Annotated in this window: 106 protein-coding genes and 1 pseudogene (1 of these 107 running past the window's edge); 62 read left to right on the top strand and 45 right to left on the bottom strand. The window is 66.6% G+C overall.

From position 1 onward, the window contains the following. Positions 1 to 36: 36 nt before the first annotated feature. Both FVQ98_RS01265 and FVQ98_RS01260 read right to left on the bottom strand, forming a co-directional pair. On the bottom strand, positions 37 to 1,542 hold the full coding sequence (locus tag FVQ98_RS01265) for a CoA-acylating methylmalonate-semialdehyde dehydrogenase (protein ID WP_147911598.1): 1,506 nt from the start codon (positions 1,540 to 1,542) through the stop codon (positions 37 to 39). Positions 1,543 to 1,564: 22 nt separating this feature from the next. Beyond that, positions 1,565 to 2,779 (bottom strand): ABC transporter substrate-binding protein, encoded by a 1,215-nt coding sequence (locus tag FVQ98_RS01260; RefSeq protein ID WP_147911597.1) that lies wholly within the window; start codon positions 2,777 to 2,779, stop codon positions 1,565 to 1,567. Positions 2,780 to 2,920: 141 nt separating this feature from the next. Here FVQ98_RS01260 and FVQ98_RS01255 point away from each other — a divergent pair, with 141 nt between their 5' ends. The 3 genes from FVQ98_RS01255 to FVQ98_RS01245 all read left to right on the top strand — a co-directional run bounded on the left by FVQ98_RS01255 (position 2,921) and on the right by FVQ98_RS01245 (position 6,774). After that, positions 2,921 to 3,853 carry a LysR family transcriptional regulator gene (locus FVQ98_RS01255; RefSeq protein WP_147911596.1) on the top strand — a complete coding sequence of 311 codons (933 nt, stop codon included), beginning with the start codon at positions 2,921 to 2,923 and terminating at the stop codon, positions 3,851 to 3,853. A gap of 84 nt (positions 3,854 to 3,937) precedes the next feature. Next, positions 3,938 to 5,164 carry a nicotinate phosphoribosyltransferase gene (pncB, locus tag FVQ98_RS01250; RefSeq protein WP_147911595.1) on the top strand — a complete coding sequence of 409 codons (1,227 nt, stop codon included), beginning with the start codon at positions 3,938 to 3,940 and terminating at the stop codon, positions 5,162 to 5,164. Between the two features lie 230 nt (positions 5,165 to 5,394). Beyond that, on the top strand, positions 5,395 to 6,774 hold the full coding sequence (locus FVQ98_RS01245; RefSeq protein ID WP_187265598.1) for a sodium:proton antiporter: 1,380 nt from the start codon (positions 5,395 to 5,397) through the stop codon (positions 6,772 to 6,774). A 27-nt stretch (positions 6,775 to 6,801) separates the two neighbouring features. On the opposite strand, the gene FVQ98_RS01240 is transcribed toward FVQ98_RS01245, so the two are convergent. After that, positions 6,802 to 7,692 (bottom strand): DMT family transporter, encoded by an 891-nt coding sequence (locus FVQ98_RS01240; protein WP_147911594.1) that lies wholly within the window; start codon positions 7,690 to 7,692, stop codon positions 6,802 to 6,804. Between the two features lie 422 nt (positions 7,693 to 8,114). On the opposite strand from FVQ98_RS01240, the gene FVQ98_RS19955 reads away from it, so the two are divergent. Both FVQ98_RS19955 and FVQ98_RS01230 read left to right on the top strand, forming a co-directional pair. Next, positions 8,115 to 8,354: a hypothetical protein gene (locus FVQ98_RS19955; RefSeq protein ID WP_255507562.1), complete on the top strand. Its 240-nt coding sequence runs from the start codon at positions 8,115 to 8,117 to the stop codon at positions 8,352 to 8,354. Positions 8,355 to 8,371: 17 nt separating this feature from the next. Then, positions 8,372 to 9,115 (top strand): immunity protein Imm33 domain-containing protein, encoded by a 744-nt coding sequence (locus tag FVQ98_RS01230; protein WP_147911593.1) that lies wholly within the window; start codon positions 8,372 to 8,374, stop codon positions 9,113 to 9,115. 2 nt (positions 9,116 to 9,117) lie between these two features. On the opposite strand, the gene kynA is transcribed toward FVQ98_RS01230, so the two are convergent. The 3 genes from kynA to kynB form a co-directional block, all read right to left on the bottom strand. Beyond that, complete coding sequence (kynA, locus tag FVQ98_RS01225) at positions 9,118 to 9,981, bottom strand: tryptophan 2,3-dioxygenase (protein WP_147911592.1); 864 nt, start codon at positions 9,979 to 9,981, stop codon at positions 9,118 to 9,120. Continuing rightward, entirely contained in the window at positions 9,978 to 11,288 is a 1,311-nt protein-coding gene (gene kynU, locus FVQ98_RS01220; RefSeq protein ID WP_147911591.1) for a kynureninase, read from the bottom strand. Before kynU ends, kynA begins: the two co-directional genes overlap by 4 nt. A 101-nt stretch (positions 11,289 to 11,389) precedes the next feature. Beyond that, positions 11,390 to 12,019 (bottom strand): arylformamidase, encoded by a 630-nt coding sequence (gene kynB / locus FVQ98_RS01215; protein ID WP_147911590.1) that lies wholly within the window; start codon positions 12,017 to 12,019, stop codon positions 11,390 to 11,392. A 158-nt stretch (positions 12,020 to 12,177) separates the two neighbouring features. Here kynB and FVQ98_RS01210 point away from each other — a divergent pair, with 158 nt between their 5' ends. From FVQ98_RS01210 to FVQ98_RS19835, 3 genes are read left to right on the top strand one after another with little or no spacing between them, the layout of a single operon-like run. Further along, the gene (locus FVQ98_RS01210) at positions 12,178 to 12,489 is read left to right on the top strand and encodes a FeoA family protein (RefSeq protein WP_147911589.1); all 312 of its coding nucleotides are present in this window, start codon (positions 12,178 to 12,180) and stop codon (positions 12,487 to 12,489) included. Further along, the gene (gene feoB, locus FVQ98_RS01205; protein WP_147911588.1) at positions 12,486 to 14,417 is read left to right on the top strand and encodes a ferrous iron transporter B; all 1,932 of its coding nucleotides are present in this window, start codon (positions 12,486 to 12,488) and stop codon (positions 14,415 to 14,417) included. Before FVQ98_RS01210 ends, feoB begins: the two co-directional genes overlap by 4 nt. A gap of 18 nt (positions 14,418 to 14,435) precedes the next feature. After that, positions 14,436 to 14,636 (top strand): hypothetical protein, encoded by a 201-nt coding sequence (locus FVQ98_RS19835; RefSeq protein ID WP_222707534.1) that lies wholly within the window; start codon positions 14,436 to 14,438, stop codon positions 14,634 to 14,636. 51 nt (positions 14,637 to 14,687) lie between these two features. Here the strand turns inward: FVQ98_RS19835 and FVQ98_RS01200 are convergent, their stop codons facing one another. Continuing rightward, positions 14,688 to 15,044 carry a YkgJ family cysteine cluster protein gene (locus FVQ98_RS01200; RefSeq protein ID WP_255507561.1) on the bottom strand — a complete coding sequence of 119 codons (357 nt, stop codon included), beginning with the start codon at positions 15,042 to 15,044 and terminating at the stop codon, positions 14,688 to 14,690. A 233-nt stretch (positions 15,045 to 15,277) separates the two neighbouring features. Between FVQ98_RS01200 and FVQ98_RS01195 the strand changes: the two genes are divergently transcribed. From FVQ98_RS01195 to FVQ98_RS01165, 7 genes are read left to right on the top strand one after another with little or no spacing between them, the layout of a single operon-like run. Further along, on the top strand, positions 15,278 to 15,640 hold the full coding sequence (locus FVQ98_RS01195; protein WP_106703548.1) for a roadblock/LC7 domain-containing protein: 363 nt from the start codon (positions 15,278 to 15,280) through the stop codon (positions 15,638 to 15,640). A gap of 16 nt (positions 15,641 to 15,656) precedes the next feature. Beyond that, positions 15,657 to 16,151 carry a PAS domain-containing protein gene (locus FVQ98_RS01190; RefSeq protein ID WP_147911587.1) on the top strand — a complete coding sequence of 165 codons (495 nt, stop codon included), beginning with the start codon at positions 15,657 to 15,659 and terminating at the stop codon, positions 16,149 to 16,151. Beyond that, positions 16,148 to 16,897: a phosphate/phosphite/phosphonate ABC transporter substrate-binding protein gene (locus tag FVQ98_RS01185; protein WP_147911586.1), complete on the top strand. Its 750-nt coding sequence runs from the start codon at positions 16,148 to 16,150 to the stop codon at positions 16,895 to 16,897. The genes FVQ98_RS01190 and FVQ98_RS01185 overlap by 4 nt, the downstream gene beginning before the upstream one ends. Beyond that, the gene (locus FVQ98_RS01180; RefSeq protein ID WP_147911585.1) at positions 16,897 to 17,475 is read left to right on the top strand and encodes a hypothetical protein; all 579 of its coding nucleotides are present in this window, start codon (positions 16,897 to 16,899) and stop codon (positions 17,473 to 17,475) included. Before FVQ98_RS01185 ends, FVQ98_RS01180 begins: the two co-directional genes overlap by 1 nt. Further along, on the top strand, positions 17,472 to 18,944 hold the full coding sequence (locus FVQ98_RS01175) for a hypothetical protein (protein WP_147911584.1): 1,473 nt from the start codon (positions 17,472 to 17,474) through the stop codon (positions 18,942 to 18,944). Before FVQ98_RS01180 ends, FVQ98_RS01175 begins: the two co-directional genes overlap by 4 nt. Positions 18,945 to 18,959: 15 nt before the next feature. Further along, complete coding sequence (locus tag FVQ98_RS01170) at positions 18,960 to 19,508, top strand: GTP-binding protein (RefSeq protein WP_147911583.1); 549 nt, start codon at positions 18,960 to 18,962, stop codon at positions 19,506 to 19,508. A gap of 16 nt (positions 19,509 to 19,524) precedes the next feature. Then, a complete protein-coding gene (locus FVQ98_RS01165) occupies positions 19,525 to 20,142 on the top strand; it encodes a hypothetical protein (protein WP_147911582.1) in 618 nt (205 codons plus the stop codon). 63 nt (positions 20,143 to 20,205) lie between these two features. Here the strand turns inward: FVQ98_RS01165 and argF are convergent, their stop codons facing one another. Both argF and FVQ98_RS01155 read right to left on the bottom strand, forming a co-directional pair. After that, entirely contained in the window at positions 20,206 to 21,132 is a 927-nt protein-coding gene (gene argF, locus FVQ98_RS01160; protein ID WP_147911581.1) for an ornithine carbamoyltransferase, read from the bottom strand. Positions 21,133 to 21,139: 7 nt separating this feature from the next. After that, positions 21,140 to 22,300: an aspartate aminotransferase family protein gene (locus tag FVQ98_RS01155; protein ID WP_370512906.1), complete on the bottom strand. Its 1,161-nt coding sequence runs from the start codon at positions 22,298 to 22,300 to the stop codon at positions 21,140 to 21,142. A gap of 259 nt (positions 22,301 to 22,559) precedes the next feature. On the opposite strand from FVQ98_RS01155, the gene FVQ98_RS01150 reads away from it, so the two are divergent. Further along, entirely contained in the window at positions 22,560 to 22,898 is a 339-nt protein-coding gene (locus FVQ98_RS01150) for a DUF3579 domain-containing protein (RefSeq protein ID WP_147911579.1), read from the top strand. Between the two features lie 346 nt (positions 22,899 to 23,244). Here FVQ98_RS01150 and rpsT read toward each other — a convergent pair whose 3' ends face one another. Then, positions 23,245 to 23,544 (bottom strand): 30S ribosomal protein S20, encoded by a 300-nt coding sequence (gene rpsT, locus FVQ98_RS01145; protein WP_147911578.1) that lies wholly within the window; start codon positions 23,542 to 23,544, stop codon positions 23,245 to 23,247. A 175-nt stretch (positions 23,545 to 23,719) separates the two neighbouring features. Between rpsT and murJ the strand changes: the two genes are divergently transcribed. Together murJ and FVQ98_RS01135 are read left to right on the top strand one after the other, a co-directional pair. Further along, a complete protein-coding gene (gene murJ / locus FVQ98_RS01140) occupies positions 23,720 to 25,273 on the top strand; it encodes a murein biosynthesis integral membrane protein MurJ (protein ID WP_147911577.1) in 1,554 nt (517 codons plus the stop codon). Positions 25,274 to 25,408: 135 nt separating this feature from the next. After that, positions 25,409 to 26,257, top strand: coding sequence for a SirB1 family protein (locus tag FVQ98_RS01135; RefSeq protein ID WP_147911576.1), 849 nt, complete (start codon positions 25,409 to 25,411; stop codon positions 26,255 to 26,257). 434 nt (positions 26,258 to 26,691) lie between these two features. On the opposite strand, the gene FVQ98_RS01130 is transcribed toward FVQ98_RS01135, so the two are convergent. The 3 genes from FVQ98_RS01130 to purM form a co-directional block, all read right to left on the bottom strand. Beyond that, positions 26,692 to 28,866 carry a choice-of-anchor P family protein gene (locus tag FVQ98_RS01130; protein ID WP_187265583.1) on the bottom strand — a complete coding sequence of 725 codons (2,175 nt, stop codon included), beginning with the start codon at positions 28,864 to 28,866 and terminating at the stop codon, positions 26,692 to 26,694. 790 nt (positions 28,867 to 29,656) lie between these two features. After that, positions 29,657 to 30,679: an AI-2E family transporter gene (locus tag FVQ98_RS01125; protein ID WP_147911574.1), complete on the bottom strand. Its 1,023-nt coding sequence runs from the start codon at positions 30,677 to 30,679 to the stop codon at positions 29,657 to 29,659. A gap of 54 nt (positions 30,680 to 30,733) precedes the next feature. Next, complete coding sequence (gene purM, locus FVQ98_RS01120) at positions 30,734 to 31,792, bottom strand: phosphoribosylformylglycinamidine cyclo-ligase (RefSeq protein ID WP_147911573.1); 1,059 nt, start codon at positions 31,790 to 31,792, stop codon at positions 30,734 to 30,736. A 178-nt stretch (positions 31,793 to 31,970) separates the two neighbouring features. On the opposite strand from purM, the gene hda reads away from it, so the two are divergent. The 8 genes from hda to FVQ98_RS01080 all read left to right on the top strand — a co-directional run bounded on the left by hda (position 31,971) and on the right by FVQ98_RS01080 (position 38,670). Continuing rightward, positions 31,971 to 32,657 carry a DnaA regulatory inactivator Hda gene (gene hda, locus FVQ98_RS01115; RefSeq protein WP_147911572.1) on the top strand — a complete coding sequence of 229 codons (687 nt, stop codon included), beginning with the start codon at positions 31,971 to 31,973 and terminating at the stop codon, positions 32,655 to 32,657. A gap of 43 nt (positions 32,658 to 32,700) precedes the next feature. Next, positions 32,701 to 33,375 carry a histidinol-phosphatase gene (locus FVQ98_RS01110; RefSeq protein WP_147911571.1) on the top strand — a complete coding sequence of 225 codons (675 nt, stop codon included), beginning with the start codon at positions 32,701 to 32,703 and terminating at the stop codon, positions 33,373 to 33,375. Beyond that, positions 33,372 to 35,006: a polynucleotide adenylyltransferase PcnB gene (gene pcnB, locus FVQ98_RS01105; RefSeq protein WP_147911570.1), complete on the top strand. Its 1,635-nt coding sequence runs from the start codon at positions 33,372 to 33,374 to the stop codon at positions 35,004 to 35,006. The genes FVQ98_RS01110 and pcnB overlap by 4 nt, the downstream gene beginning before the upstream one ends. Positions 35,007 to 35,064: 58 nt before the next feature. Beyond that, positions 35,065 to 35,550, top strand: a complete 486-nt coding sequence (gene folK / locus FVQ98_RS01100) for a 2-amino-4-hydroxy-6-hydroxymethyldihydropteridine diphosphokinase (RefSeq protein WP_147911569.1) — start codon at positions 35,065 to 35,067, stop codon at positions 35,548 to 35,550. 119 nt (positions 35,551 to 35,669) lie between these two features. After that, positions 35,670 to 36,296, top strand: coding sequence for a glutathione S-transferase family protein (locus FVQ98_RS01095; RefSeq protein WP_147911568.1), 627 nt, complete (start codon positions 35,670 to 35,672; stop codon positions 36,294 to 36,296). A gap of 111 nt (positions 36,297 to 36,407) precedes the next feature. Next, positions 36,408 to 36,770 carry a DMT family protein gene (locus FVQ98_RS01090; RefSeq protein WP_147911567.1) on the top strand — a complete coding sequence of 121 codons (363 nt, stop codon included), beginning with the start codon at positions 36,408 to 36,410 and terminating at the stop codon, positions 36,768 to 36,770. 123 nt (positions 36,771 to 36,893) lie between these two features. After that, positions 36,894 to 37,541 carry a DUF47 domain-containing protein gene (locus FVQ98_RS01085; protein WP_147911566.1) on the top strand — a complete coding sequence of 216 codons (648 nt, stop codon included), beginning with the start codon at positions 36,894 to 36,896 and terminating at the stop codon, positions 37,539 to 37,541. Positions 37,542 to 37,659: 118 nt separating this feature from the next. Then, positions 37,660 to 38,670: an inorganic phosphate transporter gene (locus tag FVQ98_RS01080; RefSeq protein ID WP_147911565.1), complete on the top strand. Its 1,011-nt coding sequence runs from the start codon at positions 37,660 to 37,662 to the stop codon at positions 38,668 to 38,670. A gap of 81 nt (positions 38,671 to 38,751) precedes the next feature. Here FVQ98_RS01080 and FVQ98_RS01075 read toward each other — a convergent pair whose 3' ends face one another. Further along, a complete protein-coding gene (locus tag FVQ98_RS01075; protein WP_147911564.1) occupies positions 38,752 to 39,204 on the bottom strand; it encodes a TM2 domain-containing protein in 453 nt (150 codons plus the stop codon). Next, entirely contained in the window at positions 39,195 to 39,755 is a 561-nt protein-coding gene (locus FVQ98_RS01070) for a GNAT family N-acetyltransferase (RefSeq protein WP_147911563.1), read from the bottom strand. Before FVQ98_RS01070 ends, FVQ98_RS01075 begins: the two co-directional genes overlap by 10 nt. A 274-nt stretch (positions 39,756 to 40,029) precedes the next feature. On the opposite strand from FVQ98_RS01070, the gene rpsP reads away from it, so the two are divergent. Both rpsP and rimM read left to right on the top strand, forming a co-directional pair. Then, positions 40,030 to 40,290: a 30S ribosomal protein S16 gene (gene rpsP / locus FVQ98_RS01065; protein WP_147911562.1), complete on the top strand. Its 261-nt coding sequence runs from the start codon at positions 40,030 to 40,032 to the stop codon at positions 40,288 to 40,290. A 7-nt stretch (positions 40,291 to 40,297) separates the two neighbouring features. After that, positions 40,298 to 40,864, top strand: coding sequence for a ribosome maturation factor RimM (rimM, locus tag FVQ98_RS01060; RefSeq protein WP_147911561.1), 567 nt, complete (start codon positions 40,298 to 40,300; stop codon positions 40,862 to 40,864). 422 nt (positions 40,865 to 41,286) lie between these two features. Here the strand turns inward: rimM and FVQ98_RS01055 are convergent, their stop codons facing one another. The 5 genes from FVQ98_RS01055 to FVQ98_RS01035 all read right to left on the bottom strand — a co-directional run bounded on the left by FVQ98_RS01055 (position 41,287) and on the right by FVQ98_RS01035 (position 46,082). After that, a complete protein-coding gene (locus FVQ98_RS01055; protein WP_147911560.1) occupies positions 41,287 to 41,565 on the bottom strand; it encodes a septum formation initiator family protein in 279 nt (92 codons plus the stop codon). A 178-nt stretch (positions 41,566 to 41,743) separates the two neighbouring features. Next, positions 41,744 to 43,030 (bottom strand): phosphopyruvate hydratase, encoded by a 1,287-nt coding sequence (gene eno, locus FVQ98_RS01050; protein WP_147911559.1) that lies wholly within the window; start codon positions 43,028 to 43,030, stop codon positions 41,744 to 41,746. 141 nt (positions 43,031 to 43,171) lie between these two features. Continuing rightward, entirely contained in the window at positions 43,172 to 43,462 is a 291-nt protein-coding gene (locus FVQ98_RS01045; RefSeq protein ID WP_147911558.1) for a DUF1330 domain-containing protein, read from the bottom strand. Positions 43,463 to 43,527: 65 nt separating this feature from the next. Continuing rightward, positions 43,528 to 44,400 carry a 3-deoxy-8-phosphooctulonate synthase gene (kdsA, locus tag FVQ98_RS01040; RefSeq protein WP_147911557.1) on the bottom strand — a complete coding sequence of 291 codons (873 nt, stop codon included), beginning with the start codon at positions 44,398 to 44,400 and terminating at the stop codon, positions 43,528 to 43,530. Further along, positions 44,397 to 46,082 carry a CTP synthase gene (locus FVQ98_RS01035; RefSeq protein WP_147911556.1) on the bottom strand — a complete coding sequence of 562 codons (1,686 nt, stop codon included), beginning with the start codon at positions 46,080 to 46,082 and terminating at the stop codon, positions 44,397 to 44,399. The genes kdsA and FVQ98_RS01035 overlap by 4 nt, the downstream gene beginning before the upstream one ends. Before the next feature lie 126 nt (positions 46,083 to 46,208). On the opposite strand from FVQ98_RS01035, the gene coaBC reads away from it, so the two are divergent. From coaBC to FVQ98_RS01020, 3 genes are all read left to right on the top strand, one after another. After that, complete coding sequence (coaBC, locus tag FVQ98_RS01030; RefSeq protein WP_147911555.1) at positions 46,209 to 47,450, top strand: bifunctional phosphopantothenoylcysteine decarboxylase/phosphopantothenate--cysteine ligase CoaBC; 1,242 nt, start codon at positions 46,209 to 46,211, stop codon at positions 47,448 to 47,450. Beyond that, on the top strand, positions 47,447 to 47,896 hold the full coding sequence (dut, locus tag FVQ98_RS01025) for a dUTP diphosphatase (protein WP_147911554.1): 450 nt from the start codon (positions 47,447 to 47,449) through the stop codon (positions 47,894 to 47,896). The genes coaBC and dut overlap by 4 nt, the downstream gene beginning before the upstream one ends. A 259-nt stretch (positions 47,897 to 48,155) precedes the next feature. Then, positions 48,156 to 48,647, top strand: a complete 492-nt coding sequence (locus tag FVQ98_RS01020) for an outer membrane lipoprotein (RefSeq protein WP_147911553.1) — start codon at positions 48,156 to 48,158, stop codon at positions 48,645 to 48,647. 78 nt (positions 48,648 to 48,725) lie between these two features. On the opposite strand, the gene FVQ98_RS01015 is transcribed toward FVQ98_RS01020, so the two are convergent. Next, the gene (locus tag FVQ98_RS01015; RefSeq protein WP_147911552.1) at positions 48,726 to 49,250 is read right to left on the bottom strand and encodes an FKBP-type peptidyl-prolyl cis-trans isomerase; all 525 of its coding nucleotides are present in this window, start codon (positions 49,248 to 49,250) and stop codon (positions 48,726 to 48,728) included. Between the two features lie 57 nt (positions 49,251 to 49,307). Here FVQ98_RS01015 and FVQ98_RS01010 point away from each other — a divergent pair, with 57 nt between their 5' ends. From FVQ98_RS01010 to FVQ98_RS01000, 3 genes are all read left to right on the top strand, one after another. After that, a complete protein-coding gene (locus FVQ98_RS01010; protein ID WP_147911551.1) occupies positions 49,308 to 50,426 on the top strand; it encodes a cupin domain-containing protein in 1,119 nt (372 codons plus the stop codon). Further along, on the top strand, positions 50,416 to 50,928 hold the full coding sequence (locus FVQ98_RS01005; RefSeq protein WP_255507560.1) for a hypothetical protein: 513 nt from the start codon (positions 50,416 to 50,418) through the stop codon (positions 50,926 to 50,928). Before FVQ98_RS01010 ends, FVQ98_RS01005 begins: the two co-directional genes overlap by 11 nt. A 197-nt stretch (positions 50,929 to 51,125) precedes the next feature. After that, entirely contained in the window at positions 51,126 to 51,500 is a 375-nt protein-coding gene (locus tag FVQ98_RS01000; protein WP_147911550.1) for a hypothetical protein, read from the top strand. A gap of 205 nt (positions 51,501 to 51,705) precedes the next feature. Here FVQ98_RS01000 and FVQ98_RS00995 read toward each other — a convergent pair whose 3' ends face one another. The 4 genes from FVQ98_RS00995 to FVQ98_RS00980 all read right to left on the bottom strand — a co-directional run bounded on the left by FVQ98_RS00995 (position 51,706) and on the right by FVQ98_RS00980 (position 55,277). Continuing rightward, positions 51,706 to 52,485, bottom strand: a complete 780-nt coding sequence (locus FVQ98_RS00995; protein WP_147911549.1) for an MBL fold metallo-hydrolase — start codon at positions 52,483 to 52,485, stop codon at positions 51,706 to 51,708. A gap of 50 nt (positions 52,486 to 52,535) precedes the next feature. Beyond that, positions 52,536 to 53,603 carry an outer membrane protein assembly factor BamC gene (gene bamC, locus FVQ98_RS00990; RefSeq protein WP_147911774.1) on the bottom strand — a complete coding sequence of 356 codons (1,068 nt, stop codon included), beginning with the start codon at positions 53,601 to 53,603 and terminating at the stop codon, positions 52,536 to 52,538. Positions 53,604 to 53,724: 121 nt separating this feature from the next. Then, the gene (dapA, locus tag FVQ98_RS00985; RefSeq protein WP_147911548.1) at positions 53,725 to 54,609 is read right to left on the bottom strand and encodes a 4-hydroxy-tetrahydrodipicolinate synthase; all 885 of its coding nucleotides are present in this window, start codon (positions 54,607 to 54,609) and stop codon (positions 53,725 to 53,727) included. 92 nt (positions 54,610 to 54,701) lie between these two features. After that, a complete protein-coding gene (locus FVQ98_RS00980; protein ID WP_147911547.1) occupies positions 54,702 to 55,277 on the bottom strand; it encodes a class I SAM-dependent methyltransferase in 576 nt (191 codons plus the stop codon). A 156-nt stretch (positions 55,278 to 55,433) separates the two neighbouring features. Here FVQ98_RS00980 and FVQ98_RS00975 point away from each other — a divergent pair, with 156 nt between their 5' ends. From FVQ98_RS00975 to FVQ98_RS00955, 6 genes and pseudogenes are all read left to right on the top strand, one after another. Beyond that, entirely contained in the window at positions 55,434 to 57,413 is a 1,980-nt protein-coding gene (locus FVQ98_RS00975; protein ID WP_147911546.1) for a DNA topoisomerase IV subunit B, read from the top strand. 19 nt (positions 57,414 to 57,432) lie between these two features. Beyond that, positions 57,433 to 58,467 (top strand): lytic transglycosylase domain-containing protein, encoded by a 1,035-nt coding sequence (locus FVQ98_RS00970; RefSeq protein ID WP_147911545.1) that lies wholly within the window; start codon positions 57,433 to 57,435, stop codon positions 58,465 to 58,467. A 24-nt stretch (positions 58,468 to 58,491) separates the two neighbouring features. Further along, entirely contained in the window at positions 58,492 to 60,888 is a 2,397-nt protein-coding gene (gene parC / locus FVQ98_RS00965) for a DNA topoisomerase IV subunit A (protein ID WP_147911544.1), read from the top strand. Then, the gene (locus FVQ98_RS00960) at positions 60,888 to 61,079 is read left to right on the top strand and encodes a hypothetical protein (protein WP_147911543.1); all 192 of its coding nucleotides are present in this window, start codon (positions 60,888 to 60,890) and stop codon (positions 61,077 to 61,079) included. Before parC ends, FVQ98_RS00960 begins: the two co-directional genes overlap by 1 nt. 63 nt (positions 61,080 to 61,142) lie before the next feature. Continuing rightward, a pseudogene (locus tag FVQ98_RS20250) lies at positions 61,143 to 61,238 on the top strand (polysaccharide deacetylase family protein); the annotation flags it as partial. A 152-nt stretch (positions 61,239 to 61,390) separates the two neighbouring features. Further along, the gene (locus FVQ98_RS00955; protein ID WP_255507586.1) at positions 61,391 to 61,870 is read left to right on the top strand and encodes a polysaccharide deacetylase family protein; all 480 of its coding nucleotides are present in this window, start codon (positions 61,391 to 61,393) and stop codon (positions 61,868 to 61,870) included. Positions 61,871 to 62,044: 174 nt separating this feature from the next. On the opposite strand, the gene FVQ98_RS00950 is transcribed toward FVQ98_RS00955, so the two are convergent. Then, the gene (locus FVQ98_RS00950; RefSeq protein WP_187265581.1) at positions 62,045 to 62,614 is read right to left on the bottom strand and encodes a DUF4124 domain-containing protein; all 570 of its coding nucleotides are present in this window, start codon (positions 62,612 to 62,614) and stop codon (positions 62,045 to 62,047) included. 95 nt (positions 62,615 to 62,709) lie between these two features. Then, positions 62,710 to 63,687 carry an NADPH:quinone oxidoreductase family protein gene (locus FVQ98_RS00945; protein ID WP_147911541.1) on the bottom strand — a complete coding sequence of 326 codons (978 nt, stop codon included), beginning with the start codon at positions 63,685 to 63,687 and terminating at the stop codon, positions 62,710 to 62,712. Between the two features lie 143 nt (positions 63,688 to 63,830). Here FVQ98_RS00945 and surE point away from each other — a divergent pair, with 143 nt between their 5' ends. The 4 genes from surE (at position 63,831) to rlmD (ending at position 67,886) form a co-directional block, all read left to right on the top strand. Then, positions 63,831 to 64,601, top strand: coding sequence for a 5'/3'-nucleotidase SurE (gene surE / locus FVQ98_RS00940; protein ID WP_147911540.1), 771 nt, complete (start codon positions 63,831 to 63,833; stop codon positions 64,599 to 64,601). After that, positions 64,601 to 65,407 (top strand): protein-L-isoaspartate(D-aspartate) O-methyltransferase, encoded by an 807-nt coding sequence (locus FVQ98_RS00935; RefSeq protein ID WP_147911539.1) that lies wholly within the window; start codon positions 64,601 to 64,603, stop codon positions 65,405 to 65,407. Before surE ends, FVQ98_RS00935 begins: the two co-directional genes overlap by 1 nt. Positions 65,408 to 65,430: 23 nt before the next feature. After that, the gene (locus FVQ98_RS00930) at positions 65,431 to 66,282 is read left to right on the top strand and encodes a peptidoglycan DD-metalloendopeptidase family protein (protein WP_147911538.1); all 852 of its coding nucleotides are present in this window, start codon (positions 65,431 to 65,433) and stop codon (positions 66,280 to 66,282) included. 200 nt (positions 66,283 to 66,482) lie between these two features. After that, positions 66,483 to 67,886, top strand: a complete 1,404-nt coding sequence (rlmD, locus tag FVQ98_RS00925; protein ID WP_255507584.1) for a 23S rRNA (uracil(1939)-C(5))-methyltransferase RlmD — start codon at positions 66,483 to 66,485, stop codon at positions 67,884 to 67,886. A gap of 45 nt (positions 67,887 to 67,931) precedes the next feature. On the opposite strand, the gene FVQ98_RS00920 is transcribed toward rlmD, so the two are convergent. Then, positions 67,932 to 68,852 carry a LysR substrate-binding domain-containing protein gene (locus FVQ98_RS00920; RefSeq protein ID WP_147911536.1) on the bottom strand — a complete coding sequence of 307 codons (921 nt, stop codon included), beginning with the start codon at positions 68,850 to 68,852 and terminating at the stop codon, positions 67,932 to 67,934. Between the two features lie 139 nt (positions 68,853 to 68,991). Between FVQ98_RS00920 and FVQ98_RS00915 the strand changes: the two genes are divergently transcribed. The 7 genes from FVQ98_RS00915 to FVQ98_RS00885 all read left to right on the top strand — a co-directional run bounded on the left by FVQ98_RS00915 (position 68,992) and on the right by FVQ98_RS00885 (position 78,492). Next, on the top strand, positions 68,992 to 70,089 hold the full coding sequence (locus FVQ98_RS00915) for a YeiH family protein (protein WP_370512900.1): 1,098 nt from the start codon (positions 68,992 to 68,994) through the stop codon (positions 70,087 to 70,089). Between the two features lie 376 nt (positions 70,090 to 70,465). Then, entirely contained in the window at positions 70,466 to 71,236 is a 771-nt protein-coding gene (locus tag FVQ98_RS00910; RefSeq protein ID WP_147911773.1) for a 3-hydroxybutyrate dehydrogenase, read from the top strand. 186 nt (positions 71,237 to 71,422) lie between these two features. Continuing rightward, the gene (locus tag FVQ98_RS00905; RefSeq protein ID WP_147911534.1) at positions 71,423 to 71,992 is read left to right on the top strand and encodes a hypothetical protein; all 570 of its coding nucleotides are present in this window, start codon (positions 71,423 to 71,425) and stop codon (positions 71,990 to 71,992) included. Positions 71,993 to 72,154: 162 nt separating this feature from the next. Next, the gene (locus FVQ98_RS00900) at positions 72,155 to 73,489 is read left to right on the top strand and encodes an aspartate aminotransferase family protein (protein ID WP_147911533.1); all 1,335 of its coding nucleotides are present in this window, start codon (positions 72,155 to 72,157) and stop codon (positions 73,487 to 73,489) included. Between the two features lie 37 nt (positions 73,490 to 73,526). Further along, complete coding sequence (locus FVQ98_RS00895; protein WP_187265580.1) at positions 73,527 to 74,504, top strand: TAXI family TRAP transporter solute-binding subunit; 978 nt, start codon at positions 73,527 to 73,529, stop codon at positions 74,502 to 74,504. 211 nt (positions 74,505 to 74,715) lie between these two features. Next, entirely contained in the window at positions 74,716 to 77,310 is a 2,595-nt protein-coding gene (locus FVQ98_RS00890) for a TRAP transporter permease (RefSeq protein WP_147911532.1), read from the top strand. Positions 77,311 to 77,652: 342 nt separating this feature from the next. Further along, positions 77,653 to 78,492 carry a hypothetical protein gene (locus FVQ98_RS00885; RefSeq protein WP_147911531.1) on the top strand — a complete coding sequence of 280 codons (840 nt, stop codon included), beginning with the start codon at positions 77,653 to 77,655 and terminating at the stop codon, positions 78,490 to 78,492. A 47-nt stretch (positions 78,493 to 78,539) separates the two neighbouring features. On the opposite strand, the gene FVQ98_RS00880 is transcribed toward FVQ98_RS00885, so the two are convergent. Further along, a complete protein-coding gene (locus FVQ98_RS00880) occupies positions 78,540 to 79,250 on the bottom strand; it encodes a pseudouridine synthase (protein WP_147911530.1) in 711 nt (236 codons plus the stop codon). On the opposite strand from FVQ98_RS00880, the gene yaaA reads away from it, so the two are divergent. The 4 genes from yaaA (at position 79,249) to queF (ending at position 82,710) form a co-directional block, all read left to right on the top strand. After that, positions 79,249 to 80,022, top strand: coding sequence for a peroxide stress protein YaaA (gene yaaA / locus FVQ98_RS00875; protein ID WP_147911529.1), 774 nt, complete (start codon positions 79,249 to 79,251; stop codon positions 80,020 to 80,022). The genes FVQ98_RS00880 and yaaA overlap by 2 nt on opposite strands. A gap of 4 nt (positions 80,023 to 80,026) precedes the next feature. Then, a complete protein-coding gene (locus FVQ98_RS00870; RefSeq protein WP_147911528.1) occupies positions 80,027 to 80,875 on the top strand; it encodes a 2OG-Fe(II) oxygenase in 849 nt (282 codons plus the stop codon). 63 nt (positions 80,876 to 80,938) lie between these two features. Then, entirely contained in the window at positions 80,939 to 81,847 is a 909-nt protein-coding gene (locus tag FVQ98_RS00865) for an alpha/beta fold hydrolase (RefSeq protein ID WP_147911527.1), read from the top strand. Beyond that, positions 81,844 to 82,710 (top strand): NADPH-dependent 7-cyano-7-deazaguanine reductase QueF, encoded by an 867-nt coding sequence (gene queF / locus FVQ98_RS00860; protein WP_147911526.1) that lies wholly within the window; start codon positions 81,844 to 81,846, stop codon positions 82,708 to 82,710. Before FVQ98_RS00865 ends, queF begins: the two co-directional genes overlap by 4 nt. Before the next feature lie 19 nt (positions 82,711 to 82,729). Here the strand turns inward: queF and FVQ98_RS00855 are convergent, their stop codons facing one another. Beyond that, a complete protein-coding gene (locus FVQ98_RS00855) occupies positions 82,730 to 83,581 on the bottom strand; it encodes an enoyl-CoA hydratase-related protein (RefSeq protein ID WP_147911525.1) in 852 nt (283 codons plus the stop codon). Between the two features lie 235 nt (positions 83,582 to 83,816). On the opposite strand from FVQ98_RS00855, the gene FVQ98_RS00850 reads away from it, so the two are divergent. Both FVQ98_RS00850 and FVQ98_RS00845 read left to right on the top strand, forming a co-directional pair. Then, on the top strand, positions 83,817 to 84,377 hold the full coding sequence (locus tag FVQ98_RS00850; RefSeq protein WP_147911524.1) for an HNH endonuclease: 561 nt from the start codon (positions 83,817 to 83,819) through the stop codon (positions 84,375 to 84,377). A gap of 50 nt (positions 84,378 to 84,427) precedes the next feature. Further along, on the top strand, positions 84,428 to 85,000 hold the full coding sequence (locus FVQ98_RS00845) for an AAA family ATPase (protein WP_147911523.1): 573 nt from the start codon (positions 84,428 to 84,430) through the stop codon (positions 84,998 to 85,000). Positions 85,001 to 85,109: 109 nt separating this feature from the next. On the opposite strand, the gene mdtD is transcribed toward FVQ98_RS00845, so the two are convergent. Further along, complete coding sequence (mdtD, locus tag FVQ98_RS00840) at positions 85,110 to 86,546, bottom strand: multidrug transporter subunit MdtD (protein ID WP_147911522.1); 1,437 nt, start codon at positions 86,544 to 86,546, stop codon at positions 85,110 to 85,112. 243 nt (positions 86,547 to 86,789) lie between these two features. Here mdtD and FVQ98_RS00835 point away from each other — a divergent pair, with 243 nt between their 5' ends. Further along, complete coding sequence (locus FVQ98_RS00835; RefSeq protein WP_147911521.1) at positions 86,790 to 87,521, top strand: OmpW/AlkL family protein; 732 nt, start codon at positions 86,790 to 86,792, stop codon at positions 87,519 to 87,521. A gap of 82 nt (positions 87,522 to 87,603) precedes the next feature. On the opposite strand, the gene FVQ98_RS00830 is transcribed toward FVQ98_RS00835, so the two are convergent. Genes FVQ98_RS00830 through FVQ98_RS00820 form a run of 3 tightly spaced genes read right to left on the bottom strand, consistent with a single transcriptional unit; the run spans position 87,604 to position 90,672 of the window. Continuing rightward, complete coding sequence (locus tag FVQ98_RS00830) at positions 87,604 to 88,719, bottom strand: acyl-CoA dehydrogenase family protein (RefSeq protein WP_147911520.1); 1,116 nt, start codon at positions 88,717 to 88,719, stop codon at positions 87,604 to 87,606. A gap of 28 nt (positions 88,720 to 88,747) precedes the next feature. Continuing rightward, positions 88,748 to 89,956 (bottom strand): acyl-CoA dehydrogenase family protein, encoded by a 1,209-nt coding sequence (locus FVQ98_RS00825; RefSeq protein WP_147911519.1) that lies wholly within the window; start codon positions 89,954 to 89,956, stop codon positions 88,748 to 88,750. Further along, on the bottom strand, positions 89,956 to 90,672 hold the full coding sequence (locus tag FVQ98_RS00820) for a YceH family protein (protein ID WP_147911518.1): 717 nt from the start codon (positions 90,670 to 90,672) through the stop codon (positions 89,956 to 89,958). Before FVQ98_RS00820 ends, FVQ98_RS00825 begins: the two co-directional genes overlap by 1 nt. 80 nt (positions 90,673 to 90,752) lie before the next feature. Between FVQ98_RS00820 and purN the strand changes: the two genes are divergently transcribed. Then, entirely contained in the window at positions 90,753 to 91,340 is a 588-nt protein-coding gene (gene purN / locus FVQ98_RS00815; protein WP_147911517.1) for a phosphoribosylglycinamide formyltransferase, read from the top strand. A 231-nt stretch (positions 91,341 to 91,571) separates the two neighbouring features. Beyond that, positions 91,572 to 92,867 carry an RsmB/NOP family class I SAM-dependent RNA methyltransferase gene (locus FVQ98_RS00810; protein ID WP_147911516.1) on the top strand — a complete coding sequence of 432 codons (1,296 nt, stop codon included), beginning with the start codon at positions 91,572 to 91,574 and terminating at the stop codon, positions 92,865 to 92,867. A gap of 106 nt (positions 92,868 to 92,973) precedes the next feature. Here FVQ98_RS00810 and FVQ98_RS00805 read toward each other — a convergent pair whose 3' ends face one another. Both FVQ98_RS00805 and FVQ98_RS00800 read right to left on the bottom strand, forming a co-directional pair. After that, a complete protein-coding gene (locus tag FVQ98_RS00805) occupies positions 92,974 to 93,885 on the bottom strand; it encodes a TIGR03915 family putative DNA repair protein (protein ID WP_147911515.1) in 912 nt (303 codons plus the stop codon). Positions 93,886 to 93,897: 12 nt separating this feature from the next. Further along, positions 93,898 to 95,220 carry a putative DNA modification/repair radical SAM protein gene (locus FVQ98_RS00800; RefSeq protein ID WP_147911514.1) on the bottom strand — a complete coding sequence of 441 codons (1,323 nt, stop codon included), beginning with the start codon at positions 95,218 to 95,220 and terminating at the stop codon, positions 93,898 to 93,900. Positions 95,221 to 95,522: 302 nt separating this feature from the next. Between FVQ98_RS00800 and FVQ98_RS00795 the strand changes: the two genes are divergently transcribed. After that, the gene (locus tag FVQ98_RS00795; protein WP_255507559.1) at positions 95,523 to 96,725 is read left to right on the top strand and encodes a DesA family fatty acid desaturase; all 1,203 of its coding nucleotides are present in this window, start codon (positions 95,523 to 95,525) and stop codon (positions 96,723 to 96,725) included. A 142-nt stretch (positions 96,726 to 96,867) separates the two neighbouring features. On the opposite strand, the gene FVQ98_RS00790 is transcribed toward FVQ98_RS00795, so the two are convergent. The 6 genes from FVQ98_RS00790 to FVQ98_RS00765 all read right to left on the bottom strand — a co-directional run bounded on the left by FVQ98_RS00790 (position 96,868) and on the right by FVQ98_RS00765 (position 102,244). Next, on the bottom strand, positions 96,868 to 97,458 hold the full coding sequence (locus FVQ98_RS00790; RefSeq protein ID WP_147911513.1) for an IMPACT family protein: 591 nt from the start codon (positions 97,456 to 97,458) through the stop codon (positions 96,868 to 96,870). A gap of 57 nt (positions 97,459 to 97,515) precedes the next feature. Next, positions 97,516 to 98,586 (bottom strand): 3-isopropylmalate dehydrogenase, encoded by a 1,071-nt coding sequence (leuB, locus tag FVQ98_RS00785; protein ID WP_147911512.1) that lies wholly within the window; start codon positions 98,584 to 98,586, stop codon positions 97,516 to 97,518. Between the two features lie 236 nt (positions 98,587 to 98,822). Next, positions 98,823 to 99,467: a 3-isopropylmalate dehydratase small subunit gene (leuD, locus tag FVQ98_RS00780; protein ID WP_147911511.1), complete on the bottom strand. Its 645-nt coding sequence runs from the start codon at positions 99,465 to 99,467 to the stop codon at positions 98,823 to 98,825. A 56-nt stretch (positions 99,468 to 99,523) separates the two neighbouring features. Further along, complete coding sequence (locus FVQ98_RS00775; protein WP_147911510.1) at positions 99,524 to 99,718, bottom strand: entericidin EcnAB; 195 nt, start codon at positions 99,716 to 99,718, stop codon at positions 99,524 to 99,526. Positions 99,719 to 99,784: 66 nt separating this feature from the next. Next, on the bottom strand, positions 99,785 to 101,239 hold the full coding sequence (leuC, locus tag FVQ98_RS00770) for a 3-isopropylmalate dehydratase large subunit (protein WP_147911509.1): 1,455 nt from the start codon (positions 101,237 to 101,239) through the stop codon (positions 99,785 to 99,787). A gap of 45 nt (positions 101,240 to 101,284) precedes the next feature. After that, entirely contained in the window at positions 101,285 to 102,244 is a 960-nt protein-coding gene (locus FVQ98_RS00765) for a LysR family transcriptional regulator (protein WP_147911508.1), read from the bottom strand. A 791-nt stretch (positions 102,245 to 103,035) separates the two neighbouring features. Between FVQ98_RS00765 and FVQ98_RS00760 the strand changes: the two genes are divergently transcribed. Further along, a complete protein-coding gene (locus FVQ98_RS00760) occupies positions 103,036 to 103,644 on the top strand; it encodes a class I SAM-dependent methyltransferase (RefSeq protein ID WP_147911507.1) in 609 nt (202 codons plus the stop codon). A 674-nt stretch (positions 103,645 to 104,318) separates the two neighbouring features. On the opposite strand, the gene FVQ98_RS00755 is transcribed toward FVQ98_RS00760, so the two are convergent. The 3 genes in view from FVQ98_RS00755 to FVQ98_RS00745 are tightly spaced (at most 2 nt apart) and all read right to left on the bottom strand, a layout consistent with a single transcriptional unit that may run on beyond the window. Beyond that, positions 104,319 to 105,575, bottom strand: a complete 1,257-nt coding sequence (locus tag FVQ98_RS00755; protein WP_147911506.1) for a hypothetical protein — start codon at positions 105,573 to 105,575, stop codon at positions 104,319 to 104,321. A gap of 2 nt (positions 105,576 to 105,577) precedes the next feature. After that, positions 105,578 to 109,282 (bottom strand): SbcC/MukB-like Walker B domain-containing protein, encoded by a 3,705-nt coding sequence (locus FVQ98_RS00750; protein ID WP_147911505.1) that lies wholly within the window; start codon positions 109,280 to 109,282, stop codon positions 105,578 to 105,580. Further along, on the bottom strand, positions 109,279 to 109,547 hold the final stretch of the coding sequence (locus FVQ98_RS00745; protein ID WP_147911504.1) for a DUF4194 domain-containing protein. Its footprint extends 421 nt past the window's final position; the window shows 269 of its 690 coding nt (coding positions 422-690); its start codon lies beyond the right edge, outside the window — the gene reads right to left on this strand; it ends in the stop codon at positions 109,279 to 109,281. Before FVQ98_RS00745 ends, FVQ98_RS00750 begins: the two co-directional genes overlap by 4 nt.

Below are 109,547 nucleotides of genomic sequence, written 5' to 3'. Positions count from 1 at the left end.
TGTAGTTTTAGCGTGCCTGCGCTGCGCAAGCCTCGATCAGCGCATCGCAATCGTGGTGTTCACCCCGTCGCTGCTGCTGCCGTGGTCTTCGTACCAGCGGGCCGTCACCGTCTTGGTCTGGGTCCAGAACTGCACCGCCTGCTTGCCGTTGGGCCCCAGGTCGCCCAGCTTGGACGCGCGCGAGCCGGTGAAGCTGAAGTAGGCCACCGGCACGGGAATCGGCACGTTGATGCCGACCTGGCCGACGTTGATGTCGTGCTGGAACTTGCGCGCCGCCCAGCCGCTACCGGTGAAGATGGACGTGCCGTTGCCGTTGGGGTTGCGGTTGATGAAGGCGATGGCGTTTTCCAGGGTGGCCACGCTGACCACGGTCAGCACCGGGCCGAAGATCTCCTGGGTGTAGATGTCCATCTGGTCGGTCACGTCCGCAAAGACGGTGGGGCCGACGAAGTTGCCTTTTTCATAACCTTTGACGACGCAGTCGCGCCCGTCCAGCAGCAACTGGGCGCCTTGGGCCACGCCGGACTCGATCAGGCCGAGCACGCGCTCCTTGGCGCGCGGGTTGACCAGCGGGCCCAGGTCGGCGGCGCGGTCGCTGCCGGGGCCGACCTTCATGGCTTTGGATTTGGCGACCAGCTCGGGCAGCCATTCGCGGGCGGCGCCCACCAGCACGGCGACCGAGTTGGCCATGCAGCGCTGGCCGGCGGCGCCGAAGGCCGAACCCAGCAGGTTGTTCAGCGCATGTTCCTTGGGCGCGTCGGGCATGACGACGCAGTGGTTCTTGGCGCCCATCATCGACTGCACGCGCTTGCCGGCTTCGGTGGCGCGGCGGTAAATGTGCGTGCCGACGTGGGTCGAGCCGATGAAGGACAGCGCCTTGATGTCCGGGTGGTCGCACAGCAGGTCGGCCACTTCGGGGCCGCCGTGGATTACGTTCAGCACGCCCGGCGGCACGCCGGCCTCGTGCGCCAGTTCGACCAAGCGCATGGTGGACGACGGGTCTTGCTCGGACGGCTTCAGCACGAACGTGTTGCCGCAGGCGATCGCCATCGGGAACATGAAACAGGGCAGCATCACCGGGAAGTTGAAGGCGGTGATGCCCGCGCCCACGCCCAGCGGTTGCAGCAGGTTGTAGACGTCGACGCCAGTGGCGGCGTTTTCGGCGATCTCGCCCAGCTGCAGGCTGGTGATGGCGCAGGCGTGCTCCACCACTTCCAGGCCGCGGCCGACTTCGCCCTCGGCGTCAGGCAGGGTCTTGCCGTGTTCGCGCGTGATCAGCTCGGCCAACTCGGTCGTGTGCTCGCGGATCAGCTGCTGGAGCTTCAGCATGATGCGCATGCGCGCGCCCAGCGAGGTGCTGCGCCAGGTCTGGAAGGCCTGCTGCGCGGTGGCAACGGCCAGTTCAACCTCTTCGCGCGTGGCGAACGGCACGCGCGCTACCACTTCCTGCGTGGCCGGGTTGGTGACGTCGCGCCACTCGGTGCTTTTGGACGGGTGGGGCTTGCCGCCGATGAAATGGGGGATTTGGGTGGGTTGGCTCATGGCTCGGGTTTCCTGGGCGGCCTCACTTCTTCACCAAGGGGCAGGCCGAGTCGGACAGCGGCTTGAACGCGGCGCTGGCGGGGATCGTGCTCACGGTCTTGTAGTAGTCCCACGCGCCCTTCGATTCGGCCGGTGTTTTCACCTGGAACAGGTACATGTCGTGGATCACGCGGCCGTCCGGGCGGATGCTGGCGTTGCGCATGACGGGGTCGTCGATCGGGATCTCGCGCATCTTCTGGGCGACGACTTTCGAATCGACCGACTTGGCGGCCATGGCGGCTTTCAGGTAGTGCCGCACGCTGGAATACACGCCGGCCTGGACCATGGTGGGCTTGAGGTTGTTGTGCAGTTTTTCAAAGCGCTGCGAGAACGCGCGCGCTTTCGGGTCCATGTCCCAGTAGAAGCCCTCGGTGAACATCAGACCCTGCGCCATGGGCAGGCCGAGCGCGTGCACGTCCGACAGGAACATCAGCAGGGAGGCGACCTTCTGCCCCTTGCCGCCGCCAATGCCGAATTCGCGCGCCGACTTGATGGCGTTGACCGTGTCCTGTCCGCCGTTGGCCAGGCCGACGACCTGCGCCTTGGAGCTTTGCGCCTGCAGGATGAAGGAAGAGAAATCGGTGGTGTTGAGCGGGTGGCGCACGCTGCCGACGACCGTGCCGCCGTTGGCCTTGACCATGTCGGTCGCGTCCTTCTCCAGCGAATGGCCGAAGGCGTAGTCCACCGTCAGGAAGAACCAGCTCTTGTCGCCCCCCTTGGTCAGCGCCACGGCGGCGCCTGCGGCGGACGAATAGGTGTCGAACATCCAGTGGAAGCCGTTGACCGCGCAGTCCTCGTTGGTCAGGCGTGTGGTGGCCGGCCCGCTGTACAGAGCGATGCCGCCCTTTTCCTGCACCAGCTTCTGCACCGCCAGCGCGGCAGCGGAGTTGGTGATGTCGGCGATGGCGGTCACGCCGTCGCGGTCCAGCCATTCGCGCGTCTTGGCGGCGGCCACGTCGGCCTTGTTCTGGTGGTCGGCGCTGACGACGTCGATCTTCATGCCCTTGCACTCGGCCTTCAGGCAGTCGTCCACCGCCATCTTGGCGGCCACGACCGAGCCGGCGCCGCCCATGCTGGCGTAGGTGCCGGTCATGTCGGTCAGCACGCCGATCTTGAAAGCGTTGCCGGGAATTTCGGCCTGCACGCCAGCGCACAGGGACAGCGCGGCCAAGGCCACGCAATGACGGGGGAATCGCATGGGTAGTTGTCTCCTCGGTTCTAGGGCCGGCGCGGCGCGCCGGAGGGCAGGGTGCACCTGCATCCACTTTAATCCTGCAGTTATGCAAGGCGCTATGGTGTTTTGGCATATATTGATTGCAAATTTGCATCGCCGCGCCCCATGCCCGCCTCACAAATCAACTGGGACAACCTGCGCCTTTTCCTGGCCGTGGCGCGCGGTCCTTCGGCGCAGGAAGCCGCGCGGCGCCTGGACGTCGACCATTCGACTGTCACACGTCGCCTCCACCGGCTGGAAAAGGAATGGGGTGCGCAGCTGTTCGAGCGCACGCCGGCCGGCCATGTGCTGACGCCCGCCGGGCAGCGCCTGCTGGAGCACGTCGAAACCATCGAAACCGCCGTGGTGCATGCCAGCGAGGATGTGAGCGGCGACAGCCGCACGCTCACCGGCCAGGTGCGGCTGGGCGCGACCGAGGGCTTCGGCAATTTCTTCCTGGCGCCGCAGCTCAGCCACTTCTGTGAACGTCATCCCGCCATCCAGGTGGAGCTCATCACGGTGCCGCGCTTCATCAACCTGTCTCAAAGGGAGGCAGACCTGGCGGTCAACGTCGAACGCGCCCAGGGAAGCGGGCAGGTCTGCAGCCGACTCACAGACTACCGGCTGCGTCTGTACGCCAGCTCCGCCTATCTGGCGCGCCATGCCCCCATTCGCCAGTCGCGTGACCTGGCGGCACACCGCTTCTTTGGCTATGTCGAAGAGCTGACCTTCAGCACCGCGCTTCGCTACCTGGCGGACGCTGCGCCGCATGCGCCGCCGCCCCTGCTGCGCAGCACCAGCGTGGTGGCGCAGTATCTGGCCGTGCGCGAAGGGCAGGGCCTGGCGGTGTTGCCGTGCTTCATGGCGGCGCAGAGCCCTGAACTGGTGCCTGTACTGCCGGGCGAGGTGAACGTGATGCGCACGTTCTGGGTGGCAGCGCCAGCGGACCGGCGCGATCTGGCGCGGGTGCGCGCACTGTGGGAATACCTGCGGGAAGTGGTGGCATTGAACCAGCCCCTGCTGCTGGGTGAATCCACCGAGCGCCACTGCCTGCGCTAGGCATTTTTCGATCCCGCTACACTGGCCCAGCGCTGGCCTGCAATGGGTGGGTGCCGCCTTCAAGACAGAGAGAGACAAAACGCCATGCCCGGCATCATCCAAAGCCTGCTCGACACCGACCTGTACAAATTCACCATGATGCAGGCGGTGCTGCACCAGTTTCCGGGAGCGCAGGTCGAATACAAGTTCAAGTGCCGCTCGGCCGGCGTGCAGCTGGCGCCCTACATCGACGAGATCCGCGAGGAAATCCGCCGGCTGTGCGAGCTACGCTTCACGGACGACGAGCTCGCCTACATGCGCAGCATGCGCTTCATCAAGAGCGACTTCGTCGATTTTCTGGGCCTGTTCAAGCTCAACCAGAAGTACATCACCCTCACGCCGCTGGACAACGGCGAGATCGACATCCGTGTGCGAGGCCCCTGGCTGCACACCATCATGTTCGAGATCCCGGTGCTGGCCATCGTCAGCGAGGTGTACTACCGCAACACCCAGCCCAACCACGACCTGACGGAGGGGCGCCGCCGCCTCAACGCCAAGCTCGACCTGCTGCAGCAGCCCGAGCTGGTCGACATCCGCATTGCCGACTACGGCACGCGTCGGCGCTTTTCGCGCGACTGGCAGCGCGAGGTGCTGACCGTGCTGCGCGACCGCATGGGCGTGACCACCGACAGCCGCATCACCGGCACCAGCAACGTGCTGTTCGCCAAGGAACTGGGCATGCGCCCCATGGGCACCATGGCGCACGAGTACCTGCAGGCCTGCCAGGCACTTGGGCCGCGCCTGCGCGACAGCCAGGTGTTCGCGTTCGAGAAATGGGCGCAGGAATACCGGGGCGACCTGGGCATCGTGCTGTCCGACGTGTACGGCATGAACGCCTTTCTGCGCGACTTCGACATGTACTTCTGCAAGCTGTTCGACGGCGCGCGCCACGATTCCGGCGACCCGTTCCAGTGGGGCGAACGCATGATCGAGCACTACCGCGCCAACCGCTGCGATCCGCGCACCAAGGTCATCATCTTCAGCGACGGCCTCACCTTCCCGCGCTGCATCGAACTGTTCCAGCGGTTTCAAGGCCGCATCCAGGTGGCCTTTGGCGTCGGTACCAACCTGACCAACGACGTCGGCCCCGAGGCGCTGCAGATCGTGCTGAAGATGATCGAATGCAACGGCCAGCCGGTGGCCAAGATCTCCGACACGCCAGGCAAGACCATGGTGGAGGACGAGGGCTACCTGACCTACCTGCGCCAGGTGTTCGACCTGCCGGCGGCGCCAGCCGGGCCGATCAACCATCCGGCGCTGGTTGTCGCCTGATGACGGCAGGAGCGACGGCGCGGGCGCGCTGCGCCGTTATACTCCTGATTTGATAGCTGTCTGCGCTGATTGCTGTAGCGCAAAACCCACTTTTTACGATGAATCCACTGCCCGACCTGCTTCGCTCCGACCCGACCGCGTTTCCCGCTGCCGCTGTTGCAGACAGGGGCCAATGGCCGACGCGCGAGGCTGGGCACAGGCGCAGTGGCCGCTGGGTGGGCCTGCTGGGCATGTTGGCGCTGCTGTTGGCTTCGCCCGCGCAGGCCGCCGCTTTGGACGGCAGCCAGCTGTCGGTGCTGTGGGCGGTGCCTTTCGTGGGCATCCTGCTGTCGATCGCCGTCTGGCCGCTGGCGGGGCCGCAGTTCTGGCACCACCATTTCGGCAAGATCGCCGCGGCCTGGTCACTGGCCTTTCTGGTGCCGTTTGCGCTGGTCTTCGGCGTGGGCACGGCCGGCGCCGGCCTGGTGCACGCGTTGGTGGCCGAGTACATCCCCTTCATCCTGCTGCTGACGGCGCTGTTCACGGTGTCGGGCGGCATCTACATCCGCGGCAACCTGCACGGCACGCCGCTGCTCAACTCGATCATCCTGCTGGTCGGCGGCCTGCTGGCCAGCTTCATGGGCACGACCGGTGCGTCGATGCTGCTGATCCGCCCGCTGATCCGCGCCAACGACAACCGCCAGCATTGCGCGCACGTCGTGGTGTTCTTCATCTTCATCGTCAGCAACATCGGTGGCTCGCTCACGCCGCTGGGCGACCCGCCGCTGTTTTTGGGCTTCCTGAAGGGCGTCACCTTCTTCTGGACCGCAGGCCACATCTGGATGGACACGGTATTCCTGGTCGTCGCGCTGCTGATCATCTTCTTCCTGCTCGACACCTGGATGTACCGCAAGGAAGGCACGACGCGCCCCGACCCTACGCCCGACGACGAGCAGTTCGGCTTTGACGGCAGCATCAACTTCGTGCTGCTGGGCGTGGTCGTGGCGCTGGTGCTGATGAGCGGCATCTGGAAGCCCGGCATCGAATTCGACATCGCCGGCACGCACGTGGCGCTGCCCAGCATCGTGCGCGACGCGGGCCTGATCGTCGTGACACTGGTGTCGCTGGCCATCACGCCCCGCGCCGTGCATGACAGCAACCAGTTCGGCTGGGCGCCGATGCAGGAGGTGGCCAAGCTCTTCGCCGGCATTTTCCTGACCATCATCCCCGTCATCGCGATGCTGCAGGCGGGCGAAAACGGCCCGTTCGGCGCGGTCGTCAAGGCCGTGACCAACAGCGACGGCACGCCCAACCCGGCGGCGTACTTCTGGGCGACGGGCCTGCTGTCGTCCTTCCTCGACAACGCGCCGACCTACCTGGTGTTCTTCAACACCGCGGGCGGCGACCCGGCCACCCTCATGGGGCCGCTAGCCAGCGTGCTGGCCGCCATCAGCGCCGGGGCGGTGTTCATGGGCGCCAACAGCTACATCGGCAACGCGCCCAACCTGATGGTCAAGGCCATCGCCGAAGACCGCGGCGTCAAAATGCCCAGCTTCTTCGGCTACATGGCCTGGAGCTTCGGCATCCTGATGCCGCTGTTCGTGATCGTCACGTTCCTGTTCTTCCGCTGAACGGCGGCCTGAGGCGGTGGCAGCCGCTCAAGCCTCGGGCAACGCCCGCGCCGGCCACAGCACCGAGGCGATGGCTACCGCCATCAGCGCCATGGCGGTCCAGTCCTGCCAGTGCAGCTGCTCGCCCAGCCACAGCGCGCCGCTGAACACGCCCAGCACCGGGATCATCATCACGCTGAGGGTGGACGCCAGCGGCGGCAGACTGCGCGCCAGGTAGAACCACACGGCCTGCGCCAGGCCGATCACCAACAGGCCGTTGAAGGCAATCGCCCACGCCGCGTCTGCGGTGGGCACGTGCCACTGGTGGCGCTCGAACAGCACCGTGGATGCGACCAGCACCACGCCCGCTTCCACCATCATCCAGAACGACAGCGTGAGCGTGGCCGCCGGGATGGTGGTGCGCCGCAGCATCTGCGTGCCCAGCGCCCAGGCGGCGGCGGCCGCCAGCATCAGCGCGACGCCCAGCGGCCGTCCGCTCATCGACGCCAACTCATTCGACAGCAGCAGCGCCACGCCGATCGCCGCCGCCGCCACACCCAGCCAGCCGCGCGCGTTCAGGCGGTCGCGGTAGACCAGCGCGCCGATCAGCGCCGAAAAAATCGGCATGGTGTAGCCCAGGATCGCCGCCCGCCCGCTGGACAGCATGGGGATGGCCACGATGATCAGCGCGTGCCACAGCACGGCATTGAAAAAGCCCAGCACCACCAGCCGCCCCCAGTAAGCGCGCGGCACCGCCAGCGGCAGCTTCAGCGCCTTCAGCGTCAGCCACATCACGGGCAGGCCGATCAGGATCGAAACGGTGCGAAACGCCAGCGGTGGAAAGCCCTGCACGCCCAGCTTCATCACCGGCCAGTTGATGCCCCAGACGATGGTCAGAAAGCAGAGGAGGGCGAGTTGCTGGCGGGACAGGGCGGGCATGGGCGGCGATTGTGCCGGGTTGTGCAGGGCTGCGCGCGAGCGGGGCTTTGCTGCAAAAAACAGAGCTGGCCGCGCAGGTGGTTGTAGGGCAGAGGGCCGATTTTTATCGGAATGGGTCTGTGGGGCGGTTGGCAGCCCTGTTCAACAGGCATTGACAACCGGTTGGCAAAAAGGGGAAACGGGTTGTCGAAAGCCCGCCTCCACGGCGCCCGGGAGGCCATCGGCTGGCGCAGCATCACTACCTTCTGGCTGTCGACCGTCGTGCCCGAGCTGCGGCTCGGTCCCGCCGGCGTGGCCACCGTCAAGAAAGCCATCCTGATGGGCATGTGGGTGGTGATCCCCGCCATGGCCGCTACCGGCGGCAGCGGCTTCGCCCTGGGGGGTCGCGCAGAGGCCGCCTGGTCAACGTCAAGCGCCGCCGCATGCAGTTGGCGGCCACTAACGGCATGCTGGTGCTGCAGCCCAGCGCCTGGGTGTTGGCAAGTTGGGCCAACGCCGGCCGATTTGACGCGGTGTTCTACACCTTGCAGGGCGTGGAGCTGCTGGCCGGGGTGGTGAACTGGACGCTGTTGACGCTGAACACGCGGGATGGCTTGCGGATGGCGGGGCGCGGTCGTGTCGGCCGACCGTCGAAGGCGCAGCCTAGACTAGGCGCTGAATAGACTCAGGGAGAGATTGCATGTTCAAGGCAGCGTGGGGATTGATGGCGGCGCTGGGTGCCTCGCAGGGCGCACTGGGTGCGACGTACACGACGACCCAGTGCGGGCAATTCAAGCACCCGGAGATCGAGTTTTCGGTCAGCACCAAGGCCGTCCCTGAGGGCGACATCCAGCACATGGTGGCTTCGCTCGAACGCATGGTCGCCTCCGGCTCCCGCTTCAAGGATGGTGAAACCCTGCAGCTCGGCTGGATGGTGACACGATTCGCCAGCGCGCCTGGCGGCAAACTCAGGCTGACCGAACCGGACATGAAGAAAGTCCCTATTCGGTTCGTCGATTCGCTGGATTCCACGCTGAAGCACCTGCGCAGCCAAAAGGACAGCGTGGAAAGTGTCATGCCTGCCACGTCGTTGAACTTCCCGAGGCTCGATCAAAGCGCGGTGGTCCACGTGGACTACAAGAAGGCGGTCCCCGTGGCGCTGCAACGGCTGGAGCCGCAGGGACAGGATTCCGGTTGGTGGTTGTCCGACCCCACCGACCCGCGCGGCAACGGCGATACCACGCGGTTCATGAAGATCTCGCTCTACCAGCTGGCGCTGGACCGCCCCGACTTGATCCAGCTGTTGGCTTTTCCTGTCGGTACGGTCGTGCTGGTAGACGGCCAGGTGCACGTCGCCAAGGACGGCGCGGAACTGCCGATCCGTGCGGGTTCGTACCTCGAGCAATTGAATCGGGCGTCCGCTTCAGCGCGACCTCGTCGCTAAGCTCACAAATCCGTCCGCAACTGCCACAGCTCCGGAAACAGCACCACGTCGAGCATCTTGCGCAAATAGCTCACGCCGCCGGTGCCGCCGGTGCCGCGCTTGAAGCCGATGATGCGTTCCACCGTCGTGACGTGGCGGAAGCGCCAGAGGCGGAAGGCGTCTTCGATGTCGGTCAGCTTTTCGCCCAGCTGGTAGAGATCCCAGTACTGCTCGGGCGCGCGATAGACGGTCAGCCAGGCGGCTTCGACTTCCGGGCTGCTCTGGTAGGGCTGGGTCCAGTCGCGGTTCAGGTGGCTCGCCGGGACGGGCAGGCCCTGGCGCGCCAGCAGGCGCAGGGATTCGTCGTAAAGAGACGGTGATTCGTAGTAGGACTGCACCAGCGCCAGCCGGTCGGGGTGGTGCTGGTGGGGCTTCAGCATGGCCGCGTTCTTGTTGCCCAGGGCGAATTCGATGCAGCGGTACTGAAAGCTCTGGAAGCCGCTGGATGGGCCGAGGTAGGGGCGGATGGCGCTGTATTCGGGCGGCGTCATGGTGGCCAGCACGTCCCAGGCGTGGACCAGTTGTTCGAGGATGCGGCTGGCGCGCGCCAGCTTCTTGAAGGCGGGGGCGCGCCGGTCCTCGCGCACGTCGGCGATGGCGGATGTGAGCTCGGTCAGCAGCAGCTTCATCCACAGTTCGCTGGTCTGGTGCTGGACGATGAACAGCATCTCGTCGTGCGCGGGCGACAGCGGGTGCTGCGCGCTCAGGATCTGGTCGAGGTGCAGGTAATCGCCATAGCTCATCGACTGGCTGAAGTCGAGCTGGGCGCGCTCGTCGCGCACGATGTCTTCGTTGCGCTGCGGGGAGTTGGTTTCGGTCATGGTCATGTCACCGCTTGAATCTGGTTGAACTGGGGTTCGCGCCATTCGCCGCCGTCCAGCACGGCGCGCAAGTGCTCGACCGCGTTCCAGACATCCTCGAAGCCCACGTACAGCGGCGTGAAGCCGAAGCGCAGGATGTCCTTGTGGCGGCCCGTGCCGCCGTCGCCCTTGCGGAAGTCGCCGATCACGCCGCGCGCGATCAGTGCCTGCACGATGGCGTAGGCGCCGCTGTTTTTGCCATCGACGCCCAGGCCTTCATCGCGCGTCAGGCAGACCTGCGAGCCGCGCTGGGCGTGCTCGCGTGGCGTGGCCAGCCCGATGCCATGGCCGCCGCAGCGCGCCTCGACCAACTCGATGAACAGGTCGGTCAGCGCCAGCGACTTGGCGCGCAACGCGGCCATGCCGCCCAGCGCCTCGCTGGCGGTGAAGATGTCCAGCCCGCATTGCAGCGCGCTCATGCTGACGATCGGCTGCGTGCCGCACAAGTAGCGCTGGATCCCCGCGGCCGGCCGGTAGTCGGGTGTGAATTCAAACGGCGCCGCATGCCCGAACCAGCCCGACAGCGGTTGCCAGAAACGGTCGGTCAGGCGCGGGTGAACCCACACGAAAGCCGGTGCGCCGGGGCCGCCGTTCAGGTATTTGTAGCTGCAGCCGACCGCGTAGTCGGCGTCGGCGCCCAGCAGGTCGACCGGCACCGCGCCCGCGCTGTGGCACAGGTCCCAGACGCAGACGATGCCCTGCGCATGCGCGCGTGCCGTGATGGCGGCCATGTCGTGCATGGCGCCGGTGCGGTAGTTGACATGGGTCAGCAGGCAGATGGCGACGTCGGGCGTCAGCGCGGCGTCGATTTCTTCCGGCTCCAGCAGCACCAGCTCCAGCCCGTGCTGCGCGCACACCGACTGGGCGATGTACAGATCGGTCGGAAAATTGCTGCGTTCGCTGATCAGCTTCTTGCGCCCCGGCTGGTCGGCCTGCGCCACGCGCGCGGCGGCCGTCAGCACCTTGTAGAGATTGATCGACGTGGTGTCGGTGAACACGACTTGCCCGGGGCCGGCGCCGATCCAGGGGGCGAACTGGTCGCCCAGGCGCTCGGGCAGGCTGATCCAGCCGGCGGTGTTCCAGGCCTTGATCAGGTCTTTGCCCCACTCGTCGGTCACCACCTGGGCCACGCGCGCGGCGGTGGCGGCGGGCAGGGCGCCCAGCGAATTGCCGTCGAGGTAGATCACGCCCGGGGGCAGGTTGAACCGATCGCGCAGCGGGCGCAGCGGATCCTGGGCATCGCGCGCGCGGCAGTCTTGCAGGGAGAGTGTCATGTGATGTGCTATTGATGTAATAGCTGCTTGCGCAGGTGGTTGTAGGGCTGAATGGTAAAAAGGCTTGAAATCTTGAGCAGCAAGCTGATGGACGGAGGCGGTCAGCCCAGCGCCCGCAGCACGGCGCGCACGGGCGAGGCGTCGGCGGTGGTCAGCTTGAGCGGCAGCGCAATCAGTTCGTAGTCGCCCTCCGGCACCGCGTCGAGCACCAGGTTTTCCAGCACGCGCAGGTCGCGCTGGCGAATGACCTGGTGGCTGTCCAGCGTCTTGCTGTCGGCCGGGTCGATACTGGCGGTGTCGATGCCGATCAGGCGCACGCCCGCGTCGGCCAGGCGCGCCACGGTCTCGGGTGCGTAGGCGCTCAGCGCCGGGTCCCACGCCGTGGGCGCGCGTTCGTAGGTGCGCACCAGCACGCGCGGCGGCAGGTCGGGCGTGATGGCGTGCGCGATGTGCCGCCACTCGATCAGCGGCCCGCAACCGATGGCGTGGATCACGCGGCAGGGGCCGAGGTAGGGCGCGAGCGGCACGTCGCCAATGGCGGCGCCGTCCGCAGCGTAGTGCAGCGGGGCGTCGGCGTGCGCGCCGACGTGGGGCGACAGCGTGAGCCGGCCCACGTTGACCGGGCAACCCGGTGCCAGTTCGGCGCTCCACGCCTGGCTGTACGGCGTGTCGCCCGGGAAGACCGGCGCGTTGGCGTTCACGGGTGGGGAGATGTCCCAGAGCAATGTCATGGGCGCTTACGTTAGCGGTTGGCGCGGTTTGTGGTGTCGGTTTTTTCCAACCAACGCACGCTCAGTCGTCGTCAGACGCGGGGTGACCTGGGTCAACCGCACCGACACACGGCAGGAGTAAACTACAAACAAGAATCAATCGCATTCACGACTTGGCCATGGAATTTTCTGAATCGAATACGCCGCTGCCCGCTGGCGCTCCGGGCGCGGTGCCGCTGTTTCAGCTGGCCACCGGCGCCGAAGCCACCATCGAGACACTGCACACCCCCACCGACGATGACGCGCGCCAGGTGCTGCTGCGCCTGATCGAGTTGGGCTTCCTGCCGGGCGAGCACGTGCGCGTGGTGGCCAAAGGGCGGGGAGGGCGCGAGCCGATCGCGGTGCGCCTGGGTGGCCAGTCGACCTTCGCGCTGCGCCAGCGCGAGGCGGCGCTGGTCGAAGTGCGTACGCATGCGGCGAGCGGCGCATGAAGCAGGTGAGCGAACCCGCCAGCGGCGCCAGCCGCCCGGTGGCGACCCAAGTCGTGGCCGACAGCGCCCGACCGCTGCGCGTGGCCTTGCTGGGCAATCCGAACTGCGGCAAGACTGCGCTCTTCAACCTGCTCACCGGCAGCAGGCAGAAGGTCGCCAATTACGCCGGCGTGACCGTGGAGCGCAAGGAAGGGCGGTTCGAGTTGCCGGGCGGGCGGACGGTCGCGCTGCTCGATCTGCCGGGCGCCTACAGCCTGAACGCGCTGAGCGCTGATGAGGAAATCACGCGCGACATCGTCACCGGGCGGCGCGCGGGTGAGCCTTTGCCCGACCTGCTGGTCGTCGTGGTCGATGCGACCAAGCTGCGGCTGAACCTGCGGCTGGTGCTGGAGGCCCAGCGCCTGCGCGTACCGATGGTGGTGGCCCTCAACATGACCGACATGGCCGAGCGCCTGGGCATCCGCGTGGACGCAGAGCGCCTGTCGGCCGAGCTGGGCGTGCCGGTCGTGCCCACGGTGGCCGTGCGCGGCGATGGCGCGCGCGGGTTGGTGCAGGCGCTGCAAGCGCACCAACCCCCGCTGATTGGGCGAACGCCTGAACCGGCGGCGGCGCCGCCCGGCATTGCCGACGTCATGCTGACCCAGCGCGAAGTGCAGCGCCTGCTGGCCGACTGCGTGCAGATGCCCGCGCGGCCGCTGGCGCGCGACGACTCGGTTGACCGCGTGCTGCTGCACCCGTTCTGGGGACTGGTGGTGCTGGCGCTGGTGTTGCTGCTGATGTTCCAGGCGGTGTTCAGCTGGGCGGCGTGGCCGATGGACGCGATCCAGGCCGGTATCGATGCCCTGGCGGGCGCGGTGCGCAACCACATGGCCGAGGGGCCGCTGCGCAGCCTGCTGGCCGACGGCATCATCGCCGGCGTGGGCGCGGTGCTGGTGTTTCTGCCGCAGATCCTGATCCTGTTCCTCTTCATCCTGGCGCTGGAGGATTCGGGCTACCTGCCGCGCGCAGCCTTCCTGTTGGACCGCGTGATGGGACGGGTGGGGCTGTCGGGCCGCTCGTTCATTCCCCTGCTGTCGAGCTTTGCCTGTGCGGTGCCGGGCATCATGGCCACGCGCACCATCACGCACTGGCGCGATCGTCTGGTGACGATCATGATCGCGCCGCTGATGACCTGTTCGGCGCGCCTGCCGGTCTATGCGCTGCTGATCGCGGCGTTCATTCCTGCACGCAAGATCGGCCTGTTCAATCTGCAGGGCCTGGTACTGCTTGCGCTGTACGTCGCCGGCATCCTCGCTGCGCTGGGCTTGGCCTGGGCGTACCGGCTGACCGGCGGACAGGTGCGCGTCACGCCGCTGATCATGGAATTGCCCACCTACCGCTGGCCTAACCCGCGCGAGTTGGCCTTCGGGCTGTGGGAGCGTGCGCGCATCTTTTTGCGCCGGGTGGGCGGCATCATCCTCGCGGTGATGGTGTTGCTGTGGTTCCTCTCCAGCTACCCGGCCGCGCCGCAGGGCGCGACCGGCGCGCCCATCCAGTACAGCTATGCGGGGCAACTGGGGCGGCTGATCGAGCCGGTGCTGGCGCCGATCGGCTTCAACTGGCAGATCGCCATTTCACTGGTGCCCGGCATGGCGGCGCGCGAAGTCGCCGTCAGCGCACTGGGCACGGTGTATGCGCTGTCGGGCGCGGAAAGCGACGTGGCCGACAAGCTGCAGCCCGTGTTGGCCCATTCCTGGTCACTGGCCACCGCCCTGGCGTTGTTGGCCTGGTTTGTCTTCGCGCCGCAGTGCGTGTCGACCTTGGTGGCTGTGCGGCGCGAGACCAATGGCTGGCGCTACCCGCTGATCATGGTCGTGCAGCTGTTCGGCCTGGCCTGGGTGGCGGCCTTCATCACCTACCGGATCGCCCTGGCGCTGGGCGCGGGCTAGAGCGAGGGGGAAGTGCGCATGCAAGAGTGGATCGTTGCCGTCATCGTCGCGCTGGCCGCGCTCTACGTGGTGTGGCGCTTCCTACCGCGCACGTGGCGCCAGCAGCTGGGTGACCGGCTGGGTTGGCGCGGCGCGGCCGACAGCGGCGCTTGCTCTTCCTGCGCTGATTGCTCGGGATGTGGGCCGAAATCACCGTCTTCCACACGCAAGTCCACGTAATTGCGCCCATCTCCGCCTTGACCACTGCGTGAGGCCCTTTTTCCGGTCTGATCAGGCCGGGTTAGGCGGCGTCGGCAGCCCATGCCGTCGCCGCGCGCGCCAGCAGGCATCGCTGCCCGCTTCGAACTCCCGGCAGGGCGAAGGCCGCCATTCGTAGATCCCGCAAGGCGCGAACTCGCCCACGCGGCCGGTCAGCGCAGCGCAGCGAGGCGGCTGGTGATCGGTTCCGCGCAGCCGGGCGGTGCGGGAGGTCACGGCCACCGCCAAGCCGTCGGGCACCTGGCCGCCTTCCGACAGCAATTCTTCGACCGCGAAGTCGACCCGAAAGCTGGCGCAGCAGGCGCCGCAATGTCGACAGTCCGGTGCAAATCCGTGCGCCAACGGGTCGTGGTTGAAGGCGTCAGACAAGGAAACTCCCAGGGAGGATTAACATCGGGCTTACCCCTACGTGTAAATGTGTGACATATGTCCGCGTAAAAGTGGCGATTCCGGGTGCGGTGGAGATGACTTGGGTGAACAACCGGTGCATTTTGAATTCCAATCACATGGTCACATCTGGCAAATGACAAGCGTTCCTGACGCGCATGGAATGCAACTCACGCCACTGAATTCGATAGCACTGACTTTGAAAGGATAAAACGATGCGTACTGACATGTTCCAGCAGGTATTGGAAGAGCTCAAGGGTTCTTCGGCCGACGTCGAGGCTTCGGCGCTGATCTCCACCGACGGTCTGATGATCGCCTCGGCCCTGCCGCAGGGCATGGACGAAGACCGCGTCGGCGCCATGTCGGCGGCCCTGTTGTCGCTGGGTGACCGCGCTGCGCGCGAGTTGGCCCGCGGCACGCTGGAGCGCGTGCTGCTGCAAGGCGAGCGCGGCTACGTGATCATGAGTTCGTCCGGCACCGAAGCCGTGCTGACCGTGCTGGCCAAGCAGAACGCCAAGCTGGGTCTGCTGTTCCTGGACATCAAGCGCGCCGCCGAAGCGCTGTCCAAGCTGATCTGAAGGAGCCCGGCAGACCATGGCATTTCCTCCCATGCAGCCCGCCGCCGACGCCACGGTGGCGCGCGAGCACACTTACCACGACGGCTCCAGCCGCACCGTGATGACCAGCGAGCGCGAGATTCCGTACCCGGAAGGCCGCCTGATCATCTCGCGCACCGACCTGAACGGCGTGCTGACGCACGCCAACGAAGCGTTTGTGGAGCTGTCCGGTTACACGCGTGACGAGTTGATCGGCCAGCCGCACAACATCCTGCGCCACCCCGACATGCCGCGCGCCGCCTTCAAGGACCTGTGGGCCACTGTGTCCGCCGGCAAAAAGTGGCACGGCTACGTCAAGAACCTGTGCAAGGACGGCTCGTTCTACTGGGTGTACGCCACGGCCGTGCCCAACGTGCGCGGCGGCAAGATCGTTGGCTACACCTCGGTGCGCCGCAAGCCTTCGCGCAACAAGATCGCGGAAATCACCGCCACCTACAAAGAATGGCTCGCCGCTGAAGGGAGTGCCGCATGACCCTGAATTTCCTCGTCGCCCCCGATTTCGCGCCCGAGCGCTTTGCCGGCTGGCACCTGCTGAACACGGTGCTGCAAAAGCGCTCCGGTCTGGGCCTGCACCTGATGACCCCGGCCACCGCCGCCGAACAGGCCGCGCTGATCGCCGATGGCAAGGTGGACGCTGTCTACGCCAACCCGTTCGACGCCGCTTCGATGATCCGCGAGTCGGGTTACGTTGCCGTGGCCCGCCCGGTCGGCAAGCCCGATGAGATGGTGATCGCCGCCGGCGCCCAGTCGCCCGCCAACACCATCGAAGACCTGAAGCCCGGTTGCAAGATCGCCCTGACCGACAACAAGGACGTCAAACTGATCGGCCTGCGCCTCTTGGAAGCGGCCGACCTGACCGAAGCCGACATCCAGTGGCAGGTGGTCGACACCTACCAGGCCGCCGCCCGCATGGCGATCAAGGGTGAGGTGGACGCCAGCTTCTTCCTGGCCGAAGCCTTCCATTCGCTGTCGCGACTGACCAAGACGCAGCTCAAGCCGCTGATCGAAAGCAAGCTGGCCGATATCACGCACGTGCTGCTGATCCACCCGCGCATTGGCGATGGTTTGGACAAGCTGAAAGACGCGCTGGTCAGCCTGACCGGCACGCCCGACGGCCAGCCGGTGCTGGACGAACTGGGCATCGAAAAGGGCTTTGAAGCCATGTCGGTCGAGGACGGCGAGTTCATGATCGACCTGATGGACACGCTGCTGAGCTGATGGCCGCGCGCACCCTGTCGCCGCGAGAGCGCTTCCGGCAGACCGGGCGGGACGTCCTGCTCGTGCCGGGGGACCGCAAGCTGCACGAGGTGCGCGTCATGGCCGCCTGCGCCCTGGACGGCGCCGAGCCCGTTCAAGGCGCGGTGGCCGACCTGATGCACGGTTGCCTGCCCGATGCCGAGGCCACTGCGCGCCTGCTGCGCCGCCCCCAGGTGGCCGAACGGCTGGCCCCGTTTGTGGCGCGTGATTTTCTGGCGCTGGCCGAGCGGCGCGAGCGCCTGCCGCGGGTCAGCCCGCTGGCCACGCGCTTCAGCGTGCTGACCATGCCGTCGCTCGACGTGCCGCAGCGCGCGCTGCTGGTCGGCGTGGACGATTCGCGCGAGCTGGCGGCCCAAGCGATTCCCGCGCTGCTGGCCGGCGACGACGAGGCCGAAGCGGCCTTCCTCCACCATTGCGAGGGGGCCGGGGATTCGCTGGCCTTCATGCTGGCCAGCCGGGCACTGACCCGCGCCGGGCGGCCCCTGTCGCGGCGCTGGAGTGAGGTATCGATGGTGTTGCAACGAGGAGTACGCAGGTGAGTTCGATGTTGCTGGCCGGTCTGACCGACCACGAGGCCGCGGCCATTGAAATCATGATCGGCATGAACTGGCAGGACCAGCGTGTGCTGACCCTTCCGCGCGGCCTGGGCCTGGGTGTACCGGACCAGTCTGCCGCGGCCCGGTCGTGCGTGCGGTGCGTGCTCGATCTGTTCGGCTTCGGCATGCGCCGGCATTCGCCTGAGAACGAGGCGCGTTTGATGGACTTCCTGGCCGGCCGCCCGGCCGTGCTGCTGGTCTGGGGCAACGGTGGCGGCTGGCTGGAGCGCCAACTGCCGCTGGCACGCGACCAGCACGTGGCCTGGGTCAGCATGCCCTACACCAGCGCCGACATGCTGGCCGCCATCAAACAGGTGCGGGCCGAGCGTTCGGCACCGACCGAGACAACCAAGATTTCATCCGCGCGCTCGGCGCTGCGCCGCAACACCGCAGCGGCGCCGTTGGCGTCTGCCTCACCTGTGCGCGCTCCCGCAGCCACGTCGGCGACCGAAGCCCCCGTGCCTGCCTGGCGCCGCGCGATGGAGCTGGCCGAACAGCTGCGGGCATCTGCCAGCGCTGCCACGCCCAAGCCCGCCAGCCGCGGCGCCGCGCGCGCCCGGCCGCCCGACGCGGCCGAGTTGCCGGAGCTGAACGACGCCGTGCTGGTCACGCCACCCGCGGTGCCGCGCACCCTCAGCCCGACGGCACGAACCGCCGCTGCCGGCCCAGCGCCGACCGCCAACCGCGCGCCCGCCGCCGCACCAGCGCCGCCGTCGATGGACCTGTCCTCCGGCGCGCTGCAGGCGGTCATCGACGTCTTTCCCGCGTTGGCCGGTATCCCGCTGGTGTTGCTGAGCGAGCGCATCCTGGCCGGCCACGGGGCGCAACTGCTGCGCGTGGGCGGCGACGCGGCCTTCATCACGCACGTGGAGCAGGGCTGGCTGGCGTCCGGCCTGCCGATTTCGGCCTTGCTGAAGATGCTGCACACGCCGCAGCTGGTCGAGCGCATGGAAGTTGCCCCGCTGCCGGCCTACGAGGTTGAAGAGACCCTGCGCCAGCTGTTTGGCGGGCGTTTCCACCGTGCGCAGATGCCGCTGGACGTGATCATGTGGGAGTTGATGGGCTCCGCCCTCAAGGACGTGCCGCTGACGCGCCGCGGCGACCTGTCGTTCAGCCTGCACCGCTTCCCCAACTTCACTCTGCTGCAGGACATCGGTCCGCTGGACATCCAGCTGGCGTCGATCTGCGCGCGCATGTCGCAATCGCTCTCCGATCTGGTGCGCGCGTTCCCGCGCCACGAGGCCGAGGTTTACCGCTTCGTCGCCCTGTGCGTGCTGTCGGGCCTGGCCGGGGTCACTCAGGCGGTGCCGGTCGCGCCCGTGCTGGCGCCGCCGGCCGCGTCGGCCAAGCCCGCGGGCGAGACGGCGGCGCGGCGCGGCTTTTTCAAATCGCTGCTGGACAAGCTTTTCTGACGTTTTTCTGATTCCATGGCAACCACTTACAAGCTCGTGTTCGCCGGCCCCGTCGGGGCGGGCAAGACCACGGCCATCCAGTCCCTGTCGGACATCGAAGTCGTCCGCACCGAAGCCAGTGCTTCTGACGACGTCAAGCAGCTCAAGAAGACCACCACCGTGGCCATGGACTACGGTCTGATGAAGCTCGCCAGTGGCGACCAGGTGCGCCTGTACGGCACGCCGGGGCAAAAGCGCTTTGACTTCATGTGGGACATCCTGACCGAAAACGCCCTCGGCCTGGTGCTGATGCTGCGCGGCAACGCCGCCGACCCGGTGGCCGACCTGCACACCTACGTCAAGGAATTCCGCGACTTCATCGACCGGACTTCGCTGGTCGTCGGCATCACCCATGCCGACCAGGGCGGTTACCAGATGCGCCGCCTGATCGCGGCCGAAATGGAAAAGCTGGGCCTGCCGCCTTGCGTGATGGACACCGATGCGCGCGAACGTGCCCACATGGCCAAGCTGGTCAAGGCGCTGATCTACGGCATCGACCCTTTCAACGGCAGCGAACAGGCCTGAAGGCCGCCGCACGCGCATGAACCCGCCCAACCCAGACCCGTACCTGATGCTGACCCCGGCCGGCGCGCTGCTGGCCTTTGCCGACCGCGCACCGGACGAGACCGCGGCCTTGCTGCAAAGTCTGATGCCGCGTGGCGTGTCGCTGCGCCGCAGCGAATGGCTGGCGCGGCCGGGCGCAGGCGTGCTGCTGTTGGAGCGCGCCCTGAACGAAGGCTGGGTGCACGAGGTCGAGCGCGAGCTGCACGCGCCCGACGTGCGCCTGGACAACTACCTGCCGCACGCCATCGCCGGCTTGTCGGGCGCGCGCATGGCCGCGCTGGCGTCGGACGACGGCTTCTGTCTGGCGCGCGTCGGCTATTCGCAAGACGAAGCAGACACGCTGTGCGTGGCCGCGGCCGACTTCTTCGACTTCGTGGCGCGCCAGAAGCAGCGCGGCTTCAAGGGCACGGGCCGCGCCGTGTCCTTTCACGAAGGCATCGACATGCTGCTGCCCGCCACCACCTTCATGCTGTTCTGGGTGGACGGCGTGGGCTACTGGCTGATCGTGGGCGGCGAGCCGCTTTTGAACAACCGCGCGCTGGTGGAGCTGATCTGGGGCATCCGCGTGGCCGGGACCAAGTTTTCGGCCACCTGAGCACTGGGCTGAGCAGGTGCCGACGGGTGTTCATTTGCTACTGATTGTGTAGCAAAAGGCGTTTCACGCCAACCGGCCGCGCAAAAGGTATTCGAGAAGAGCCTTTTGCGCGTGCATACGGTTCTCTGCCTCGTCCCAGACCACGGATTGCGGACCGTCAATCACCTCGGCGGTGACTTCCTCGCCGCGGTGCGCGGGCAGGCAGTGCATGAACAGCGCGTCGGGCTTGGCCACGGCCATCATGTCGGCGTCGACGCACCAGTCGGCAAAGGCCTTCTTGCGCGCGTCGTTCTCGGCTTCGTAACCCATGGACGTCCATACATCGGTGGTCACCAGGTCGGCGCCTTCGCAGGCGGCCATGGGGTCGTTGAAGTTCTGCCAGCCACGGCTGCTGCCGTCCAGCGCGGCCAGTTCGGTGTCGACCTCGTAGCCGTGCGGTGTGGACACGCGCAGGGTGAAGCCGAGCAGGGCAGCGGCCTGCGCCCAGGTGTTGGCCATGTTGTTGCCGTCGCCGATCCAGGCCACCGTCTTGCCCGCGATCGAGCCGCGGTGCTCGATGTAGGTGAAGATGTCGGCCAGGATCTGGCAGGGGTGGTATTCGTTGGTCAGGCCGTTGATGACCGGCACGCGCGAATACTCGGCAAAGCGTGCGATGCGCGCCTGCTCGAAGGTGCGGATCATCACCGCATCGGTCATGCGGCTGATGACGCGTGCGGTGTCCTCGATGGGCTCGCTGCGGCCCAGCTGGCTGTCGCCCGAGGTCAAATGCACCACGCTGCCGCCCAGCTGGTACATGCCGGCTTCAAAACTCACGCGCGTGCGGGTGCTGGCCTTTTCAAACACCATCGCCAACGTGCGGTCGCTGAGCGTGTGATGCTTTTCGTACGCCTTGAACTTGCGCTTGATCAGCGCGGCGCGTTCGAACAGGTAGGCGTACTCGTCGGCGGTGAAATCGCTGAACTGCAGGTAATGCTTGATCGGCTCGGACATTCGGCGCTCACTCTTTCAGAAACGCTTCAATGATCGGCACCAGGATGGCGACGATCTCGTCGGCCTCGGCCGTGGTCAGGATCAGCGGCGGCACCAGGCGCACCACGTTGTCGGCTGTCACGGACAGCAGCAGGCCGGCGTCGGCCGCGCGCTGCACGATGGCACCGCAGGGTTTGGCGAGCTCAATGCCCAGCATCAGCCCCTGACCGCGCACTTCCTTCACGCCCGGGTTGCCGGCCAGCGCCTTCTCCAGTGCCGCCTTGAGGTGCGCGCCGACCTTGGCGGCGTTGTCCAGCAGCTTGTCTTCTTCCATGATGCGGATGGTCTCGACGCCCGCGCGCATGGCCAGCGGGTTGCCACCGAAGGTCGTGCCGTGGTTGCCCGGCTGGAAGATGTTGGCCGCCTTGGGGCCGGCCACGACGGCGCCGATCGGCACGCCCGAGCCCAGGCCTTTGGCCAGCGGCATCACGTCGGGCACGATGCCGGCCCACTGGTGCGCGAACCACTTGCCGGTGCGGCCCATGCCGCACTGAACTTCGTCGATCATCAGCAGCCAGTCTTTTTCGTCGCACAGGGCGCGCACCTGCTTGAGGTATTCGACGCGCATCGGGTGGATGCCGCCTTCGCCCTGAATCGTCTCGAAGAACACGGCGACCACGTTGGGGTTGCCCTCGGTGGCCTTCTTCAGCGCCTCAATGTCGTTCTGCGGCACGCGGATGAAGCCTTCGACCAGCGGCTCAAAGCCTTTTTGCACTTTCGGGTTGCCCGTGGCCGACAGCGTGGCGATGGAGCGGCCGTGGAAGGCGTGCTCGTAGACGACGATCTGCGGGTTTTTGATGCCCTTGTCGTGGCCGTACTTGCGCGCCAGCTTCAGCGCGGCTTCATTGGCTTCCAGGCCCGTGCTGCAGAAGAACACGTTGGTCATGCCTGACAGCTCGGTCAGCTTCTTGGCCAGCACCTCGGCGTTGGGCACGTGGTAGTAGTTGCTGGAATGGATGATCTTGGCGACCTGCTCCTGCAGCGCGGGCACCAGCTTGGGGTGGTTGTGGCCCAGCGTATTGACCGCGATGCCGCCCAGCCCGTCGAGGTAGCTTTTGCCGTTGACGTCAAACACGCGCACACCTTCGCCACGCTCCATCGCGATCGGCAGGCGCGCGTAGGTGTTCATGGTGTGGGGCGATGCGGCTTCGATGAAAGCGGTCACGGCGGGGCTCCTTGGTCGGAATCACAAAAAGAAAGCGGGCCAACGCGGCCCGTTGAAGACGCATTCTAGGGTGTGCCTGCGGCGCGTTTATTGCAAGCTCTGCATGACTGCAATGCCCGCGCACGGGGGCTGTAAGTCTTCTATAAGATAGAATTATTGCTGCGTCGCAGCACATGCGGGAGCTTGGTGTTCAAAGCGGGTGGGTGGCGCGTTCAACGCATACATGTCTACCCCTGCGATCCAGAGCGAAGTCTTCATCAAGGGCATTACCCCTTCCGGCCGTCCTTTTCGCCCCAGCGACTGGGCCGAGCGTCTGGCCGGCGTCATGGCGCAGTTTCGCCCCGGCGGCGCGGCACTTGGTCCTGGCGCCCACATCGGCTATTCGCCCTGGTGCGTGCCGACCACCCTGGACGGCGTGAAATGCGTGGTGGTGAACCGCGCGCTGCGCGACGCCGAGCCCATGGCCTGGGATTTCGTCATGAACTTCGCCAAGGACAACGAACTGCAGGTCGCCGAGGCTTGCCTGCTGCCGGATGCGCCGCCAGCACCAGAAGTCGGCTGAATCGGGCACCGTGTCTGACGCTGAGGTTGTGCAGCGTCAGAATTTGAATGAAATCTGACCTCAGCCCTACAGTCGCCTGCGCAACCAGCTATCAAAAATAGAGCGAAAAGCCGAAGCCGTCTGCGCATGCCGCCGGGCGCCAAAGGACGATGCCGCATTCGTGGCGATCGTGGTCAGGCGGCCGGGCGCCGCTACTAACGGGCATCCACCCGCGCGGTTGGGGCGGTGAGCATTTCCCCAAGCCCACAAAAAAACCGCCCGAAGGCGGTTTCTCTGTTTTGGCTGACAGCGCACCCGTTCAAACAGCGGACGGCGCGGGCCGTCCGGGCGGGTTGCCTGCGTTAAATCAGGCGGTTTGCGCCAAGGCCTTGACCTTGGACGACAGGCGGCTCTTGTCGCGAGCGGCCTTGTTGCGGTGGAAGATGCCCTTGTCGGACACCGTGTCCACCACGGATTGCATCAGCGCGAAGGCGCTCGTGGCCTTCTCTTTGTCACCGGCCAAGACCGCCTTTTCGACGTTCTTCACCGCGGTGCGGTATTTGGAGCGCAGCGAGGTGTTCGCGGCATTCAGGGCGACGTTCTGGCGGGCGCGTTTGCGGCCAGACGCCAGGCGGGGGTTTTTCTTTTTGGGCTTACCAGCGGCCATTGTTCAATTCCTTGTGGTTTGTGGATGTTGTCAGCAAAACCCAGCATTCTACTCTTTTGACCGGCTTGCGGCCAGAGCGCGTGGCATCTGCCCGCCGGAAGACTACACTTGCGCCCCAAAATCGCGTCAGTTTTGGCGCACCCGTTCGCCGCGCCCGTTCCATGGGCCTCTTTGCGTGAGCCTCTTCAAAGCCGCCTCCACCGTTTCCCTGCTGACCCTGGCCTCGCGCATCACGGGGCTGGTGCGCGACTTGCTGATGGCGTCGGCCTTTGGCGTCAGCGGGCTGACGGATGCCTTCAACGTCGCTTTCCGCATCCCCAACCTGCTGCGCCGCCTGTTTGCCGAAGGCGCTTTCAGCCAGGCCTTCGTGCCGGTGCTGGCACGCTCCAAGGCGGCCAATGGCGACGACGCCACGCGCCTGTTGATCGACGCCGTGGCCACGGTGCTGACCTGGGTGCTGGTGCTGACCTGCATCGTCGGCGTGGTGGCGGCGCCGCTGTTGGTGTGGCTGCTCGCCAGCGGCCTGGACGAGCGCAGTTTTGACGCCGCCGTGCTGATGACGCGCTGGATGTTCCCCTACATCGGCTGCATGTCGCTGGTGGCGTTTGCCGCCGGCATCCTGAACACCTGGCGGCATTTCATCGTGCCGGCCGCCACGCCGGTGCTGTTGAACGTCGCCATGATCGCCGCCGCGCTGGTGGGCGCGCCCTGGTTCGCGCGCATGGGCGTCGAGCCGATCTACGCCATGGCCGCAGGCGTGATGCTGGGCGGCGTGCTGCAACTGGCGGTGCAGGTGCCGGCGCTCAAGCGCCTGGGCCTTTTGCCGCGTATTGGCGTGGGCTGGTCGCGTGTGCGCACCGCCTGGGCCGACCCCGGCGTACGCCAGGTGCTGACGCTGATGCTGCCCGCGCTGCTGGGCGTGGGCGTGGCGCAACTGTCGCTCCTGATCAACACGCAGATCGCGTCGCACCTGGCGGCCGGCAGCGTGACCTGGGTCTGGTACGCCGACCGGCTGATGGAATTCCCCACCGCGCTGCTGGGCGTGGCGCTGGGCGTCGTGCTCACGCCGCAGCTGGCCGCCGCCCGCGCCGCGAACGACGACGCGCGCTATTCGGCGATGCTGGACTGGGGCCTGCGCCTGGTCGTGGTGCTGGCGTTGCCCTGCGCGGCCGCGCTGCTGGTGTTCGCCACGCCGCTGATCGCCACGCTGTTCTTCCACGGCAAGTTTGCGTCTGAAGACGTGGCGCGCGTGGCGCTGGCGCTGGCCGGTTACGGCGTCGGCCTGGTCGGCCTGGTGGCCGTCAAGGTGTTGGCGCCGGGCTATTACGCCAGCCTGGACATCCGCACGCCGGTGAAGATCGCCATCGCCGTGCTGGTGGTCACGCAGCTGCTCAATCTGGTGCTGGTGCCGCAGTTGCAGCATGCGGCGCTGACGCTGTCGATCGCCTTGGGCGCGCTGCTGAACGCGAGCTGGCTGCTGGTCGGCCTGATCCGCCGCGGCAGCTACAAGCCGCAGGCCGGCTGGGGCGTGTTCGGCGCGCAGGCGGTGGGTGCCACCTTGCTGATGAGCGCCTTCCTCTCATGGGCCAGCGAACATTTCGACTGGCTGGCCATGAACGCCTGGCAGCGCGTGGGCGGCCTGTCGCTGGGCATCGCCGGCGCGGTGCTGATCTATTTTGGTGCGCTCACGCTGGCGGGTGTCAAGCTGCGCCAGCTGGTGCGCCGCTGAGCGCAGCCAGCGCTTCTTGCCTGCTCGGCTGCCGCGGCGCCTTTTTCGTGACAGGCTGCGCAGACGATCCAGCCAGCGCCCTGGCTAGGGACACATCGCATTGACGCGTCGCAGGCGCTGTCGTCACAATGGCTTATGCCCCTGGATTTGACCTTGCCCACGCCGCTGGCTTATTTTTCGGCCCTGGTGCAGCAGGATGAGAGCCTGCCGCTGCTCGAAGCCGCAGCCTCGCTGGCCCAGGACGAAACCCCCGATCTCGACGTCCAGCAGGTGCTGGACCAGGTCGACCGCCTCATCGCCCGGCTGCGCCGCCGCATGACGCCGGATGCGGACCCGGTCGAGCGTCTGCGCGCGGTCAACCAGCTGTTCTTTTCCGACCTGGGTTTCGCCGGCAACGTCAACGACTACTACAACCCCGACAACAGCTACCTCGACGTCGTGTTGCACACACGCCGCGGCATCCCGATCTCGCTGGCGGTACTCTGGCTGGAGCTGGCACAGTCCGTTGGTCTGCAGGTTGAAGGGGTGGGCTTTCCGGGGCACTTCCTGGTGCAGGCGCAGATTGAGGACGGGCGCGTGGTGATTGACCCATTCAGTGGCCAGTCGCTCGGTCGACCGGAGTTGCGCGAGCGCCTGGAGCAGTTCCACCTCGATCCCGAACTGGCGCAGAGCGATGCCACGCTATCGAAGTTTCTGCGCCCGACACCGCCGCGCCAGATCCTCGCGCGCATGCTGCGCAACCTGCAGGACATCCACCGCACGCAGCAGGACTGGGCGCGCTTGGTGCTGGTGCAGGACCGTCTGGTCACATTGCTGCCCGCCGCCTGGCCCGAGTACCGTGAGCGCGGCCTGGCGCTGGCCGAGTTGGGCGACGTCGAGCGCGCTCGCGCCGACCTGAGCGTGTACGTGCGCGAGGCGGTCGAAGCCGCCGACCACGACGCCATGGCCGAGCGACTGTCGGCGCTGGGCGGCTCGGGAGGCTGAGCGAGCAACCGGCTGCGTGCCGGCGTCGTCGCCCGGTGCCTGCGGGCACGACCAGAACCGGCTGGCGCGTGAGCTGCGGCGCTGGCGCGAAGGGCACCAGTCTTTCAGGAAAAAACGCCAGCCGGCCCTACATCCACTTGCGCTGACAGCTATTGATTTAATAGTATTCTCGCGCTGTCACAAGTGCAGCCATGGGTCGCGCTGAGGCCAGTGTCCTGGCGCTATCCCGGCAATCGGCGGGCAAGGCATCGGCAGACAAGACTGCTTGGCTGAGCCTTTCCAAGCCAGCGCTGGCAGCCCTAAAAATGCAGTGGGCCGCTCTGCCGGAATCGGGCCAAACGGCAGGGTTGTGGCGAGCTGGTGACGAGCCCCAAAAAAAACCGCGGCTCTGAGGCCGCGGCAAACAAAGGTCGGATTGACCGACCGGAGGGAATTCAGGCGGCAGCCTGGCGGCGGCGGCGCAGGCCCAGCACGCCGGTCGCTAGCAGAGCCAGCGCCGCCCACAGGCCGCCCACGGGCACCGGCACGGCGACGGCGCCGGGCGTGGACTTGGTGGTGGTCGCGCTACCGGTGCCTGTATTGCCAGCAGCATCGGTTTGTGTGCCGGTCACGATCACCTGGCCTTGCGGCAGATGGCTGACATCGGACGGCGGTGCGGTCCAGGTGCCCTGACCTGAGCAGGTCGCGGTCACTGTCACCTGGTGGGGTGGCGAACCGATGGTCACTGTCACCGGGCCATCGCCGGCGGTGCAGGTACCCGAAGGGCTGTAGCTGCCCTGGTTGCTGGGGCCAATGGGCGGCGCCACTACGGTCACCGTGGGCGGCGTGGTGTCGCCGTTGCCCGCGGTGGTCTTGTTGGTGCTGCCGGTGCCGGTGCCGGTGTTGCCCGCGGCATCGGTTTGCGAGGCGGTGATGGTCACCGCCCCTTGCGGCAGGCCACCGACGTTGGCACCGGTCACCGTCCAGTTGCCGCCAGCGCAGGGCGCCACAGTGGCAAAGCTGCCGATGTTGACCGAGACTTGACCATCGCCGGTGGTGCAGGTGCCGGACACGGTGTAGTTGGCCTGGTTGCTCGCGTCGATCGTCGCCGGCGCCATCACCGTGACGACCGGCGGCGTGGTGTCCTTGGGCACGGCGCGGGAGGCGCTGCTGGTGTTGGTAAATGCGTCAGATTGGGTGGCGAGGATGTTGACCGTGCCGTCTGGCAGCGTGCTAAGGTTCGCGCCCGACAGCGTCCAATGGCCCCCCGTGCACGAGGCCGCCGTGGCGACGCCGCCGTTGAAGCTCACGTTGACGTTGCTGTCACCGGTGGTGCAGCCGCCCGACGTGGTGTAGCTGCCCGCATTGGTGGCGTTGATGGCCGGTGCCGTGACGATGGTGACGACCGGTGGTGTGGCGTCCTTGTTGACCGTGGCCGAGCCGCTGCCCGTGCGGCCGTTGATATCCGTTTGCGACGCGGTGATAAGCACCGGCCCATCGGGCAAGGTGGTCAGATTGAGCGGCGTCGGGCCGGTTGTCCATGTGCCACTGGCCAGACAGGAGACGCCGGGCACGTCCACCGTCCCGACCTTCACCGCGACGGGTTGGCCGGTTTCACTGCAGGTGCCGGTAATCGGCCCGTAGCTGCCCTGGTTGGCGTAAGAGATCGGGGTGGCGGGCGTGTCCACCGTCACCGTCGGCAGCCTAGCTGTGGTGGCCTTGGTGACCGTGGTGCTGGCGGTCGCCGTATCCTGAGTCGCTGTGAAGGTCACGTTGCCGTTCGCAAGGCTTGTGGCATTGGCGTTCACGCTGTAGGTTCCCGCCGGCGTGCAGGCGGCGGTGACGGGAGCGATCGCCGGGTCGGAAGTGATTGTCACGGTACCGCCGCCGTAGGTGCACAAACCTTGAACCGGGACTGCGCCCTGATTGCTGGCGTTGATGTTCGGAACGCTGATGGTCACGGAGCCAGCGGCCGCCGCGCAATCGGGCATGCTCGCCCGCGAATGTCCGATCACCACATCAGCATTGATGTTCAGCACATTGATCTCCAGGTGCAGCGCGTTCACCACCAGGCCACTCGGGATCGCGGTTTGCTCGTTGATGGTCAGCGTGGCGACGCCCGCCACGTTGACGACCGTGGGGCCGGTCGGATTGATGGTTACCGGAACGTTCAAGCCGAGCGGGCCGGTGACTTTGAGATTCGTGATGGTGGTGCTGCCGGTAGCGACCGGACTGCCACCGCTGCAGACGACTGTGGCATTGGAGCTGACAGCATCGGCCGTTACCTTGAGCAGGCTGAGGGGGATGATGTCGGCATTGACCAGACTCAGATTCAAATTGGTCACGCCACCGGTTGAGCTGACCTGGTTCAATGCCAAGGCGCTTTGCGTGGCGCCACTGACCACGCCGGCGGTCACATTCAGCAATGAACCCGCGGTGACCTGAGCGTCCACCGTTGACTGGCTGTTGTTGAAATCCGCGGGCGCCGTACGCAAACCGGTGTCTCCCAGAGGGACGCCCAGACCAACACCGGCCACCGAAGCCGTCGCTCGCAGGCCAGTGCCCTGACCGGTGCCGGTCGTAGCGGCGAAGACTGTGCCGGACCACGCCAGCACTGCTGCCGCGGCCATCCATGGAGCCAGCCGCCAACTGCTTCGGCACATTTTCACAATCCTGCGCATACCCACCTCCTGGTTGATAGTGAGTAGCACTTTAATATTATAAAGACGTTAAAAAATGGCTCATTACGACAATCAATCAGCAAGACTTGTCGATATAAGTAGTAAATAAGAATTACTTTGAGATAAAAGAATTCAAATGTGGAAAATGACCACTGCAAGCGGGGGAATGTCCAAACGGCGAATGTCTTCAGTGCGGTGCAGGGAAACTGCCACTGCAAAAAAAGCGTTTTGGACCAAGGAACCTGGGTGACGCCATGCTTCGCCGCCTGCGGCGGCCAAGCCTTTGTGTTCGCTGCGAGGATTGGGTAGATATCGGGCTCCAGCGCTACAACCATCTGCGCAGGCAGCTATTGTTTTGGTAGTAATGGCAGGGCGTGAACTGCCGTTGTCGTGTCGCGCGCTCGAGTGCGAGCGGCATCCAGTGCGGACTGTGGCCCGATGTCGGAACCTGCGCGCAGTGTCGAAAGTGTTCGGGCCGCCTTCTCAGTGCGCACATTTGCGGGCGGCTGGCGGAGCAAGCGGGTTGTCCGCGATCTCGGGTCCGTCTTGCTAAGAAAATTCGCTTAGCTCAGGAAACGCAGCAGCGTCCCAATACCCCATGCAGCAGCTTTTCGAGCGCCGGTCTTGAAGCGATTGGCACGACCAGCTATCCGTTGATGGCAAAGCCGCCGATCTGAAGACCGACTCAGCCAGAACGTGTCGTCGGGTGCGGCCCATTCGACGCCCGAGCGGCCAGTGGTTACACCCAGTCCGCCGCCTGCAGCTCTTTTTTGAAGTAGGCGTAGAACAGCGGCGCGGCCACCAGGCCAGGTGGGCCGAAGATCGCTTCCATCACGAACATGACCGTCAGCAACTCCCACACGCCCATATGGGTGCGGTGGCCGATCACCTTGGCGTTGATGAAGTATTCGGCCTTATGGATCAGCACCAGGAACGCCAGGCAGACCAGCGCGACGCTGGGGGAGACTGACAGGCCGACCAGGGTCAGCACGGCGTTGCACAGCAGGTTGCCCACGATCGGCACCAGCCCGGCCACGAACGTCAGCAGGATCAGCGCCATGGAATAGGGCAGCTTGTTGCCGGTCAGCGGCAACAGGACCAGCAGGAAGATGGCGGTCAGGCAGGTGTTGAACAGCGCGATCCAGAACTGCGCGACCACGATCTGGCGAAAGGTTTCACCAAACCGCGTCAGGCGCAGGTGCAGCTGCGCCGCCAGCGGGCGCAGGTCGAAGGCGCTGGGCCGCGCTGCCGCCAGCGCGCCGATCAGCAGCCCGACGTAGGCGAACAGCAGGCCGACCAGCCAGGCGCGCCCGGTGGTGGCCATGGCGCCAGCCTTGCTGGCCAGGTAGGCCGCGATGACGTGCTGGATCTCTGCCGCGCCTTCGGGCAGTTGGGTGGCCAGGTCGGTCGGCAGCTTTTCGCGGAATTCGAGCACCGTGCGGGCCAGAAACCCCAGCAGGTCGCGGTACACCGCCGGCGCATCCAGAATCAACCCGCGCGTGCGCGGCAGGGCGATGGCCAGCAGCAGCACCGGCAACAGCGCGACCACGGCGGCGGCAAAGCGCGGGGCCTCGCCATCCGGCGCGCGGGTCAGCACAGCCAGCTTGGGGCTGAACCAGCGTGTGCTCAAAAAGCCCAGACAGACGCACAGCAGACCCGGCAGCAGGCTCTGCCACATGATCAGCAGCAGTGCGCCCACCATCAGCACGTGGCTGGCCACCTCGGCAATGCGCTGGCGTGTCTCGGCGGGCAGACGGGTCATTGGCGGTGGAGCCGGTTGAGTCCAGGTTAGTTCAGGGCAATGCGGTGGAGCCGCTTAGCCCACCACGACCGCGGCGCCGCCTGCGCGCGGGGCGATGCGCCCGATGGTGTGCACGCTGTCGCCACCGGCGCGCAGTGCGGCCGCCACCGCGTCGGCCGCTGCCGGCGCGACGACCACGACCATGCCGATGCCGTTGTTGAAGGTGCGGTTCATCTCGGTGTCGTCGATGCCCGCCGTCTTTTGCAGCCAGGCAAACAGCTCGGTCTGCGGCCAGCTGCCCTGGGTCAAATGCGCAGCCAGGCCGTCGGGCAGCACGCGCGGGATGTTTTCAAGCAGGCCGCCGCCGGTGATGTGGGCCAGCGCCTTGATGCCGCCGGCCGTGGCCGTATTCGGGTGCGCGGCCAGCGCGGCCAGCACGTTCTTCACGTAGATGCGCGTGGGCGCCATCACGGCCTGGCGGAAGGGCACGCCGTCCAGCGTGGCGGGCAGGTCGGCGCCCGCGCGCTCGATGCACTTGCGCACCAGGCTGAAGCCGTTGCTGTGCACGCCGCTGGACGACAGGCCCAGCACCACGTCGCCCTCGGCCACATCGCGGCCGGTCAGGATCTTGGATTTTTCGACCGCGCCAACGCAGAAACCGGCCAGGTCGTATTCGCCGGCCGGGTACATGCCCGGCATCTCGGCGGTTTCGCCGCCGATCAGTGCGCAGCCGGCCAGCTCGCAGCCTTGGGCGATGCCGCCGACCACGGCCGCGGCCGTGTCCACATCCAGCTTGCCGCAAGCGAAGTAGTCCAGGAAGAACAGCGGCTCGGCGCCTTGCACCAGCACGTCGTTCACGCTCATGGCGACCAGGTCGATTCCGACGGTGTCGTGCACGTTCCATTCGAACGCCAGGCGCAGCTTGGTGCCCACGCCGTCGGTGCCGCTGACCAGCACCGGCTCCTGGTAGCGCTTGGGCACTTCAAACAGCGCGCCAAACCCGCCCAGGCCCGACAGCACGCCTTCGCGCAGCGTGCGCTTGGCCAGCGGCTTGATGCGCTCGACCAGCGCGTCGCCGGCGTCGATATCGACGCCCGCGTCTTTGTAGCTCAGGGGGGTAGGGGAAGCACTCATCGGGACAGGCGGTTCAGGCAGCGGGCGCAGCGATGCGCAAAAGGCGCCCGATTCAAGGCGCCGCGTAAAATCGAAGCTCGAATTCTAGGCGCTGCCTCCCGTTCTTTCCGGGACGCGCGGCGTCCGATTGAGGCCGCATGCCCTTGTTTGTTCCCCTGTTCGTTTCTTCCGTGCGCCAATGAAGCAGATTGCCCTGGACATCGGGCTGGCGCCGGAGCCCACGCTGGACGACTACTTGCCCGGGCGCAATGCCGAAGCGCTGCAGCACCTGCGCCTGTGGGCAGAAAGCGCCACGCGCTCGCCCGTGCCCACCTACATGTGGGGCCCGCCCGGCGCCGGTAAGACGCATTTGCTGCGCGGTGCGCGCGCCGCCCTGCTGGCGTGCGGGGCCGCCGTGGGCTGGCTGGACGCCGATGGGCCACCGCAACGCGGCTTTCAGGACGACTGGGACGCGGTGCTGATGGACGACGTCGACCGCTATAGCGCCGAGCAGCAGCACACCGCCTTCAACTGGTTCGTCAACGCCGTCGCGCCCGCGTCGGGCCGCCCGCGGGCGGTGCTGGCCGCCGGCGCGCTGCCGCCGGCCGACTTGTCGCTGCGCGACGATCTGCGCACGCGCCTGGCCTGGGGCCACGTGTTCGAGCTGCACATGCTGCCCGAATCCGAATGCCGCGCCGTGCTGCGCCGCGCGGCCGACGCGCGCGGCCTGTTCCTGTCGGACGACGTCATGGACTACGTGCTCGGCCGCTTTTCGCGCGACCTGGGCAGCCTGGTCGAGCTGCTGGACCACCTGGACCGCTACGCCCTGCAGACGCAGCGCGGCGTGACCATTCCGCTGATCAAGTCCATGCTGCAAAATGAGTAGCTGGCCGCGCCCGTGGCTGTAGCGCTAAACCCCGATTTTTATGATGAAACTGGCTCTCTTCGACCTTGACCACACGCTGATCCCGATCGATTCGGACCACGCGTGGGGCGAGTTCGCCACCCGCATCGGCTGGGCCGATCCGGTCGAATTCAAGCGCCGCAACGACGCTTTTTACGAGCAGTACAAGGCCGGCACGCTCGACATCCACGAGTACATCCGCTTCACCACCGAGCCGGTGCGCCGCCACGGCCCCGGCGCGTCGGCCGAGGCGCATACGCGCTTCATGCGCGAAGTGGTCGGGCCGGCCATCACGCCGCAGGCGCGGGCCCTGGTCGAGGCGCACCGCAAGGCGGGCGAGCAGATCGCCATCGTCACCGCCACCAACGAATTCGTCACCCGGCCGATCGCGCACAGCTTCGGCGTTCAGGAGCTGATCGCGGTCGAGTTGGCGCGTGGCCCTGGCGGCTGGTACAGCGGCGATATCGCTGGCACGCCGTCCTTCCGCGAAGGCAAGGTCACCCGCGTGGCCGAATGGCTGGCGGCGCGCGGGCGCGGCTGGGGCGATGTGGACATCACCTTCTATTCCGATTCGCGCAACGATCTGCCGCTGCTGGAAAAGGTGCAGCACCCCGTGGCCACCAACCCCGACGACACCTTGCGCGCCACGGCGCTGGCCCGCGGCTGGCGCATCCTTGAACTCTTCAAAGAACAACAATGATCAAGAACCTGATCGACAAGCTGATCGGCAAGGCCACTGGCAAGAACGGTAGCGGCGCAGCGCGCAAGCGGCTGGGCAAGCGGGTCGAAGTCGGCCCCGACGGCCATGGCATCAACCCGGCGCTGGTCGATGAGCGCGCCGCGGGCGTAGTGCGCACGCTGAAGGAGGCCGGTTTCGAGGCCTACATCGTTGGCGGCGCCGTGCGCGACCTGCTGCTGGGCCTCAAACCCAAGGACTTCGATGTGGCCACCAACGCCACGCCCGAGCAGGTCAAGGGGCTGTTCCGCCGCGCCTTCATCATCGGGCGGCGCTTTCGCATCGTGCACGTGGTCTACGGCCGCGGGCGCGAGCACGAGGTGATCGAAGTCTCCACCTTCCGCGCCAATGTGGACAACACGGCGGCCGAGCAAGTCAGCGGCAACGAGCGCACCGCCAAGGGCCAGCTGGCCACCATGAAGCACGCCGTGGACGCCAGCGGCCGCGTGCTGCGCGACAACGTCTGGGGCCCGCAGGACGAAGACGCCGCGCGGCGCGACTTCACCGTCAACGCCATGTACTACGACCCGGAATCGCGCGTCGTGGTGGACTACCACGGCGGCATCCCGGACGCGCAGAAAAAGCTGCTGCGCATGATCGGCGACCCAGCCACGCGCTACCGCGAAGACCCGGTGCGCATCATCCGTGCCGTGCGCTTTGGCGCCAAGCTGTCGGCGCTGGGTTTCAAGCTGGAGCCCAAGACCGCCAAGCCGCTGGTCGAAACCCTCAGCCTGCTGGGCGACGTGCCGCAAAGCCGCCTGTTCGACGAAATGCTCAAGCTGCTGCAGACCGGCCACGCGCTGGCCAGCGTCGAACAATTGCGCAAGCTGGGCGTGGGCAAGGGCATCTACCCGCTGCTGGACCTGGTGGTCGAACGCGCCGACCAGCCCTTCATCAAGGCCGCGCTGCAGGACACCGACCGCCGTGTGGGCGAGGGCAAGCCGGTGGCGCCGTCGTTCCTGCTGGCCTGCGTGCTGTGGCAGGACGTGCTGAGCGGCTGGAACGCCCGCCTGGCGCGCAAGGAGCACCCGTTCCCAGCGCTGCAGGACGCGATCGACGAGGTGTTCGACGCCCGCGTGGGCGACGTGTCGGGCCGCGGCAAGCTGGGCGCCGACATGCGCGAGATCTGGATGATGCAGCCGCGCTTTGACAAGCGCAGCGGCAATTCGCCCATCAGCCTGGCCGGCCAGCCGCGCTTTCGGGCCGGCTTCGACTTCCTGCGCCTGCGCGCCGACGTCGGTGAAGTCAGCGAAGAGTTGGCCGACTGGTGGCAGCAGTTCAGCATCGCGGACGACGGCGCGCGCGAAAGCATGGTGCACGAGCTGCGCGTCGAGCAGCAGCGCGCCAAGAAACAGGCTCCGCGCGTGCACCGCGTGCCAAAAGGGGCTGCGGCCCTGGATGGTACTGCGCAGCCAGCTACTAAAAAGCTAGCGAAGCGTGTGCCCGACAACAGCGACGCGCCAGACCATGACGACCACGGCTTCGACGACGGTGCCGATGAACGCGCCGACGCGCCGGCCAAGAAGCGCCGCCGCCGTCGCCGCAAGCCGGCAGGGGGTGGCGACCGCCCGGCGCCTGCTGCCGGCGCCGATTGAAGCCGGGGCGGGCTGCTGCGCCGCCCAGGTGCTCGCCCATTCATAGCCAGTCTGCCCGATGAGCCTGGACCCCGTACGCGAGGTCGTCACCGCCTACGTCGGCGTGGGCGCCAACCTGGGCGATGCCGCCGCGGCCGTCCGCCAGGCGCTGCAAGGCCTGGCGAACCTGCCGGCGACACGCCTGGTGGCCGCATCCCGCCTGTACGCCACCGCGCCCGTCGGTGCGGCAGGCCCCTATTACGTCAACGCCGTGGCCGCCATCGCCACGCGCCTGACTGCGCCGGACCTGCTGGACGCGCTCTTGGATCAGGAGCTGGCCGCCGGGCGCGAACGGCCGTACCGCCACGCGCCGCGCACGCTCGATCTGGACTTGCTGCTGTACGGCGACGCGCGCATCGACAGCCCGGCGCTGACGGTGCCGCACCCGCGCTGGCGCGAGCGCGCCTTTGTGCTGCAGCCGCTGGCGGATGTGGCGCCCGAGCGTGTGAGCGGTGCCGACCTAGCCGCGGTTGCCGATCAAGTCTGCACGCCATTCACGGACTGAATACCCCGTGCTCTCAGGTCGCGCACCGCGCGCGGAAGGCGCGGGTTGGCAGCAGGCTGCTGACAGGTTCTGACACACCGCCCGCCTAATGTCGTGGCCTTGTCCCTTCGGAGCTTCTCATGCGCCTGTACCACCATCCCCTCTCGTCCAACGCCCGCCGCGCCGTGATGGCGGCCTTGCATTTGGCGCCGCGCCTGCCTGAGCCGGTCGAACTGGTTCTGGTCGATCTGGCCCAGGGCGAGCATCGCCAGCCCGACTTTCTGCGGCTGAATCCGCAGGGCAAGGTACCGGTGCTGGTGGACGGCGATTTCGTGCTGACCGAGTCGCACGCGATCATGGAATACCTTGTCGAGCTCGCGCCGGGCCAGACCCTGTGGCCAGCAGACGTGCAGGCCCGCGCCGACGTCAACCGGTGGATGTTCTGGAGCGCGCAGCACCTGATGCCGCCGGTGGGCGTGCTGAACTGGGAGCGTTTCGTCAAGGGCCTGACCGGCGGCGGCGCGCCCGACGCCGCGCGCATAGCCGCGGGCGAGGCCGAATGCCGCGCTGCGCTGGCAGCGCTGGACAGGCACCTGAACGGGCGTACCTGGGTGGCGGGCGATGCGCTCAGCCTGGCCGATCTGGCGCTGGCCGCGCCGCTGATGCACGCGCAGACCGCGCGCTTGCCTCTGGGTGGGCTGCCGCACCTGGCCGCCTGGGCCGCGCGGGTGCAGGCGCTGCCGGCCTGGCAGCAGACCGAGGGCTGACGGTCGCTGGTGCATGGTCGCTGCCGCATGGTTGGTGCGCTGGCATGGCCGGGCAGCGACCGAGATGCGGCATGATCCTGCTCCCGCCCGACCGTGCCCTGGAGTCGCACCATGCAGTCGTTCACCTCCTTGCCCATCAGCGCCCAGACGGTGCTGCTGCTGGCCCTCAGCAACGTCTTCATGACCTTCGCCTGGTACGGGCACCTGAAGAACCTGACCACCGCACCCTGGTACGTGGCGGCGCTGGTGAGCTGGGGCATTGCGCTGTTCGAATACCTGCTGCAAGTGCCTGCCAACCGCATCGGCCACACGCAGTTCAGCGTGGGGCAGCTCAAGATCATGCAGGAGGTGATCACGCTCTGCGTCTTCGTGCCCTTCGCCGTGCTGTACCTCAAAGAGCCCATGAAGCTGGATTACCTGTGGGCTGCGCTGTGCATGGTGGGTGCGGTGTACTTCATCTTTCGCAGCGCGTGAGCCGCGCGCCGCCAGCGGATAGGCGGTACCGCACCGGGTTGGGGCGAGTGGTTCGGGCGGTTACATGAAAATGTCACAATTGTGGGTTAGACGAACACCCTCAGGCCAAGCCCCACACCCACCATGCTGTTCAGCAAACTGTTGCCCAAGGAGGGCAATTTTTTTGAGCTTTTCAACCAGCACGCCGAGCGGATCGTCGAGGCGGCGCAGGCGTTTGAGAACCTGGTTGCGCACTACAACGATCAGCAGCTGCGCGAGAAGTACAACCAGGAAGTGGACAACGCCGAACGTGCGGCCGACCGTGTGACGGAAGAGGTCAACCGCCTCATCCACACCACCTTCATCACGCCGATCGACCGCGAGCAGATCCATTCGCTGATCAACCAGATGGACGACGTGGCCGACCTGCTGCAGGACTCGGCCGAGACCATGGCGCTGTACGACATCCACCACATGACGGAGGAGATCACGCGCCTGACCGACCTGGCCGTGAAGTGCTGCGAGCGCGTGCAGGCGGCGGTCAAGCTGCTGAGCCGGCTGGCCGACCCCGGCACGGCCGAGGCCGCGCTGAAGACCTGCGAAGAGATCGACCGGCTCGAGTCCGACGCCGACCGCGTGATGCGCAGTGCGATGAGCCGCCTGTTCCGACACGAGCCGGACGTGCGCGAACTGATCAAGCTGAAAGCCATTTACGAGTTGCTGGAATCGATCACCGACCGCTGCGAAGACGTGGCCAACCAGATCGAAGGCATCGTGCTGGAAAACTCCTGACGGCGGCCTGGCGCGCTGCGGCCCGGGCCGCGCGCACCACCGCTGCATCCGTGTCGCCTGCGCGCCTGTCAGCGCGCCTACGGCGGCGGAAACACTCTCAAAGAACCTTCAACGCTCCATGGAAACCGTCCAAGCCGCCCTCTGGGTCGTGATGCTGCTGGTCGCACTGGCGATCGCGTTCGACTTCATGAACGGCTTTCACGACGCCGCCAACTCGATCGCCACGGTGGTGTCCACCGGCGTGCTCAAGCCCACGCAGGCCGTGGTGTTTGCCGCCTTCTTCAACTTCATCGCGATCTTCATCTTCCACCTCAGCGTGGCGGCCACGGTCGGCAAGGGCATCGTGCAACCAGGGGTGGTGGATACGCACGTGGTGTTTGGCGCGCTGATCGGCGCCATCACGTGGAACGTGATCACCTGGTACTACGGCATCCCCAGCAGTTCGTCGCACGCGCTGATCGGCGGCATCGTGGGCGCGGTACTGGCCAAGTCCGGCGCCAGCGTGCTGATCGCCGGCGGCATCCTGAAGACGGTGGCTTTCATCTTCATTTCGCCGCTGCTGGGCTTTCTTTTCGGCTCGCTCATGATGGTGGCGGTGGCCTGGATCTTCCGGCGCACACGGCCCAGCAGGGTCGACAAGTGGTTCAGGCGCCTGCAACTCGTGTCTGCCGGCGCCTACAGCCTGGGCCACGGCGGCAACGATGCGCAGAAGACCATAGGCATCATCTGGATGCTGCTGATCGCCACCGGCTACTCGGCCGCCAGCGACGCCTCGCCGCCCCTGTGGACCATTATCAGCTGCTACATGGCCATTGCGGCGGGCACCATGTTCGGTGGTTGGCGCATCGTCAAGACCATGGGCCAGAAGATTACCAAGCTCAAACCCGTGGGCGGCTTCTGCGCGGAAACGGGCGGGGCGGTCACGCTGTTCATCGCCACGGCGCTGGGTATTCCGGTGTCGACCACGCACACCATCACCGGCGCCATCGTCGGCGTGGGCTCCACGCAGCGGGCCAGCGCGGTGCGCTGGGGCGTGGCCGGCAACATCGTGTGGGCGTGGGTGCTGACCATTCCGGCCAGCGCCTTCGTGGCAGCGGTGGCCTACTGGGTCAGTCTTGCAATTTTCTGATCGGCCGTCAGCTATCTTTTATATAGCTGCCTGCGCAGATGGTTGTAGCGCGGAAGGCTGATTGGGCTTGAAACGCTGGCCCTATTGCGAGATCTTGCGCGCCTCTTCGATCTGGTATTCGAAGTAGCGCTGGAAGCTGAACGCCAGCGAGGCCATCAGCACCGCGGTGCCCACCATCAAGGCGACCGCAATCCCGACCACCGTGAACCAGTTGGTGCGCCCGGGCAGCGCTTCGGGGTCGGCACCGGGGTTGAAGCGGGCGTTCCATTTCTCCGGCGTCATCAGCCCGTAGATGATGGCCATGAGTGCGCAGGCGGCGATGGCGAAGCCCAGCATCGGGATCAGCAGCCAGCTCCACAAATCGTCCTGACCGTAGGTCTGCACACGCTCGATACCGTACAGGCCCAGCGCGGTAGGGATCGGCAGCAGCCAGCCCATCAGGTCACCAAAGCCGCGCAGGTAGAAGCGGTGCAGCCCGAGTGGGCCGCCGAAGAAGGTCAGCCACGTGGCGAGGGTTTTGTTCTTTAGGCGCATGGCTGGCCTTTCGGTGCTGTTGCGGCTGCATCGGCGGGCAGCGCGGCGCCGGCGCCGATGGCTTTCTCCATCAGCACGATGTCGAGCCAGCGGTTGAACTTCCAGCCACAGGCAGAAATGGTGCCCACATCGGCAAAGCCCATGGCGCGGTGCAGTCCCACCGATCCGGTATTGGCGGAGTCGCCGATCACGGCGATCAGCTTGCGCACACCGGCCGCCTGGGCCGCTCGCTCCAGCTCGCTCAGCATGGCGCGCCCCAAACCGCGCGTTTGCACATCGGGGTGCAGGTAGATCGAGTCCTCGGCCGAAAAGCGGTAGGCCGCACGCGGTTTGAACCAGTTGCAGTAGGCAAAGCCGACCACCTGACGCTGGGCGTCCTCGGCCACCAACCAGGGCAATTGGCGGGCCAGTACGTCCTGGCGACGCTGGGCCATGTCGGCCTCGGTCGGCGGCTCGGTCTCGAAAGTGCCCGTGCCGTGCAGCACGTGGTGGGTGTAGATGGCGGTCACGGCAGCGACGTCCTGGTCGGTGCTTGGGCGAATCAGCGGCATGGCTTCAAGAAAAGCAGGGCGGAGGGACAGAAAAATGGGTCGGATGGACGAAAATCGCTTGTAAACGGCGCAAAAACGCGACATCGTCCGGCCCGGTCGGCACAAGGGCAGCGCACTGCACCGCACGGACAGCCTATAATCATAGGCTTTTCGATGTGTCGCTGGCCGGGTGGCCATGTCGCGTGTCTCAACATCGGAAGAATCAGGTGCCCCAGCCTCCAGCCCCAACCCGAGGTCGCCGGCGCCGAATCACCACCCCAGGATATTCAACAACATGGTCGTTATTCGTCTCTCGCGCGGCGGCGCCAAAGCCCGTCCCTTCTACAACATCGTCGTGGCCGACAAGCGCGTTCGCCGCGATGGCCGCTTCATCGAGCGCGTGGGTTTCTACAACCCCGGCGCCGTCGAAGGTGAAGAAGGTCTGCGCGTGGCCCAGGACCGCCTGAGCTACTGGACCGGCGTTGGCGCCCAGATGTCGCCCACCGTGGCCCGTCTGGTCAAGCAGGCCGCCAAGGCCGCCCCAGCTGCTGCCTGATCGCCCGATGACCCCCGGCGCACCGGAGCCGGCCGAATTGCCACCCGACGCGGTGGAGGTTGGCCGCGTACTGGACGCTTGGGGCATCAAGGGCTGGTTCAAGATCCAGCCCTACAGCGCCTCGCCCGAGGCGCTTTTTTCTTCCCAACGCTGGTTTCTGCAGCAGCCCGAGCGCGGTGCGCGGCATTTCAGCGGTACCGTCAGCCTGTCGATCAAGCAGACGCGCGAACACGCCGACACCGTCGTCGCCAGCGCACACGAGGTGCCGGATCGCACCGCGGCAGAGCAGCTCAAGGGCGCGCGCATCTTCATTGCCCGATCGTCCTTCCCGACACCGGAAGAGGGCGAGTACTACTGGGTCGACCTGATCGGCTTGCCGGTGGTCAACCGCGAAGGGGTGGCCTTGGGCCACGTGACCGACTTGATGGCCACCGGCCCGCAGCAGACGCTGGTGCTGGGCTACGAGGCAAACGGCAAGCAGCTGGAGCGCCTGATTCCGTTCGTGGACGCCTATGTCGATGAGGTCGACCTGGCGGGCAAGCGCATCACGGTGGATTGGCAAGCGGACTATTGACTGAGGCCCGCATGTGGCGAGAGCACTTACGCATCGACTGGAGGGTGCTTCTTTTCGCACTGTTCGGCTGCTATTTCCTGCCGTGGCTGGCCTCGGGGGTTGTGTTAAGCAACTTCGTGGATTGGGGTGAACAGGGTCGCGTTTCTGTCCTTGGCGGGTTGGTGTGGCTAGGACATTTCCTGCTCATGCCCGTCTTATCCGGGTACTTCACCGCGCGGTTCGCTAGAAATCGCCCTCAGCTTCATGTGGCCATGGTCGCGGTCTTGGGGCCGCTTTTTCTGTTGGCCCTAACTTCATCCAAGTTTGGATCGAATTGGTTCGTTGTCGTCTACATGATGGTGATGGCGCTGTGCTGCGCATTCGGGGCATTTGTTGCCTTTCGCACTCACACGCGAAAGTAGTTGCAGCCCCCGACGGTGCACCTAACGCGGCGTCACCTGGACGAAGATCTCGTTGGGCCTGACCATGCCCAGTTCCATGCGCGCCTTCTCCTCAACCATGCCGAGGCCCGCTTTCAGGTCATCCACCTCTGAGCCGAGCTGGTCGTTGGCCAGTCGCGCCTGGTTGTTGCTGGCCTTTTGCTGATCGACTTTGCGCTGCAGGGACGTCACATTGGGCACGCTGCCACGCCCAAACCACAACTGCGCGTGGACGACGACCAGCAGCACGATCAGGACGGCTGGGACTGCGCGGTTGGACATGCGGAGGGTGGCTTTTTCAGGAACGGCTTTGCTATGAGTTTAATAGAACTCCGCGCAGATTGTAAAACGGCTGGCGCGGAGTGTGGCATGTTGCACAGTCCTGTGGACAGGTTCCAGAGGCGATCATCTGTTCACTGGGTGGAGTAAAGCACGGTGGTTTTCCCACCCAGCGTGTCGCTCAGCGCAGGTTGTAGAACGCCGCGCGGCCGGGGTAGACGGCCATGTCGCCCAGGTCTTCTTCGATGCGCAGCAGCTGGTTGTACTTGGCCATGCGGTCCGAACGCGACAGTGAGCCGGTCTTGATCTGCCCGGCGTTGGTGCCCACGGCAATGTCGGCAATCGTGCTGTCTTCGGTCTCGCCCGAGCGGTGGCTGATCACGGCGGTGTAGCCGGCGCGCTTGGCCATTTCGATGGCCTGGAAGGTCTCGGTCAGTGTGCCGATCTGGTTGATCTTGATGAGGATCGAGTTGGCGATGTGCTTGTCGATGCCTTCCTTCAGGATCTTGGTGTTGGTGACGAACAGGTCGTCGCCCACCAGCTGCACCTTGTTGCCGAGCTTTTCGGTCAGCAGCTTCCAGCCGTCCCAGTCGCCTTCGTGCATGCCGTCTTCGATGCTGATGATCGGGTACTTGTCGCACCAGGTCGCCAGCATGTCGACCCACTGCTGAGCCGACAGCTTCAGGCCGCCTTCGCCTTCCAGCACGTACTGGCCGTCCTTGTAGAACTCGCTGGCCGCGCAGTCCAGGGCCAGCACGATGTCCTGTCCGGGCGTGTAGCCGGCCGCGCTGATGGCGTCCAGGATCAGCTGGATGGCCGCCTCGTGGTTGTCCACGCTCGGGGCAAAGCCGCCTTCGTCGCCCACGGCCGTGCTCATGCCCTTGCCGTCGATGATCTTCTTGAGCGCGTGGAACACCTCGGCGCCGTAGCGCAGGGCTTCGCGGAAAGAGGGCGCGCCCACCGGGACGATCATGAATTCCTGCAGGTCCAGGCTGTTGTTGGCGTGGGCACCGCCGTTGATCACGTTCATCATCGGCACCGGCAGCTGGTTGCCGTTCATGCCGCCGAAGTAGCGGTACAGCGGCAGGCCCGATTCTTCGGCCGCGGCGCGGGCCACGGCCATCGACACGGCCAGCATGGCGTTGGCGCCCAGGCGGCTCTTGTTGTCGGTGCCGTCCAGGTCGATCAGGGTCTTGTCGAGAAAGGCCTGCTCGCTGGCGTCCAGGCCCAGTACCGCTTCGCTGATCTCGGTGTTGATGTGCTCGACGGCTTTGAGCACGCCCTTGCCCAGGTAGCGCGCTTTGTCGCCGTCGCGCAGCTCGATGGCTTCACGGCTGCCGGTGGAGGCGCCGCTGGGCACGGCGGCGCGGCCCATCACGCCGGACTCCAGCAGCACGTCGCATTCGACGGTGGGGTTGCCGCGGCTGTCCAGAATTTCTCGGCCGACGATGTCAACGATGGCGCTCATGGTGGTGCTCGATTCTCAAGAGTTGCAAATGAAATCGGCCGCCCGTCCCACGGGGGATTGCGCAGGCAGCTACTAAATCAGGAGTAATGGGTGGTCGTTCCGGTGGGCGCGCCGGACTGGGCGCGCATCGGAGCGCCAGGCTTACATGCCTTCGACGGCGACCAGGCGCATGATGGCCGCACCTTCGCGCGCTTTGCGCGCTTTCAGGTATTCGACCGAGTCGTAGAAGGCCTTGGCCGCATCAAAACTGGGGAATTTGGCGACCACCACGCGGTCCGGCTGCCAGTCGCCTTCCATCACCTCGACCTGGCCACCGCGCACGCAGATCTCGGCGTTGTGGGCGGCAAACGCAGCCGTCGACCACTTCTTGTATTCCTCGTACTGCTCGGGGTTGGTCACTTTGACGTTGGCGATGATGTAGCCGCTGGGCATGAGGTGATCTCCTGGATGGTTGGAATGGGATGAATCGGGGGCAGGGCGCACAGCGCCGAGCCGCGTCAGAACTGCTGGATGCGATCTTCCAGAAAGCCGCCTTGCCGCGCCTGGCGTTTGGCAATTTCGTCCAGCGCCTTCAGCGTTTCGAGCAACTCGCGCATGTGCGAGAGCGGCACGGCGTTGGGGCCGTCGCTCAGTGCATGCGCCGGGTCGGGGTGCGTTTCCATGAAGACGCCGGCCACGCCCACGGCCATGGCGGCACGCGCCAGCACGGGCACGAATTCGCGCTGGCCGCCGCTGCTGGTGCCTTGGCCACCGGGCAGTTGCACGCTGTGCGTGGCGTCGAACACGACCGGCGCATTCGTCTCGCGCATGATCGCCAGGCTGCGCATGTCCGACACGAGGTTGTTGTAGCCAAAGCTGGCACCGCGCTCGCAGGCCATGAAGGCGTCTGCGGTCAAGCCTTTTTCGGCCGCGGCGGCGCGCGCCTTGTCGATCACGTTCTTCATGTCGTGCGGCGCCAGAAACTGCCCCTTCTTGATGTTGACCGGCTTGCCCGACTGTGCACAGGCGCGGATGAAGTCGGTCTGGCGGCACAGGAAGGCGGGGGTCTGCAGCACGTCGACCACGCTGGCCACGTGCGCCACTTCGGCCTCGGTGTGCACGTCGGTCAACACGGGCACGTTCAGTTCGCGCTTGACCTTGGCCAGGATGTCCAGGCCTTTGTCCATGCCGGGGCCGCGAAAGCTGGTGCCCGAGGAGCGGTTGGCCTTGTCGTAGCTGCTCTTGAAGATGAAGGGGATGCCCAGCTCGCCGGTGATCTCCTTGAGCTTGCCGGCCACGTCGACCTGCAGCTGCTCGGACTCGACCACGCAGGGCCCGGCGATCAGGAAGAACGGCTGCGTGGGCCCGACGTCAAAGCCGCACAGCTTCATGACACGGCCTTCAGCTTGCCCGTGCCTTCACCAGCGCCGGCTTCGGCCTGGTGCGCCAGTGCGGCCTTGACGAAGGCGTTGAATAGCGGGTGACCGTCCCAGGGCGTGCTTTTGAACTCGGGGTGGAACTGCACGCCGATGTACCAGGGGTGCACGTTGGCGGGCAATTCAACGATTTCGGTCAGTTGCTCGCGCTGGGTTAGCGCGGAGATCACCAGGCCCGCTTCGCGCAGGCGGTCGAGGTAGTTGACGTTGGCTTCGTAGCGGTGGCGGTGGCGCTCGGTCACCACATCGCCGTAGATGCTGTGCGCCAGCGTGGCGGGCGACACGTCGGAGCTTTGCGCGCCCAGGCGCATGGTGCCGCCCAGGTCGGACTTTTCGTCGCGCTTCTGGATGCTGCCGTCGGCGTTCTTCCACTCGGTGATCAGCGCGATCACCGGGTCGGGCGTGGCCGGGTCGAATTCGGTGCTGTTGGCCTTGGGCAGACCCGCCACGTGGCGCGCGTATTCGATGGTCGCGACCTGCATGCCCAGGCAAATGCCCAGGTACGGCACCTTGTGCTCGCGTGCGTAGCGTGCGGTGGCGATCTTGCCTTCCACCCCGCGCTGGCCAAAGCCGCCGGGCACCAGGATGGCGTCGTACTGGCCCAGTTGGCCCACCGTGGCGGGCGTGATGGTTTCGGAATCGATGTGGTCGATCTTGACGCGCGCATCGTTGCGCATGCCGGCGTGGCGCAGGGCTTCGTTGACCGACTTGTAGCTGTCGGACAGTTCGACGTACTTGCCGACCATGGCGATGCGCACTTCGTGCTGCGGGTGCTCCACCTCGTGCACCAGCGCGTCCCAGCGCTTGAGGTTGGCCGGTGGCGTGTTCAGGCGCAGCTTGTCGCAAATCAGGCCGTCCAGACCTTGCTCGTGCAGCATGCGCGGCACTTTGTAGATCGTGTCCACGTCCCACATGCTGATCACGCCCCATTCGGCCACGTTGGTGAACAGGCTGATCTTCTCGCGCTCTTCGTCGGGGATTGGGCGGTCCGCGCGGCACAGCAGCGCGTCGGGCTGGATGCCGATTTCGCGCAGTTTCTGCACCGTATGCTGGGTCGGCTTGGTCTTCAACTCGCCGGCCGCTGCGATGTAGGGCAGGTAGGTCAGGTGCACGAAGGCGGCGTTGTTGGGCCCGAGCTTCAGGCTCAGCTGGCGCACGGCTTCCAGGAAGGGCAGCGATTCGATATCGCCCACCGTACCGCCGATCTCGGCAATCGCCACATCGGCCGCACCGGCCGAGCCGTAGCCCGCGCCGCGCTTGATGAAATCCTGGATTTCGTTGGTGACGTGCGGGATTACCTGGACCGTCTTGCCCAGGTAGTCGCCGCGGCGCTCTTTTTCGAGCACGCTTTTGTAGATCTGGCCGGTGGTGAAGTTGTTGGCCCGCTTCATCCGCGTGGTGATGAAGCGCTCGTAGTGGCCCAGGTCCAGGTCGGTTTCAGCGCCATCGTCGGTGACGAACACCTCGCCGTGCTGGAACGGGCTCATGGTGCCCGGGTCGACGTTGAGGTAGGGGTCCAGCTTGATCAGCGTGACCTTGAGGCCGCGCGATTCCAGGATCGCAGCGAGGGAGGCCGAGGCGATTCCCTTGCCCAGGGAAGACACCACACCACCGGTGACGAAGACAAGTTTGGTCATTTCGTGAACGGACAAGCGCGTGTCCGCCGGGTGGGAAATTGCGATTGTAGCGAAGCGGGGCGCGCCGCGATCCGGGCTGCCGCCATTCCTCAGCGGGTGTGAGGGGGCTCTGCTACATTGCCCGCCATGAATGCTCAAGCCCATAACACCGAGCTGGCGGGGCGGCACATCTTGCTCGGTTTGACCGGCGGTGCGGCCTGTTTCAAGGCGGCGGAACTGTGTCGCTTACTGATCAAATCCGGCGCCACGGTGCAGGTGGTGATGACCGAGGCAGCGTGCCAGTTCATCACGCCGGTGGCGATGCAGTCGCTGTCAGGGCGGCCGGTGTTTGTGTCGCAGTGGGACGCGCGGCCGGACAACAACATGGCGCACATCAACCTCAGCCGCGAGGCCGACGCCATGCTGATCGCGCCGACCAGTGCCGACTTCATCGCGCAGCTGGCGCAGGGGCGGGCGGCCGATTTGCTGTCCCTGATGTGCTTGGCGCGGCCGATTGACCGTGTGCCGCTGCTGCTGGCGCCGTCAATGAACCGCGAGATGTGGGCGCACCCCACCACGCAGCGCAACCTGCAGCAGGTGGCGGCCGATGGTGCCGACGTGCTGGGCGTGGCGCATGGCGACCAGGCCTGCGGCGAATTCGGCGACGGCCGCATGCTGGAAGCGGCCGAGATCCAGGAAGAGTTGATCGCCTTCTTCGCGCCCAAGTCGCTGTTGGGCCAGCACGTGCTGGTCACGGCGGGCCCGACGTTCGAGGCCATCGACCCGGTGCGGGGCATCACCAACCTGTCGAGCGGCAAGATGGGCTTTGCGATTGCGCGCGCGGCGCGAGAGGCGGGCGCTGAAGTGACACTGGTGGCCGGCCCGGTTCATTTGCCCACGCCGCGCGGGGTGCGCCGCATCGATGTGGATTCTGCAAGAAATATGCTCGCAGCCGTTGATGGATCTGCGAAGGAAGCTACGATTTTCATAGCAACGGCAGCGGTGGCCGACTGGCGGCCAGCCAACGCGGCCGAGCACAAGATCAAGAAGGATGGCTCGGGTGAAGTGCCGCAGATGCAGTTTGTCGAAAACCCCGACATCCTGGCTGGCGTGGCGCGTTCGCCGCGCGCGCAGTCGGGCGAGCTGTACTGCGTCGGCTTTGCCGCCGAAAGCGAAAACTTGGAAGCCAACGCCCAGGCCAAGCGCGTGCGCAAGGGCGTGCCGCTGCTGGTCGCCAACATCGGGCCGTCGACTTTTGGCAAGGACGACAACGCGCTGCTGCTGGTCGACGACGAAGGTGTGTCCCAATTGCCGCACGCCAGCAAACGCCTGCTGGCGCAACAACTGGTGGCCGAGATCGCGCGCCGTGTGACGGGGATGAGTGCATGAAACTGGACGTCCGCATTCTGGATGAACGCCTGCGCAGCCAGCTGCCGGCCTACGCCACGCCGGGCAGCGCCGGGCTGGACCTGCGCGCCTGCCTGGACGCCCCGCTGACGCTGGCGCCCAACGCCTGGCAGCTGGTGCCGACCGGCATGGCGATTCACTTGGCCGACGCGGGTTACGCGGCGATGATCCTGCCGCGCTCCGGGCTGGGGCACAAGCACGGCATCGTGCTGGGCAACCTGGTCGGGCTGATCGACAGCGATTACCAAGGCCAGCTGATGGTCAGCGCCTGGAACCGCAGCGACGTGGCCTTCACCATCGAGCCGATGGAGCGCATCGCGCAGCTGGTGATCGTGCCGGTGGTGCAGGCCAGCTTTAACGTCGTGGACGACTTCGCCGCTGAATCGGCGCGCGGAACGGGTGGGTACGGCTCCACAGGGCGTGGTTGAACTGCGAAGCAACGCTGCGCCCGGTTTCCGCGTGCAGGTCGGCGAGTTGTTCTGGATGCATCATGAACCCGATCGGGTTGTAGGTCGCGTCTGACGCGAGGCTCGCCTGGGTACTTACGTTTGCTGAGGACTTGTGACCGCGGCTTTACCTGCCAGACGTAGTTCCAATGGGCAGGTTGTGTTTAATCGGGCACGACGGGCAAGTTGACCATCGGTGGCTTGCCTGACTCAGATGTCCGAGATTTTTTGGAGAGAACTCATGCCCATCCCAACCCGACTGATTTCTTCCGTGGGTGCTGCCAGTGCCGCATTGCTGTTGGCAGCCTGTGCCGCGCCTTACCCGCAGCAAAGCGGTTATCCCCAACAGGGCTATCCCCAGGGGGGCTACCCGCAGCAGCAAGGTCAGGGCAACTACGCCCAGTTTGGTCGCGTGACCAACGTCGAGTACCTCCGAGGTGGTCAATCGCAGGGCGTGGCCGGCGCTGTAGCAGGCGGCGTTGTTGGCGGCTTGGCTGGCAACCAGGTGGGCGGCGGCAGGGGTCGCACCGCGGCGACCGTGGTCGGTGTGGTCGGCGGCGCGCTGATCGGCCGCGCCATCGAGCAAAACATGAACCGCAACAGCGGTCAGGACTACTACCGCGTCACGGTGCAGATGGACAACGGCTCCATGCGCAGCTTCGACTACGCTCAGGCACCCGATGTGCGCATCGGCGACCGTGTGCGTGCAGACGGCAATCAGCTGTACCGCTGATTCTGACGGGGCGTACAACACCTCGGCAGGCATGAAAAACGGCACCCGCGGGTGCCGTTTTCTTGATTTCCGTATCCCTCAGTGCAATTCGGTGCCGCCCGGCGCCAGCGGTTGCAGACGGAAAAAGCCCGTGCCAACCGACCCATTCTCGACTTCTGCCTCGGTCGCTTCACGCACCGCCACCACCTTCAGATCGAGTCGAAGCGAAATTCCTGCCAAAGGATGGTTGCCATCCAGCACGGCATGTTCTGGATAAAGCTCGGTGACCGTGAGCAGCGCTTCAGGCGTGGCGCCCTTCACGACGTCCGCGGGCAGCGAGCTGGCTTCCAGCAGCATGCCCTCTTCGATCGACTCCGGCAGCGTGGCGCGGGGTGCCAAAAACACCTGGTTCTCGTCGTAGTCGCCGAAAGCGTCTTCCGGCTCCAGATTGAGGTGCAACTCAGCGCCGGCTTCGTGGCCTTGCAAGGCGCGGTCGATCGCTGGCAACAAGTCGTCGCCGCCCACCAGAAACTCGACCGGCTCGTCCAGTTCGTCGAGGTTATCGCCAAGGCTGTCCTTGAGCTTCCAGGTCAGCGCGACCACGCAGGGTGAATGTATTTCCATGCGCTGATTGTCTCACTGCAAGCTGGGCGGCGGCCGAGTTGCGTATGCTTGCCAACCATGGATGTGAACCAACCTCAGACCCTGCTGGGTGGGCTATCTCCCGCCCAATTCATGAAGCGGTACTGGCAAAAGAAGCCCCTGCTGGTGCGTCAGGCCATTCCTTGCTCCACGCCGCTGGTTTCACGCGCGGATTTGTTCGCCATGGCGGCCGACGAGTCGGTCGAATCGCGCCTGATCACGCAATCAGGCGGCTGGCGATTGCGCCGAGGCCCGCTGACGCGCCGATCGTTGCCACCGCTGAATGAGCGCGAGTGGACGCTGCTGGTGCAGGGAGTCGATCTCCACGACGACGCTGTCCATGGCTTGATGCAGCAGTTTCGCTTCGTGCCGGACGCGCGGCTGGACGACATCATGATCAGCTTTGCAACCGATGGCGGCGGCGTCGGTCCCCATTTCGACAGCTACGACGTGTTTCTGCTGCAGGCGCACGGCCAGCGCCGTTGGCGCATCGGACGGCAGAAAAACCTCCGTCTTGTCGATGGTCTGCCACTGAAAATCCTGGCCGAATTCGAGCCGGAAGAAGAACATGTCCTGGAGCCGGGCGACATGCTCTACCTACCGCCCCGTTGGGCCCACGACGGAGTTGCCCTAGGTGAATGCATGACGTATTCCATCGGCTTTCGCCAGCCGGCGAGCGGTGAGGTGGCGCAGGAACTGCTGGGTCGGCTGGCCGAGGAGGCGCGCGAACTGGTCGGCGATGCCGCGTACCGCGATCCGTCACAGCCCGCCGTCAGCGCTCCGGGCGAGGTGCCCGCGGCCATGCGGGACTTTGCACGCGACGCGCTGGCGCGCGCATTGGAGGATCCTGGTCTGTTGGCTATGCTGATGGGGGAATGGTTGACGGAGCCCAAGCCCAGCGTCTGGTTCGAGCCGCCAACCGGTTTGGTAGGGCCGCTGCAGGGCGTGCGCCTTGACCGGCGCACCCGTATGCTCTACGACGAAGACCATGTGTTCATCAACGGCGAAGGCTTCAGTGCCTCTGGTCGAGACGCGCGAACCATGCGCTTGCTGGCCGACCAGCGCCGTCTGGATGCCAAAGGCGTGAAGGCCTTGAGCGCGGGTGCGCGGTCGCTGTTGCAGCAATGGTGCGATGCGGGGTGGATCCATGCCGAATGAGCCAATGACCGACGAGCCGGGCCGATTGCCCGACGGCGCCTTCCTTGGGCGCGAGGCGTTTCGGGCCAGCGTCAGCGCGGCTTTCCTGATGGCTGAGCGGGCAGGCTGGCGTGAAATGATCATCAGCGATGCCGATTTCGAGGATTGGCCGCTGAACGAGCGCGCCTTGGTCGACGCCTTGGGCAAATGGATCCGCCAAGCCGACAGGTTTGTGATGCTGGCGCGAAATTACGACAAGGTCGTTCGTCTCCACCCGCTGTTCACGGAATGGCGCAGGTTCTGGTCGCACAAGATCGATTGCCGCATCTGCTCGCATGCCGGTCCGCAGGATATGCCCAGTGCGCTGTGGTCGCCCGAGTGGGCACTGGCGCGCGCCGACACCATGCGCAGTACAGGCACCAGCGGGTCCGAGCCGGAGCGCCGCGTCGCTCAGCGCCAGGCACTCGATGAGTGGCTGAAGCGCAGCACACCTGGTTTTCCTGCGACGACGCTGGGTTTGTGAAACTTTGTTTATTCGTGGCGCACGTACATCAGGGTTTGTAGCGATTGCATCTTTGGTCGCTATAATTTCAGGTTGAGCGGGAGTAGGCGAAGGGCTTCTTTCCGCTTTTCATTTGGTCGGGACGATGGCATTTTGATAATGCAGCGCTCTGATTCTTCTTCTGATAACTATTCTGATTTTCATAGAGGACCTTTGACATGAATAAATCGCTCGTTCTGGCCGCCCTGATCGCCGCTGCTTCGCTCGCCGCCTGCGGCAAGAAGGAAGAGGCTCCTGCGCCTGCTCCGGAAGCGCCTGCTGCCGCTGCTGCCGCTGATTCCGCTGCCAGCGCCGCCGACGCCGCCGCGAGCGCAGCTGACTCTGCTGCCACCGCCGCCGGCAACGCTGCCAGCGCCGCCGGTGCTGCTGTGGACGGTGCTGCGTCTGCCGCTGGCAATGCCGCGTCGGCCGCTGGTGCCGCCGTGGGTTCTGCTGCCGATGCCGCTGGTGCCGCCGCCGCCGCCGCTGTGGGTGCTGCCGCCAGCGCTGCCGCTGACGCTGCTACCGCCGCTGCCAGCGCTGCCAGCAACTAATAGGCGCCAACTGGGCAGGGGGCGAATCGACCCCTTGTCTCAGCTTGGATGCTAGAGAGAGAGCCACCTTCGGGTGGTTTTTTCTTTGGGACGTGCCAGGACTGCCAAGGCCATGCTGGCCTCGTCGTCTCGTCGGGCGTTTTGGCGTGAACTTTATGAAGGTGCTTCAGCGAGGTACTCGGTCATCAAGCCCTGGGCCGCCACACTACACCGTCAACCATCCTTCGACCATGCCCTGGCGCTCGGCCACCAGGACATCCTCCGGCGCGCTGCCGAGCGCCTCAGCAAAGGCCGTACGTGCCAGTACCGGCAGATTGTTGCGCTCGCTCAGGTGCGCGGCGACGACCGTGTTCAAGGCGTCGTGTCGCAAGGACACCAGTGCCGCGGCGGCCTGCTCGTTGCTGAGGTGGCCATGCAGACCACTCACGCGCCGCTTCAGAAAAGGCGGGTAGCGCGACGCGGCGAGCATGGCTGGATCGTGGTTGCTCTCTAGCATCAGCGCATGGCAGCGCGCCAGACAGGCCACGACGTAGGGCGTGACGTGGCCCAGATCGGTCAGCACCCCGAGATCGCGCGCGCCGTCGCTGCAGCGCAACTGCAGCGGCTCGCGTGCGTCGTGAGGCACGGTGAAAGGGCGGATCTGTAGCGCGCCAACGGCCAATGTCTGTCCGTCGCGCGCGGTGTACGCCGGGCCCTCGTAGCCGGCCTCTCGCAGCGCGAGCAGAGTGCCGGCGCTGCCCCACAGGGCGACGCCGTGGCGCTGCGCCAGCAGGGGCGCGCAGCCGACATGGTCGCCATGTTCATGGGTGATGAAGACCGCGTCGAGCTCGTCGGCACTCAGTCCGCAACGGGCGAGGGCGGCGCCCAACTGTCGCCAGCCCAGACCGCAATCGACGAGCACCAGGGTGCGGCTCAGGCCGTCGCGGGCTTCAACCAGTGTGGCGTTGCCAGCGCTGCCGCTGGCAAGGTTGCGAAAGCGAAGCAAGACAGCAGGTCAGGAGGCGATGCGCGGCACGAAACGGCCGCGCGCGCCGCTTATTTCAATTCGTCGGCCAGCACCCGCATGATGCGCTGAGCATCGGCCTGCGGCGCGGGCGCGCCGTTACCGTCCATGACGTTGACCACGCTGCCCTGGCCTTGGCCGCGCACCACTATCTGGTACTTGGTGGTCGGCAACTGCTTGCTGGCGCCGCCGAACAGCTTGCCGAAGAAGCCGGGCTCCTGTTTTTCGACCTTCGGGTCGATGTAGCGCACAAAGTAGATGCCCTTGCTGCGGTCGCGGTCCTCCACGGTGAAGCCGGTCCGGTCGAGCGCCAGGCCGACGCGGCGCCAGGCGCGGTCGAAGTCCTCGTTGACCTGCACCGTCGGCTGTCCGCCGATCGAGGCCACTGCGGCTTGCGGCGCAGCCTTGGTTGCAGCGCCGGTACTGGCCAGCATGGCCTTCGATTCCTCTTGCGACACCCCCAGCTTGACCATCATGCGGCGCAGGAACTCGGCCTCCAACTCGGGGTCGCGGGCGCGCGGCTGCCAGATCGTGCTGTCTTTGCGTGCCGACGAATACACCTCTTCCATGCCGCGGTGCGTGACGAAGATGTCGGTGCCGCCGTCAGCACTGCGCTCCAGGCGCGTGCGGAAGCGGTCCCGCTCGCCGGTGGAATACAGCGAATCGAACACCTTGCCGATGGTGTTGCGGATGAAGTCCTGCGGGATTTTGGCGCGGTTTTCGGCCCAGTCGGTTTCCATCAGGCCGATGTTGGCCTGATCCACCGCCAGCAGAAAGCCGCTTTCGAGCCAGAAGTCGCGCACTGGGCCCCACAACTGGTCTGGCGATCGGCCGATGTGCAGCCACCGCTCGCCGCCATCGCGCTTGAATTGCACGTCGGCGATGGCGTTGGCGGCGGCTTGGGTGCCGGTGGTTTGCGTCGCGGCCTGGCCGGCCTGGTAGCCGCTGGCGGTGACCACGCCGCTGTTGCCGCCCGCGTTGTAACGGGTCTGGCCAGGCAGTTGAGTCAAATCGGGCGGGACTTCCAGCGCCACGCCGCGGCCGGCGGTCTTGTAGTCGATCTTGTCGGGCTCGAGCATCGAGCAGGCGCTCAGTGCCATCACGGCCGTGGAGCCCACGAGGGCCAGGGAAATTCGGCGATCAGCAACTTTCACGTGTGCGTTCCTTTGGAGGGAAATCGGGCGCTGGCCCTACATCAATCTGCGCGACCAGCTAGCAAAATCAGAGCAAGCCGGCGCTTTTCAGGGCGGCTTCGACCACCGGCTCATTGGCCGTCGACAGCGGCGTCATGGGCAGGCGCATGGTCGGGCCGCACAGGCCCATCCGCGCCATCGCCCACTTCACGGGGATCGGATTGGCTTCGACAAACAGCTGCTTGTGCACCGGCATCAGCTTGAACTGGATGTCCATCGCCTTCTGGCGATCGCCGGCGATGGCGGCCACGCACAGCTCGTGCATCAGACGCGGCGCCACGTTGGCGGTGACGCTGATGTTGCCCTGGCCGCCGCACAGCATCAGCGCGACGGCGGTGGGGTCGTCGCCGGAATAGACGGCAAAGTTCTTGGGCACGTCGCGGATCAGCCACTGCGCGCGCTCGATGTTGCCGGTGGCTTCCTTGATGCCGACGATGCCCGGCACCTGCGCCAGGCGCAGCACGGTGTCGTGCAGCATATCGGCTACGCTGCGGCCGGGCACGTTGTACAGCACCATGGGCAGGTCGCCCACGGCTTCGGCGATCGCCTTGAAGTGCTGGTACTGGCCCTCTTGCGTGGGCTTGTTGTAGTAGGGCACGACCTGCAGCTGGCAGTCGGCGCCGACCTTTTTGGCGTAGCGCGCCAGCTCGATCGCCTCGGCCGTCGAGTTGGCGCCGCAGCCGGCCATGATCGGCACGCGGCCCTTGGCCTGCTCGACCGACACGCGGATGATTTCCTGGTGCTCTTCGACGTTCACCGTGGGCGATTCGCCCGTGGTGCCCACAACGCCGATGCAGTCGGTGCCTTCGGCGATATGCCAGTCGATGAGTTGGCGCAGCGTGGGGTAGTCAACGCTGCCGTCTTCATGCATGGGGGTGGCCAGCGCAACGATGCTGCCAGTGATGGGGGTCATGGATGGCGAGGAATTCGGCGGAAAACGCGCATTTTAGTGTGCTGGCACCGGTTCTGTAACAGTGCCGCGGGGAAAGCGCAGTGGTTTAAGAGTCAGCTCAGCGGATAACGTTCCACGGGCTGGTCGGCGGCGCTCGCGGGGATCGGCGTGCGGACGGCGGCAATGCGCTGGATGAAGCGTTCCGGCGCGTCGACAAACCCGTCTTCGTAGGCGATGACGCGCCAGTCGGGGCGCCCGCACCAGCGCAGCAATTCGCCGGGCTGCAGCAGGAAGTCCGGGCGCGACGGCTTGCCGACGGTTGCATTGCCGGCCGCGAAGGTCTCGTAGATCAGCACGCCGCCTTCGGCAACGCTGTCGAGCATGGTGGGCATCAACGGGCGCCACAGGTAGTGGGTGACGACCACGGCGCCAAAGCGGCGGCCGGGCAGGGGCCAACTGCCCGATTCGATATCGGCCTGCAGCACCTCGCCCAGGCCTTGCAGCGCGGCGATGGCCTCTGCATCCCGGTCGACGCCGGTCAGGCGAAAGCCCTGTTCGGCCAACCAGCGCAGGTGGCGCCCATGGCCGCAGGCCACATCCAGCACGCTGGCGCCGGGCGCGATCAGCGGGGCGAAGCGGCGCACCCAAGGTGATGGCGCCTGGCTGCCATGGGCGGTGGAAGAAGACATGGTCGGGTTACTCAAAACTGCAAAATTGATAGCTGCCTGCGCAGATCAGTGTAGCGCGGGAGCGTGATTTCTTTTGGAAGTATTGCGGGGATATTCAAAGTCTGGACTGGGTTTGCATACAGCGCCTGGCCGCCGTGCGGGGTAAAATGGGGGGTTATGGCCAAACCGACAACGCCCACTGAAACGGGCTATTCCGAGGGTTCGATCCGCGTCCTGAAGGGGCTCGAGCCCGTCAAGCAGCGCCCGGGCATGTACACCCGCACGGACAACCCGCTGCACGTTATCCAGGAAGTCATCGACAACGCCGCCGACGAGGCGCTGGCGGGCTTCGGCAAGAAATTCAAGGTCACGTTGCACGCCGACGGTTCGGTCAGCGTGGAAGACGACGGGCGCGGTATTCCCTTCGGCCTGCACCCCGAAGAGAAGGCGCCGGTGCTTGAACTGGTCTTCACTCGCCTGCATGCGGGCGGCAAGTTCGACAAGGGCCAGGGCGGCGCCTACAGCTTTTCCGGCGGCCTGCACGGCGTGGGCGTCAGCGTGACCAACGCGCTGGCCCAGCGCATGGAAGTCACCAGCCACCGCGAAGGCCAGGTCGCGACCATGGTGTTCTCGGGCGGCGACGTGATCGAGAAGCTGGCGCTGCGCAAACAGGGCGAGGGCGACCGCAAGCAGGGCACCACGGTGCGTGTCTGGCCGGACCCGAAGTACTTCGAATCGGCCACGCTGCCGATGGGCGAGCTGGTCCACCTGCTGCGCAGCAAGGCCGTGCTGATGCCCGGCGTGACGGTGCAGCTGGCCGACGAAAAGAAGAAGGACACCCAGAGCTGGCAGTACAAGGGCGGTCTGCGCGACTACCTGGAGCAGACGCTGCCGGTCGATGCGGTGATCCCGATCTTTGAGGGTGAGGGCTACGCCGACGGGAACGCCGAGAACTTTGCCGAAGGCGAGGGCGCCCAATGGGCCGTCGCCTTCACCGAAGACGGCCAGCCGGTGCGCGAGAGCTACGTCAACCTGATCCCGACCACCGCCGGCGGCACGCACGACAGCGGTTTGCGCGACGGGCTGTTCCAGGCCGTGAAAAGCTTCATCGAGCTGCATGCGCTGCTGCCCAAGGGCGTCAAGCTGATGCCGGAGGACGTGTTTGCGCGCGCCAGCTATGTGCTGTCGGCCAAGGTGCTGGACCCCCAGTTCCAGGGCCAGATCAAGGAGCGCCTGAACTCGCGTGACGCGCTGCGCCTGGTGTCGGGCTATGTGCGCCCGGCGCTCGAACTCTGGCTGAACCAGCACGTCGACTACGGCAAGCGGCTGGCCGAGCTGGCCATCAAGGCCGCACAGACCCGCCAGCGCGCCGGGCAGAAGGTCGAAAAGCGCAAGGGCAGCGGCGTCGCCGTGCTGCCCGGCAAGCTCACGGACTGCGAAAGCCGCGACATCGCCCACAACGAGGTGTTCCTGGTCGAGGGCGATTCGGCCGGCGGCTCGGCCAAGATGGGTCGCGACAAGGAGACCCAGGCCGTGCTGCCCCTGCGCGGCAAGGTGCTGAACACCTGGGAGGTCGACCGCGACCTGCTGTTCAAGAACACCGAGATCCACGACATTTCGGTCGCCATCGGCGTCGACCCGCATGGCCCGACCGACACGCCCGACCTGTCCGGTCTGCGCTACGGCAAGATCTGCGTGCTGTCGGACGCGGACGTGGACGGCTCGCACATCCAGGTGCTGTTGCTGACCCTGTTCTTCCGGCACTTCCCCAAGCTGATCGAGGCCGGGCATGTGTTCGTGGCCCGGCCGCCGCTCTTCCGGGTGGACGCGCCGGCCCGGGGCAAGAAACCCGCCGCCAAGATGTACGCGCTGGATGAAGGGGAATTGACCGCCATTCTCGATAAGTTACGCAAAGATGGCGTGCCTGAGGGAAAATGGAGCATCAGCCGCTTCAAGGGGCTGGGTGAAATGAACGCGGAACATTTGTGGGAAACCACGCTCAATCCGGACACCCGCCGGCTCATGCCGGTGCAATTGGGGCCGTTTGACTTCAACCAGACAGCGGCCGAAATGACCAAACTCATGGGCAAGGGCGAAGCCGCCGCGCGACGCGAGCTCATGGAACTGCACGGCGACGCCGTGGAAATCGACATCTAGTCGGGATCGCGAAAGCACTATGTCATTGCCGTCGTTGCGCGCGTGGGCGCGCCGGGCGTCGTCGTTGCTGGCGCCAGCCGTTGCGCTGGTGCTGGTTCTGGGCCACGCCTCGGCGCGCGCCGATCTGTGGAGCTACGTGGACGAGCAGGGTGTGACCCATTTCGCCGCGGAGAAGATCGACGAGCGCTACCAGCTGTACTTCAAGGGCAGCGATGTCTCCAGGCTGAGCCTGACTGCCGAGACCCGCCTGGCCAACCCCGGCGCGGTCGCCCGTGCGGGCGTCATGGGCCTGCGCACGCCCGGCGTGGCAGGTCAGGGCGCACCGGCGTTCAAGGTGCCGCAGCGCTTTGCAGCCATCGACGATTCGCGCAGCTACAAGGCGGTGCAAAAGCATTTGCGCGCGGCGGCCAAGCAGCACGCGGTGGACTACGAACTGCTGAAGGCGGTGGTCGCTGCCGAATCCGGCTTTGACCCAGCGGCGGTATCGCCCAAGGGCGCGGTTGGCCTGATGCAGCTGCTGCCGACCACGGCCGTGATGTACGGCGTGAGCGCCGACCGCGAAGGCCGCAAGGACCGCAAAGGCCAACCGATTGCCGCGCAAAGCGTCGAACAGAAGCTGACCGACCCGCGCACCAACGTCTTCGCCGGGGCCCGCTACCTGGCCTACCTGCTCAAGCTGTTCAAGGGCGAGACTGCGCTGGCCGTGGCCGCGTACAACGCCGGTGAAGGTGCGGTGCAGCGCGCCGGCAACAGGATTCCGAACTACAAGGAAACCCAGGGCTACGTGCGTACGGTGATGGGCTTGTACGGCGCATTCAAGCCGGATGCCACGGTCGCCGTGGCCAGCAGCGGTGTTGGCAGCAACAGTGCGCCGGTGGCACGCGCCGCCGGCAAGGTCGGCGGCCGCGTGCGCGTCGAACTGGGCGGCAGCCCCGCCAAGGGCCGCGCCGCGCCGGCCGAAACCCCGGCACCGTCCGCGGCCACCCCGGTCGATACGGGCTGGGTGCCGGTGGTGTACCGCACCACCCCTAGCAGCCCCGCGGGCGGCGAATAGTCTCTTTTTTCGATTTTTCCCTGAATGAACGATCAAACGGTCCTCGATCTGGCCGGGGGCGATGACGGGTCGGCTGACGACCTGCCGTTGGCCACCTATGCGCAGCGCGCCTACCTCGAATACGCCTTGTCGGTGGTCAAGGGGCGCGCCTTGCCCGATGTGGCCGACGGCCAGAAGCCGGTGCAGCGCCGCATCCTGTACGTCATGGACCAGATGGGTCTGGGCTATGGCGGCACCGGCGGCAACACCGCGGCGTCCCCCGTCAAGAGCGCCCGTGTGGTGGGCGACGTGCTGGGCAAGTTCCACCCGCACGGCGACACCGCGGCCTACGACGCGCTGGTGCGCATGGCGCAGGACTTCTCGCTGCGCTACCCGCTGGTCGACGGCCAGGGCAACTTCGGCAGCCGCGACGGCGACGGCGCCGCCGCCATGCGCTACACCGAGGCGCGCCTGTCCAGGATCACCCGGCTGCTGCTGGAGGAGATCGACGAAGGCACGGTCGATTTCCAGCCCAACTACGACGGCCGCGAGGAAGAGCCGCGCCAGCTGCCCGCGCGCCTGCCGTTCGCGCTGCTCAACGGCGCCAGCGGCATCGCGGTTGGCATGGCCACCGAGATCCCCAGCCACAACCTGCGCGAAGTGGCCGACGCCTGTGTCGCCCTGGTCAAGAACGCCAAGCTGAGCGACGACGAGCTGTTCACGCTGGTCCCCGGCCCCGACTACCCGGGCGGCGGCCAGATCATCAGCACTGCCAGCGACATCCAGGACGCCTACCGCTCGGGCCGCGGCAGCCTGAAGGTGCGCGCGCGCTGGAAGATAGAGGACCTGGCGCGCGGCCAGTGGCAGCTGGTGGTGACCGAGTTGCCACCGGGCGTCAGCACCCAGAAGGTGCTGGAAGAAATTGAAGATCTGACCAACCCCAAGGTCAAGAACGGCAAGAAGGCGCTGACGCAGGAGCAGAACCAGCTCAAGGCGACGGTGCTGGCGGTGCTGGACGAGGTGCGCGACGAATCGAGCAAGGACGCCGCCGTGCGCATCGTGTTCGAGCCCAAGAGCCGCACCATCGGCCAAGAAGAGCTGGCGCGTACGCTGCTGGCGCACACCAGCCTGGAAACCTCCGCTTCGATCAACCTGACCTGCGTGGGCCTGGACGGCAAGCCGGTGCAGAAGTCGCTGCGCGATATGCTGACCGAGTGGATCGAATTCCGCCAGACCACCATCACGCGCCGCAGCCAGCACCGCCTGCAGAAGGTGCTGGACCGCATCCACATCCTCGAAGGCCGGCAGCTGGTGCTGCTGAACATCGACGAGGTGATCGCCATCATCCGCGAGAGCGACGAGCCCAAGGCCGCGCTGATCGCCCGCTTCAACCTCTCCGACCGGCAGGCCGACGACATCCTCGACATCCGGCTGCGCCAACTGGCGCGCCTGGAAGCCATCAAGATCGAGCAGGAATTGGCCGAGCTGCGCAAGGACCAGGGCAGTCTGGAAGACATCCTGGGCAGCCCCGCCAGCCTGCGTCGCCTGATGGTCAAGGAGATCGAGGCCGACGCCAAGGTCTTCGCCGACGAGCGCCGCACGCTGATCCAGGCCGAAAAGAAGGCCGTGGCCGAAGTGAAAGTGGTGGACGAACCCGTCACCGTCGTCATCAGCGAAAAAGGCTGGGTGCGCGCGCGTCAGGGCCACGGGCACGATGCGGCGGGCTTCGCCTTCAAGGCGGGCGACGGGCTGTACAGCACGTTCGAATGCCGCACCGTGGACAACCTGCTGGTCTTCGGCAGCAACGGCCGCGTCTACACCGTGGCGGTGGCCAACCTGCCGGGTGGGCGCGGCGACGGCCAGCCGATCACTACGCTGATCGACCTGGACAGCGGCACGCAGCCCATGCACTTCTTTGCCGGGCCGGAGGGTGCGACGCTGCTGCTGTCGGGCTCGGGCGGCTACGGCTTTCTGGCGCGGGTGGAACACATGCTGTCGCGCCAGCGCGGCGGCAAGGCCTTCATCAGTGTGGGCGAGGGCGAGCAGATCTGCCGGCCATCGCTCGCGGCCTGGGATCCCAAGCAATATCTGCCTTCAGCCCTTGAGGGGTCTGCGCAGCAAGCTATGCAAAGTGTAGCAACCTCGCACGTGGCCTGCGCTTCCACGGGCGGCCGCATCCTGACGTTCGAGATCGCTGAACTGAAGCTGATGGAAAAGGGCGGCCGCGGCCTGACCCTGATCGACCTGGAAGACAAGGACCGGCTGGCCGGCGCCGCCGCCTACACCCGCAGCGTGCGCATCAGCGGCATCGGCCGAGGCGGCAAGGCGCGTGAAGAAACCCTGGAAATCCGCAGTCTGAACAACGCCCGCGCCGCGCGCGGACGCAAAGGCAAGGCGGCGGACCTCGGCTTCAAGCCGAACGACGTGCAGCGGGTGCTGTGATGGGCGGCGAGTTGTCGCCCATCGGGCTGCTGCTGATGGCGGTGGGCGGCCTGGTCAGTTTTCTGCTGGGCCGCTACCTGTCGCGCGGTTGGCGCGCCAAGCGCCGCGACAAGGAAGCCGCGGCCAAGCTGGCCAGCGAAACGCGCCAGCAGCGCCGGGCGCGGGAGCGCAAGGCCTCCAAGCAGCGGTGATGACGCTGCCCCCTTCCCCGCGTTCGTTGCGCCACTTGGCCGTCTGCCTTGCGTTGCTGACGCATGCACCGGGGGCCATGGCGCAAGCGGCCGAACTGGCCCTGCGACAAGCCGGTTTACCTGACCTTTGACACCGGCAGCATGGACGTGGCGCCACTGGTCGCCGTGGTGCTGCAGCGCCAGAAGGTGCGTGCGACCTTCTTAGCCGGTATGCACCCAACCCCCTCGGGTGACAGCCTGGACGCGAGCTGGGCGCCCTGGTGGAAAGCGCGCGCAGCCGAAGGACACGCGTTGGCCGCGCGCACGGCGACGTGCGCGCCCGCAACCCGCAGTTCGTCGTGCGTCCGACGCTGGGGGCGTTTGCCGGCCGCACGTTCACCTGGCCCGCAGCCAGGTACTGCGAGAACATCAGCGCGGCGGCCGACCGGCTGGCGCACGTCACCGGTGCGCGCCCGCTGCCGCTGTACCGCGCCGCGGGCGGCAAGGCTTCGCCCCGTCTGCTGGCGGCTGCCCAGGCGTGCGGCTACGCGCAGGTCAATGGCCAGCCGCCCGGCTTTCTGACGGGTGTACCCGGTGCCCAGGACCCGACGGAGCCACAGATCGCCCAAGCCGTGGCGCGTGTGCGTGGAGGCGACGTGGTGGCGGTCCCCTTGGGCGCCTGGTCGCGGCAAGTGCCGCAGGTGCCCGTGGGGCTGGAGCCGTGGATCGTGGGCCTGAAAGCGCAGGGTTTCTGCTTTCAGACGCTGCGCGAGCACCCGGACTACCGCGTGCAGGACGGCGCGCGGCGCTGACAGGATTCTTGAGCAAATCGGCCGCTGGCGCTACAGGGGACTACGCAGGCAGCTATGAATTCAGGAGCGCTTACCGGGTTGGTCGGTCCGAAGCTGTCGAGGCCTTGCACCACCTCGCATGCCCGTCGTCACGCCCTTGGCCCACACCTGTGGTGTTGGCCGCGCGGCCGCGTGTCAGGGGGACGACGGCGCGGGGCAGTCCGGCTCCTTGACCACCGGGCAGCGCTCAAAGGCCTCAGGCCGTACCACACCCTTGGCAGCCCGAAAGCCGTCCAGGCAGCGGTACGCCGCGCCATAACGCTGCCACTGCGCGGCGCAGCTCTGGTTGCTTGCAGACGGCCCCGTGGCGCGGCGCGCGGCGGACGCGGCCGAGGCGGACGCCTGAGGCTCCTGGTCCAGGTAATTGCGGTACTGCTGCATCAGGTCGCGCGCCCGCGACTGTTCGCTGGCCGCCAGGGGGGGCACGGTGGCGATGTCGGTCACGCGCGACGCCGGGCGGCCATTGGCCGGCGGCGGCGCATCGCTGAAGTGCACCACGCCGCGTTCATCCACCCAGCGCTTGATGGTGGGGGCCGTCGGGCCGGCGGGCGCCTTCGGGGCGCTGGCCCCAGCCTGGGGTGCCGACGCGGCGGGTGTCGGCTGGGCTAGGGCGCCCCAGGGCGCCGCAAACAGGAGCAGGGCGCCGAACTGGGCGCCCAGCAGGGCGTGTCTGCTGGAGAACAGGGTGGAGGCGGTGCGGGTCATGGCGGCCATCTTGCCGTGTCGCGCCGGGCTTGCCAAGCGGGGGGTGCTGACTGCCGCGCACGCCGCGTCAGGGCGTGGCGCGGCCGCCCACGGCATCACTCGTTGACCAGCACCAGCTTGCCCTTGACCTCGCGCGAGCCCATGCGGGCGTAGGCGGCTTTCAGCTCGCTCATGGGCATTTCACGGTCGATCACGGGCTTGATCTTGCCCTGGGCGTACCAGGTGGCCAGCTCCTGCATCATGGCGGCGTTGGCTTCGGGTTCCCGCTTGGCGAAGTCGCCCCAGAACACGCCGACGATGCTGGCGCCCTTGACCAGGGCCAGGTTGATCTTGATGGCCGGGATCTCGCCCGCGGCAAAACCCACGACGAGATGCCGTCCGCGCCAGGCGATCGAGCGGAACGCCGGCTCGGTGAACGGGCCGCCGACCGGGTCGTAGATCACGTCCGGGCCTTTTCCGCCCGTCAACTCCTTCAGGCGCTCGCGCAGGTCCTGCGTGCTGTAGTTGATGGTTTCGTCGGCCCCCAACGATTGGCAGAAGGCGCACTTCTCGTCGGTGGAGGCGGCGGCGATCACTTTTGCGCCCGCGATCTTGGCGATCTGGATGGCCGACATGCCCACGCCGCCTGCCGCGCCCAGCACCAGCACGGTTTCACCGGGCTTCAGCTGCCCGCGGTCCAGCAGCGCGTGATGGCTGGTGGCGTAGATCATGATGAAGGCGGCGGCGTCGACGGCAGGAAAGCCCTCGGGCAGCGGCATGCAGAGCTTGGCGGGCGCCAGCGTGTGCGTGGCGAAGCCGCCCGTGCCCGACAGGCAGGCCACGGTCTGGCCGACTTTGACGTTGGTCACGCCTTCGCCCACGGCTTCGACCACGCCGGCGAATTCGGAGCCGGGCACGAAAGGCAATTCGGGCTTGAACTGGTACTTGTTCTGCACGATCAGCAGGTCGGGGAAGTTCAGGCTGGCCGCCTGGATGCGGATCAGCACCTGGCCCTTGGCCGGCTGGGGCGTGGGCATCTCCTTCCAGGTCAGGGCGTCAACGCCGATGGGGTTTTCGCAAAGCCAGGCGTGCATGCGGGGGGTCTCCTCTGGGTTCGGGCGGGTGGAAAATTGATCAGATCATAGGAGCGCGCGGCGCCCCACGCATGTCTCTGCCGTGACCTGCGCGGGCCGCTTGGGGTGGCGCGCCTACAATCGGTTTCAGTTCCCCTTGCGCCATGAAGATTCTCCTCAGCAACGACGACGGTTTCCAGGCCCCGGGCATCGTGGCCCTGCACCAGGCACTGGCCGCGTTCGCCGAGGTCGAAGTGGTCGCCCCCGAACACAACAACAGCGCCAAGTCGAATGCGCTGACGCTGCATTCGCCGCTGTATGTGCACGAAGCCGCCAACGGCTTTCGCTACGTCAACGGCACGCCGGCCGACTGCGTGCACATTGCCTTGACCGGGCTGCTGGACTATCGGCCGGACCTGGTCGTGTCGGGCATCAACAACGGCGCCAACATGGGCGACGACACCATTTATTCCGGCACCGTGGGCGCCGCGATGGAAGGCTACCTGTTCGGCATTCCGGCCATCGCCTTTTCGCAGATCGAGCGCGGCTGGGCGCATCTGGACGCCGCGGCGGCCAAGGCGGGCGAACTGGTGCAGCGCATCGGTGCCCAGAAGCTGGGCGACGGCAAGCCCTGGCTGTTGAACGTGAACATTCCGAACGTGCCGCTGGACGAGATCAAGCCGCCCAAGATCTGCCGTCTGGGCCGGCGCCACGCGGCCGAACGCGTGATCACCATGGACAGCCCACGCGGTGAAACCATGTACTGGATTGGCGGTGCCGGGGCCGCCGCCGACGCGGCCGAGGGCACCGATTTCCACGCCACGGCGGCGGGCCACATCGCGCTGACCCCGCTCAAGGTCGACCTGACCGACCACGACGCGCTGGCCTACTGGTCGCAGGGCATGAAACAGCTGATGGAAGGAGCCCCGCGCTGATGGCCACGCCGCCACAACGACCCGGCTTCCCCGCCCGCATCGACCTGGGATCGCGGCCCACGGCAGGCGTGTCGCGCCCGGGCACGCCCCGGCCGGCGCCGCGTTCGGTCGAGGGCGGGACTGCCGCAAGCGCAGGAGCGCCCGCAGCGGTGCGCGACAGCATCCCGGCGCGGGCGCGCATGGTGCAGCAGCTGATGGCCGAGGGCATCAGCGACCCGCTGGTGCTGCGCGCCATGGGCAGCGTGGACCGTCACCGCTTCGTCGACAGCGCCTTGGTGCCGCAGGCCTACGAAGACACCGCACTGCCGATCGGCCTGGGACAGACCATTTCCAAGCCCAGCGTCGTGGCCCGTATGCTCGAATTGCTGATGCAGGGCGGCCTGAAGGGCGACAACGGCAAACTGGGTCGGGTGCTGGACATCGGCACCGGCTGCGGGTACCAGGCGGTGGTGATGGGGCAGATCGCCACCGAGGTCTACAGCATCGAGCGCCTGCGCGACCTGCATGAGAAGGCGCGTGCCAACCTGCGCCCCCTGCGCATCGCCAACGTGCACCTGATCCTGGGCGACGGCATGGCCGGTTTCCCCTCTGGCGCGCCGTACGCTGGCATCGTGGCGGCAGCCGGCGGCGAGGCGGTGCCAGATGCCTGGATCGACCAACTCGCTTATGGTGGGCGCATCGTTGCACCGGTCGCTTCCGCGCCCGGGCAGCAGGCCTTGATGGTGATCGACAAATCGCGCAGCGGGCTTCGCCAGACGATTCTGGAAGCCGTCAATTTCGTGCCCTTAAAATCGGGGGTTGCCTAAGGCACTCACGGGAAGGTAGTTCTATGCAGTTCTCAGGTCGCAAGACTTGGATTTCTTTCGCGCTGGTGGTGGCTGCGGCCGTCTCCGGCTGCTCGATGACATCGGCCTCGCGCGCGCCGGTGGAAGACCGCACGGTGGGTGGCAGCAGTGCCCCGCGCGTCGACCCTGCCACGCTGCCCGGTTACGAAAACACCGGCAAGCCCGGTTACTACTCGGTGCGCCCTGGCGACACGATCATGAAGATCGCCACCGAGGTCAACCAGCCCTGGCGCGACATCGTGCGCTGGAACGCGCTGGAGAACCCCAACCAGATCGAGGTGGGCCAGGTGTTGCGCGTGGTGCCGCCTACGGGCAGCCAGACGGTTGCCGTCGCCCCCGTCTCGGAAACCCGGCCGACGCCCCCGGCCGGCAGCACGCCCGCCAAGCCCCCGGTGCCGGTGGCCACGCAGACCACGCCAGGCGTCAGTCCACCGTCTCCGGCCACCCCGGCGCCTTCGGCTGGTGCCGATGATGTGGACTTCATCTGGCCCGCCAGCGGCGCCATGATCACGGGCTTCGACGACGCCAAGAACAAAGGCATTGGCATCGCCGGCAAGGCGGGCGACCCGGTGCTGGCCGCGGCCGATGGCAAGGTGGTCTACGCCGGCGCCGGCCTGCGCGGCTACGGCAACCTGATCATCCTGAAGCACAACAACACCTTCCTGACGGCCTACGCGCACAACCAGACGCTGCTGGTCAAGGAAGACCAGAGCGTCAAGAAGGGCCAGAAGATTGCCGAGATGGGCTCGACCGATTCCGATCGCGTCAAGCTGCACTTCGAGATTCGCCGCTCAGGCAAGCCGGTCGATCCGGCGCGCTACCTGCCCGCGCGCTGAGCGCGCGGCCGGGCCGCCATGCCAACGGGCGCTCCAGCAGCGCCCGTTGCTGTTTTCAGCGGGCGTTGATCGACCCATGAAAACTCCTGAATTCATAGCTGCCTGCGCAGGTGGCTCTAGCGCCAGAGGCTGATTTGACCGATAAAACAACTCCTGAAGCAGCGCGCCCCGAGGTCGCCGTCACGCCGCGCCCCGCGGGCCTGCCGGACGACGCGCTGCACATCAACGCGATCGACCTGGACGCACAAGGCATCGCGCGCCGGCCCGACGGCAAGGTGGTCTTCATCGACGGTGCGCTGCCCGGTGAATGGGTCAGCGCCCAGGTCACCAAGCGCAAGAACCAGTGGGAAGCGGCCACGCTGACCGCGCTGCACCGCGAATCCAGCCTGCGCGTGCGCCCGCGCTGCCCGCACTTCGGCCTGCACCAGGGCGCCTGCGGCGGCTGCAAGATGCAGCACCTGGAGGCGTCCGCGCAGGTCGCCGTGAAGCAGCGCGTGCTGGAGGACAACCTGTGGCATCTCGGCAAAGTCAAGCCCGAGTTGATGCTGCGCCCCATCGAAGGCCCGACCTGGGGCTACCGCTACCGCGCGCGGCTGTCGGTGCGCTATGTCGTCAAGCGTGGCGAGGTGCTGATCGGCTTTCACGAACGCAAGAGCCGCTACGTGGCCGATATGCGCAGCTGCAGCGTGCTGCTGCCCCAAGTCAGCGACTTGCTGCTGCCGCTGCGCGCGCTGATCGAGAGCCTGCAGGCGCGCGAGACCTGCCCGCAGATCGAGCTGGCCGCGGGCGACGACGTCACCGCGCTGGTGCTGCGCCACCTGGAGCCGCTGTCGGACGCTGACCAGCAGAAGCTGCGCGACTTTGGCGCCGCGCACGGCGTGCAGTGGTGGCTGCAACCCAAAGGGCCGGACACGGTGCATTTGCTGGACGAGGGCGGGGCGCAGCTGGCCTACGCGCTGCCGGACTTCGGCATCACCATGCCGTTCAAGCCGACGGACTTCACCCAGGTCAACCCGCACATCAACCGCGTGCTGGTCACACGCGCGCTGCGCCTGCTGGCCGCGCAAAAGTCTGAGCGCGTGATCGACTGGTTCTGCGGCCTGGGCAACTTCACGCTGCCCATCGCCTCGCAAGCGGGCGAAGTCTTGGGCGTGGAAGGCAGCGACGCGCTGGTCGCGCGCGCGCAGCAAAACTATGAGAAGAATCGGGCTGCGGCGCTAGAAGGATCAGCGCTGGCAGCTACGCAATTCGTAGCGCGCAACCTGTTTGACATGACCGCCGCGCAGCTGGTGGCCGACGGCACGGCCGACCGCTGGCTGGTCGACCCGCCGCGCGAAGGCGCGTTTGCGCTGTGCAAGGCGCTGGCAGCGATCCACCAGGCGCGCATCGGCGCCGAGGACGCGGATCCGCTACCCGCTGGCGCTGTCGCCTGGCAGCCGCCGCGCCGCATCGTCTACGTCAGCTGCAACCCGGCCACGCTGGCGCGCGACGCCGGCTTGCTGGTGCACCAGGCCGGCTATCGCTGCACGGCGGCGGGGGTGGTCAACATGTTCCCGCACACCGCGCACGTGGAAAGCATGGCGGTGTTCGAGCGGGCGGACTGACGGGCGTGCTGCGCTCTGCCGGTCTGCGGCGGTAGAGTTCGCGGCTCAGACGCTGGCGGGTCGCGGCGCTTCGCCGCGGCAATGGGCGATGAAGTCGGCGATCGCCCCGCGGTCGGGTCGCGCGCGGTGCGACACGATCGACAGCGCGCGCCGCTGTGGCCCCAGGCGACTGTGCAGTGACACCAGCGTGCCGTGGTCGATCTCGCGCTGCACCGCGTACCGCGACAACGCGGACAGCAGATCGCTGGCCAGCAGGGCGCGCTTGATCGCTTCGGTGCTGCCCAGCTCCAGCGCGACGTGGATCGATTCAAGCCGCCGACGCAGCCAACTTTCTGCGACCTGCCGGGTGCCCGAGCCGGGCTCGCGCAGAGCCCACGCGGCCGAACGCAGCGCCGCCAGTTCCACAGACGAGCCGGCCAGCGGGTGGCCTGCGCGTGCGACCAGCACCAGCTCGTCGTCGAGCCAGGGGCGCACCAGCACGTCGCGGTGCGCTACCGGGCCCTCGACAAAACCAATGTCCGCCTGCAGCGCAGCGACGGCTTCGACCACGTCACGCGTGTTGTCCACCGACATCTGGACCGGACGCCGCGGGTAACGGCGCACCCATTGCGCCAGGCGTTCGGGCAGCAGGTATTCGCCCACCGTGAAACTGGCCGCCACATGCAGCGACACCGCGCTGTCCTGCGCGAACATGGCTTCGATGTCGGCTGCCCGCTCGATCAGCGCCCGCGCAGGCGCGACCAGAGCGCGCCCGTGGGCGTTGAGTTTCAGGCGTTTGCCTGTGCGGTCAAACAGCGGCTGACCCAGTGCCGATTCCAGCTCGGCCAGCGCGGAGCTGATGGCCGATTGCGAGCGCGCCAACTGGTCCGCAGCGGCGCGCGCCGTGCCAGTCTGAGCGATGGCCAGGAAAACCTCGTACTGGCGCAGCGTCGCACGCGCCAAATGATCGGTCTGATCGATCAACATGAATTGAATTATGCGCTTTTCGGGTTCAAGTCATCTGCCTACCATCGCTGCAGCAAGTCCTGATGGACTGTCCCTGGGATATGCCTTCGCGGCAACCCAGTCTGCACCCATCAGGCAACTTGCTCACCCAGGAGAAACCGTGTCTGCATCCACCGCACCCGCCACCTCGCAACCCCTGTTGGCCGCGCAAACGCCGCGCACGCCGTCGCTCTGGCCGGGCTTGGCGTTGGCGGGCGCCCTGGCGGCTGTGGCGATCTGGCTGAGCCGGTATCCGTGGTTCCAGTCGCACGGCCTGTCGGCACTGACACTGGCCATCGTGCTCGGCATGGTGGTCGGCAACACGGTGTATCCGCGCATTGCAGCGCAGGCACACACCGGCGTGGGCTTTGCCAAATCCACCTTGCTGCGTGCTGGCATCGTGCTGTACGGCTTGCGCTTGACGTTCACAGACATTGCGCAGGTCGGCTGGCCGGGCGTGCTCATTGATGTACTGATGCTCGGTTCCACTTTTGTTGGCGCCTACTGGGTCGGCACGCGCCTGTTCAAGATGGACCGCCAGACCGTGCTGCTGATCGGCGCGGGCAGTTCGGTGTGTGGGGCAGCCGCCGTGCTGGCGACAGAGCCGGTGGTCAAGGCGCGCGCCGAGCAGGTGGCTGTGGCGGTCGCGACAGTGGTGGTGTTTGGCACACTGGCGATGTTCCTCTGGCCGACGCTCTACGCCCTGGCCACGCAAAGTGGCTGGCTGCAGATGGATGCGCACCAGTACGGGATCTTCGTCGGCTCCACCGTCCACGAAGTCGCCCAGGTCGTCGTGGCCGGCGCCTCTGAGGGTGAGGCCGCCGCCAACGCCGCCGTCATTGCGAAGATGGTGCGTGTGATGATGTTGGCGCCGCTGCTGATCGCGCTTTCATGGTGGCTGGCTGCGCCCAGCGCCGGAGCGGGATCGACGACCAGCGGTGAACCCAGCCGCGTGGTTATTCCTTGGTTCGCGGTCGGCTTCATCGCCGTCACTGCGTTCAACACCATCGTGCCGCTGCCCGCCCACTGGATTGTCGTGGGCCGGTGGGTCGACGACGCGCTGCTCGCCACCGCCATGGCCAGCCTCGGCCTGACCACGCACTTGCAACTCATCCGCAAGGCAGGCGCCAAGCCGCTGTTATTGGCTGCAATGCTGTTCGGCTGGTTGCTGGGGGGCGGGCTACTGGTGAACGTGGCGGTGCATTGGCTGATGGGCTAAGGCAACGCTGAACGAGTCCACCATCGTTTGTGCGCGTTCGTTGTATTGGCATGAAACAGCAAGCGCTGCCGGTACCCGCCGATCAGGAACCGGGGTTCGAGCTAATACTGGCGAGCCACCAAACGCGACGTGTTCCTGGGCCCGATGAACGACATCGTGCCCAGATGGGCGTTGTTTGCGGTCATTCAGCCGCACCAGCCAAAAGCAGGCCACCCTGCGCTGAATCCTTCAGCGCATAACCGTCCGTGAGATGGGTGAACTCCAATCCCAGATCATATTTGTGCAGAGTGTCCTCAGCGGCCGCGAGATGCTCCTCAGGCGACTATGATGCGGGTTAACCCTTTTCGCGCACCCCGGAATTTCAGGAGCACGCATGATTCTCAAAGGTAAGACGGCACTTGTGACAGGTTCGACCAGCGGTATCGGGCTGGGCATTGCGATCGAATTGGCCAAGCAGGGCGCCAACATCGTGATGAACGGCTTTGGTGATGTTGAAGGCCCGAAGGCGCAGATTGCCGCGCTCGGTGTGAAGGTCGAATACCATGGCGCCGACATGTCCAAGCCGGCCGAGATCGAAGCGATGATGAACTTCGCTGACGAGAAATTCGGTGGGATCGACGTGTTGGTCAACAACGCTGGTATCCAGTTCGTGTCCAACATTGAAGACTTTCCCACGGAGCGCTGGGACGCGATCATCGCCATCAACCTGTCGTCGGCCTTCCACACGACGCGCTTGGCGGTGCCTTACATGCGCAAGCAGAATTGGGGCCGCATCATCAACGTGGCGTCGGCGCACGGCTTGGTCGCCTCGGCCGGCAAGACCGCCTATGTCGCGGCCAAGCATGGCATCGTGGGGTTGACCAAATCGGTTGCGCTGGAAACCGCCACCACGGGTGTGACGGCCAATGCCATCTGTCCCGGCTGGGTGCTGACCCCGCTGGTGCAGAAGCAGATCGACGATCGCGCCGCGCGCGAAAAGATCACGGTCGAGCAGGCGACCAAGGAACTGCTGCAGGAGAAAGAGCCTTCGCTGCAGTTCACGACGCCTGAGCAGTTGGGTGGTATGGCCGTATTTTTCTGCTCGCCGGCGGCCGACAACGTGCGGGGGCAGGCCTGGGCGTCGGACGGCGGCTGGACGGCTCAGTAACGAGTGATCAGATGGGCTTGCAGTAGTTTTTGAAGAAATGTGCCATCAGCCCTACTGCCACCTGCGCGCGAAGCTATTGAGACGATAGCAAATCAACGCTTCGACAATCGCGTGTCAGCGCCAGCCGACACGCGATTTTCGTTTGCGCTGGCGTGACATTGGCTGTGGTCTAGGCACCATGGGCGCATGCGCCGCGCCACAGCACAAAAGGAAAACACCATGCCCGCAACTCGTTCGCTCGGGCTTCCGCGCGTCGCACTGGTCGGGATGGCGCTGCTCGGGACGCTCATATTTTCCGGTGCTGCGCAGGCTTGTTACACGGTCTTCAATGCGGACGGCGCCGTCGTGCTGCAGACTGCCGAGGCGCCACGCTATCCTGGGCAAGCGACGACGGTGCCCGAAGGCGGCCGCGTCGCCATTCAGGCGGGTGATTGTCCGGCGATGGGCGCGCCGCCGATGGCCTCCGCCGCCGCATCCGATGACGAGACCACTGCCGTACCTCCCAGCCGCGCAGCGCCACTGCTCACGAACGTGGGCACCGCTGCGGCGGCGCATGTGCCTTATGAGCGGGTTACGCCGGGCATCGCGGTGGTTGCTCCCGCGGTTGCTGAGCAGGTCTGGCGCCAGGCGCCGGTCGCCAACAGCGCTGACCCGAGCCGCGCGCCCCCTGCTGGCGGCGACGCGGCCGAGACCGAACTTGTGATCACTGAATGGGCCGATGGCCGCACCGAGGTAGAGCGCCGCCCTCGTCGCTGACGCCCTTGCGTGGTGCCACCTGCCACGCTACGGGGTTTCCCTAGGGCGAGGTGTATTTGAAACGCCCTATTGGCATGGGTGCCGTGATAGTCTCGATGTCTCGCCGACGCAGCACACACTGCGATTGAGCCAGCGTACCGATGCCCCACGGAGTCCCTTGTCATGAGCGCCACGCACGTCTTTCACCGCAGCCTGTTGAGCACGCCTCCGGTGGCGGTGAAAGGCGAGGGCGTCTGGCTGGAAGACGCTTCGGGCAAACGCTACATCGACGCGTCGGGCGGTGCGGCCGTTTCGTGCCTGGGCCACGGCCATCCCGACGTACTGGAGGCGATGCACCGGCAGCTCGACGCTCTGGCGTACGCACACACCAGTTTTTTCACCACTGAAGTGGCTGAGCAACTGGCCGATCAGCTGGTGCGCACTGCGCCGGCGGGCATGAGCCACGCGTACTTCGTCAGCGGCGGCTCCGAGGCGGTGGAGGCCGCGCTCAAGATGGCGCGCCAGTACTACCTGGAGATCGGTCAGCCCGAGCGCAGCCACTTCATTGCGCGGCGCCAGAGCTACCACGGCAACACCCTGGGGGCGCTCGCGGTCGGCGGCAATGCGTGGCGGCGCAAGCAGTTCGCGCCGCTGCTGGTGGACGTGACCCATGTGTCGCCCTGCTACCCCTACCGCGACATGCACCCCGGCGAGACGCCCGAGGCGTACGGCCAGCGGCTTGCGCAGGAACTGGACGAGACGATCCAGCGCGTCGGGCCGAACAAGGTGCTGGCCTTCGTGGCCGAAACCGTGGGCGGCGCCACGGCCGGCGTGCTGGTGCCGGTGCCGGGGTATTTCAAGGCGGTGCGCGAGGTGTGCGACAAGCACGGCGTGCTGCTGATCCTGGACGAAGTGATGTGCGGCATGGGCCGCACCGGCACGCTGCATGCGTGCGAGCAGGACGGCGTCGCGCCCGATCTCATGACCATCGCCAAGGGCCTGGGCGGCGGCTACCAGCCGATCGGCGCCGTGCTGGCTCAGCAGAAGATCGTTGAAGCCATGTCCAAGGGCAGCGGCTTCTTCCAGCACGGCCACACCTACCTCGGTCACGCCGTGGCCTGCGCGGCGGCGCTGACCGTGCAGCAGGTGATCGAGCGCGATGGCTTGCTCTCGAAAGTGCAGCGCGACGCAGCCAGGATAGAAGCGCTTTTGCAGGATCGCTTCGGCAACCATCCCCATGTCGGCGACATTCGTGGCCGCGGATTCTTCTGGGGCGTGGAGCTGGTGCAGGACCGCGCCAGCAAGGCGCCGTTCGATCCGGCCCGGCGCCTGCATGCCAAGGTCAAGAGCGCCGCGTTTGCGCGTGGTTTGCTGGTTTATCCCATGGGCGGTACGGTCGATGGACAGTATGGTGACCACATCCTGCTGGCGCCGCCGTTCATCACCAGCGAGGACGAGCTGACGCAGATCGTCGCCCGCCTTGCTGATGCCGTGGATGCGGCCATTGCCCAAGGCTGACCTTCAACTTTTCATTCCTGTCTGGAGACTTTTCCGCATGAACGTTCGTCCCGCCCTCAAGACCCTGGCTTTCGCCGCTGCGACCGCCACCGCACTGTGGGCCGCGCCGGCCTCGGCTCAGCAGAAGTTCGTCACCATCGGCACCGGCGGCGTCACCGGTGTGTACTACGCAGCAGGCGGCGCGATTTGTCGCCTGGTCAACAAGGACCGCGCCAAGCACGGCATCCGCTGCTCGGTCGAATCGACGGGCGGCTCGGTGTTCAACGTCAACACCATCAAGTCGGGTGAGTTGGACCTGGGCTTCACCCAGTCCGACGTGCAGTACAACGCCGTGAAGGGCGTCGGCCAGTTCAAGGACGGCCCGGTGGGCGACCTGCGTGCCGTGTTCGCCGTGCACCCCGAGCCGTTCACCGTGGTGGCGCGCAAGGAAGCGAACATCACCAAGTTTGAAGACTTCAAGGGCAAGCGCTTCAACGTGGGCAACCCCGGTTCGGGCACGCGCGCGTCCATGGAAGAACTGCTGGGCGCCATGGGCTGGAAGCTGGGCGACTTCTCGCTGGCTTCCGAGCTCAAGGCCGACGAGCACGGCCCAGCGCTGTGCGACGGCAAGATCGACGGGTTCTTCTACGGCGTGGGCCACCCCAGCGCCAACATCCAGGACCCGACGACGAGTTGCGGCGCCAAGCTGGTGTCGCTGCAAGGCGCGGCGGTCGACAAGCTGGTGGAGGGCAAGCCCTACTACGCCAAGGTCACCATCCCGGGCGGCCTGTACCCCAACAACCCGCAGCCCACGCAGACCTACGGCGTGCTGGCCACCATCGTGGCGTCGGCCAAGACACCGGCCGACACCATCTACGCCGTCACCAAGGCCGTGTTCGACAACTTCGACGAATTCAAGAAGCTGCACCCGGCGCTCGCGCACCTCAAGCCCGAAGACATGGTGAAGAACGGCCTGAGCGCGCCGCTGCACGACGGCGCTGCACGCTACTACAAGGAAAAAGGCTGGATCAAGTAAACCAGGCCAGTGTGCCGCGGACCGATTTCTGCGGCGCAGGCACGGCGGCTGGCCATGCGCCAGCACGCGGCCGCAGGTTTCACGGATCCGCCCGCACGGGTGAAGGCAACTTCACCCGTTGTCGTTTTTAAAGCATCATTTGTGGCTGCAGCCCTAGATGGATCTGCGCAGGCAGCTATGAAATTAAGAGTAACCGGGAAAGCAGGCAGCCATGGCCACGGACATTGAAAAAGCCCCCGAAGCGCTGCAGGAACTGGTGGCCGAGACGGACACCGGCGCGCGCAAGCCGAGCGGCCTGACGGCCAAGTTCATCTTCGGGCTGGGCGTGGCCTGGGCGCTGTTTCAGGTTTGGTACGCGTCGCCGCTGCCTTTTGTGGTCGGCTTCGGCATCCTGAACGACACCGAAGCGCGTGCGATCCACCTGGCGTTTGCGCTGGGCCTGGCGTTTCTGGCGTGGCCCGCCTTCCGTTCGTCGCCGCGCCGATACGTGCCCGCGCTGGACTGGGTGCTGGCCATCGTGGGCGCCTTTGCGGGCGCCTACATCATGATCTTCTACCGCGAGCTGGCCACGCGCCCCGGTCAGCCCACCACCATGGACATCGCCGTGGCGATCACCGGCCTGGTGCTGCTGCTCGAAGCCACGCGCCGCGCTGTCGGCTGGCCCATGGCCTTGCTCGCGGTGCTGTTTCTGGCCTACTGCATGGGCGGCCCGTGGCTGCCGGATGTGGTCGCGCACAAGGGCGCTTCGCTCAGCCGCCTGCTCTCGCACATGTGGCTCACGACCGAAGGCGTATACGGCATTGCGCTGGGCGTCTCGGCCAGCACCATCTTCATCTACGTGCTGTTCGGCGCCTTGCTAGACCGTGCCGGCGGCGGCAACTACATGATGCAGGTGAGCTTTGCCGCACTCGGCCACCTGCGTGGCGGCCCGGCCAAAGTGGCGGTGGTGTCCTCGGCGCTGAACGGGATGATCTCAGGCTCGTCGGTGTCAAACGTGGTGTCGGGTGGCATCTTCACGATCCCGCTCATGAAGAAGGCCGGCTACGGCGGCGTCAAGGCGGGCGCGATCGAGACCATGTCGTCGGTCAACGGCCAGATCATGCCGCCTGTCATGGGCGCCGCAGCCTTCCTGATGGTGGAGTACGTGGGTATTCCGTATTCAGACATCGTCAAGCACGCCTTCCTGCCGGCCACGCTGTCCTACATCGGCCTGCTGTACATCGTGCACCTGGAGGCGCTCAAGCTGGGCATCGCCCCGGCCGCCATGGCCGTGCAACACCCTTGGCGCACGCGCATGCTGCGCACGCTGATCGGCATCACCGGCTCCATCGTTGTGGTGGGCGTCTTGTACTACCTGCTGCAGTTCTTCAAGGCGACGCTGGGCGCCGCCGCACCCTGGGCGGTGGGCGCGACGCTGCTGGCGCTGTATCTGGTATCGCTGCGTGAAGCCGCGCGCAGCCCCGATCTGCCGGAAGACATCGACATCCACCACCCGGTGCGGCTGCAGACCTGGCCCACCGTGCGCGCCGGGCTGCATTACCTGATCCCGATCGGTGTGCTGATCTGGTGCCTGATGGTCGAAGAGATGTCGCCGGCGCTGTCGGCGTTCTGGGCCGTCACGTCGCTGATCGTTCTGATGCTGACGCAGCGACCGTTGATCGACCTGTTTCGGGGCGTCAAGACGCCGGGGGCCTGGAGCGAGGGCTGGCACAGCGTGATCGGCGGCCTGAACGACGGTTCGCGCAACATGATCGGCATCGGCGTGGCCACGGCCACGGCGGGCATCATCGTCGGCGCCATCACGCTGACCGGCCTGGGCCTGCGCATGACCGAGTTCGTCGAATTCGTCTCGCACGGCAACATGATGCTGATGCTGCTGTTCATCGCCTTTGTCTGCCTGGTGCTGGGGATGGGCGTGCCGACCACGGCCAACTACGTGCTGGTGGCCACGCTGATGGCGCCGGTGGTGGTGGAGCTGGGTGCGCAGGCCGGGTTGGTGGTGCCGCTGGTGGCGGTGCACCTGTTCGTTTTCTATTACGGGATCATGGGCGACATTACACCGCCGGTGGGCCTGGCCACGTTCGCGGCGGCGGCGATTTCGGGTGAGGACGCCATCCAGACCGGCATCCAGGGCTCGCTTTACGCGCTGCGCACGGTGATCCTGCCCTTCATCTGGATCTTCAACCCGCAACTGCTGCTAATCGACGTGCACGGCTGGGGCGAGCTGGCCCTGGTCGTGGTGGCCAGCACCGTCGCGATGCTGGCGTTTGCCGCGCTCACGCTGTACTGGCTGCGCATCCGCATGAAATGGTGGGAATTCGCCATGCTGGCCGTGGCGGTCGTGATGCTGTTCCGCCCCGGGTTTTTCATGGACTTCCTCGCGCCCGAGTACCAGCGCGCCCCGGCGGCCCAGGTCTACGACGTCGCCAAGGACATGCCAAGCGACGGCACCATCGTCATGCTGATCAAGGGCACGACGCTGGAAGGGGAAGACGTCACCAAGACCGTCTCTGTGCAACTCGGCGACAAGGGCAAGGACGGGCGCACCCGCCTGTCGGAGGCCGGCCTCACGCTCATGCCGCTGGGCGACGACGTGCAGGTCGGCGGCGTGCGCTTCGGCTCGCGCGCCAAGAAGGCGGGTTTCGAGCAGGGCTGGGACATCGTCGGCGTGCAGTTGCCGACGGACCGGCCTGTCAAGTACTGGTTCTTCCTGCCGGGTTTTCTGCTGGTGGCGCTGGTCTGGTGGCTGCAAGGTCTGCGTATGCGGCGCAACCGGACCGGGCCGAACGCGCTGGCGGCCGCATGATGTGCCCGCGCGCAAGACTCAAAACTATTGTTTTGATAGCTGCTTGCGCCGGCGGCTGTAGGTCCATCGTGCAAAAGCGCTTGAAAATTGCTCGGGAGCCGGGCATGTCTTGAGGTGAAGTGCCTGCCAGCCCGGCAGGCGCCGGGCGCTCGGGTTTGATCTGGATCAAACTCCCCCCAGTTTCTGTCGCTGGGGTGACCGATGGGCTCCGCCTTAGCGAAAACCGCCACAACGATGCCTGAGATTGCGCAAAAAACGCTTTCGATCGCGGCTTAGTCCCGCTTTTGACTGATCGGGCTCATGGGCCGTGTTTCAATTCGTTGGAAATCCCTCGCTCTGCTCATGATTTACCAGAAAACACACGAAGGTCGGGCCGCGCTGCGCGAACGCAACGCGCTGAACCTGCGTGAGCGGCAGTTGATGGTGTTGGTCAACGGCAGCCGCACCATGGACGAGCTGGCCGATCTGTTTGGCAGCGGCGTGATGGCGGACGTGGACAACCTTGCGCGCCGCGGCTTCGTCGTGGTGCATGGCGAGACCAATCCCAGCATTCCCGACATCCTGCTGAGCGATCTGACAGCAGCCCCACAAACGCCACCCTCCCGCTTTCTGGCCAGTGAGCTCGACAGTAGCCTGCCGCCGGTGCCCGAGCCAGCCTCGCTGCAGCGCATGTCGCTGGAGGAGCTGACCCGGTTGGCCGACGTGCCAGCGCCCGACTTCTCGGCGGTAGCACCCGTGCGGGCCGAGTTGGGGGCGGAGCGCACCGCGGTGGTCAAGGCGACGCGCGTCGATCCGCTGCGCGTGCCCCGGCCGGCCGGCGTAGCGGCCACGGTCAACAGCATCGAGGCTGAGCAAGTGCCGGTGCGCACCCCGGTGGCGGCGCAGGCGTACATGACCCAGGTGCTGATGGCGCTGGGCTCGGACGCCGCCACCCAGCTGATCGAAACCAGCGGCGACGTTCGCCACGACGTGGACATCCTGGTCTACCTGGCGCAAGGCCTGGGCCACACTTACGCCGTGGCAGGGGAAGACGTCACGCTGCGGGTCGCCCTGCGCGTGAGCCGACTGCTGCCCGACATGGAGGTGCCCATGCTGCTGGACTGCACGCTGGACTACGTGCCCAGCGGCTTCAGCGTCTTGCTGTACGAATTCGTCCTGGCCGGTCGCGACACCGGTTTCTGATCCGCGGCGCCGCGGCGCCACGGCGTTGCCCGCGGGCCCGACCCCCTTCAATCCGCCACGCGCGCCGCGTCCCAGCGCCGCCATTCGCTGCCCGGCGGCGCTTCAATGGCGATCCGGTCGGCGCGCCACGGGTGCGGCAGGCTCAGCGCCCGCGCGTGCAGCCACAGCCTTTGCAGGCCTAGCCAGTCCGCCACCGCGCGGTTCAGCGGGCCCTTGCCGTGCGTCGCATCGCCCAGGATCGGGTGGGCGATGTGCTTGCAGTGCCGGCGCAGCTGGTGGCGTCGCCCGGTTTCGGGGTGCAAGGCCAGCAGGGCGCAGCGCGTGTGGTCAAACGCGCCGTAGGGCAGGGGCAGGGCGTAGCGCGCGAGGCGTTCGAAATGGGTGACGGCGGGCTGCACCTCCAGCGCCCGGGCCGTTGCACGCGCGTCGTCCGGCAGGCGTTTCAAGGCGTGATCGATGCGCCCGCGCTCCTGCGGCCAGCCGCGCACGACGGCGAGGTAGCGCTTGTCGATGGCGCCTTCACTATCAAAAAGGGAGCTGGCCGCGCTGGCTGTGTCTGCGTCCAGGGCGAAAAGCAGTACCCCGCTCGTGCCTTTGTCCAGCCGGTGCAACGGCCACACCGGGCGGCCCAACTGGTCGCGCAGCAGCTGCACGGCGAAGCGCGTTTCGCCCGCGTCCAGGACCGTGCGGTGCACCAGCAGGCCAGCCGGCTTGTCCACGGCGACCAGGTGCGCGTCTTGGTACAAAATCGGCAGCATGTTGTTTGTATTGTCCCCGGCCAAGGCGCTGGACTATGAAAGCGCTGTGCCGGCCGATGTGCCCCACACGTCCCCCCTGTTTCCCAAGCAGTCGGCCGAGCTGATCGACGTGCTGCGCGCGCAGTCGCCGCAGCAGATCGCCCAGCTGATGCACTTGAGTGACGCGCTTTCCGCCCTGAACGTGGCGCGCTACGCCGCGTGGCGCCCGCGCGCCACGGCGCACAACGCGCGTCAGGCGGTGCTGGCCTTCAACGGCGATGTGTACGGCGGCCTGCAGGCCGCCAGCCTGACGGCCAGGCAGCTCGACTGGCTTCAGGACCATGTCTGCATCCTGAGCGGCCTGTACGGCGTGCTGCGGCCGCTGGACCGCATGCAGCCGTACCGGCTGGAGATGGGCACGCCACTGGCGACCGACCACGGCGCCAACCTGTACCAGTTCTGGGGCGCGCAGATCGCCGAGTACCTGAACCAGCGCGCCGCGGCCGACAAGACGCCGGTCATCGTCAACCTGGCGTCGCAGGAATACTTCAAGGCGGTGCAACGCAAGGTGCTGAAGGCGCGCGTGATCGACTGCGTGTTCGAGGACTACAAGAACGGCCAGTACAAGGTCATCAGCTTTTTTGCCAAGCGCGCACGCGGGCTGATGGCCCGTTACGCCGCGCAGCACCGCATCGGCCGTCCGGCGCAGCTGGAAGGGTTCGATTTGGAAGGCTACGCCTTCGCCCCCACCGCCTCCAGCTCCGACCGGCTGGTGTTCCGCCGCAAGCAGTAAAGCCATGAGCCAACAGATTACCCCCGAACTCCGCCAATGGATCGTCGACCAGGCCCAGGCCGGGCACAGCGCCGAATCGGTGCTGCAGTCGATGAAGGCCTCGGGCTGGGACGAGGACGTGGCCATCGACGCGATGGAAACCACGCTGCGCGGCCATCTCGACCAGCAGGCGGCAGAGCAGGGCCTGCCGCCGTCGTCGCGGGTGCCCGAGCCCAGCGTCGAGGAATCGCCGCTGTACCTGGACGGCGGCGACCGTCAGGTGGCTGTGCTCAGCGTCATGGCGTCGCCGCGCGTGGTGGTGTTTGGCGGCCTGCTGTCGGACGAGGAATGCGACGCGTTGATCGAGGCCGCCAAGCCGCGCCTCAGCCGGTCGCTGACGGTGGCGACCAAGACCGGTGGCGAAGAAGTCAACGCGGACCGCACCAGCCAGGGCATGTTCTTCCAGCGTGGTGAGACAGACTTGGTGCGCCGCATCGAAGCGCGCATCGCCAAGCTGGTCAACTGGCCCGAGATCAACGGCGAAGGCCTGCAGATCCTGCAGTACGTGCCGGGCACCGAATACAAGCCGCACTACGACTACTTCGACCCGGACGAGCCTGGCACGCCCACCATCCTCAAGCGCGGTGGCCAGCGCGTGGGCACGGTGGTGATGTACCTGAACGAGCCCGAAAAGGGCGGCGGCACGGTGTTCCCTAATGTGCACCTGTCGGTCGCGCCCAAGCGCGGCAACGCCGTGTTCTTCAGCTACGAACGGCCGCACCCGTCCACGCGCACGCTGCACGGCGGCGCGCCGGTGACGGCGGGCGAGAAATGGATCGCCACCAAGTGGCTGAGAGAGCGCGAATTCCGTTGAAGCCTGCGGCACCCATTTCAAGCAGAATAGACCTCTGGCCTACGGCCATCTGCGCGGCCAGCTATGAAAATTGAAGTATCCGGCCTGCAGTTCGAAGTCGAGGACACAGGCGGCTCCGGCACGCCCGTGCTGCTGCTCATGGGCCTGGGCGGCCAGTTGACGCACTGGCCGGCGGCCTGGGTGCAGGCCCTCGTTGACGCCGGTTACCGCGTGATCCGCATGGACAACCGCGACGCCGGCCTGTCCACGCACATGCGCGCCAGCGGCACGCCGGTGATTCCGTGGATCGCGCTGCGTGCCCGTCTGGGCCTGCGCCCGCGTGTGCCTTACCGGCTGGCCGACATGGCAGACGACGCCTTGGGCGTGCTGGATGCGCTGGGCGTGCAACGCGCGCACGTGGTCGGCATGAGCATGGGCGCCATGATTGCGCAGCGCGTCGCGCTGGCCGCGCCAGACCGCGTGATCAGCCTGAGCTCGCTGATGGGCAGCAGCGGCGGGCGCGGGCTGCTCAAGCCGCGGCCTGAGGTCATGCGCGTCAGCATGGGCCGCGTGCGCAGCGGCGGCGACGCAGCGCTGGTGGCCTACTACATCCGTTTCTTGAAGACCATCAGCAGCCACACGCTGGCGCCGACCGAGGCGCAGCTGATGGACGTCTTTCGCGCCACCGCTGCGCGCCACCGCCCGCAGACCGCAGCCACGCTGCGCCAGCTGGCGGCCATCGTGGCCGACACCGGGCGCGCCGCCAAGCTGGCGCGCATCCAGGCGCCCACGCTGGTGGTGCACGGCGCCGAAGACCCGCTGGTGCCGCTGGCGGGTGGGAAGGACACGGCGCGGCGCATCCCTGGTGCGCGGCTGGAAGTGATCCCCGACATGGCGCACGACCTGGCGCCGGCGCCGCACCCCGAAATCCTGCGCCGCGTGCTGGCGGTGCAACTCCCTTTTCTGCAGTCTGTGGACGCCGCACGGTCATGACCTCCTCGCCCGCTCACCCCGCCACACCCCAGGACTCGCCGCTCGGCCGCGCCAGCGCCTACGCAGACCAGTACGACGCGTCGCTGCTGTTCGCCATCCCGCGCGCGCCGCAACGTGCCGCCTTGGGCATCAACGGCCAACCCAAGTTTTTCGGTGCCGACCTGTGGACGGCGTATGAGCTGTCCTGGCTCAACCTGCGCGGCAAGCCGCAGCTGGCGATCGCGCACGTGGTCGTGCCGTGCGAGAGCACGCACATCGTCGAAAGCAAGTCCTTCAAGCTGTACCTGAACAGCTTCAACGGCACGCCCTTCGGCAGCGAGGCAGAGGTCAAGCAACGCCTGCAGACCGACCTGAGCGCGGCGCTGTGGCAGGGCGGGCCGGTGCAGCAATCGGCCGGCGTGCGCCTGGTGCTGCCGGCCGACTTTGACCGCGAGCCCATCCACGAGCTGGACGGCCTGAGCCTGGATCGCCTGGACATCGACTGCGACCGCTACCAGCCCGCGCCCGATCTGCTGACCGCCGCGTTGGACGAACAGCCGGTGGAAGAGACACTGACCAGCGGCCTGCTGAAAAGCAATTGCCCGGTGACCGGCCAGCCCGATTGGGGCAGTGTGCAGATCCGCTACGCTGGCCCGCAGATCGACCAGGCCGGGTTGCTGCGCTACATCGTCAGCTTCCGCGGCCACAGCGACTTTCACGAGCACTGTGTCGAGCGCATGTTCACCGACATTTGGCAGCGCTGCCGCCCGACCAAGCTGACGGTGTACGCGCGCTACACGCGCCGCGGCGGGCTGGACATCAACCCCTGGCGCACCAGCCACCCGGGTGCGCTGCCGTCCGCCGTGCGCACGGCGCGGCAGTAGGCGGCGCTGCGGTCTGCGCTCAGCCGCCGAAGGGCTTGATCGGCTCCAGCGGCGGGAACTGGCCGGCGCGCTTTTCCTTCATCGCGGCCACGGCTTCCAGCACGTGCTCGTTGCTCCAGATCGCGCCCTGGATCCAGCCCATCTGGCGCAGACTGTCTTCCACACTGTGGTCGCGCGCATAGTGCAGCACCTGCTTGGTGCCCCAGATGGCGACCGGTGACTTGGCCGCGATCTCGCGTGCGCACTCCAGGGCCGCGGCCAGGCAGGCCTCGGGCGTGTCGAACACCTCGTTGACGAAGCCGTAGGCCAGCGCGCGCTCGGCCGACAAGCGGCGGCCGGTGTAGGCCAATTCCTTGACCAAGCCCATCGGCAGCAGCTTGGGCAGGCGCTGCAACGTGCCCACGTCGGCCACCATGCCGATGTTGATCTCCTGGATGCAGAAGAAGGCGTCGCGCGTGGCGTAGCGCACGCAGCCGGCGGTGACCAGGTCGACCGCGCCGCCCACGCACGCGCCCTGGATCGCGAAGATCACCGGGATGCGCAGCGTCTCCAGCAGGGTGAAGGTGGCCTGCAACTCGCCCAGGCGGTCGAACACGGCGGCGCGCGCCTCCGGGCTGGCGCCGTCCAGCGCCAGACTGTCGCCGAACACGGCCAGGTCCATGCCGGATGAAAAATGCTTGCCTTCGCCCGAGACGACCAGCGCGCGGGCCTCGCCGCTGCGGTGGAGCTGGCGCAGCACCGCCTCCAGCTCGTGCCAGAAGGCCGGGTCCATGGCGTTCATGCGCTCGGGGCGGTTGAGCCGCAGGTGGGCGATGTGGTCTTGCAGCGTCAGGCCAAAGCGCGTCATGGGGGGCAGGGCGGTGGTGTTCATGGCGCGACTGTAGTGCAGGCCCATCGGCGCACGCCGTCACGCAGGCGGCACAGCAGACCGGTGCGGGTATGGTTTTGGTAGCGCCTTGCGCTGGTGGGGCGTGTGCCCAGCCACAAATCTGCCATGAAAAAGCGCTATATTGGGGTGTTGCGTCGCTTCACCGGCGGCGCACACGGGCGGCCGGCGCTGGCAACGCCGGCCACACAAACATGGTTTCCTTGCAAGGGGGCGTTTTGTGAAGGTGCTCAAGCTGTCGGCACAGGGGTTGCCGCAATCGTGGGTCTCGCTGGAGCAGGCGGTGATCCACTACGCGGCCGAAGAAGTGCGCTGGGAAGTCGGCCAGACGGTCGCCACCTTCCGCGGCGGCCACAACGCGCGCACCGGTGAGCAGTCGATCATCACGGTCAACAGCATCATCGGCACCAAGGGCGTGCCCAACATCAACCCGTTCGAGCTGCGCCCGGGCCTGACCAACGCCAAGCTGTTCGCCCGCGACCGCAACATCTGCGCTTACTGCGGTTGCCACTTCCACGAAACCGAACTGACGCGCGAACACATCATCCCCTTCGCGCAGAACGGCCGCGACGGCTGGATGAACGTGGTCACCGCCTGCCGCGGCTGCAACCACCGCAAGCGCGACCGCACGCCCGAGCAAGCCCACATGCCCCTGCTGTACACGCCCTACGCGCCCAGCCTGTGGGAAGACTTCATCCTGCGCAACCGGCGCATCCTGGCCGACCAGATGGAGTTCTTGATGGCGCATCTGCCCAAATCTTCGCGTTTGCACGACGCCTGACGGCCCGCGGCGGCGCGGGGCCCGGTGCGGCCCTTGGGCATACTTGCTGCATGCCCCGACTCATCTTCTTCTGCGGCCACGCCGGCACCGGCAAGACCACGCTGGCCAAGCGCCTCATCGGCCCGCTGATGGCCCGCACCGGCGAATCCTTCTGCCTGCTGGACAAGGACACGCTGTACGGCGGTTACAGCGCCGCCGTGATGGGCGCGCTGACGGGCGACCCCAACGACCGCGACAGCCCCACGTACCTTCAGCACCTGCGCGAGCCCGAGTACGCGGGCCTGATGGCCACGGCGCGCGAGAACCTGGCGCTGGGCGTGAACGTGATGGTCGTCGGCCCACTGTCGCGCGAGGTCAAGGCGCACCGGCTGACCGACCCGGCCTGGCTGCAGGTCGAAGGCGACGTCACGGTGCGCGTGGTGTGGGTGCACCTGCCCGAAGCCGAGGCGCGCCGCCGCATCACGCTGCGCGGCAACCCGAACGACGCGTGGAAGCTGGCGCACTGGGACGACTACCGCACCCGCCTGTTCATGCCCAGCGCCGCCGAGTACCCCGAACTCACGCTGTTCGACAACTCGGCCCCGACCGAGCAGGCCGAACGCTTGCTGAAAAGCCTGCTGTAACGCAGGGGCAGGGTCGACCATTTTTTATAGAAATAGGGCTCTAGCCCTACAACCACCTGCGTAACCAGCTACTCAATCGGTAGCAAGAATGCCCTCTGATTGAACCCGGTCAACTGGCCTGACCGGGGTCAGCGGTATCGGCCGGCGCGGTCGGCCGGCGGCGGTCATCGGCCAGTTGCCAGAAGATCGCGGCCGAGGCCATGGTCAGCACCCCGATCGTCACCAGCGCGCCGCGGAAGACGCCCAGCGACTGCGGCCCCGGCGTGGGGCCGGCGCCCAGCCAGTTAGAGAAGGTGCTGAGCAGCGCCGCCGCCACGCTGACGCCAAGGCTCATGCCCAGCATCTGCACCATCGACATCAGGCTGTTGCCGCTGGAAGCGTGCGCCGGGTTCAGGTCCTTCAGCGTCACGGTGTTCATGGCGGTGAATTGCATCGAATTGACCGCACCGAAGATCGCCATCTGGATGACCCGCAGCCACAGCGGCTGCGTGGGCGTCATCAGCGCAAAGCTGGCGATCATCAGGCCCAGCGCGATCGTGTTGACGACCAGCACGCGGCGGTAGCCCAGGCGCTGCACGATGCGGGTCACCACGCGCTTCATGCCCATGCTGGCGATGGCCACCGGCAGCATCAGCATGCCGGCCTGCGCCGGGCTGTAGCCCATGGCCAGTTGCATCAACAGCGGAATCAGGTAAGGCATGGCGCCCGAGCCGATGCGCGCAAACAGGTTGCCCAGCAGGCCCACGCGGTAGCTTTGCAGCTGGAACAGGCTGGGCGAAAACAGCGGCGCCGGCGTGCGCAGGGCGTGCAGCCAGTACGAGGCCAGCGCGGCCAGGCCGAGCATCAGCAGCGCCACCACCACGGCGTGCTGCAGGCCCAGCGCGCCGATGCCGTCCAGGGCGATCGAAATCGACAGCATCGCCACCACCAGCATCACGTAGCCCGACAGGTCGAAGCGCGCCAGGTCGCTGCCGCGAAAGTCCGGCATGTAGCGCAGCGTGGCCCAAACGCCCACCAGCGCCACCGGCAGGTTGATCAGGAAGATCCAATGCCAGGAGGCGACTTCCACCAGCCAGCCCCCCAGCGTCGGCCCGATCAGCGGGCCGACCAGTCCGGGGATGGCCACGAAGCTCATCGCCTCCAAAAAGCGCTCGCGCGGGAAGGCGCGCAGCACCGTCAGGCGCCCGACGGGCAGCAGCATGGCGCCGCCGCAGCCCTGCAGGATGCGCGACAGTGTCAGTTCGGTCAGCGTGCGCGAGGCGGCGCAGGCCGCAGAACCCAGCGCGAACAGCGCAATCGCCAGCATGAAGATGCGCCGTGTGCCAAAACGGTCGGCCAGCCAGCCGGTGGCGGGAATCACGGTGGCCATCGCCAGCGCGTAGGCCACCACCACGGCCTGCATGCGCAAGGGGCTTTCACCCAGGCTGCGCGCCATGGCGGGCAGGGCGGTGTTGACGATGGTGGAGTCCAGCGTCTGCATGAAAAAGCCGATGGCGACCAGCCACAGCAGCAGGCGCGTGGACTGTTCGGAGGCTTTGGAGGTCATCAGGGCAGACACAGGGGGCGAGACGCCGGCCGATGATACCGACGAGGCCTGGAGCGCGCTTGCGGCGGCTTGCGGTCTGAAGCCTGTCGACCTTGGGCGGCGTGTGCGGATGAAGGAAAAAGTGAACGCATGTGCTTTTTTGTCCACACTGGCATCAATGGCGGTCGACATGCGCGAGCCGCAGTCCTATGCTTTGGGACACGACCCTCGTATTCGCTTTGACCCGTGCACTGGAGACCGACCATGAAACCCGTTCAAACCAAATCCTGGCTTGTGGCTGCTGCCTTGGTGGCTGCTGCCGGTGGGGCGCACGCGCAGAAGGCGGGGGACTGGGTTTTTGGCGCGGGCGCGCTGCTGTATGCGCCGCAGGACAAGACCACGCCGCTGCGTTTCACCAGCCCGGTCGAGCGCGAGATTCCCGGCTCTGGCGCCAGCGTGAAGAACGCGACCACGCTGGGCCTGAACCTGCACTACTTCATCACCGACAACTGGGCCGTCGAAGGTGTGCTGGGCGTGCCGCCGCGCATCAAGCTGGACGGCGCCGGGACGCTGGCGCCGCTGGGGCAACTGGGCAGTGCGCGTCTGTATGCGCCTTCCGTGCTGGGCAAGTACTTCTTCGGCAGTGCCGACGACAAGTTCCGTTTCTCGGCAGGCCTGGGCTTGACCTACACCAAGTTCGGCAGCGTGCGGCTGAACGACGGTTTGCAGAACACGCTGGGTGGCGCGTTGGGCCTGCCACCGGGCGTCTCGTCCACCTCCGCCAAGATAGACAGCAAACTGGCGCCGGTGCTGAACGTGGGCTTCAACTACGCCTTCACCAAGAACCTGGGCATGACCTTCTCGGTGTCCTACATCCCCATGAAAACCAAGGCCACGCTGACCACCCAGGTGCGCGGCAACACCGTTGCGGTGTCGCAGACGCGCGTGCGGCTCGATCCGATCGTGCCCTTCCTGTACCTGACCTACAAGTTCTGATCGATCGCCGGGTCTAGAAAAAAGCGCCCTCGGGCGCTTTTTTTTGTGCCTGGCCAGCGCAGGCGGGCGGCATCGTTGAAGTTCAGGCGAACACGCCCGCCGATTCCTGCATGCGCTCGGACACTTCACCCAGGTGGTGCAGCGTGTCGCCGTACGTCATTTCCAGCTGCGTGAGGCGCTTGAAGTAGTGGCTGCCGGCATATTCGTCAGTCACGCCGATGCCGCCGTGCAGCTGTACCGACTGCTGGCCGACCACGCGCATCGACTGGCCCAGCTGCACCTTGGCGCGCGACAGCGCCTGGCGGCGCTCGGCTTCGGGCGCGCCCAGTTTCAGCATGGCGTAGTAGCTCATGGAGCGGGCCAGCTCCAGTTGCATCTTCATGTCGGCCACGCGATGGCGCAGCGCCTGGAAGCTGGCGATGACCACGCCGAACTGCTTGCGCTGGTTCATGTACTCGGTGGTCAGGCGCAGGGTCTGCTCCATCGTGCCCACGCCTTCAGCGCAGGCGCAGGCGATGCCTACATCGACGGCGTAGGTCAGGGCGGCGAGGCCTTCGGTGGTGATCAGCGTGGCCGGCGCGCTGTCGAACTTCACTTCGGCCGCGCGCGCTTCGTCCTGCGTCAGGTAGCCGCGGGTGCTGACGCCTTGGGCGCTGCGCTCAATCAGAAAGAGCGCCATCTTGCTGTCGGCCATGGCGGGAACGACGAAGGCGTCGGCCTGATCGCCTGCCGGCACGATGCTCTTCAGCCCGGTCACGGTCCAGCTGTCGCCGCTGCCGCTGGCCTGCGCCTCGCAGCGCTCCAGGTGGTAGCGGGTCTTGCGCTCCTGTTGCGCCAGCACGACCAGAGCTTCGCCGCTGGCGATCTTTGGCAGCCACGCGGCCTGCACGGCGGCGCTGCCGTATTGGCCGATCACGGCGCTGGTGACGAAAGCCTGCGCCAACGGCTCGGTCACGATGCCGCGGCCCAGCTCTTCCAGCACGACCATGGCGTCGACCGGGCCCAAACCGAGGCCGCCGTGCTCTTCGCTGATCCAGATGCCGGTCAGACCCAGGTTGGCCAGTTCGTTGTAGACGCTGCGGTCAAAGCCGCCGGCCTTGACGATCTGTTGGCGGCGCTCGAAGCCATAGTCTTTTTCGACCCACTTGGCCACCGCGTCGCGCAGGGCCTGCTGGTCGTCGGAGAAATCGAAGTCCATGTTCTGTCTGCCTTCCGTGTTCTGTGGGTCAGCCGAGCACCGTCTGCGCGACGATGTTGCGCTGCACCTCGTTGGAGCCGCCGTAGATCGTGGTCTTGCGGTAGTTGAAGTAGCTGGGCGCGAGCGTGGCGTTCGCCACGTCGCCGCCCGGGAAGCCCTGCAGGCCCGCCGCAACGGCCTGGTCGCCCTGCCAGCCGGCTTCCATGGCTTCGAAGATGTAGGGCAGGCTGTAGGGGCCGGCGGCCAGCATCATCAGCTCGGTGTAGCGCTGCTGGATCTCGCTGCCCTTGATCTTCAAGAGGCCGGCGATGTCGAGCGCGTTGCGGCCGGACTTTTCGGCGCTCAGCACGCGCAGCACCAGCATTTCCAGGGCGACCACGTCCACTTCCAGCAGCGCGATCTGGTCGCGAAAGCGCATGTCGTCGTACACGCCTTCGGCCTTGGCGATGCGCTTGACGCGCTCCAGCTCGCGCTTGGCGCGGTTCACGTCGGCGATGTTGGTGCGTTCGTGGCTGAGCAGGTGCTTGGCGTAGGTCCAGCCCTTGTTTTCTTCGCCGATCAGGTTCTCGGCCGGCACTTCGACGTTGTCGAAGAACACGTCGTTGACCTCGACCTCACCGTCCAGCAGCTTGATCGGGCGCACGCTGACGCCGGGCGACTTCATGTCGATCAGCAGGAAGCTGATGCCGGTCTGCGGCTTGCCTTCGTTGCTGGTGCGCACCAGGTTGAACATCCACTCGCCGTGCTGGCCCAGCGTGGTCCAGGTCTTCTGGCCGTTGACGATGTACTTGTCGCCCTGGCGCTCGGCCTTGGTGCGCACCGACGCCAGGTCAGACCCCGAGCCCGGCTCGCTGTAGCCCTGGCTCCACCAGACGTCGCCGCTGGCGATGCCGGGCAGGAAGCGCTCTTGCTGCTCTTTGTTGCCGTAGGCCATGATCACCGGCGCCACCATTACCGGGCCAAAGGGCACGATTCGCGGCGCGCCCGCCATGGCGCATTCTTCCTCGAAAAGGTGTTTCTGCACTGCAGTCCAGCCCGGTCCGCCGAACTGTTGGGGCCAGCCGTAGCCCAGCCAACCCTGCTTGCCCAGGATCTTGGCCCAGCGCTGCATGTCGTCGCGCGACAGGCGCTGCGCCTTGTGCACCTTGTCGGCGATCTCGGGGGGAAGGTGGGCTTTGACCCAAGCGCGAATCTCGTCGCGGAACTTCAATTCTTCGGGGGTGAAGGCAAGATCCATCAGTGTGTCTCCGGTGAGTCCGTGGTTGTAGCACGCGCTTCGGTCGGCTCCCGTTCCCCAGGCGACACGCCCAGTGCGTCGCACAGGCGCTCTACCGTGGCACGCAGGGCTGCCACTTCAGCTTCCAACGCAGAAATACGGTCAAATTGGCCTTCAGCCCTAGAACCATCTGCACGACCAGCTACGCTTTGCATAGCGGATGCGTCCACTTCGCCCGCCAGCAGGTGCGCCCACCGCGCCTCGCGCGCACCGGCCGCGCGCGGCAGCAGCACGACCAGCGGGCCGCCTTTGTCGTCGGCGCGCTCGGCCAGCTCGTTCAGAAAGCCCTCTACCGACGAGATGTCGGCAAAGCGGTGCCAGCGCTCGGCGTTGGTGCGCAGCTCGGCCGCCGTCTGCGGTCCGCGCAGCATCAGCAGGCCCAGCAGCACGGCCGACTGGTCGGGGATCTGCAGCACGCGCTGAAGGTTGTGTTCGTACTTGGCGACGCGGCTGCCGTGCGATTCGATCACCAGGGACAGCGCCTTCAGATCGTCCAGCGCTTCCTGCGCCTCGGCTTCGCTCACGTTCATCACCGGTTCGCGGCTGGTCTTCTGGTTGCAGCCGGTCACCACCAGGTTGAGCGACAGCGGGTAGGTGTCGGGCACGGTGCGCGCCTTTTCCAGCAGCGTGCCCAGCACGCGGGTTTCGGTCGGGGTCAGAGGTCGGGGCAAGGTCATGCGGCAAGCATAGCGAGGCGCGGGCGGGCGCACCACCGCGTCGCCCGTCGCACGGGGCTGCCCGATAATCCACCCCCTTCATGCAGCACATCGTCATCCTGATCTCCGGCACCGGCAGCAACATGGCGGCCATCGTGCAGGCCGCCGAGCGCGAGCGCTGGGCCGAGCGCCTGAGCGCGCGCGTCACCGCCGTGATCAGCAACCGCCCGCAGGCGCCGGGGCTGGCGCTGGCACGGGACGCCGGCTTGGCCACGCACGTCGTCGACCACCAGGCCTACGCCAGCCGCGAGGCGTTTGACGCGGCGTTGGGCGACGCCATCGAGCAGCACGCGCCCGCGCTGGTGGTGCTGGCCGGCTTCATGCGCATCCTGACGCCCGGCTTTGTCGCGCGCTTTGACGGGCGGCTGATCAACATCCACCCCAGCCTGCTGCCGGCCTTCACCGGCCTGCACACGCACCAGCGCGCCATCGACATGGGTTGCCGCTTTGCCGGTGCCACCGTGCACCGCGTGACGGCCGAGCTGGACCACGGCGACATCCTGGACCAGGCGGTGGTGCCGGTGCTGCCGGGCGACAGCGCCGCCACGCTTGGCGCGCGTGTGTTGAGCCAGGAACACTTGCTGTACCCGCGCGCCATCGCGGCGTGGCTGCAAGAGCAGGGCGGCTGATAGGCGGATAGGCCGCGACGGCGCGCGCGGGCCGGTCCGAGAGGTTTTCAAGGGGAATGCGCCTCTGGCCCTACGGGGGATTGCGCGGTCAGCTAGCAAGAAGATAGCAAACGGCAGCGCTGCCCTATCACCGTGTCGCTGGCCCCGGCCGCCGCGCGACCCGCATGCAAGCCGCACGCGCGCCGCACAAGCCGTCCGCGCATGCGTGGAGCCGAATGCGACAATCCCCCCATGCATCCCAACGCCTTGCTGAACCACGCCAGTGAACTGGTGCTGCAGGTTCTGCGCCTGGACCACCCGGCCGATGCGGTGGTGTCCCGCTATTTCCGTGACCACCGCCAGCTGGGCCCGCGCGAGCGCGCCACGCTGGCCGAGACCGCCTACGCCGTGCTGCGGCGCAAGCCTTTGTACGAACACCTTGCCCGCGCCGGCAGCGGCGCGCGCGAGCGGCGCCTGGCCATCCTGGGCTTTCACGGCTCGCGCGACTTTTTGAATGGCGCGCTCAGCCCGCAGGAAAAATCCTGGCTCAAGTCGTGCGACGCCGTGACGGCGGCCGAGCTGCGCCCCGAAGACGTGCACAACCTGCCGGCCTGGCTGGTCGAACCGCTGCGGGCGCAGGTCGGCGACGAATTCGACGCACTCGCGGCCAACCTGCTGGAGACGGCGCCGCTCGACCTGCGTGTCAACACTTTGAAGATGAAACGGGCTGAAGCCGAGAAGGGACTTGCGCGGGCAGCTATTCAATCTGAAGCAACACCGCATTCGCCCTGGGGCCTGCGCGTGCACGGCAAACCGCCCTTGCAGAAGCTGGCGCTGTTCACCGAAGGCGCACTTGAAGTGCAGGACGAGGGCTCGCAACTGCTGGCGCTGCTGCTGGACGCCAAGCGCGGCGAGATGGTGGCGGACTTTTGCGCCGGCGCCGGTGGCAAGACGCTGGCGATTGGCGCGGGCATGCGCAGCACCGGGCGGCTGTACGCGTTTGACGTGTCGGCGCACCGACTGGCGGCGCTGAAGCCTCGCCTGGCGCGCAGCGGGCTGTCGAACGTGCACCCGGTCGCTATCGCGCACGAGCGCGACGAACGCATCAAGCGGCTGGCCGGCAAGATGGACCGCGTGCTGGTCGACGCGCCGTGCTCGGGCCTGGGCACGCTGCGCCGCAACCCCGACCTGAAATGGCGCCAGTCGCCCAAGGACGTGCAAGAGCTGACCGCCAAGCAGCAGGCCATCCTGACCAGCGCCGCGCGCCTGGTCAAACCGGGCGGGCGCCTGGTCTACGCCACCTGCAGCGTGCTGTCGGAAGAGAACGAGGCCATCGCCACCGCCTTCGGCGCCGCGCACGCGGATTTCGTGCCGCTGAACGTGGCCGAAGTGCTGACGACGCTCAAGGTGCCGGACGCCACGGCGCTGTGCAGCCCGGCGACTGAGAGCGAAGGCGAGGGCCGCGTGCCCGCAGGCCAGTTCCTGCGGCTGTGGCCGCACCGCCATGGCACGGACGGCTTCTTCGCTGCCGCGTGGCAGCGCAAGTGAGGCTGACCGCGCGCAGGTCATGGCCTGCCTGTCGCCGAATCTGATCCTGATTTGATAGCTGGTTGCGCAAGGCCAGTGGGCGTTTCAGCCCAATTTGACCCTTTAATCAGGGTGCTGGCCCATCGCGGGCTGCGTCGTTCAGCATGCGGCCCGTGCGGGCGCGGGCCTGCTGCACCAGGGTCGAAATCAGCACCGCTTCGGGCAGGTTGGCCCAGTACCGGCGCGGCATTTCGCGCCGCATCGCCTGGTCCTTCAGGCGCGCCGGGTTGAAGGTGCTGGCGTAATAGGCCAGCCACAGCGCTTCGCCCGCGTCTGCGGGCGGCGCATCGGCGCGGCGTGCGCCGGGGGCCGTTTGCAGCTGCTCGCCGTCCCAGGCCACGCACAGGTCCGGCGTCAGGATCGACCAGCGCTGGTTGGCGAAGCGCCGCACAAAGAAGGGCGCGGCCGCCAGCACGATGTGGTGGGCTGGTTCGAACCATGCCACCTGCAGGTCGGGCTCGCCCGGGCGGCGCGTGGGGCGAAAGCGCACGAAGGCGTGCATCTTGTGGATGTCGCGCCCGACGGCGTGGGCCATGCGCTCGAGCTGGCGCCAGTCGGCGTCCAGCACGTCCTGGCGCAGGCGCGGGTCGGCGTGCGTGCGATGCAGCCAGCGGTGGCACAGCTCGAAGCGCCCAGCGTCGCGGTGCAAGCTGGCGCCTTGCAGCGTGCGCAACTGCTCGCGCGACAGGCGCAGCGGCCGTTGGTCGGCACGCAGCGGCACCCGGTCCAGATCGCGCGGCGTCAACGCGCGGCCGGTGACGCTGGCGGACGCGTTGGCGCTGAACAGGTCTGCGTGGGCCGGGGCGGCGGGCGTGGCAACCGGGTCGCCAGCATCGTGGTCATCGGCCGTGCCCCAACGCCAGCGCACTTGCTCCGGCGGCACGCCTTCGGCCAGCAGCACGCGGCAGGCCTGGCGAAACCCGGCCCAGTCGGTGGGCCCGGCCAGCTCGATCACCAGGGTGGCGTCGTCGGTCACCATGGGCGCGCCCGTTCAGAACAGGCTGGCCTGCGCCGGCTCGACGCGCCGCAGGCCGCTGTGGGTGCGTTGCGCCACGCTGGCAGCGCCTTGCTGCAGCAGGGCGGCGCGCAAGCGCAGGCTGTCGACCCCGTCGCGCGGGACGTGGCCATCAACAACGATGAAGGCCAGCGCCTTGTGCACCGGAATCCTCAGCGCCAGCAGGTCTTCGTGGCGGATGCGGCGCGCGCGCCGGGCCATCAGCAGGCGGCCCACCGTGCGCGGGCCGAGGCCGGGGACGCGCAGCAGCATCGACTTGGGCGCGCGGTTCAGATCGACGGGAAATGCCTGCCGGTTGGCCAGCGCCCAGGCGAGTTTGGGGTCGATGTCCAGGTCGAGCATGTCCGCGCCGGTGGCGGTGGCAGGCACGATCTCTTGCGCGGCGTAGCCATAGAAGCGCATCAGCCAGTCGGCCTGGTAAAGGCGGTGTTCGCGCATCAGCGGCGGCGCCTGCAGCGGCAGGTCGCTGGAGGCATCGGGAATCGGGCTGAACGCCGAGTAGTACACGCGCCGCAGGCCGTACCCGGTGTACAGGCTGGAACTGGTCAGCAGGATGTCGCGGTCGCTGGCGCGGTCGGCGCCCACGATCATCTGCGTGCTCTGGCCTGCAGGCGCGAAGCGCGGCACGCGGGCTCGGCGCGCAGGCGCACGGGGCAGTGACTGGATGTGCGACTGCTGTGCCACGGCGGCCTTGCGCGCGCTGACCCGCCCCGCGACCTCGCCCATCGCGGCGCGGATGCGTTTGCCGTCTTTTTCGGGCGCGAGCTGCGACAGGCCTTGCGCCGTGGGCAGTTCCACGTTGATGCTCAGCCGGTCGGCGTAGCGCCCGGCCAGCGCCAGCAGCTCGGCCGACGCGTCCGGGATGGTCTTGAGGTGGATGTAGCCGCGAAAGTCGTGCTCCTCGCGCAGCGAGCGGGCCACGCGCACCAACTGCTCCATGGTGTAGTCGGGCGACTGGATGATGCCGCTGGACAGGAACAGGCCTTCGATGCAGTTGCGGCGGTAGAAGTCCAGCGTCAGGGCCACCACCTCCTGCACCGTGAAGCGTGCGCGGGCCACGTTGGAGCTGACGCGGTTGATGCAGTAGCGGCAGTCGTAGACGCAGTAGTTGGTCAACAGCACCTTGAGCAGCGAGATGCAGCGCCCGTCCGGTGCGTAGCTGTGGCAGATGCCGCTGCCCGTGACCGAGCCCATGCCGGTACCGTCGCGCGAGTCGCGGCGCTGGCCGCCGCTGGAGGCGCAGCTGGCGTCGTACTTGGCCGCATCGGCCAGGATTTCGAGTTTCCGCAACGTGTCCATGGGCTGTATTTTCATACAGTTCTTCGGCTTCGTCGAGATGGCCGGGAGGGTATGTGGCGCTCCCGCGGGTCGACACCGGCTCGGGCAGCGGCTGGAGCGCGCAATTCGGCACGGAAATCCCTTGTGTGATACGGTGCTACGCCTGTTGCAGGGAAAAACCCGGTCCTGGCGCGAGACCCCGTCCCTACAATCGAACCTTCTGGCTACAACCGCCTCTTACCGGCTCCGGGCAAGGATCGACCCGGCACGCCGAACACTGACGGGGACAACGGCTTCCCCGGTATCCGAAAGTACTCGACTCAATGAACTGGTTTCTCGATGCGCCGATGCTGAACGCCACGGTGGACTGGCTGGCCGGCGGCCTGCTGGATCTGGCCTGGTGGCAAGTGCTGCTGATCGGCCTGGTGGCCACGCACATCACGATCGTCAGCGTCACGCTGTACCTGCACCGGCATTCAGCGCACCGCGCACTAGATCTGCACCCGGTGCTGCAGCATTTCTTCCGTTTCTGGTTGTGGATGACAACCGGCATGACAACCAAGGCGTGGACCGCCATCCACCGCAAGCACCACGCCAAGTGCGAGCAGGCCGAAGACCCGCACAGCCCGCAGATCCACGGCATCCGCAAGGTGTTCTGGCAGGGCGCGGAGCTGTACCGCGCCGAGGCCGCCAACGCCGAGACGATGTCGCGTTACGGTCACGGCACGCCCAACGACTGGGTCGAGCGCCACCTGTACAGCCGCTACTCGGCGCTTGGGGTCAGCCTCATGCTGATCATCGACGTGGCGCTGTTTGGCGCCTTGGGTGCGGCGCTGTGGGCGATGCAGATGGTCTGGATCCCGTTTTGGGCGGCCGGTGTCGTCAACGGCATGGGGCACTACTGGGGTTACCGCAATTTCGAAGCGCAGGACGCATCCACCAACCTGACGCCCTGGGGCATCGTGATCGGCGGCGAGGAGTTGCACAACAACCACCATACGTACCCGACCTCGGCCAAGTTCTCGGTCAAGCCGTACGAATTCGACATCGGCTGGTTCTACATCAGCCTGTTGAGCAAGCTGGGCCTGGCCAAGGCCAAGAAGATCCCGCCTCGCCTGGCCTATGGCGAGATGCGCCCGGTGGCCGACGAGAAGACGCTGGAAGCGCTGATCGCCCACCGCTACGAGGTGATGGCCGGCTACGCCCGCCACATGCGTGCCGTGCTCGCGCAGCAGACCCAGTCGGCCAGCCCCAGCCGCGCCCTGCAGGCCGCGCGCCGCTGGCTGCACCGCGACACCGACAAGGTGCCCGCCACCGCCGCTCCGCAACTGGCCGAAGCCCGCGCCGCCTACCCGGTGCTGGACCAGATGGTCACCATGCGCGAAGAGCTGCGCCAACTGTGGCTGAACACCGGCCGTACGCGCGAACAGCTGGTCGCCGATTTGCAGGCCTGGTGCCATCGCGCTGAAGCCAGCGGCATCGCCGCGCTGCGCGAGTTTTCGCTGAAGTTGCGGGCGATGGCGTAAGACGCCAGCGCCAGGAGGCGGCCGGCGCCGCTCCTGGCAAAACCTTCGGTGTCCACGACAAGCCGCCCGCGAGGCGGCTTTTTCTCGCCGGTGTGCATTGCGCTATCGGGCTGGACTCAGGCGACGCCGGCGCTGCTCGCTTTCACTCCGCTGCTGGCAGCACCACCAAACCGCCGTGGCATTGCGCCGAAAGCGCCTGCAGCCACCCGTCCGCTTCCGCCAACGGCAAGCGCACTCGCCAGTGCACGCGTTCCCCGTGTTGCACGTCCAGCAACTGCACGCCGTCTGCCAGCGCGCGGCGCACCAGGCCTTCGTGCACGTAGTCGCAGGCAAAGCGCAGCTCGGTCAGCGCCACAGCTTCTTGCTTCTCGGCCGTCAGCAAAGCCTGCGCGACCGCGTCGGTGTAGGCACGCACCAGGCCGCCCGCGCCCAGCTTCACGCCGCCGAAATAGCGCACCACGGTGGCCAGCACCTGGTGCAGGTTGTGGTGGCGCAGCACTTCGAGCATCGGCCGCCCGGCCGTGCCGGAGGGCTCGCCGTCGTCCGCCGCGGCCGACTGGCCGCCCGCCATCAGCGCCCAACACACGTGGTTGGCCTTGGGGTGTTCGGCGCGCAAGCCGGCGACGATGCGCGCGGCCTCGTCGCGGCTGTGCACCGCTTGCACGCAGCCGATGAAGCGGCTTTTCTTGAGGATCAGCTCGCTGTGGCAGGGCGCGAGCAGGGTGTAGGGCATCGGGGTGACAGCGCCAGCCGGGCCGTGCCGCGCTGGCGCAGGAGAGGGCTCGGCGCCTTACTTCAGCGCCTTGACCACCGCATCACCCATCTCGCGCGTGCCGACCTTGGTCGTGCCTTCGCTGTAGATGTCGGGCGTGCGCAGGCCTTGGGCCAGCACGGCTTTGACGGCGGTTTCAATGCGGTCGGCGGCTTCGGGCTGGCCGAGGCTGAAGCGCAGCATCATCGCGGCGCTGAGGATGGTGGCCAGCGGGTTGGCCACGCCCTTGCCGGCGATGTCGGGTGCGCTGCCGTGGCTGGGTTCGTACAGGCCTTGCTTCTTGTCGTTCAGGCTGGCGCTGGGCAGCATGCCGATGGAGCCGGTCAGCATCGATGCCTCGTCGCTCAGGATGTCGCCGAACATGTTGCCGGTGACGATCACGTCAAACGCCTTGGGCGCCTTGACCAGTTGCATGGCGGCGTTGTCGACGTACATGTGGTCCAGCGCGACGTCCGGGTAGTCCTTGTGCACCTCGGTCACCACGTCTTTCCAGAACTGGAAGGTCTCCAGCACGTTGGCCTTGTCGACGCTGGTCACCTTCTTGTTGCGCTTGCGCGCGGCTTCAAAGGCGACGCGGGCGATACGCTCGATCTCCGGCTTGGAATAGCGCATGGTGTCGAAGGCTTCCTCGGTGCCCGGGAAGTGGCCGTCCGTGGCCGTGCGCTTGCCGCGCGGCTGGCCGAAGTAGATGTCGCCCGTCAGCTCGCGGATGATGAGGATGTCCAGGCCGGCCACCAACTCGGGCTTCAGGCTGGAGGCACTCACCAGCTGTTCATAGCAAATCGCCGGGCGGAAGTTGGCGAACAGGCCCAGCGCCTTGCGCAGGCCCAGGATGGCCTGCTCGGGCCGCAGCGGGCGGTCCAGCGTGTCGTACTTCCAATCGCCCACCGCGCCAAACAGGATGGCGTCGGCCGACTTGGCCAAGTTCAACGTGGCTTCCGGCAGCGGATGGCCCGACGCCTCGTACGCCGCACCGCCGACCGGCGCCGTTTCCATTTCGAACTTCAGGCCCAGCGCGTTCAGCACCTTGACGGCTTCCGCCGTGATTTCCGGACCGATCCCGTCGCCGGGAAGAATGGCGATCTTCATGGTATTTTGCTTCTCTTTTAATAGCTGCCCGCGCAGATTGCAGTAGCGCTAGAGCCTGATTTGATTAAAAAACGGGGATTTGGCCCACCAAGCTTACCGCAGGCAAGCGGTGCCGCCCGTGGCACCCACGCCCCCACCAGCGAACGCCGTCGCCGCACCCGCGGCGGCGACCGGCGTTGTCCCCCTTCCCGCGAAGCGAGAGAAGGGGGAAGCCGCGTCAGCGGCTCAGGGGGATGTCACACCGTATGCGCCAGCCAGGGCTTGGTTGCCAGCCGGTTGGCTTCAAAGGCCTTGATCTTGTCCTGCTGGCGCAGGGTCAGGCCGATGTCGTCAAAGCCGTTCAGCAGGCAGTACTTGCGGAAGGGTTGGACGTCGAAGGGGATCTCGCTGCCGTCGCCCTTGACGATGACCTGACGCTCCAGATCAACGGTGAGCTCGTAGCCGGGGAAGGCGGCGACTTCGTCAAACAGCTTGGCGATCGTGGCCTCGGGCAGCACGATCGGCAGCACGCCGTTCTTGAAGCAGTTGTTGAAGAAGATGTCGGCAAAGCTGGGCGCCAGGATGGCGCGAAAGCCGTACTGCTGCAGCGCCCAGGGGGCGTGCTCGCGGCTGGAGCCGCAGCCGAAATTCTTGCGCGCGATCAGCACGCTGGCGCCGGCGTAGCGCGACTGGTTCAGCACGAAGTCGGGGTTCGGCTTGCGGCTGGCCGGGTCCATGCCCGGTTCGCCCTTGTCCAGGTAGCGCCATTCGTCGAACAGGTTGGGGCCAAAGCCCGTCTTCTTGATCGACTTGAGAAATTGCTTTGGGATGATGGCGTCGGTGTCGACGTTCTCGCGGTCCATGGGGGCCACAAGGCCCTGGTGTACGGTGAATTTTTCCATGTTGATTCCGTTCCGCCATCACCCGGGCACCCCTTGCGGGGGCGCCCTCAGATGGCTTATTTGCCTACTTCCTTAACCTTTTCGCCGGCTTTTTCGATGCCTTGGCCAGCCTTGTCGAGGCCCGTGCCGACGGCGTTGGTCACGGTGCCGGCGTTTTCCTTGGTGTCCTTCTTGGCGCCTTGCCAGGTACTGCCGCAGCCGCCCAGGGCGAGTGCAGCAGTGACGAACAGCAGGGGAAGAATGCGTTGCATGTGAAGCTCCTTGTAAAAAATAGTACTCAGGACTTCAGCGTAGCAAATTCCCCGGCCGCCCGTCCGTCAGACAAAACGCCGAACGTCGACGAAGTGCCCGTGCACGGCTGCCGCGGCGGCCATGGCCGGACTGACCAGGTGCGTGCGGCCACCGTTGCCCTGGCGGCCTTCGAAGTTGCGGTTGCTGGTGCTGGCGCAGCGCTCGCCCGGCTCCAGTCGGTCGGCGTTCATGGCCAGGCACATGCTGCAACCCGGTTCGCGCCATTCAAAGCCGGCGGCGGTGAAGATCTTGTCCAGGCCTTCGGCCTCGGCCTGCTGCTTGACCAGGCCCGAGCCCGGCACCACCAGCGCCTGCTTGACGTTGCCGGCCACCTTCTGGCCCAGCTTCTTGACCACGGCGGCGGCTTCGCGCATGTCTTCGATGCGGCTGTTGGTGCAGCTGCCGATGAAGACCTTGTCCACGCGGATGTCGGCCAGCGCCTTGTTGGGTTCCAGACCCATGTAGGTCAGCGCGCGCTCGATGGCGCCGCGCTTGTTGGCGTCTTTTTCCTTGTCGGGGTCGGGCACGCGGCCGTCAATGCCCAGCACCATCTCGGGGCTGGTGCCCCAGGTAACTTGCGGCAGGATCTCGGCGGCGTTCAGCTCGACCACGGTGTCGAACTTGGCGCCTTCGTCCGAATGCAGGGTGCGCCAGTAGCCCACGGCCTGGTCCCATTCCGGGCCGCCAACAAACTTACCGGTGGCCGAATCGGTGCCGGGCGACAGCAGGCGGCCTTTGACGTATTCGACGGTCTTGTCGTCCACCGCGACCAGACCGGCGCGCGCACCGGCTTCGATTGCCATGTTGCACACCGTCATGCGGCCTTCCATGCTGAGCGCGCGGATCGCGTCGCCCGCAAATTCAATGGTGTAGCCGGTGCCGCCCGCCGTGCCGATCTTGCCGATGATGGCCAGCACGATGTCCTTGGCCGTCACGCCGGGCGCGGTTTGGCCGTTCACGCGGATCAGCATGTTCTTGGCCTTCTTGGCCAGCAGGGTTTGCGTGGCCAGCACATGCTCGACCTCGCTGGTGCCGATGCCGTGCGCCAGCGCGCCAAACGCGCCGTGCGTGCTGGTGTGGCTGTCGCCGCACACCACCGTCATGCCGGGCAGGGTGGCGCCGTTTTCAGGGCCGATCACGTGCACGATGCCCTGGCGCTTGTGCATGAAGGGGAAGAAGGCCGCCGCCCCGTTGGCGCGGATGTTGGCGTCCAGCGTGGTGATCTGCTCTTTGCTGATCGGGTCTTCAATGCCGTCGTAGCCGCGCTCCCAGCCGGTGGTGGGCGTGTTGTGGTCGGCGGTGGCGACCACGCTGCTCACGCGCCAGACCTTGCGGCCGGCTTCGCGCAGGCCTTCAAACGCTTGCGGGCTGGTCACTTCGTGCACCAGGTGGCGGTCGATGTAGAGGATGGCGGTGCCGTCCTCTTCGGTGTGGACGACGTGGTCGTCCCAAAGCTTGTCGTACAGCGTGCGTGCGGTCATGGTGTCGTGCTTCGTGGGAATGAAATCGAGGGTTGCGAAAAAAACTCAGGCCGCGTGCGCCAGCGGCGGATCGGCCTGCAGGTGTTCATCGGCCTGCAGGTGGTCGACCAGCGCCCGCGCAGTCACGGGCAAGGTCTTGAAATCGCGCGCAATCAGGCGGATGTCGCGCCGCGCCCAGGCGTCGGTGAGGGGCACGGCGTGCAGGGCGCCGGCGGCGCGCATCAATTCAAACGCGCGCGCCGGCATCACGCCCACGCCCAGGCCGTTGTCGATCATGCGGCACATGGCGTCCAGCCCGGTCACGCGGATGCGCAGGCGAATCGCCCGCCCGGCCTGCGCCGCCGCCTGGTGCATGGCCAGCGCGATGGAGCTGCCAGCGTGCAGGCCGACGTGGTCAAAGTCCAGGCTTTCTGCGAATTCGATAGCTGGCTGCGCAGACAGGGCGTGGCCTGCAGGCACCACCAGCACCAAATCGTCGTGCCGGTACGGCAGCGACTGCAGCGCCGCGCCACCGGCCGCCAGCGCGCTGGCGTTGCAAATGCCCAGGTCGGCCGCGCCTTCCTGCACGGCGCGCACCACGTCGGCGGACAAGTGCTCTTCCAGGTCGATCTTGACCTGCGGGTGCGCGCGCACAAAGCTGCCCAAATCGTCCGGCAGAAACTGCACGATGGCCGAAATGCTGGCGTGCACGCGCACATGGCCGCGCACGCCGTCGGCGTATTCGCTCAGCTCGCTCTGCATTTTTTCCAGCCCATACAGCACGTTGCGTGCGTGGTGCAACAGGCTTTGACCGGCCGGCGTCAGGTCGACCCCGCGCGCATGGCGGTAGAGCAGGGGCGTGTCCAGCGCCGCTTCCAGGTCGGCCAGGCGCTTGCTGACGGCCGACGCGGCGATGAATTCCCGCTCGGCCGCCTTGCCGATGCTGCCGGCCTCGCACACGGCCACGAACAGCTGCAAGCTGGTCAGGTCGATGCGGCGGGCAAAGCTGCGTTCGGTGAGTTTCATAGTGGGCGGGTTGTGGCTTCTTGCTTCAAGAAGGCTTTTTGCCATTCTCTCAGCAAAACCAAGTCAGGGCATCGCGAATGGCGATGGGTAGATGGCGCAGACGGAATGTCTGCCGGCCGGAGCGAGCGGGCAAGCGGTCAGCGCGGGCCGACCGCGCGCGGTGGGCGTAGCGGCACAAATCCAGTCAAATCGGTCTCTGGCCCTACAACCACCTGCGCAACCAGCTTCTCTTTGTATAGCAAGCAGCGCCTTCATCCCACCTGCTTCGCTGCCCGCCCGACTTGTCCCCGCGTCCTGTGGGCTGAGCTGTGGAAGGCCTTCTGGACAACCCTGGCATCCCGCGCCCCGCTTGGCTTGGCGGGCGGTGCCTCTTGTTTGGGCAGTGGGCTGTTGGCGTCGATTTGACCTGTTTGTACCCGGATGATTTGACGGGCTCTGCACAAGGCGCCGACTTGTACCCGCGCGTTGTGGGCGGACTTGTTGAAAAGCGTGGGGGCAAGTGCCGAAAGCCGCGCCGGCATTGGGCTGGCGGGGCGTGCCTATTCTTTGGGCAGCGCGCGGGGCCGCGCCGCATCAGGTATGGTGTCGGCCCGAAGCCGCGCGCCGATGGCGTTCGCGTCGCCGCACCCCGCACCGGCCACGCGCTGCGGCGATCAAGTGCCAGCGCACCTGCGCAAGCCGCGTAGCCTGCTCTTGAATCGGTAGCTGCCCGAGCAATGTCCTCTGGGGCCAACGCCCAGTTCCCTGCCCAAAGTGGGTCGCTGCTGCCCACCCGCTTTCACGGACCGACCATGCAATCCGCCTCCGCCGACATCTTTGACGCCGCGTACTACGAACGCTTCTATTTCGACAAGAAGACCAGCGTGGTCGACCCCGCGCACATGGACCGGCTGGGCGCGTTCGTCGCCGCCTACCTGCAGTACCTGCGCGTGCCGGTGCGGCGCGTGCTGGACGTGGGCTGCGGCATCGGTCTGTGGCAAGGACTGATCGCGCGGCACTTTCCGGATGCCAGCTACCATGGCGTGGAACTCAGCGCGTATTTGTGCGAGCGCTTCGGGTGGCAGCAGGCGTCCGTCGTCGACTACGCCGCGGACGAGCCGTTCGACCTGGTCATCTGCCAGGGCGTGTTGCCCTACCTCAGCCCGCCCGATCTGCGGCGAGCGCTGGCCAACCTGGGCCGGCTGAGCCGCGGCGCACTGTACGTCGAAGCAGTGGCGCGCGAAGACTACGAACGCGACGTGATCGACGAAGAGTTGACCGACGCGCGCCTCTTTCGCCACCGCGCCGAGCTGTACCGGCGCGGCCTGCGCCCGCACTTCCACGAACTGGGCGGCGGCCTGTGGCTGAGCCGCAGCGCCGAGGTGCCGCTGTTTAAGCTGGAGCACTTGGGCGGGCGTTAACTGCGGCACTGCGCGATGGGCGATTTGGCGGGCCGAGCCCACACGCGGCATCCGCTGTCTGATGCCATGGCGCGTGACAACCTGTGTCAAATTGAATGGATGCAAAGGCCACCGATATGCCAAACCCCTACCCGCGTCGTGCTGGTGCGCGCCTCGCTGCCACGTGGTGGCGGGTCGCACCCTTGGCGCTGACCTTAGCCGCCTGCGGGGGGTGACGGGCAGGACGCCCCGCCGCCGCAAGCCTGCGCCGAGACCGGGCCATACGCGTGTCAATCAGGCGAAACCGAGCCGCTTTACGGCTTTCAATGGGCGCTGCGCTACGCTGGCAACTACTTCACGGCCCATTCAGACGCCGGCGCCTATGGCGGCGGGAGCGCGCAGTCCACCTGGCTCTGGCTGCAAGGCAACACACGCCGGGCGCGGCGTGCCAAGGTGGCGTTGCCGTGACGCTTGCGCATCACGGCCTCCAACTCAGCGCGCTATTCGAGCGTCAATTCTGTTCTTTGCACGCCCTGATATCTGGCGTCAATGCATTCGATTTCAAGGATTCAGTGGACTAGCGAGGTGCAAGCCTATATTCCTTCGTGATGTACCCCCGAACACAACTCGTTTGGCTGTGGCGCGATAACATACCGCCGCGGCGTTGGGCACTGTGCCGTAGTTGGCGCAGAGCATCAGCTCGATCCATCGGCAACCTGTAGGTCGAAAGCCTCTTGGTCGACGAAACGCCCCTCGCTGCGCAGAATGGGCAGCAATACGTTGTCAGCATAAGGACAGCCGGTGTGGCCGGGATCCGTTTGTTTGGCCTTGGCTGCCCATTCGGGGAAGTGGCCTGCACCAGCCTCAAGCAGCCTCACCAATTGCCCGTAGCCGGTGCGCCAAGCGCCGAGTTGGGGAAATACCTCGCGCAGAGTCGCCAGAATCTGCATGCCCGAATGGTCGAGGTCGCCAAAGAAGGACATCGGCACTACTGGCGGGTCATCGCGCCCGCCTTCCCCTGACTGGAATAACCACGCCTCGATTTGGTGCCGCGCAATTGGGGGCGCCGAGGTGCGCAGGTACAGACGACAACCGGCACGTGAACGCAATCTGCGACCGCTGCCCCGGAAACCCGCTGCATAGACCAACAGGCTATTCGCCCAGGCGGAGGCACGTGTGTCGGCCATGTGCTCGAAGGTCACCAGGTTCTCGATGAACAGCACGTCCTGGAAGGCTCTGCCACCGTCATTGGTGCCGCCAGTTGGACTCCAATGCGGCGGAGCCAGCAACAACTGGATCGGCGCCTCTGCGAACTGGCTCGACGTCGCGCCCAGCAGCCTCAGCAGTTCCTCGCGGTGGTCCAGCACCTTGGAGCGGCCCTGGAAGGCGCGTGCAGAGGCTTCGCGCAGGGCCATCGCTTGGCCCGATTGGCACAACGTGGTCAAGATGGCGAGGCTGCGGGTGGCCTCCTCCACCGGCAGTCCTTCCATAGGGATCAATGGGCTGCGGGCCAGGTGGTCCAGCACGGCGGCCGGATCGGCAGGTGCTTCCATCGGATTCGCCGTCCAGTGTGCGGCCAAGTGCGCTCGCCATTGCTGCCGCCAGCGTTGGGCCTGCGGGGTGTACCGGGCCCACGCCGCCAGAGCGCCGAAATCGCACAGCTCCAGCCGGGGTCTGCGGTCGCTGAAGCTGGCGAATGCGCGGGGCGCTTCCAACAGCAAGGCGACCCAGCCCGTGGCGCACAGGTCATCGAGTTGCATGCGGAGCAACAGGATCTGGTCAGCATCCACGGCATCGTGCAACTCGGGTGCAGCCTTGCGATCCAGCGGCAGGCGCACCGGCCCCTCGGCTGTGCTGCGCTCAGCCTTGGCGAGCAGCAACCGGGCCAGCCGCAGCAGGAAGGGATGTGGCTGAGGCGGATTGGACAGCGAGGACGATTCGGACGTGTCCATGGTCAGGGCGAGGGCCTGCGTTCATCCAGGCTTGCGCGGGCATCTTCGGCCGGCAGACCTGGGGGCTCTTCTTGGGCCTGTTGAGCGATCCACTGGACGCGCGCCGCCTGGCGGGCCTGTTCGGCATGTGCGCTCCACAACCGGGCCAGGGCCGGACGGTTGAGTGTTTTCTCCTGCGCGTCGCTGATGAAGAGCTCTTGACCATCGCGTCGAGCGATCACCTTCGAGAAAGTGAACTCCTTGTCGAACTCGGGCTTGACCGCGCCAGATTTGGACGTGGGCATGGCCACGATGAGTTGCAGACCCAGTGTCTGCGACAGGAACTGCAGCACGTTGCGCGAGCGCGTTTCGTCCATCTTGGAGAAAGCCTCATCGCTGAGCATCAGCCGCAGGGCGGGCGCCTCGCGGCGGTCGCGGCCGAAGTGCCCGAGCGCATGGGCCAGCACGGCTGAGCGCACCACGTAAAAAGGCGTTTCCAGCTCGCCGCCCGAACCCGTGCCCCAGGTGGACAGCCGCGTGGTACCCACCGGGCTAGTGCGCAGGATGTCGTAGCGCCGGTAGTTGCGGTAGTCCGCCAGTTCGCGCAGCGCGCGTTCGCTGGCGCCCTGATCGTTGGCCAGCAGCAGGCGGCGAATCTCTTCCGCGGTGGCGCGCTGTTCGTCGCTGAGTCGCGGCGAGGTGAAGATGGAGCCGCGGTCATGCTCCAGTCCTTCGACCGCGCTTTCCACCGCCTCGAAGAAATCCTGCACTTTCTGCATGCGCGGCACCCAGTCCCATTCCAGCCTGAAGGTGTCGCTGCCGAAGCGGATGTCTTGCAGGTGGCGGTTGAGCCGCTGCAGCGTCAGCGCGCCCTGCTTGACATCGTCGCGCACCTTGAAGCAGAAGCTGCTGGTGAAGACGTGGTTGAACTGGCCTTCGGCGTCGCGCAGGGCGCGCGCGTTGTCCGCCAGGCCGATGGCGCGCTGGCGCTGGGCCTGCTCGGCAATGGCGGTGCGGGTGCGTTCGACCAAAGGAAGCAGCTCTTCGAGTCGATCGACATTGCGGGGCGGGTCGATCCAGACGAAGCGCTCGCTGTCGTCGCGCGCCCCCGACAAGTAAGTGCCCACGGCCTGGGCCAGTTCGCGCAGTGTGCGGGGAAGGCCTTCTCGCAAGCTCTGCACGCGGTGGCGCAGCGCGTCCAGACTGGTTTCTGGCTTGGCCGCCAGTGTCTGGGCTTCGTCCAGCAATTGAGGCTCTGTAGCCAGGGTGGGGCCAGCACCCGCGAAGCGCGAGGCCCAGACTGTGGCGTTGGCGCAAGCGATGTCGAGATCAGGCAGGCGGGCCTCCAAATCGACCTCACGCCTGTGCAAGCCTCCCAAGGCCAGTTTCGTTGCGCCCATCTGCTCTTTTTCATCGCTGTGCTGCGCCCGCACGCCATTGATGCGCCCATTGAGGTTTTTCTGCTCGGCCAGTAGCGCATCGATAGCCGACAAGTCCAGCGCCTGAAGTGCCTGTTCAGCATTGGCATGCTGGGACTGGCTTTCCAACACGGCGAGCAGCAAGGGAGTCAGCGGCGTGAACACGGGGCCATTGAACATGCGGGTGATCGCGAGCAGCGACTGGCGTAGCGCCTGCAGTGCACTCGTCTCTTTTGCCAGGCGTTTGAGTTCGTCCTCACACCATTGCCGGCGTCGCTGGCGCGCGCCTTCACCGAAAGCCAGCTCGCCATCGGGTGCGTGGCAGGAGAACATACCGTAGCCCCGGCTGCCCAGACCTTCCTCCATCAGCCCCTGTGGGGTGCGCGCCAACTCTTCTTCGGTGTCCACCTTGCGCACGCGGCCATACTGCGCCATCAGGAAGGCATGACCCACAGGGTGCTGGCAGATCAGTTCGTGCAGCACGGCCCGGGCCTCCAACTGGCGGCCTTCGGTGTCTTCCATTGCCTTGCGGCCCTGTACGACCTTGGGCGAGCGCACGCGGTAGTGCTGCTTGACCAGCCGTGCGCAACGCGCCTCCATGCCCGCTTCAACGATGATGGCGAAGCGGTCGCCGCCCATATAGCCTTCGATGGCGTTTTGCCAGCGGGTGCCAGGGCGCGGCTCTACCAATTGCGCCAGCAGGTGGGGGTGGGCTGAAGGAAGCTCACGCTCGATCAGTGCCACCGCATCATGTGCATCCTTCGGGCCTTGCGCTCGGCCGGACTGCAAGCGGCGCAGTTCGGCATCGCGCTGTTCGGTGCCGTCCTTCAAATGGTTCAACTGCACGCCCACGTCGGTCAAGGCCTGCAGCACCGCGCCTTGCACCGAGGCCTCGCCGTCGTGGAGGCCCTGGCGCAGGCTGGCCAGTTGCGTATCAAAGGCTTCCAGCTCGAAGGCGGGCAGCACCACGTCCAGCAGCGCATCGCGCGCATAGGCCTGGGCCAGGGCCGGCCAGGGTTTGAGAACTTGGTGCGCGGCGGGGCGCAAGGCTTGTACGGCCGCAGCCAGCTCCGGGACGGCAGACAGGTCCAGCGCCAGCAGTTGTTTGAGCTGCGCGGCCATGCCGGCGATGCCGCGTGCGGCCTCCTGCACGTGGCTCCAGTGCAGGCGGAACTGGTCTGCCTGCAGCCGGATCTGATTTTCCAGTGCCTGCTTCTCGCGTGCCACGTCGCTGTCGTCAAGGCGCTTGTCCACCCCGCGCAATTGTTCGCGCAACTGGGTCTCCTGCGCTTCGAGTGAGGCAAGCTTCTCCTGCAGCTGTACCTGCTTCCTGTCCTGCGCGGCGATCTGGCGCTGCACTGAGGCTAGTTCATCCTGTGCCTCGCTGCGTGTGCGCAAGGCATGTGCGATGGTGGTGGTGACGAACCGCCGTGCCTCATCAATGACCTGGTCCGCGCTGCCCTGGGCGGTGTTGAGCCGCTCCAGATTCAACGCCAGGCGCTCAGCCTCCAGCTTGAGGCTGGCGATGGAGCGCATCAGCTCGCGCATCTTGTCGAGGTCTTTGCTGAAATCGTGCGGTTCCAGGATCTCGTCGCGCACCAGGTCGTTGACATTGCCCAGTTCCTTGTAGGCCATGGCCTTGACAAGCGACTTGGCCGCGCGCGTGGCATCGTGTTCGCCCACCGCTGTCTTGCCCATCAGCGCGCCATAGAGATGTTGCAGGTAGCCGCCCTTGTCGGGAAAACGCTGCACCACCGCGGCAGCTTTATCGGCATGGGCCTGCAGGCAGTGCTGGAGTTGCACGTACAGCTCCTTCAGCGGCAATGGCGAAGCGATGAGTGCCCCGCCCGCCCGGCGTGCCAGATGGTCCAGCGACAGCGACCGGCGCACGATGAAGAACTGGGGTGTGCCCTGGAGGACGGCGCGCCGGCCGTCCTCGAAAGCCTCCACGCCTACCAATGCGGTGAAAGGCTCGACCTGTTCGCCTGCCTGTTCGGAAGCTTCGAAAACGATGCCGGCGTAGCTGGTCGAGCGGGTGCGCAAGAACACACCATCGGCTTGCTGCCCAAGGGCATAGGCGGCCAGCGTGCGCGGCTCCTTGCCGCCACGCCGACTCTGCGTGGATTCGTCCTGGCCGATGTTGAACTGCACCACATGCTGGTGCGCTGCCGTCAGCACGGTCTGGATGGCGTCGAGCAGCGTGGACTTGCCCGACCCCGACTCACCCGTCAGCAACACGGCGTCAGCGAAGGGCCATTCGCGGTCTTCCAGCGAACCCCAGTGCCACGTAAGCAGCTTGGCGATCTTCATGCGCCGTCCGCGGTGGCTGATTTGACGGCGAGCGCAGGGGGAGTCTGGCGCCCCACTATCCGCAAAGCCTCTTCCAGGGCCTCGTCGCTGACGAAGCTCATCACCGGCCGCAGCACGGCCAAGCCCATCTGCATGTCGCCGGCGTCGTCGCCCTCGACGAAATGCAGCACACGGTGCTTGCGCAGTTCGCGCAATAGAACCATGCGCTCGCTGGCCGCATTGGGCAGTTTGTGCGCCAACAGCGACACCACCGCTTGTGACAGAT

This window comes from Ottowia flava (assembly GCF_008017535.1).
Classification (GTDB): domain Bacteria; phylum Pseudomonadota; class Gammaproteobacteria; order Burkholderiales; family Burkholderiaceae_C; genus Ottowia; species Ottowia flava.
This window is presented reverse-complemented; position numbering and strand designations above follow the sequence as displayed.

What these genes read in the sequence shown, in the direction of transcription:
- FVQ98_RS00800 (WP_147911514.1), bottom strand. Translation starts at nt 95,220, where the DNA reads ATGGACACGTTGCGGAAACTCGAAATCCTGGCCGATGCGGCCAAGTAC.
- FVQ98_RS00885 (WP_147911531.1), top strand. Translation starts at nt 77,653, where the DNA reads ATGATTTACCAGAAAACACACGAAGGTCGGGCCGCGCTGCGCGAACGC.
- FVQ98_RS01155 (WP_370512906.1), bottom strand. Translation starts at nt 22,300, where the DNA reads ATGAACACCTACGCGCGCCTGCCGATCGCGATGGAGCGTGGCGAAGGT.
- kdsA (WP_147911557.1), bottom strand. Translation starts at nt 44,400, where the DNA reads ATGAAGCTGTGCGGCTTTGACGTCGGGCCCACGCAGCCGTTCTTCCTG.
- rimM (WP_147911561.1), top strand. Translation starts at nt 40,298, where the DNA reads ATGACCCCCGGCGCACCGGAGCCGGCCGAATTGCCACCCGACGCGGTG.
- FVQ98_RS00950 (WP_187265581.1), bottom strand. Translation starts at nt 62,614, where the DNA reads ATGACCCGCACCGCCTCCACCCTGTTCTCCAGCAGACACGCCCTGCTG.
- rpsT (WP_147911578.1), bottom strand. Translation starts at nt 23,544, where the DNA reads ATGGCCGCTGGTAAGCCCAAAAAGAAAAACCCCCGCCTGGCGTCTGGC.
- FVQ98_RS01095 (WP_147911568.1), top strand. Translation starts at nt 35,670, where the DNA reads ATGCGCCTGTACCACCATCCCCTCTCGTCCAACGCCCGCCGCGCCGTG.
- kynU (WP_147911591.1), bottom strand. Translation starts at nt 11,288, where the DNA reads ATGACACTCTCCCTGCAAGACTGCCGCGCGCGCGATGCCCAGGATCCG.
- feoB (WP_147911588.1), top strand. Translation starts at nt 12,486, where the DNA reads ATGAAGCAGGTGAGCGAACCCGCCAGCGGCGCCAGCCGCCCGGTGGCG.
- FVQ98_RS01020 (WP_147911553.1), top strand. Translation starts at nt 48,156, where the DNA reads ATGCCCATCCCAACCCGACTGATTTCTTCCGTGGGTGCTGCCAGTGCC.
- FVQ98_RS00945 (WP_147911541.1), bottom strand. Translation starts at nt 63,687, where the DNA reads ATGCACGCCTGGCTTTGCGAAAACCCCATCGGCGTTGACGCCCTGACC.
- FVQ98_RS01165 (WP_147911582.1), top strand. Translation starts at nt 19,525, where the DNA reads ATGAACCCGCCCAACCCAGACCCGTACCTGATGCTGACCCCGGCCGGC.
- FVQ98_RS00805 (WP_147911515.1), bottom strand. Translation starts at nt 93,885, where the DNA reads ATGGTGACCGACGACGCCACCCTGGTGATCGAGCTGGCCGGGCCCACC.
- FVQ98_RS00935 (WP_147911539.1), top strand. Translation starts at nt 64,601, where the DNA reads ATGGCCACGCCGCCACAACGACCCGGCTTCCCCGCCCGCATCGACCTG.
- FVQ98_RS01180 (WP_147911585.1), top strand. Translation starts at nt 16,897, where the DNA reads ATGGCCGCGCGCACCCTGTCGCCGCGAGAGCGCTTCCGGCAGACCGGG.
- FVQ98_RS00895 (WP_187265580.1), top strand. Translation starts at nt 73,527, where the DNA reads ATGAACGTTCGTCCCGCCCTCAAGACCCTGGCTTTCGCCGCTGCGACC.
- bamC (WP_147911774.1), bottom strand. Translation starts at nt 53,603, where the DNA reads ATGGCACTGAGCGCCTGCTCGATGCTCGAGCCCGACAAGATCGACTAC.
- FVQ98_RS01150 (WP_147911579.1), top strand. Translation starts at nt 22,560, where the DNA reads ATGTCTACCCCTGCGATCCAGAGCGAAGTCTTCATCAAGGGCATTACC.
- FVQ98_RS00830 (WP_147911520.1), bottom strand. Translation starts at nt 88,719, where the DNA reads ATGGACTTCGATTTCTCCGACGACCAGCAGGCCCTGCGCGACGCGGTG.
- FVQ98_RS01125 (WP_147911574.1), bottom strand. Translation starts at nt 30,679, where the DNA reads ATGACCCGTCTGCCCGCCGAGACACGCCAGCGCATTGCCGAGGTGGCC.
- coaBC (WP_147911555.1), top strand. Translation starts at nt 46,209, where the DNA reads ATGAATGCTCAAGCCCATAACACCGAGCTGGCGGGGCGGCACATCTTG.
- mdtD (WP_147911522.1), bottom strand. Translation starts at nt 86,546, where the DNA reads ATGACCTCCAAAGCCTCCGAACAGTCCACGCGCCTGCTGCTGTGGCTG.
- FVQ98_RS01080 (WP_147911565.1), top strand. Translation starts at nt 37,660, where the DNA reads ATGGAAACCGTCCAAGCCGCCCTCTGGGTCGTGATGCTGCTGGTCGCA.
- FVQ98_RS00980 (WP_147911547.1), bottom strand. Translation starts at nt 55,277, where the DNA reads ATGTCTTCTTCCACCGCCCATGGCAGCCAGGCGCCATCACCTTGGGTG.
- FVQ98_RS01070 (WP_147911563.1), bottom strand. Translation starts at nt 39,755, where the DNA reads ATGCCGCTGATTCGCCCAAGCACCGACCAGGACGTCGCTGCCGTGACC.
- FVQ98_RS01110 (WP_147911571.1), top strand. Translation starts at nt 32,701, where the DNA reads ATGAAACTGGCTCTCTTCGACCTTGACCACACGCTGATCCCGATCGAT.
- FVQ98_RS19835 (WP_222707534.1), top strand. Translation starts at nt 14,436, where the DNA reads ATGCAAGAGTGGATCGTTGCCGTCATCGTCGCGCTGGCCGCGCTCTAC.
- FVQ98_RS00900 (WP_147911533.1), top strand. Translation starts at nt 72,155, where the DNA reads ATGAGCGCCACGCACGTCTTTCACCGCAGCCTGTTGAGCACGCCTCCG.
- FVQ98_RS00970 (WP_147911545.1), top strand. Translation starts at nt 57,433, where the DNA reads ATGTCATTGCCGTCGTTGCGCGCGTGGGCGCGCCGGGCGTCGTCGTTG.
- FVQ98_RS19955 (WP_255507562.1), top strand. Translation starts at nt 8,115, where the DNA reads ATGCAGTTGGCGGCCACTAACGGCATGCTGGTGCTGCAGCCCAGCGCC.
- FVQ98_RS01255 (WP_147911596.1), top strand. Translation starts at nt 2,921, where the DNA reads ATGCCCGCCTCACAAATCAACTGGGACAACCTGCGCCTTTTCCTGGCC.
- FVQ98_RS01185 (WP_147911586.1), top strand. Translation starts at nt 16,148, where the DNA reads ATGACCCTGAATTTCCTCGTCGCCCCCGATTTCGCGCCCGAGCGCTTT.
- surE (WP_147911540.1), top strand. Translation starts at nt 63,831, where the DNA reads ATGAAGATTCTCCTCAGCAACGACGACGGTTTCCAGGCCCCGGGCATC.
- kynA (WP_147911592.1), bottom strand. Translation starts at nt 9,981, where the DNA reads ATGACCATGACCGAAACCAACTCCCCGCAGCGCAACGAAGACATCGTG.
- FVQ98_RS00775 (WP_147911510.1), bottom strand. Translation starts at nt 99,718, where the DNA reads ATGCAACGCATTCTTCCCCTGCTGTTCGTCACTGCTGCACTCGCCCTG.
- FVQ98_RS01055 (WP_147911560.1), bottom strand. Translation starts at nt 41,565, where the DNA reads ATGTCCAACCGCGCAGTCCCAGCCGTCCTGATCGTGCTGCTGGTCGTC.
- FVQ98_RS00920 (WP_147911536.1), bottom strand. Translation starts at nt 68,852, where the DNA reads ATGTTGATCGATCAGACCGATCATTTGGCGCGTGCGACGCTGCGCCAG.
- kynB (WP_147911590.1), bottom strand. Translation starts at nt 12,019, where the DNA reads ATGACATTGCTCTGGGACATCTCCCCACCCGTGAACGCCAACGCGCCG.
- FVQ98_RS01010 (WP_147911551.1), top strand. Translation starts at nt 49,308, where the DNA reads ATGGATGTGAACCAACCTCAGACCCTGCTGGGTGGGCTATCTCCCGCC.
- dapA (WP_147911548.1), bottom strand. Translation starts at nt 54,609, where the DNA reads ATGACCCCCATCACTGGCAGCATCGTTGCGCTGGCCACCCCCATGCAT.
- FVQ98_RS01245 (WP_187265598.1), top strand. Translation starts at nt 5,395, where the DNA reads ATGTTGGCGCTGCTGTTGGCTTCGCCCGCGCAGGCCGCCGCTTTGGAC.
- FVQ98_RS01240 (WP_147911594.1), bottom strand. Translation starts at nt 7,692, where the DNA reads ATGCCCGCCCTGTCCCGCCAGCAACTCGCCCTCCTCTGCTTTCTGACC.
- FVQ98_RS01265 (WP_147911598.1), bottom strand. Translation starts at nt 1,542, where the DNA reads ATGAGCCAACCCACCCAAATCCCCCATTTCATCGGCGGCAAGCCCCAC.
- FVQ98_RS01035 (WP_147911556.1), bottom strand. Translation starts at nt 46,082, where the DNA reads ATGACCAAACTTGTCTTCGTCACCGGTGGTGTGGTGTCTTCCCTGGGC.
- FVQ98_RS00975 (WP_147911546.1), top strand. Translation starts at nt 55,434, where the DNA reads ATGGCCAAACCGACAACGCCCACTGAAACGGGCTATTCCGAGGGTTCG.
- dut (WP_147911554.1), top strand. Translation starts at nt 47,447, where the DNA reads ATGAAACTGGACGTCCGCATTCTGGATGAACGCCTGCGCAGCCAGCTG.
- leuB (WP_147911512.1), bottom strand. Translation starts at nt 98,586, where the DNA reads ATGAAGATCGCCATTCTTCCCGGCGACGGGATCGGTCCGGAAATCACG.
- FVQ98_RS00760 (WP_147911507.1), top strand. Translation starts at nt 103,036, where the DNA reads ATGCAATCCGCCTCCGCCGACATCTTTGACGCCGCGTACTACGAACGC.
- FVQ98_RS00825 (WP_147911519.1), bottom strand. Translation starts at nt 89,956, where the DNA reads ATGGATCTTGCCTTCACCCCCGAAGAATTGAAGTTCCGCGACGAGATT.
- FVQ98_RS00905 (WP_147911534.1), top strand. Translation starts at nt 71,423, where the DNA reads ATGCGCCGCGCCACAGCACAAAAGGAAAACACCATGCCCGCAACTCGT.
- pcnB (WP_147911570.1), top strand. Translation starts at nt 33,372, where the DNA reads ATGATCAAGAACCTGATCGACAAGCTGATCGGCAAGGCCACTGGCAAG.
- FVQ98_RS01045 (WP_147911558.1), bottom strand. Translation starts at nt 43,462, where the DNA reads ATGCCCAGCGGCTACATCATCGCCAACGTCAAAGTGACCAACCCCGAG.
- FVQ98_RS00855 (WP_147911525.1), bottom strand. Translation starts at nt 83,581, where the DNA reads ATGAACACCACCGCCCTGCCCCCCATGACGCGCTTTGGCCTGACGCTG.
- FVQ98_RS00750 (WP_147911505.1), bottom strand. Translation starts at nt 109,282, where the DNA reads ATGAAGATCGCCAAGCTGCTTACGTGGCACTGGGGTTCGCTGGAAGAC.
- purM (WP_147911573.1), bottom strand. Translation starts at nt 31,792, where the DNA reads ATGAGTGCTTCCCCTACCCCCCTGAGCTACAAAGACGCGGGCGTCGAT.
- argF (WP_147911581.1), bottom strand. Translation starts at nt 21,132, where the DNA reads ATGTCCGAGCCGATCAAGCATTACCTGCAGTTCAGCGATTTCACCGCC.
- parC (WP_147911544.1), top strand. Translation starts at nt 58,492, where the DNA reads ATGAACGATCAAACGGTCCTCGATCTGGCCGGGGGCGATGACGGGTCG.
- queF (WP_147911526.1), top strand. Translation starts at nt 81,844, where the DNA reads ATGACCTCCTCGCCCGCTCACCCCGCCACACCCCAGGACTCGCCGCTC.
- FVQ98_RS01130 (WP_187265583.1), bottom strand. Translation starts at nt 28,866, where the DNA reads ATGGCCGCGGCAGCAGTGCTGGCGTGGTCCGGCACAGTCTTCGCCGCT.
- yaaA (WP_147911529.1), top strand. Translation starts at nt 79,249, where the DNA reads ATGTTGTTTGTATTGTCCCCGGCCAAGGCGCTGGACTATGAAAGCGCT.
- FVQ98_RS01075 (WP_147911564.1), bottom strand. Translation starts at nt 39,204, where the DNA reads ATGCGCCTAAAGAACAAAACCCTCGCCACGTGGCTGACCTTCTTCGGC.
- FVQ98_RS00865 (WP_147911527.1), top strand. Translation starts at nt 80,939, where the DNA reads ATGAAAATTGAAGTATCCGGCCTGCAGTTCGAAGTCGAGGACACAGGC.
- folK (WP_147911569.1), top strand. Translation starts at nt 35,065, where the DNA reads ATGAGCCTGGACCCCGTACGCGAGGTCGTCACCGCCTACGTCGGCGTG.
- FVQ98_RS01260 (WP_147911597.1), bottom strand. Translation starts at nt 2,779, where the DNA reads ATGCGATTCCCCCGTCATTGCGTGGCCTTGGCCGCGCTGTCCCTGTGC.
- FVQ98_RS00810 (WP_147911516.1), top strand. Translation starts at nt 91,572, where the DNA reads ATGCATCCCAACGCCTTGCTGAACCACGCCAGTGAACTGGTGCTGCAG.
- FVQ98_RS01085 (WP_147911566.1), top strand. Translation starts at nt 36,894, where the DNA reads ATGCTGTTCAGCAAACTGTTGCCCAAGGAGGGCAATTTTTTTGAGCTT.
- FVQ98_RS01190 (WP_147911587.1), top strand. Translation starts at nt 15,657, where the DNA reads ATGGCATTTCCTCCCATGCAGCCCGCCGCCGACGCCACGGTGGCGCGC.
- pncB (WP_147911595.1), top strand. Translation starts at nt 3,938, where the DNA reads ATGCCCGGCATCATCCAAAGCCTGCTCGACACCGACCTGTACAAATTC.
- purN (WP_147911517.1), top strand. Translation starts at nt 90,753, where the DNA reads ATGCAGCACATCGTCATCCTGATCTCCGGCACCGGCAGCAACATGGCG.
- FVQ98_RS00755 (WP_147911506.1), bottom strand. Translation starts at nt 105,575, where the DNA reads ATGGACACGTCCGAATCGTCCTCGCTGTCCAATCCGCCTCAGCCACAT.
- FVQ98_RS01005 (WP_255507560.1), top strand. Translation starts at nt 50,416, where the DNA reads ATGCCGAATGAGCCAATGACCGACGAGCCGGGCCGATTGCCCGACGGC.
- FVQ98_RS00765 (WP_147911508.1), bottom strand. Translation starts at nt 102,244, where the DNA reads ATGAAACTCACCGAACGCAGCTTTGCCCGCCGCATCGACCTGACCAGC.
- FVQ98_RS00930 (WP_147911538.1), top strand. Translation starts at nt 65,431, where the DNA reads ATGCAGTTCTCAGGTCGCAAGACTTGGATTTCTTTCGCGCTGGTGGTG.
- FVQ98_RS00820 (WP_147911518.1), bottom strand. Translation starts at nt 90,672, where the DNA reads ATGACCTTGCCCCGACCTCTGACCCCGACCGAAACCCGCGTGCTGGGC.
- FVQ98_RS00960 (WP_147911543.1), top strand. Translation starts at nt 60,888, where the DNA reads ATGGGCGGCGAGTTGTCGCCCATCGGGCTGCTGCTGATGGCGGTGGGC.
- FVQ98_RS00890 (WP_147911532.1), top strand. Translation starts at nt 74,716, where the DNA reads ATGGCCACGGACATTGAAAAAGCCCCCGAAGCGCTGCAGGAACTGGTG.
- FVQ98_RS00835 (WP_147911521.1), top strand. Translation starts at nt 86,790, where the DNA reads ATGAAACCCGTTCAAACCAAATCCTGGCTTGTGGCTGCTGCCTTGGTG.
- rpsP (WP_147911562.1), top strand. Translation starts at nt 40,030, where the DNA reads ATGGTCGTTATTCGTCTCTCGCGCGGCGGCGCCAAAGCCCGTCCCTTC.
- FVQ98_RS00870 (WP_147911528.1), top strand. Translation starts at nt 80,027, where the DNA reads ATGAGCCAACAGATTACCCCCGAACTCCGCCAATGGATCGTCGACCAG.
- FVQ98_RS01195 (WP_106703548.1), top strand. Translation starts at nt 15,278, where the DNA reads ATGCGTACTGACATGTTCCAGCAGGTATTGGAAGAGCTCAAGGGTTCT.
- leuC (WP_147911509.1), bottom strand. Translation starts at nt 101,239, where the DNA reads ATGACCGCACGCACGCTGTACGACAAGCTTTGGGACGACCACGTCGTC.
- FVQ98_RS01135 (WP_147911576.1), top strand. Translation starts at nt 25,409, where the DNA reads ATGCCCCTGGATTTGACCTTGCCCACGCCGCTGGCTTATTTTTCGGCC.
- FVQ98_RS00880 (WP_147911530.1), bottom strand. Translation starts at nt 79,250, where the DNA reads ATGCTGCCGATTTTGTACCAAGACGCGCACCTGGTCGCCGTGGACAAG.
- FVQ98_RS00790 (WP_147911513.1), bottom strand. Translation starts at nt 97,458, where the DNA reads ATGCCCTACACCCTGCTCGCGCCCTGCCACAGCGAGCTGATCCTCAAG.
- FVQ98_RS01090 (WP_147911567.1), top strand. Translation starts at nt 36,408, where the DNA reads ATGCAGTCGTTCACCTCCTTGCCCATCAGCGCCCAGACGGTGCTGCTG.
- eno (WP_147911559.1), bottom strand. Translation starts at nt 43,030, where the DNA reads ATGAGCGCCATCGTTGACATCGTCGGCCGAGAAATTCTGGACAGCCGC.
- FVQ98_RS01170 (WP_147911583.1), top strand. Translation starts at nt 18,960, where the DNA reads ATGGCAACCACTTACAAGCTCGTGTTCGCCGGCCCCGTCGGGGCGGGC.
- FVQ98_RS01210 (WP_147911589.1), top strand. Translation starts at nt 12,178, where the DNA reads ATGGAATTTTCTGAATCGAATACGCCGCTGCCCGCTGGCGCTCCGGGC.
- FVQ98_RS01230 (WP_147911593.1), top strand. Translation starts at nt 8,372, where the DNA reads ATGTTCAAGGCAGCGTGGGGATTGATGGCGGCGCTGGGTGCCTCGCAG.
- leuD (WP_147911511.1), bottom strand. Translation starts at nt 99,467, where the DNA reads ATGGAAAAATTCACCGTACACCAGGGCCTTGTGGCCCCCATGGACCGC.
- FVQ98_RS01015 (WP_147911552.1), bottom strand. Translation starts at nt 49,250, where the DNA reads ATGGAAATACATTCACCCTGCGTGGTCGCGCTGACCTGGAAGCTCAAG.
- hda (WP_147911572.1), top strand. Translation starts at nt 31,971, where the DNA reads ATGAAGCAGATTGCCCTGGACATCGGGCTGGCGCCGGAGCCCACGCTG.
- FVQ98_RS00795 (WP_255507559.1), top strand. Translation starts at nt 95,523, where the DNA reads ATGAACTGGTTTCTCGATGCGCCGATGCTGAACGCCACGGTGGACTGG.
- FVQ98_RS01000 (WP_147911550.1), top strand. Translation starts at nt 51,126, where the DNA reads ATGAATAAATCGCTCGTTCTGGCCGCCCTGATCGCCGCTGCTTCGCTC.
- FVQ98_RS00845 (WP_147911523.1), top strand. Translation starts at nt 84,428, where the DNA reads ATGCCCCGACTCATCTTCTTCTGCGGCCACGCCGGCACCGGCAAGACC.